98 protein-coding genes and 1 pseudogene (1 of these 99 only partly in view) are annotated in these 114,936 nt (G+C 64.0%); 51 read left to right on the top strand and 48 right to left on the bottom strand.

Annotation, left to right across the window (positions count from 1 at the left end):
• Window positions 1–61: 61 nt before the first annotated feature.
• Genes C2134_RS12005 through C2134_RS12020 form a run of 4 tightly spaced genes read right to left on the bottom strand, consistent with a single transcriptional unit; the run spans window position 62 to window position 8,933 of the window.
• Window positions 62–1,459 carry an efflux transporter outer membrane subunit gene (locus C2134_RS12005; protein WP_199179929.1) on the bottom strand — a complete coding sequence of 466 codons (1,398 nt, stop codon included), beginning with the start codon at window positions 1,457–1,459 and terminating at the stop codon, window positions 62–64.
• Between the two features lie 5 nt (window positions 1,460–1,464).
• The gene (locus tag C2134_RS12010; protein ID WP_103320341.1) at window positions 1,465–4,569 is read right to left on the bottom strand and encodes a multidrug efflux RND transporter permease subunit; all 3,105 of its coding nucleotides are present in this window, start codon (window positions 4,567–4,569) and stop codon (window positions 1,465–1,467) included.
• Window positions 4,566–7,667, bottom strand: a complete 3,102-nt coding sequence (locus tag C2134_RS12015; protein WP_103320343.1) for an MdtB/MuxB family multidrug efflux RND transporter permease subunit — start codon at window positions 7,665–7,667, stop codon at window positions 4,566–4,568. Before C2134_RS12015 ends, C2134_RS12010 begins: the two co-directional genes overlap by 4 nt.
• Window positions 7,668–7,682: 15 nt before the next feature.
• Window positions 7,683–8,933, bottom strand: coding sequence for an MdtA/MuxA family multidrug efflux RND transporter periplasmic adaptor subunit (locus C2134_RS12020; RefSeq protein WP_103320345.1), 1,251 nt, complete (start codon window positions 8,931–8,933; stop codon window positions 7,683–7,685).
• A gap of 420 nt (window positions 8,934–9,353) precedes the next feature.
• On the opposite strand from C2134_RS12020, the gene C2134_RS12025 reads away from it, so the two are divergent.
• The 12 genes from C2134_RS12025 (at window position 9,354) to C2134_RS12080 (ending at window position 26,652) form a co-directional block, all read left to right on the top strand.
• Window positions 9,354–11,273, top strand: a complete 1,920-nt coding sequence (locus tag C2134_RS12025; protein ID WP_103320347.1) for a potassium transporter Kup — start codon at window positions 9,354–9,356, stop codon at window positions 11,271–11,273.
• A gap of 249 nt (window positions 11,274–11,522) precedes the next feature.
• Entirely contained in the window at window positions 11,523–13,049 is a 1,527-nt protein-coding gene (locus C2134_RS12030; protein WP_103320348.1) for an amino acid permease, read from the top strand.
• A 105-nt stretch (window positions 13,050–13,154) separates the two neighbouring features.
• Window positions 13,155–13,856, top strand: a complete 702-nt coding sequence (locus C2134_RS12035; RefSeq protein ID WP_043626159.1) for a MarC family protein — start codon at window positions 13,155–13,157, stop codon at window positions 13,854–13,856.
• A gap of 118 nt (window positions 13,857–13,974) precedes the next feature.
• Window positions 13,975–15,108 carry an L-threonine dehydrogenase gene (gene yiaY / locus C2134_RS12040; RefSeq protein ID WP_103320350.1) on the top strand — a complete coding sequence of 378 codons (1,134 nt, stop codon included), beginning with the start codon at window positions 13,975–13,977 and terminating at the stop codon, window positions 15,106–15,108.
• Between the two features lie 119 nt (window positions 15,109–15,227).
• Window positions 15,228–15,599 carry a DUF488 domain-containing protein gene (locus C2134_RS12045; protein WP_103320352.1) on the top strand — a complete coding sequence of 124 codons (372 nt, stop codon included), beginning with the start codon at window positions 15,228–15,230 and terminating at the stop codon, window positions 15,597–15,599.
• Window positions 15,600–15,724: 125 nt separating this feature from the next.
• On the top strand, window positions 15,725–16,906 hold the full coding sequence (locus tag C2134_RS12050; RefSeq protein WP_103320354.1) for an O-succinylhomoserine sulfhydrylase: 1,182 nt from the start codon (window positions 15,725–15,727) through the stop codon (window positions 16,904–16,906).
• A 198-nt stretch (window positions 16,907–17,104) separates the two neighbouring features.
• Window positions 17,105–17,746 (top strand): TetR/AcrR family transcriptional regulator, encoded by a 642-nt coding sequence (locus C2134_RS12055; protein WP_043626145.1) that lies wholly within the window; start codon window positions 17,105–17,107, stop codon window positions 17,744–17,746.
• Window positions 17,747–17,821: 75 nt separating this feature from the next.
• A complete protein-coding gene (locus C2134_RS12060; protein WP_103320355.1) occupies window positions 17,822–20,275 on the top strand; it encodes an acyl-CoA dehydrogenase in 2,454 nt (817 codons plus the stop codon).
• A 120-nt stretch (window positions 20,276–20,395) separates the two neighbouring features.
• Entirely contained in the window at window positions 20,396–20,773 is a 378-nt protein-coding gene (locus tag C2134_RS12065; RefSeq protein WP_071110464.1) for an acyl-CoA thioesterase, read from the top strand.
• A 146-nt stretch (window positions 20,774–20,919) separates the two neighbouring features.
• On the top strand, window positions 20,920–22,434 hold the full coding sequence (locus C2134_RS12070; RefSeq protein ID WP_233196432.1) for an OmpP1/FadL family transporter: 1,515 nt from the start codon (window positions 20,920–20,922) through the stop codon (window positions 22,432–22,434).
• A gap of 446 nt (window positions 22,435–22,880) precedes the next feature.
• On the top strand, window positions 22,881–25,256 hold the full coding sequence (locus tag C2134_RS12075) for a 3-hydroxyacyl-CoA dehydrogenase/enoyl-CoA hydratase family protein (protein ID WP_103320631.1): 2,376 nt from the start codon (window positions 22,881–22,883) through the stop codon (window positions 25,254–25,256).
• Between the two features lie 193 nt (window positions 25,257–25,449).
• Window positions 25,450–26,652 carry an acetyl-CoA C-acyltransferase gene (locus tag C2134_RS12080; RefSeq protein WP_103320359.1) on the top strand — a complete coding sequence of 401 codons (1,203 nt, stop codon included), beginning with the start codon at window positions 25,450–25,452 and terminating at the stop codon, window positions 26,650–26,652.
• 55 nt (window positions 26,653–26,707) lie between these two features.
• Here C2134_RS12080 and C2134_RS12085 read toward each other — a convergent pair whose 3' ends face one another.
• Entirely contained in the window at window positions 26,708–27,994 is a 1,287-nt protein-coding gene (locus C2134_RS12085) for a DEAD/DEAH box helicase (protein WP_199179930.1), read from the bottom strand.
• A 161-nt stretch (window positions 27,995–28,155) separates the two neighbouring features.
• On the opposite strand from C2134_RS12085, the gene hflX reads away from it, so the two are divergent.
• Complete coding sequence (hflX, locus tag C2134_RS12090) at window positions 28,156–29,544, top strand: GTPase HflX (RefSeq protein WP_103320360.1); 1,389 nt, start codon at window positions 28,156–28,158, stop codon at window positions 29,542–29,544.
• A gap of 176 nt (window positions 29,545–29,720) precedes the next feature.
• Complete coding sequence (locus tag C2134_RS12095; RefSeq protein ID WP_199179931.1) at window positions 29,721–30,272, top strand: GNAT family N-acetyltransferase; 552 nt, start codon at window positions 29,721–29,723, stop codon at window positions 30,270–30,272.
• A 3-nt stretch (window positions 30,273–30,275) separates the two neighbouring features.
• On the opposite strand, the gene C2134_RS12100 is transcribed toward C2134_RS12095, so the two are convergent.
• From C2134_RS12100 to C2134_RS12115, 4 genes are all read right to left on the bottom strand, one after another.
• Window positions 30,276–30,956 (bottom strand): DUF3313 domain-containing protein, encoded by a 681-nt coding sequence (locus C2134_RS12100; protein ID WP_158248757.1) that lies wholly within the window; start codon window positions 30,954–30,956, stop codon window positions 30,276–30,278.
• A 124-nt stretch (window positions 30,957–31,080) separates the two neighbouring features.
• Complete coding sequence (locus tag C2134_RS12105; protein WP_103320364.1) at window positions 31,081–31,278, bottom strand: hypothetical protein; 198 nt, start codon at window positions 31,276–31,278, stop codon at window positions 31,081–31,083.
• A 145-nt stretch (window positions 31,279–31,423) separates the two neighbouring features.
• Window positions 31,424–31,996: a GNAT family N-acetyltransferase gene (locus C2134_RS12110; RefSeq protein WP_158248758.1), complete on the bottom strand. Its 573-nt coding sequence runs from the start codon at window positions 31,994–31,996 to the stop codon at window positions 31,424–31,426.
• Between the two features lie 75 nt (window positions 31,997–32,071).
• A complete protein-coding gene (locus C2134_RS12115; protein ID WP_103320367.1) occupies window positions 32,072–33,388 on the bottom strand; it encodes a DUF2254 domain-containing protein in 1,317 nt (438 codons plus the stop codon).
• 133 nt (window positions 33,389–33,521) lie between these two features.
• Here C2134_RS12115 and C2134_RS12120 point away from each other — a divergent pair, with 133 nt between their 5' ends.
• Both C2134_RS12120 and C2134_RS21235 read left to right on the top strand, forming a co-directional pair.
• On the top strand, window positions 33,522–34,328 hold the full coding sequence (locus tag C2134_RS12120; protein WP_158248759.1) for an MCP four helix bundle domain-containing protein: 807 nt from the start codon (window positions 33,522–33,524) through the stop codon (window positions 34,326–34,328).
• Between the two features lie 26 nt (window positions 34,329–34,354).
• Window positions 34,355–35,143: a methyl-accepting chemotaxis protein gene (locus tag C2134_RS21235; RefSeq protein WP_158248760.1), complete on the top strand. Its 789-nt coding sequence runs from the start codon at window positions 34,355–34,357 to the stop codon at window positions 35,141–35,143.
• A 134-nt stretch (window positions 35,144–35,277) separates the two neighbouring features.
• Here C2134_RS21235 and C2134_RS12130 read toward each other — a convergent pair whose 3' ends face one another.
• On the bottom strand, window positions 35,278–35,628 hold the full coding sequence (locus C2134_RS12130; protein ID WP_071110474.1) for a DUF2325 domain-containing protein: 351 nt from the start codon (window positions 35,626–35,628) through the stop codon (window positions 35,278–35,280).
• A gap of 163 nt (window positions 35,629–35,791) precedes the next feature.
• On the opposite strand from C2134_RS12130, the gene C2134_RS12135 reads away from it, so the two are divergent.
• Window positions 35,792–36,583 (top strand): transporter substrate-binding domain-containing protein, encoded by a 792-nt coding sequence (locus tag C2134_RS12135; RefSeq protein WP_103320373.1) that lies wholly within the window; start codon window positions 35,792–35,794, stop codon window positions 36,581–36,583.
• Here the strand turns inward: C2134_RS12135 and C2134_RS12140 are convergent.
• From C2134_RS12140 to C2134_RS12150, 3 genes and pseudogenes are all read right to left on the bottom strand, one after another.
• Complete coding sequence (locus C2134_RS12140; protein ID WP_103320374.1) at window positions 36,574–36,795, bottom strand: hypothetical protein; 222 nt, start codon at window positions 36,793–36,795, stop codon at window positions 36,574–36,576. The genes C2134_RS12135 and C2134_RS12140 overlap by 10 nt on opposite strands.
• A 73-nt stretch (window positions 36,796–36,868) precedes the next feature.
• Window positions 36,869–37,573 (bottom strand): annotated as a pseudogene (locus tag C2134_RS22240) (SPM autocatalytic domain-containing protein); the annotation flags it as partial.
• Between the two features lie 108 nt (window positions 37,574–37,681).
• Window positions 37,682–39,301 carry an ABC1 kinase family protein gene (locus C2134_RS12150; protein WP_369406780.1) on the bottom strand — a complete coding sequence of 540 codons (1,620 nt, stop codon included), beginning with the start codon at window positions 39,299–39,301 and terminating at the stop codon, window positions 37,682–37,684.
• A 123-nt stretch (window positions 39,302–39,424) separates the two neighbouring features.
• Here C2134_RS12150 and C2134_RS12155 point away from each other — a divergent pair, with 123 nt between their 5' ends.
• From C2134_RS12155 to nudB, 7 genes are read left to right on the top strand one after another with little or no spacing between them, the layout of a single operon-like run.
• Window positions 39,425–40,153 carry a C40 family peptidase gene (locus tag C2134_RS12155; RefSeq protein WP_103320380.1) on the top strand — a complete coding sequence of 243 codons (729 nt, stop codon included), beginning with the start codon at window positions 39,425–39,427 and terminating at the stop codon, window positions 40,151–40,153.
• Window positions 40,154–40,211: 58 nt separating this feature from the next.
• Complete coding sequence (locus C2134_RS12160) at window positions 40,212–40,442, top strand: hypothetical protein (protein ID WP_043626106.1); 231 nt, start codon at window positions 40,212–40,214, stop codon at window positions 40,440–40,442.
• A gap of 2 nt (window positions 40,443–40,444) precedes the next feature.
• The gene (locus tag C2134_RS12165) at window positions 40,445–41,683 is read left to right on the top strand and encodes a lipoprotein-releasing ABC transporter permease subunit (RefSeq protein ID WP_199179932.1); all 1,239 of its coding nucleotides are present in this window, start codon (window positions 40,445–40,447) and stop codon (window positions 41,681–41,683) included.
• Window positions 41,676–42,368: a lipoprotein-releasing ABC transporter ATP-binding protein LolD gene (gene lolD, locus C2134_RS12170; protein ID WP_103320381.1), complete on the top strand. Its 693-nt coding sequence runs from the start codon at window positions 41,676–41,678 to the stop codon at window positions 42,366–42,368. Before C2134_RS12165 ends, lolD begins: the two co-directional genes overlap by 8 nt.
• A gap of 54 nt (window positions 42,369–42,422) precedes the next feature.
• A complete protein-coding gene (locus C2134_RS12175; protein WP_233196433.1) occupies window positions 42,423–43,712 on the top strand; it encodes a mechanosensitive ion channel family protein in 1,290 nt (429 codons plus the stop codon).
• A 12-nt stretch (window positions 43,713–43,724) separates the two neighbouring features.
• Window positions 43,725–44,345, top strand: a complete 621-nt coding sequence (locus tag C2134_RS12180; protein WP_103320383.1) for a response regulator transcription factor — start codon at window positions 43,725–43,727, stop codon at window positions 44,343–44,345.
• Window positions 44,346–44,795: a dihydroneopterin triphosphate diphosphatase gene (gene nudB, locus C2134_RS12185; RefSeq protein ID WP_103320385.1), complete on the top strand. Its 450-nt coding sequence runs from the start codon at window positions 44,346–44,348 to the stop codon at window positions 44,793–44,795.
• Between the two features lie 80 nt (window positions 44,796–44,875).
• Here nudB and C2134_RS12190 read toward each other — a convergent pair whose 3' ends face one another.
• The 4 genes from C2134_RS12190 to gntR all read right to left on the bottom strand — a co-directional run bounded on the left by C2134_RS12190 (window position 44,876) and on the right by gntR (window position 48,714).
• Window positions 44,876–45,493 carry a beta/gamma crystallin domain-containing protein gene (locus C2134_RS12190; protein WP_158248761.1) on the bottom strand — a complete coding sequence of 206 codons (618 nt, stop codon included), beginning with the start codon at window positions 45,491–45,493 and terminating at the stop codon, window positions 44,876–44,878.
• A gap of 181 nt (window positions 45,494–45,674) precedes the next feature.
• Window positions 45,675–46,982 (bottom strand): MFS transporter, encoded by a 1,308-nt coding sequence (locus C2134_RS12195; protein ID WP_103320389.1) that lies wholly within the window; start codon window positions 46,980–46,982, stop codon window positions 45,675–45,677.
• 26 nt (window positions 46,983–47,008) lie between these two features.
• Window positions 47,009–47,509 (bottom strand): gluconokinase, encoded by a 501-nt coding sequence (locus C2134_RS12200; RefSeq protein ID WP_103320390.1) that lies wholly within the window; start codon window positions 47,507–47,509, stop codon window positions 47,009–47,011.
• A 185-nt stretch (window positions 47,510–47,694) separates the two neighbouring features.
• Complete coding sequence (gntR, locus tag C2134_RS12205; RefSeq protein WP_103320392.1) at window positions 47,695–48,714, bottom strand: HTH-type transcriptional regulator GntR; 1,020 nt, start codon at window positions 48,712–48,714, stop codon at window positions 47,695–47,697.
• A gap of 112 nt (window positions 48,715–48,826) precedes the next feature.
• Between gntR and C2134_RS12210 the strand changes: the two genes are divergently transcribed.
• Window positions 48,827–49,447, top strand: a complete 621-nt coding sequence (locus C2134_RS12210; protein ID WP_103320394.1) for an FMN-binding negative transcriptional regulator — start codon at window positions 48,827–48,829, stop codon at window positions 49,445–49,447.
• Here C2134_RS12210 and C2134_RS12215 read toward each other — a convergent pair.
• Complete coding sequence (locus C2134_RS12215) at window positions 49,444–50,268, bottom strand: hypothetical protein (protein ID WP_103320396.1); 825 nt, start codon at window positions 50,266–50,268, stop codon at window positions 49,444–49,446. The two genes, C2134_RS12210 and C2134_RS12215, sit on opposite strands and share 4 nt — an antisense overlap.
• Before the next feature lie 322 nt (window positions 50,269–50,590).
• Between C2134_RS12215 and C2134_RS12220 the strand changes: the two genes are divergently transcribed.
• The 3 genes from C2134_RS12220 (at window position 50,591) to C2134_RS12230 (ending at window position 55,295) form a co-directional block, all read left to right on the top strand.
• Window positions 50,591–53,509 (top strand): PAS domain-containing protein, encoded by a 2,919-nt coding sequence (locus C2134_RS12220; protein ID WP_158248762.1) that lies wholly within the window; start codon window positions 50,591–50,593, stop codon window positions 53,507–53,509.
• Window positions 53,425–54,663, top strand: a complete 1,239-nt coding sequence (locus tag C2134_RS12225; protein ID WP_103320400.1) for a putative bifunctional diguanylate cyclase/phosphodiesterase — start codon at window positions 53,425–53,427, stop codon at window positions 54,661–54,663. Before C2134_RS12220 ends, C2134_RS12225 begins: the two co-directional genes overlap by 85 nt.
• A gap of 86 nt (window positions 54,664–54,749) precedes the next feature.
• Window positions 54,750–55,295: a GNAT family N-acetyltransferase gene (locus C2134_RS12230; RefSeq protein ID WP_199152672.1), complete on the top strand. Its 546-nt coding sequence runs from the start codon at window positions 54,750–54,752 to the stop codon at window positions 55,293–55,295.
• Window positions 55,296–55,394: 99 nt separating this feature from the next.
• Here C2134_RS12230 and C2134_RS12235 read toward each other — a convergent pair whose 3' ends face one another.
• Entirely contained in the window at window positions 55,395–56,063 is a 669-nt protein-coding gene (locus C2134_RS12235; RefSeq protein ID WP_103320402.1) for a 7-cyano-7-deazaguanine/7-aminomethyl-7-deazaguanine transporter, read from the bottom strand.
• Between the two features lie 215 nt (window positions 56,064–56,278).
• Between C2134_RS12235 and C2134_RS12240 the strand changes: the two genes are divergently transcribed.
• The gene (locus C2134_RS12240) at window positions 56,279–57,895 is read left to right on the top strand and encodes a methyl-accepting chemotaxis protein (protein WP_103320405.1); all 1,617 of its coding nucleotides are present in this window, start codon (window positions 56,279–56,281) and stop codon (window positions 57,893–57,895) included.
• Between the two features lie 56 nt (window positions 57,896–57,951).
• Here C2134_RS12240 and dbpA read toward each other — a convergent pair whose 3' ends face one another.
• Together dbpA and C2134_RS12250 are read right to left on the bottom strand one after the other, a co-directional pair.
• Window positions 57,952–59,334, bottom strand: a complete 1,383-nt coding sequence (gene dbpA / locus C2134_RS12245; RefSeq protein ID WP_103320407.1) for an ATP-dependent RNA helicase DbpA — start codon at window positions 59,332–59,334, stop codon at window positions 57,952–57,954.
• Window positions 59,335–59,496: 162 nt separating this feature from the next.
• Entirely contained in the window at window positions 59,497–61,125 is a 1,629-nt protein-coding gene (locus tag C2134_RS12250; protein ID WP_103320409.1) for a methyl-accepting chemotaxis protein, read from the bottom strand.
• Window positions 61,126–61,436: 311 nt separating this feature from the next.
• Here C2134_RS12250 and C2134_RS12255 point away from each other — a divergent pair, with 311 nt between their 5' ends.
• Window positions 61,437–62,684: a TIGR03862 family flavoprotein gene (locus tag C2134_RS12255; RefSeq protein WP_233196434.1), complete on the top strand. Its 1,248-nt coding sequence runs from the start codon at window positions 61,437–61,439 to the stop codon at window positions 62,682–62,684.
• Between the two features lie 97 nt (window positions 62,685–62,781).
• Window positions 62,782–63,144: a YkgJ family cysteine cluster protein gene (locus tag C2134_RS12260; RefSeq protein WP_103320413.1), complete on the top strand. Its 363-nt coding sequence runs from the start codon at window positions 62,782–62,784 to the stop codon at window positions 63,142–63,144.
• Window positions 63,145–63,171: 27 nt separating this feature from the next.
• Here the strand turns inward: C2134_RS12260 and C2134_RS12265 are convergent, their stop codons facing one another.
• The 4 genes from C2134_RS12265 to C2134_RS12280 form a co-directional block, all read right to left on the bottom strand.
• Entirely contained in the window at window positions 63,172–64,788 is a 1,617-nt protein-coding gene (locus tag C2134_RS12265) for a methyl-accepting chemotaxis protein (RefSeq protein ID WP_103320415.1), read from the bottom strand.
• Between the two features lie 389 nt (window positions 64,789–65,177).
• Window positions 65,178–65,645, bottom strand: a complete 468-nt coding sequence (locus C2134_RS12270; protein ID WP_103320417.1) for a serine protease external chaperone — start codon at window positions 65,643–65,645, stop codon at window positions 65,178–65,180.
• Entirely contained in the window at window positions 65,642–67,435 is a 1,794-nt protein-coding gene (locus C2134_RS12275) for a S8 family serine peptidase (protein WP_103320419.1), read from the bottom strand. The genes C2134_RS12270 and C2134_RS12275 overlap by 4 nt, the downstream gene beginning before the upstream one ends.
• A 210-nt stretch (window positions 67,436–67,645) precedes the next feature.
• Entirely contained in the window at window positions 67,646–69,163 is a 1,518-nt protein-coding gene (locus C2134_RS12280; protein WP_103320422.1) for a PilZ domain-containing protein, read from the bottom strand.
• A 205-nt stretch (window positions 69,164–69,368) separates the two neighbouring features.
• Here C2134_RS12280 and C2134_RS12285 point away from each other — a divergent pair, with 205 nt between their 5' ends.
• The 3 genes from C2134_RS12285 (at window position 69,369) to C2134_RS12295 (ending at window position 73,540) form a co-directional block, all read left to right on the top strand.
• Complete coding sequence (locus C2134_RS12285) at window positions 69,369–71,495, top strand: patatin-like phospholipase family protein (protein ID WP_158248763.1); 2,127 nt, start codon at window positions 69,369–69,371, stop codon at window positions 71,493–71,495.
• 187 nt (window positions 71,496–71,682) lie between these two features.
• A complete protein-coding gene (locus C2134_RS12290; RefSeq protein ID WP_103320427.1) occupies window positions 71,683–72,615 on the top strand; it encodes an esterase/lipase family protein in 933 nt (310 codons plus the stop codon).
• A 1-nt stretch (window position 72,616) separates the two neighbouring features.
• Window positions 72,617–73,540, top strand: coding sequence for a lipase secretion chaperone (locus tag C2134_RS12295; protein ID WP_103320428.1), 924 nt, complete (start codon window positions 72,617–72,619; stop codon window positions 73,538–73,540).
• Between the two features lie 60 nt (window positions 73,541–73,600).
• Here the strand turns inward: C2134_RS12295 and trpC are convergent, their stop codons facing one another.
• Together trpC and C2134_RS12305 are read right to left on the bottom strand one after the other, a co-directional pair.
• Complete coding sequence (trpC, locus tag C2134_RS12300; protein ID WP_103320637.1) at window positions 73,601–74,398, bottom strand: indole-3-glycerol phosphate synthase TrpC; 798 nt, start codon at window positions 74,396–74,398, stop codon at window positions 73,601–73,603.
• A gap of 129 nt (window positions 74,399–74,527) precedes the next feature.
• A complete protein-coding gene (locus C2134_RS12305; protein WP_103320431.1) occupies window positions 74,528–75,286 on the bottom strand; it encodes an SDR family oxidoreductase in 759 nt (252 codons plus the stop codon).
• A gap of 133 nt (window positions 75,287–75,419) precedes the next feature.
• Between C2134_RS12305 and C2134_RS12310 the strand changes: the two genes are divergently transcribed.
• Window positions 75,420–76,328: a LysR family transcriptional regulator gene (locus C2134_RS12310; protein ID WP_103320433.1), complete on the top strand. Its 909-nt coding sequence runs from the start codon at window positions 75,420–75,422 to the stop codon at window positions 76,326–76,328.
• A gap of 8 nt (window positions 76,329–76,336) precedes the next feature.
• Here the strand turns inward: C2134_RS12310 and C2134_RS12315 are convergent, their stop codons facing one another.
• The 12 genes from C2134_RS12315 to C2134_RS12370 all read right to left on the bottom strand — a co-directional run bounded on the left by C2134_RS12315 (window position 76,337) and on the right by C2134_RS12370 (window position 89,169).
• Window positions 76,337–77,968 carry a sigma 54-interacting transcriptional regulator gene (locus C2134_RS12315; protein WP_103320435.1) on the bottom strand — a complete coding sequence of 544 codons (1,632 nt, stop codon included), beginning with the start codon at window positions 77,966–77,968 and terminating at the stop codon, window positions 76,337–76,339.
• 93 nt (window positions 77,969–78,061) lie between these two features.
• Window positions 78,062–78,541: a hydrogenase maturation peptidase HycI gene (gene hycI, locus C2134_RS12320; RefSeq protein ID WP_103320437.1), complete on the bottom strand. Its 480-nt coding sequence runs from the start codon at window positions 78,539–78,541 to the stop codon at window positions 78,062–78,064.
• A complete protein-coding gene (locus C2134_RS12325; RefSeq protein WP_103320439.1) occupies window positions 78,531–78,941 on the bottom strand; it encodes a formate hydrogenlyase maturation HycH family protein in 411 nt (136 codons plus the stop codon). Before C2134_RS12325 ends, hycI begins: the two co-directional genes overlap by 11 nt.
• 2 nt (window positions 78,942–78,943) lie before the next feature.
• Entirely contained in the window at window positions 78,944–79,684 is a 741-nt protein-coding gene (locus C2134_RS12330) for an NADH-quinone oxidoreductase subunit B family protein (RefSeq protein WP_233196442.1), read from the bottom strand.
• 50 nt (window positions 79,685–79,734) lie between these two features.
• Window positions 79,735–80,271: a formate hydrogenlyase complex iron-sulfur subunit gene (locus C2134_RS12335; RefSeq protein WP_103320443.1), complete on the bottom strand. Its 537-nt coding sequence runs from the start codon at window positions 80,269–80,271 to the stop codon at window positions 79,735–79,737.
• 9 nt (window positions 80,272–80,280) lie between these two features.
• Window positions 80,281–81,987 (bottom strand): hydrogenase large subunit, encoded by a 1,707-nt coding sequence (locus C2134_RS12340; RefSeq protein WP_103320444.1) that lies wholly within the window; start codon window positions 81,985–81,987, stop codon window positions 80,281–80,283.
• Window positions 81,988–82,003: 16 nt separating this feature from the next.
• Window positions 82,004–83,521: a hydrogenase 4 subunit F gene (locus C2134_RS12345; protein ID WP_103320446.1), complete on the bottom strand. Its 1,518-nt coding sequence runs from the start codon at window positions 83,519–83,521 to the stop codon at window positions 82,004–82,006.
• A 4-nt stretch (window positions 83,522–83,525) separates the two neighbouring features.
• The gene (gene hyfE, locus C2134_RS12350; RefSeq protein ID WP_103320448.1) at window positions 83,526–84,176 is read right to left on the bottom strand and encodes a hydrogenase 4 membrane subunit; all 651 of its coding nucleotides are present in this window, start codon (window positions 84,174–84,176) and stop codon (window positions 83,526–83,528) included.
• Window positions 84,177–84,186: 10 nt separating this feature from the next.
• Window positions 84,187–85,626, bottom strand: a complete 1,440-nt coding sequence (locus C2134_RS12355; protein WP_103320450.1) for a hydrogenase 4 subunit D — start codon at window positions 85,624–85,626, stop codon at window positions 84,187–84,189.
• A 9-nt stretch (window positions 85,627–85,635) separates the two neighbouring features.
• Window positions 85,636–86,574 carry a respiratory chain complex I subunit 1 family protein gene (locus C2134_RS12360; RefSeq protein WP_103320452.1) on the bottom strand — a complete coding sequence of 313 codons (939 nt, stop codon included), beginning with the start codon at window positions 86,572–86,574 and terminating at the stop codon, window positions 85,636–85,638.
• A gap of 10 nt (window positions 86,575–86,584) precedes the next feature.
• Window positions 86,585–88,606 (bottom strand): hydrogenase 4 subunit B, encoded by a 2,022-nt coding sequence (hyfB, locus tag C2134_RS12365; protein ID WP_103320454.1) that lies wholly within the window; start codon window positions 88,604–88,606, stop codon window positions 86,585–86,587.
• Window positions 88,603–89,169: a 4Fe-4S dicluster domain-containing protein gene (locus C2134_RS12370; RefSeq protein WP_233163811.1), complete on the bottom strand. Its 567-nt coding sequence runs from the start codon at window positions 89,167–89,169 to the stop codon at window positions 88,603–88,605. Before C2134_RS12370 ends, hyfB begins: the two co-directional genes overlap by 4 nt.
• Before the next feature lie 537 nt (window positions 89,170–89,706).
• On the opposite strand from C2134_RS12370, the gene C2134_RS12375 reads away from it, so the two are divergent.
• On the top strand, window positions 89,707–90,177 hold the full coding sequence (locus C2134_RS12375; RefSeq protein WP_103320458.1) for a hypothetical protein: 471 nt from the start codon (window positions 89,707–89,709) through the stop codon (window positions 90,175–90,177).
• 87 nt (window positions 90,178–90,264) lie between these two features.
• Here C2134_RS12375 and hypE read toward each other — a convergent pair whose 3' ends face one another.
• From hypE to C2134_RS12405, 6 genes are read right to left on the bottom strand one after another with little or no spacing between them, the layout of a single operon-like run.
• Entirely contained in the window at window positions 90,265–91,296 is a 1,032-nt protein-coding gene (gene hypE, locus C2134_RS12380) for a hydrogenase expression/formation protein HypE (RefSeq protein ID WP_103320460.1), read from the bottom strand.
• The gene (hypD, locus tag C2134_RS12385; RefSeq protein ID WP_103320462.1) at window positions 91,293–92,432 is read right to left on the bottom strand and encodes a hydrogenase formation protein HypD; all 1,140 of its coding nucleotides are present in this window, start codon (window positions 92,430–92,432) and stop codon (window positions 91,293–91,295) included. The genes hypE and hypD overlap by 4 nt, the downstream gene beginning before the upstream one ends.
• Window positions 92,433–92,440: 8 nt before the next feature.
• Entirely contained in the window at window positions 92,441–92,683 is a 243-nt protein-coding gene (locus tag C2134_RS12390) for a HypC/HybG/HupF family hydrogenase formation chaperone (protein WP_103320464.1), read from the bottom strand.
• A 9-nt stretch (window positions 92,684–92,692) separates the two neighbouring features.
• Window positions 92,693–94,987 carry a carbamoyltransferase HypF gene (gene hypF / locus C2134_RS12395; RefSeq protein WP_103320466.1) on the bottom strand — a complete coding sequence of 765 codons (2,295 nt, stop codon included), beginning with the start codon at window positions 94,985–94,987 and terminating at the stop codon, window positions 92,693–92,695.
• A gap of 2 nt (window positions 94,988–94,989) precedes the next feature.
• Complete coding sequence (hypB, locus tag C2134_RS12400; protein WP_103320468.1) at window positions 94,990–95,805, bottom strand: hydrogenase nickel incorporation protein HypB; 816 nt, start codon at window positions 95,803–95,805, stop codon at window positions 94,990–94,992.
• A 12-nt stretch (window positions 95,806–95,817) separates the two neighbouring features.
• Complete coding sequence (locus C2134_RS12405; protein ID WP_158248764.1) at window positions 95,818–96,159, bottom strand: hydrogenase maturation nickel metallochaperone HypA; 342 nt, start codon at window positions 96,157–96,159, stop codon at window positions 95,818–95,820.
• Between the two features lie 287 nt (window positions 96,160–96,446).
• Here C2134_RS12405 and C2134_RS12410 point away from each other — a divergent pair, with 287 nt between their 5' ends.
• From C2134_RS12410 to C2134_RS12460, 11 genes are all read left to right on the top strand, one after another.
• On the top strand, window positions 96,447–96,983 hold the full coding sequence (locus C2134_RS12410; RefSeq protein WP_103320473.1) for a 4Fe-4S dicluster domain-containing protein: 537 nt from the start codon (window positions 96,447–96,449) through the stop codon (window positions 96,981–96,983).
• A 31-nt stretch (window positions 96,984–97,014) separates the two neighbouring features.
• A complete protein-coding gene (gene fdhF / locus C2134_RS12415) occupies window positions 97,015–99,162 on the top strand; it encodes a formate dehydrogenase subunit alpha (protein WP_103320475.1) in 2,148 nt (715 codons plus the stop codon).
• Between the two features lie 2 nt (window positions 99,163–99,164).
• Entirely contained in the window at window positions 99,165–100,151 is a 987-nt protein-coding gene (gene moaA / locus C2134_RS12420; protein ID WP_103320477.1) for a GTP 3',8-cyclase MoaA, read from the top strand.
• A gap of 36 nt (window positions 100,152–100,187) precedes the next feature.
• The gene (locus tag C2134_RS12425; protein WP_103320479.1) at window positions 100,188–100,775 is read left to right on the top strand and encodes a HupE/UreJ family protein; all 588 of its coding nucleotides are present in this window, start codon (window positions 100,188–100,190) and stop codon (window positions 100,773–100,775) included.
• Window positions 100,776–100,969: 194 nt separating this feature from the next.
• Window positions 100,970–102,604 (top strand): methyl-accepting chemotaxis protein, encoded by a 1,635-nt coding sequence (locus C2134_RS12430; RefSeq protein WP_103320481.1) that lies wholly within the window; start codon window positions 100,970–100,972, stop codon window positions 102,602–102,604.
• 314 nt (window positions 102,605–102,918) lie between these two features.
• On the top strand, window positions 102,919–103,419 hold the full coding sequence (locus tag C2134_RS12435; RefSeq protein WP_052246679.1) for a metal-dependent hydrolase: 501 nt from the start codon (window positions 102,919–102,921) through the stop codon (window positions 103,417–103,419).
• Between the two features lie 91 nt (window positions 103,420–103,510).
• Window positions 103,511–104,155, top strand: a complete 645-nt coding sequence (locus C2134_RS12440; RefSeq protein WP_103320483.1) for a TetR/AcrR family transcriptional regulator — start codon at window positions 103,511–103,513, stop codon at window positions 104,153–104,155.
• Between the two features lie 2 nt (window positions 104,156–104,157).
• Window positions 104,158–105,141: a secretion protein HlyD gene (gene hlyD, locus C2134_RS12445; protein ID WP_103320485.1), complete on the top strand. Its 984-nt coding sequence runs from the start codon at window positions 104,158–104,160 to the stop codon at window positions 105,139–105,141.
• Entirely contained in the window at window positions 105,138–106,856 is a 1,719-nt protein-coding gene (locus C2134_RS12450; protein WP_103320487.1) for an ATP-binding cassette domain-containing protein, read from the top strand. The genes hlyD and C2134_RS12450 overlap by 4 nt, the downstream gene beginning before the upstream one ends.
• Window positions 106,853–107,965, top strand: a complete 1,113-nt coding sequence (locus C2134_RS12455; RefSeq protein WP_103320489.1) for an ABC transporter permease — start codon at window positions 106,853–106,855, stop codon at window positions 107,963–107,965. Before C2134_RS12450 ends, C2134_RS12455 begins: the two co-directional genes overlap by 4 nt.
• Before the next feature lie 4 nt (window positions 107,966–107,969).
• On the top strand, window positions 107,970–109,061 hold the full coding sequence (locus C2134_RS12460; RefSeq protein ID WP_103320491.1) for an ABC transporter permease: 1,092 nt from the start codon (window positions 107,970–107,972) through the stop codon (window positions 109,059–109,061).
• Here the strand turns inward: C2134_RS12460 and C2134_RS12465 are convergent.
• A complete protein-coding gene (locus C2134_RS12465; RefSeq protein WP_103320493.1) occupies window positions 109,015–109,671 on the bottom strand; it encodes a TetR family transcriptional regulator in 657 nt (218 codons plus the stop codon). The genes C2134_RS12460 and C2134_RS12465 overlap by 47 nt on opposite strands.
• 106 nt (window positions 109,672–109,777) lie before the next feature.
• Between C2134_RS12465 and C2134_RS12470 the strand changes: the two genes are divergently transcribed.
• Window positions 109,778–111,151 carry an MATE family efflux transporter gene (locus C2134_RS12470; RefSeq protein WP_103320495.1) on the top strand — a complete coding sequence of 458 codons (1,374 nt, stop codon included), beginning with the start codon at window positions 109,778–109,780 and terminating at the stop codon, window positions 111,149–111,151.
• Window positions 111,152–111,267: 116 nt separating this feature from the next.
• Here C2134_RS12470 and C2134_RS12475 read toward each other — a convergent pair whose 3' ends face one another.
• Window positions 111,268–111,603, bottom strand: a complete 336-nt coding sequence (locus tag C2134_RS12475; protein ID WP_146042150.1) for a hypothetical protein — start codon at window positions 111,601–111,603, stop codon at window positions 111,268–111,270.
• Between the two features lie 174 nt (window positions 111,604–111,777).
• On the opposite strand from C2134_RS12475, the gene C2134_RS12480 reads away from it, so the two are divergent.
• The 3 genes from C2134_RS12480 to hslO all read left to right on the top strand — a co-directional run bounded on the left by C2134_RS12480 (window position 111,778) and on the right by hslO (window position 114,161).
• Complete coding sequence (locus C2134_RS12480) at window positions 111,778–112,551, top strand: substrate-binding periplasmic protein (protein WP_103320500.1); 774 nt, start codon at window positions 111,778–111,780, stop codon at window positions 112,549–112,551.
• 138 nt (window positions 112,552–112,689) lie between these two features.
• The gene (locus tag C2134_RS12485) at window positions 112,690–113,280 is read left to right on the top strand and encodes an Ntn hydrolase family protein (RefSeq protein ID WP_103320638.1); all 591 of its coding nucleotides are present in this window, start codon (window positions 112,690–112,692) and stop codon (window positions 113,278–113,280) included.
• A complete protein-coding gene (gene hslO / locus C2134_RS12490; RefSeq protein ID WP_199152712.1) occupies window positions 113,277–114,161 on the top strand; it encodes an Hsp33 family molecular chaperone HslO in 885 nt (294 codons plus the stop codon). The genes C2134_RS12485 and hslO overlap by 4 nt, the downstream gene beginning before the upstream one ends.
• A 60-nt stretch (window positions 114,162–114,221) precedes the next feature.
• On the opposite strand, the gene C2134_RS12495 is transcribed toward hslO, so the two are convergent.
• Window positions 114,222–114,936 carry the 3' portion of an acyltransferase gene (locus C2134_RS12495; RefSeq protein ID WP_103320505.1) on the bottom strand. The gene runs 317 nt beyond the window's last position, so 715 of the gene's 1,032 nt are visible here — the last part of the coding sequence; its start codon lies beyond the right edge, outside the window — the gene reads right to left on this strand; its stop codon occupies window positions 114,222–114,224.

Genomic DNA, 114,936 nt, shown 5'->3' on the forward strand with positions numbered 1-114,936 from the left:
CTTTCCCGCGGCGGGCAGCAAAAACCGGGCCTGGGCTCGGTTTTTGCCGGAAGGCGCGCGATTACCAGTGGCCGCCCAGCGCGGCGATCAGCGCGACGCTGCCGGTGTACTGGCGGTTGATCACGGTCCACAGATTGTTCTCGGCGGCGATGCGGGCATTTTGCGCCGACAGCACATTCAGATACGCCACCGTGCCGGCCTGGTACTGGTTCTGAGCGATGGTTTCCGCCCGCTTGGCCGCGGCGACCGCCGCGCGCTGCATGTCGGCTTCTTCCTTAAGCAGGCTCTGCGCCGATAGATTGTCTTCCACGCCTTGCAGCGCCGCCAGCACGGTTTGGCGGTAGTTGGCCACGCTGGCATCGTAGCCGGCGATGGCTTGATCGGTCTGCGCGCTGCGCAGGCCGGCGTCGAACAGCGTCAGCGCCAGCGACGGGCCGACTGACCAGATGCGGTTGGGCAGCGTCACCCAATCGGCAAAAGTGGAGCCGCGGTAGCCGCCGCTGGCGCCCAGCGTCAGCGTCGGGAAGAAGGCGGCTTTGGCGATGCCGATCTGCGCGTTGGCGGCCGCCATATTGCGTTCGGCGGCGGCGACGTCGGGGCGGCGCTCCAGCAGCGTCGAGGGCAGGCCGGCTGGAATCTGCGGCAAATGCGGCTGCTGGCTGGCCGGCGGCAGCGCGAAGCTGGCCGGCGCCTGGCCCAACTGCGCCGCAATGGCGTGCTCCAGTTGGGCGCGCGTCAGCCGCTTGTCCACCACTGCGGCCTGAGCGGTTTTCCACTGGCTTTCGGCCGAGGCCACGACGTCGTCGCCGACGATGCCGGCAGCGTACTGGTTCCGCGTCAGCTGCAGGGTATCAGCCAGCAGTTTTTCGCTCTGGCGCAGATTGGCGAGCTGCATGTCCGTTACCACCAGCTGCAAATAAGCGGTGGCCAACTGGGTTTGGCTGCTCAGGCGGATGGCCGCCAATTGCGCTTCCGATGCCTGCTGCTTGGCCTTGCCGGCCTCCACTTCGCGGCGCACGGCGCCCCACAGGTCTATTTCCCAGCTGGCGGACAGCCCCAGATTGTACCCGCTTGTCGCGCCGGCGCCGGCGCCGGGCGTGGCCACGCCGTGGCTTTTTGAGGCGTTGGCCGACAGCGAGGGGAACAGCCCGGCTTGGGCCTGCCGCAGCGCGGCCTGCGCCTCGCGGTATTGCGCCTCGGCCTGGGCGATGGTCGGGCTTTGCCGGTTCAGCGTGTCCATCAGCTGGCTCAGCGTGGCGTCCTGGAATACGGCCCACCAGTCGCCGCGCGGCATGGCGTCCTGCGGCTCCGCGGTTTTCCAGCGGCCGTCTTCCTTGAAGCTGGCTGGGATGTCCAGTTTCGGTTTGACATAGTCCGGGCCGACGGCGCAACCGGCCAGCGCCAGGGCGGCCGCGGCGGCGATCAGGCCGGATTTCAATGGTGTTGTTGTTTTATGCATCGCAATCATTCCTCTTTGCCATCGGCCAGCGCGTGGCCATGGCTGCCGCGCCACTTCAGGCACCATAGGCGGAAGCGGTCCAGATACAGGTAGACAATCGGCGTGGTGTACAGCGTTAGCAGCTGGCTCAGCAGCAAGCCCCCGACAATGGAGATGCCCAGCGGCGTGCGCAGCTCCGCGCCGTCGCCGCGGCCCAGCGCCAGCGGCAAGGCGCCGAACAGCGCGGCCATGGTGGTCATCATGATGGGGCGGAAGCGCAGCAGGCAGGCCTGCAGGATGGCGTCTTCCGGCGTCAGCTTCTGTTCGCGCTCGGCGGTCAGCGCGAAGTCGATCATCATGATCGCGTTCTTCTTCACAATCCCTATCAACAGCAGGATGCCGATCAGCGCGATGATGTTGAACTCGCCGCCGGTGGCCATCAGCGCCAAGAGCGCGCCGACGCCGGCCGAGGGCAGGGTGGAGAGAATGGTGATCGGATGCACCACGCTCTCGTACAGCATGCCCAGCACGATATACACCGCCACCAGCGCCGCCAGGATCAAATAGGGCTGGCTGTCCAGCGAGGCCTGGAAGGACTTGGCCGTGCCTTGGAAGCTGGCCCGAATGCTGCTGGGCAAGCCAATGTCGGCGATGGCGGCGTCGATCGCCTGCGTGGCGTCGGACAGCGATTTGCCCGGCGGCAGGTTGAACGAGATGGTGGTGGCGGCAAACTGGCTCTGGTGGTTGACCGACAGCGAGGTATTGGTCGGTTTCCAGCTGGCGATGGCTGACAGCGGCGTCGGCTGACCGCCGGGCGTTTGCAGATAGATGTCGCGCAGGCCTTCCGGACTCTGCCAGTATTGCGGCGCCACCTCCAGCACCACATGGTATTGGTTCAAGGCGTTGTAGATGGTGGAGACCTGGCGTTGGCCGAAGGCGTCGTTCAAGACCGAATCCACTTGCGCCTGGGTCAGGCCCAGCCGCGCCATCGCCGCGCGATTGAAGGTCAACGAGGTTTGCAGGCCCTTCACTTCCTGATCGTTGTTCAGATCGGCCAGGAAGGGAATCTTGCTCATCGCCTGTTGCACCTTGGGCGTCCATTCACGCAGCTCGGCGAGGTCGTCGCCCTGCAATGTGTACTGATACTGTGCATTGCTGGAGCGGCCGCCGATGCGGATATCCTGCACCGACTGCAAAAACAGCTGGGCGCCGGGCTCGTTGGATAGCTTCTTGCGCAGCCTGGCGATGACCTGATCGGCGCTTTCCTTGCGTTCCGTAAGCGGCTTGAGGCTGACGAACATATTGGCGCCGTTGCGCTGCCCGCCGCCGGTGAAGCCCACCACTTTGTCCACCGCCGGATCGGCGCCCACCACGTCGATGAAGCGCTGCAGTTTGTGCTGCATGGCCTGGAACGAGATGCTCTGGTCGGCGCGTATCATGCCGGTGAGGCGGCCGGTATCCTGCTGCGGGAAAAAGCCCTTGGCGATGACGGTGTACAGGAACACGTTCAAGGCGATGGTGGCGCCCAGCATCACCATCATCAGGCGGCTGTGGCGCAAGGCCCAACTGAGCGAGCGGCGGTAGCCGTCCAGCATCGCGTCGAACGCGCGCTCGCTCCATCGGAACAATTTGCCCGGCGCTTTATGCGCGTCATGCGCCTTCAGCCAGCGCGCGCACAGCATGGGCGTGGTGGTCAGCGACACCACCAGCGAAACCAGGATGGCGACGGACAGGGTGACGGCGAACTCGCGGAACAGGCGGCCGATGATGCCGCCCATCAGCAGGATGGGGATGAACACCGCGATCAGCGAGATGCTCATCGACAGCACGGTGAAGCCCACCTCGCGCGCGCCCTGCAGCGCGGCCTGGAACGGTTTCATGCCGTTTTCGATGTGGCGCGAGATGTTCTCCAGCACCACGATGGTGTCGTCGACCACGAAGCCGGTGGCGATGGTCAGCGCCATCAGGCTGAGATTGTTCAAGGAGAAGCCGGCCAGATACATCACGGCGAAAGTGCCTACCAGCGACACCGGCACGGTGATGGCCGGAATGGCGGTGGCGCGGCCGCTGCGCAGGAACAGGAACACCACCATGATGACCAGGCCGATGGAAATCACCAGCGAGCGCTCCACTTCGGACAGGGAGGCGCGGATGGTCGGCGTGCGGTCCATCACCTGATTGATCTTGATCGCCGGCGAAATCGACGCCTGCAGCTGCGGCAGCAGCGCCTTCACCCGATCGACGGTTTCGATGATGTTGGCGCCAGGCTGGCGGAACAGGATCAGCATCACCGCCGGTTGCTTGCCCAGCATGCCGGCGTTGCGCAGGTCGACCACGGAGTCGCGCACTTCGGCCACGTCCGAGATGCGCACCGCGCTGCCGTTTTTGTAGCTGACGATCAGCGGCAGGTAGTCGCTGGCCTTGCTGGCCTGGTCGTTGGCCTGAACCTGCCAGTGGCGGTCTTCGTTTTCCAGAAAGCCCTTGGGCCGGTTGGCGTTGGTGCTGGTGATGGCGGCGCGCACCGTTTCCATGCCGATGCCGTAGTGGTTCAGCTGGGCCGGGTTCATTTCCACCCGCACCGCCGGCTGCGCGCCGCCGCCGATGATGACGTTGCCGATGCCGTCCACCTGGGCTAGCTTCTGCCCCAGGATGGAGTCGGCGGCGTCGTACATCTGGCCGCGGGTCATGCTGTCCGAGGTCAGCGCCATGATCATGATGGGCGCGTCGGCCGGGTTCACCTTGCGATAGGTGGGATTGGACGGCATGCCGGTGGGCAATAGCGAGCGGGCGGCGTTGATGGCCGCCTGCACGTCGCGCGCGGCGCCGTTGATGTCGCGGTCCAGATCGAACTGCAGCGTGATGTTGGTGGAGCCGAGCGAGCTGGTGGACGTCATCTCGGTGATGCCGGCGATGCGGCCCAGGGCGCGTTCCAGCGGCGTGGCCACCGTGGCGGCCATGGTTTCCGGGCTGGCGCCGGGCAGCTTGGCCGATACCGAGATGGTGGGGAAGTCCACCTGCGGCAACGGCGACACCGGCAGCAGCTTGAAGGCGATCAGGCCGGCCAGCAGGATGGCCAGCGTCAGCAGCGTGGTGGCTGCCGGGCGGCGGATGAAGGGCGCCGACGGGATCATGCTTCAGCCTCTTCGCTCAGTTCCGGCTTGGCTTGGCGGCCAAAGCGGCGCGCCAGGCGGTCGAAGGCCAGATAGATCACCGGGGTGGTGAACAGCGTCAGCACCTGGCTGACCATTAGGCCGCCCACCATGGTGATGCCCAGCGGCTCGCGCAGTTCGGAACCCATGCCGCCGCCGACCATCAACGGCAGCGCGCCCAGCAGCGCCGACATGGTGGTCATCAGAATCGGACGGAAACGCAGCAGGCAGGCCTGGTAGATGGCCTCGCGCGGGCTCATGCCTTGTTCGCGCTCGGCCTCCAGCGCGAAGTCGATCATCATGATCGCGTTTTTCTTGACGATGCCGATCAGCAGGATGATGCCGATGATGGCGATCACCGACAGGTCGGTGCCGGTGACCATCAGCGCCAGCAGCGCGCCGATGCCGGCGGACGGCAGGGTGGAGAGAATCGTGATCGGATGGATATAGCTTTCGTACAGCACGCCCAGCACGATGTACATGGTGACGATGGCGGCCAGGATCAGCCACAGCGTGTTGGACAGCGAGGCCTGGAACGCCATGGCCGCGCCCTGGAACTTGGTGTCCATGCTGGCCGGCAGGCCCAGCTCGGACTCGGCCTTGCGGATGCCGTCCACCGCCTCGCCCAGCGACGCGCCTGGCTTCAAGTTGAAGGAGATGGTGGCTGTCGGAAACTGGCCCAGATGGTTGATCGCCAGCGAAGTGGGGCGCTCTTCTATCGTGGCCACGGTGTCCAGCGGCACCGGTCCGCCGCTGGTGGTGGGCACATAGATCCCCTTCAGCGACAGCAGGTCGCGTTGATGCGCGGGGTCCACCTCCAGCACCACGCGGTATTGGTTGGTCTGGGTGAAGATGGTGGAGATCAGCCGTTGGCCAAAGGCGTCATACAGCGCGTTGTCGATCGCGGCGGTGGTGACGCCGAGCCGGGAGGCGACATCGCGGTTGATGTTGACGTAGGCCTGCAGGCCCTTGTCCTGCAGGTCGCTGGCCACATCGGCCAATGCCGGTTCCTGCTGCAGCCGGCGCACCAGCTTGGGCACCCAGGTGGACAAGTCGTCCTGGCTGGTGGCCTGCAGCGTGAACTGGTACTGGGTGCGGCTGACGCGGGCGTCTATGGTCAGGTCCTGCACCGGCTGCAGATACAGCGACATGCCGGGCACGTCGGCGGCGCGCTGTTGCAGGCGCGCCAGCACGGTGCGGATATTGTCGCGCTGGTCTTTGGGTTTCAGGTTGATCAGCAGGCGGCCACTGTTCAGCGTGGTATTGGTGCCGTCCACGCCGATGAACGACGACAGGCTGTCCACCGCCGGGTCTTTCAGCAGCGCGTCGGCAAGCGCCTCCTGACGATCGGCCATGGCGCCGAAGGAGATGGATTGCGAGGCCTCGCTGATGCCCTGGATGGCGCTGGTGTCCTGCAGCGGGAAGAAGCCCTTGGGCACGGCCACGTAAAGCGCGGCGGTCAGGGCCAGGGTGCCGACCGCCACCAGCAGCGTGGTTTTCTGTCGGTCCAGCACCCAGTTCAGCGCCACGCCGTAACGGGCGATGATGCGGTCGAAGAACTGCCCGCTGGCATGGTAGAAGCGGCCTTGCTTCTCTTCCGGCACGTGCTTGAGCAGCCGCGCGCACATCATCGGGGTCAGCGTCAGCGAGATGAAAGCGGAAATCAGGATGGACACTGCCAGGGTGATGGCGAATTCGCGGAACAGCCTGCCCACCACGTCGCCCATGAACAGCAAGGGAATCAGCACCGCGATCAGCGAAATGGTCAGCGAGATGATGGTGAAGCCGATCTGCTTGGAGCCTTTCAGCGCCGCCGCCATCGGCTTCTCGCCTTCCTCGATGTAGCGGGCGATGTTTTCGATCATCACGATGGCGTCGTCGACCACGAAGCCGGTGGCAATGGTCAGCGCCATCAGCGTCAGGTTATTGATGGAGAAGCCAGTCAAATACATCACGCCGAAGGTGCCCACCAGCGACAGCGGCACCGCCACGGCAGGGATCAGGGTGGCCGGCACGTTGCGCAGGAAGACGAAGATCACCATCACCACCAGCGCGATGGCCAGCATCAGCTCGAACTCCACGTCCTCCACCGAAGCGCGGATGGTCACCGTGCGGTCGCTCAGCACGTGGACGTCCACGGCGCCGGGCAGCGTGCTTTGCAGCTGGGGCAGCAGGGCTTTGATGCGGTCCGTCACCTGGATCACGTTGGCGCCGGGTTGGCGCTGCACGTTGAGGATGATGGCCGGCGTGGTGCCGGACCAGGCGGCCAGGCGCACGTTTTCCGCCGAATCCACCACCTTGGCCACATCCTTGATGAACACCGGCGCGCCATTCTGGTAGGCGACAATGACGTTTCTGTATTCCTCGGCTGACTGCAGCTGGTCGTTGCCGTCCACGGTGGATGCCTGCAGCGGGCCGTCAAAGCTGCCTTTGGCCTGGTTGACGTTGGCGCTGCCGATGGAGGTGCGGATGTCCTCCAGGGTCAGGCCGCGCGCCGCCAGCGCCTTGGGATTGCTCTGGATGCGCACGGCCGGCCGCTGGCCGCCGCTGATGCTGACCAGGCCGACGCCGGGCACCTGCGACAGTTTTTGCGCCAACCGCGTATCCACCAGGTCTTCCAGCTTGGTCAGCGGCAGGGTGGGCGAGCTGACGGCGATGGTCAGGATGGGGGTATCGGCTGGGTTGACCTTGTTATAGATGGGCGGACTGGGCAAGTCCGACGGCAGCAGGTTGCTGGCGGCGTTGATGGCCGCCTGGACCTCCTGTTCGGCGACATCCAGCGTCAGGTCCAGGCTGAACTGCAGCGTGATGACCGAGGCGCCGCCGGAGCTGGACGAGGACATTTGGGACAGGCCCGGCATCTGGCCGAACTGGCGCTCCAGCGGCGCGGTGACCGACGAGGTCATCACGTCGGGGCTGGCGCCGGGGTACAGCGTCACCACCTGGATGGTGGGATAGTCGACCTCGGGCAGCGCCGAAACCGGCAGCATGCGCCAGGACACCAAGCCGGTCAGCAGGATGGCCACCATCAACAAGGTGGTGGCCACCGGCCGCAGAATAAACGGACGGGACGGATTCATGTCAGCTCCTGCCGCTTAGTTGGCCGCAGAGGCGTGATGCTTGCCCCAAGCACCCGCGCCGTGTTTTTTATGCCCCTTGCCCGCGTTGGCGGCGGCAGAGGCGGCTTCGCGCGCTTGCGCGGCGCGATCCACGACTTTGACCTGGGCGCCGTCGCGCAGTTTGTCTACGCCGTCTATGACCACGCGCTGACCCGGCTTCAAACCGTCCTCGATGATGGTGTTGTCGCCGGAGGCCGGGCCGGTCTTGACCTTGGCCAGGTTGATGGTGGAATCGTCGCCCACGGTGTAAACGTAATTGCCTACTTTGCCCAATTGCACCGCCACCGTCGGCACCACGATGGCGTTTTTGCGCACGCCCAGTTCCAGATTGACGTTGACGAATTGGTTAGGGAACAGCTCTTGCTGTTCATTGGCGAACTTGGCCTTGATATTGATGGTGCCGGTGCCGGTGTTCAGCTGGTTGTCCAGCGCCAGCAGCGTGCCGTCGGCCAGCTTGTGCTTGTTGTCGCGGTCCCAGGCTTCCACCTTCAGCGTCCTGTTGTCCCTGGCGGCTTGCAGCACCGAGGTCAGGCTGACTTCCGGAATGGCGAACACCACGTTGATGGGCTGGGTCTGGGTGATGGTGACCAGGCCGTTGGCGTCGCTGGCGTGGACGATATTGCCCGGGTCCACCTGGCGCAGGCCGACGCGGCCGCTGACCGGCGCGATAATGCGGGCGTAGTCGACATTCAGCTTGGCCGCGGCTACGGCGCCTTGGTCCACCTTGACCGTGCCCTCGTATTGATGCACCAAGGCCTGTTGGGTATCGACCTGCTGTTTGGAAATGGAATTCTGTCCCGACAGCTGCTGGTAGCGCGCGAGGTCTATCCTGGCGTTGGCCAGCAGGGCCTGGTCGCGTTGCAGCTGGCCTTCCGCCTGGGTCAGCGTGGCCTGGTAGGGACGGGAATCGAGTTTGGCCAGCAACTGCCCTTGCTTGACCATCTGGCCTTCGCTGAAGTGCACCTTGTCAAGCTGGCCGTCGACGCGGCTGCGCACGGTCACGGTATAGGTGGAGTTGACTGTGCCCAGCGCGTTCAGGCGCAGCGGAGCATCCATGGTTCTGACTTCGGCCACGCCCACGGCCACCGGCGCCGCCCCCTTGTTCCTGGCTGCCGCTTCCTTGGCGTTCTGGCTATGTTGGTGCCACCACCAGCCGCCGCCAAGGACGGCGATGACGGCGATGATGAGCGGCAGGCGGCGGGATTTGACGGGCGTGGGGCTTGACATGCAGGTGCTCCGGAATGGCGTATCATTTGTTATTGATCGTGCATAGCATGACAGTTTTTCATGCGTTTTGCTGCATAACTGGCGCATAAAGCGGCAGACTATGCCAATAAAAACCGTGCTAGATCGTGCCTGCATAATATGAGCGTGGTTTGAGCGCGGGCGCGCTTTGTGTTTGAATTTGTTAAATTAAAGCGATTGTTTGCTTTCTTATTGCGGCGGCATGTCTCAATTAGGGCCGGGAAACGCTTTTAAGTCATGGGTTTGCGCGCGGGGCCGTCCTGTGACGGCTGGATTGTGATTTTTACCGATTGTTTGCGTATGGAATGAAATGTTTACGCGAAATTTATCCGCCACGGTCTAGCATGCGCTTTCCACCGTGCCCGCGGTACGGCAGGGAGGCGTAGCGACAAGGAGATGACGATGCAGGCAGGTGTGCGCAACGGGGCCATCGCGGCTTCCGATCGAAAACGGCAGCCGCCGGTGGCGATGCTGGCGCTGGCGGCGCTGGGCGTGGTGTATGGCGACTTGGGCACCAGCCCGCTTTACGCCTTGCAGGAGGCGTTCAACGGCGATCACGGCGTGCGGCCGACGCCGGACAATGTGGTGGGCGTGGTGTCGCTGTTCTTGTGGTCGCTGATTCTGATGGTCAGCATCAAGTACGTGCTGGTGCTGATGCGGGCCGACAACAAGGGAGAAGGCGGCATTCTGGCGCTGTTGGCGCAGATCGCCGGCGACAAGGCCGAGACGGCCGGCCGCTCCACTTGCTTCTGGGTCTTGCTCGGCTTGGCCGGCGCAGCCATGTTGTATGGCGACGGCGTGATCACGCCGGCAGTTTCCGTGCTGAGCGCGATGGAAGGCTTGCAGGTGGCCACGCCCGCGCTGGCGGCCTATGTGGTGCCGGCTACGGTAGTGATTCTGGTGCTGCTGTTCATGGTGCAGCCATTTGGCTCCGGCCGGGTGGGCGTGGTGTTCGGCCCCATTCTGGCCGCCTGGTTCGTGGCGATCGCGGCGCTCGGCATCGCCCAGTTGTGGCAGAACCCCACCATTCTGCAAGCGATCAACCCCTTGCACGGCATCAGCTATTTTCAGCGCAACGGCTTTGCCGGCTTTGTTTCGCTCGGCGCGGTGGTGTTGTGCCTGACAGGCGCCGAGGCGCTGTACGCCGACATGGGACATTTCGGCGCGCGGCCTATCCGCCTGGCCTGGTATGGCCTGGCGCTGCCTTCGCTGCTGCTGAGCTATCTGGGGCAGGGCGCGTTGCTGTTGGCCCATCCGCATCTGTCAGTCCGGCCGTTCTATTCGATGGTGCCGGAGTGGGGCCTGTATCCGATGGTGGCGCTGGCGACCTTGGCCACCATCGTCGCGTCGCAGGCGCTGATCACGGCGGTATTCTCCCTCACCCATCAATCCGTGCAGCTCGGTTTCTTCCCGCGGGTGCTGGTGCTGCATACCTCGCGCAGCCACAAGGGCCAGATTTATCTGCCGCTGCTGAACTGGCTGCTGATGCTGGCCACCGTGGCGGTGGTGCTGGGTTTCCGCCAGTCGGACAAGCTCGCCGCCGCCTTCGGTCTGGCCGTATCCACCACCATGGCCATCACCACCATCTTGTTTGCCGTGTTGGCGCGCGGTCGTTGGCATTGGCCGTGGTGGGCGGTGATCGTGGTGGCGGGCAGCCTGTTCGCGGTCGATCTGGCCTTCGTGCTGGCCAACGCGCTGAAGTTCATGGATGGCGGCTGGCTGCCGCTGACATTGGGCCTGTTCATGTTCATGCTGATGGGCTGCTGGTTTGGCGGCCGTCGCCTGCAGGTGAAGGAAGGGCAGGACAGGCAGCTGCCTATCGAGGCCTTGCTGTCCAGTTTGCAAATGAATCCGGTGGCGCGCATTCCGGGCGTCGGGGTGTTTCTGTCCGAGAGCGCGGACGGCACGCCGCTGGTGATGCTGCATCATCTGAAGCACAACCAGGTATTGCACGAGACCGTACTGCTGCTGACCCTGCAGATGCAGGATGTGCCGCGGGTGAAAGGCGAGCGCGTGGCGGTGCAGCGGCTGGGCGAGGGCGTGGCGCGCGTGGTGGCGCGCTATGGCTATATGGAAGAACCCGATGTGCCCGAGGTGATGGCGCGTGCGGCCGAGTTGTTGAATCTGCCCGAGCTGGAGCCGCTCTGCACCACTTATTACCTTGGGAGGCAGACGCTGGTTCCCGCCATGGGCAGCAGCGGATTCAAGCGCTGGCTGATCGGCGTGTTTGGTTTTCTCCGGCAGAACGAGCGCAGCGCCACGCTGTATTTCGGTTTGCCGCCAAACCGGGTGGTGGAGTTGGGCGCCCGGATTGAGCTGTAATGCAACACTTTGCGCGATAAGGCAATGCAGCCGGGCTGAGCCCGGCTTTTTCTTGTCTGTCGGGCGGTGTGGGCGAGTCGATATTTCTCTTTCGAACATGACATTTTCGTTTTTTGCTGGAAATGGCGGATTCAGGCTAGTCAATGCCCGCGATCGATGTCATTCTTTGCCGCTTTATTAGTCGACCCTTAAGATCAGGGGCCGTCCGGCGCGAGCCGCGCGGCGAGAAATACGCAGAGAGAGTTGGATATGGACAAGAAACAAGACGCCCAGGAGCTGCGCCGTTCGCTGCAGGCGCGTCATCTGTCGATGATCGCCATCGGCGGCTCCATCGGCACCGGCCTGTTCCTGGCCTCCGGCGCCACCATTTCGGGCGCAGGCGCCGGCGGCGCGCTGCTGGCCTATGCGCTGGTGGGCCTGATGGTGTACTTCCTGATGACCAGTCTGGGCGAAATGGCCGCCTTCATGCCGGTGTCCGGCTCGTTCCAGGTTTACGGCTCGCGCTTCGTCGATCCGGCCTTCGGCTTCGCTCAGGGGTGGAACTACTGGTACAACTGGGCCATCACCATCGCGGTGGAGCTGGCCGCGGCCGCCATCATCATGAATTACTGGTTTCCTGGCGTGCCGGGCGTGCTGTGGAGCGGCGGCTTCCTGGTCATCATCTTCGTGCTGAACTACTTCTCGGTGAAGGGTTTCGGCGAGGCCGAGTTCTGGTGCTCCATGCTGAAAGTGGCCACCATCATCGCCTTCATCGTCATCGGCTTTTTGATGATTCTGGGCATCATGACCGAACCCGATCCGCACCGCATCGCGCCGGGTCTGGCCGTGATGACGCAGGGCGACGGCGCCTTTATCGGCGGTTTGGCCGCCTTTGTCGGCGTGGCCATGGTGGTGGGCTTCTCGTTTCAGGGCACCGAGCTGATCGGCGTGGCCGCCGGCGAGTCGGCCAATCCGGGTCGCACCATTCCGCGCGCCGTGCGCCAGATTTTCTGGCGCATCCTGATGTTCTACATGCTGTCCATCCTGATCATCGGCCTGATCCTGCCGCACAACGACCCGTCGCTGCTGAAGAACGACATGAAGGACGTCGGCGCCAGCCCGTTCACCCTGGTCTTCAATCGCGCCGGCCTGGCCTTCGCCGCCAGCCTGATGAACGCGGTTATCCTGTCCGCCATCCTGTCGGCCGGCAACTCCGGCATGTACGCCTCCACCCGCATGCTGTACGCGATGGCCAAGAACGGCATGGCGCCCAAGCTGTTCGGCAAGCTGTCCGACAACGGCGTGCCGCGCAACGCGCTGTATGCCACCACCCTGGTGGCCTGCCTGTGCTTCCTGACCTCCTTGTTCGAGAGCAATGCGGTGTATATGTGGCTGCTGAACTCGTCCGGCATGACGGGCTTCATCGCCTGGCTGGGCGTCGCGATCAGCCACTACCGCTTCCGCCGCGCCTATGTGAAGCAGGGCTACAGCCTGGACGACCTGCCGTATAAAGCCAAGTGGTTTCCGCTGGGCCCGATGTTCGCCTTCGCCTTGTGCCTGCTGATCATGCTGGGCCAGAACTACACCGCCTTCACCGCGGCCAAGGTGGATTGGAACGGCGTGATCGCCACCTATCTGGGCATTCCCTTGTTCCTGGCTTTGTGGTGGGGCTACCGTTCCAAGCATCGGACCCGCCTGGTGCCGCTGGAGGAGATCGAGCTGGCCGAGGCGCACCGCAAGGCGCTGGAGCAGCGCGACGAAGGCAAGGGCGGCAAACTGGCCTCCGCGCAAGCCTGAGGAAGGCTGGCGAAGATTTGACGAAGCCCGCTGGCAAGCGGGCTTTTTTTATGGTTTCATCCGCAATCTCGATATCATTTGAAATATTTTGCGGAGCCGGCCCCGATGCAGTTGCTGTCCATCTTCATGACCAAGTTTCTTTTCGTGATGGCCGCGCTGCTGCCCATCATGAATCCGCCGGGCCTGGTGCCCATTTTCATCTCGATGACGGCGCGCAATACGCCGCAACAGCGCCGCTACCTGGCGCGCCGGATCGCCCTGTATTGCGCTTTGCTGCTGGTGGGCAGCATGTATGTCGGCGGTTATGTGCTGTCGTTCTTCGGGGTCTCGCTGCCGGTGGTGCAGATGTCCGGCGGCCTGCTGATCACTTTCGCCGCCTGGCGCATGCTGAACGACACGCCGGCGGAATCCAGCCAGACATCCAGCGAACCTGCGCGTTCTGACAACACGGCGGAGCTGAAGCAACGCGCCTTCTACCCCTTGACCTTCCCCCTGACGGTGGGGCCGGGCTCGATCTCCGTCGCCATCACCATCGGCGCCACGCTCACCGGCAGCGGCAAGGGCATCGTCCGCTACGCCATCGCCCCGCTGGCGGGGTCGGCCGCCGTGCTGGCCAGCAGCGTGCTGGTCTACCTGTGCTACGCCCACGCCGACAAGCTGCTGCGCTACCTGGGGCAGACCGGCTCCATCGTCTTCCTGCGGCTGTCTGCCTTCATTCTGCTGTGTCTGGGCGTGCAGATCATGTGGGACGGCTTTGGCGAACTGGCCAGTCAATGGCTGCAAGATCATGCCGGCCTGTTACATTGACCAGTTGATGCCGCATGGCTGCGCCATGGCCGGCGTTTATTGATTTGAGGCAAGGCGGGGGCGTATAGGGCGGCGCACACTGTGCTCAACATTTCGAGTCCATTCATGGAGACGGACAATGAGCACAAGCGCTTTCTTCATCCCCTCACTCAATCTGATGGGCGCTGGCTGTCTGCAACAGGCGGTTGAAACCATGCGCGGCCATGGTTTCCGGCGCGCGCTGATCGTGACCGACCAGGGCTTGGTCAAGGCCGGCCTGGCCGGCAAGGTTGCCCAGATGCTGGGCGAGGCCGATATCGAGCCGGTGATATTTGACGGCGTGCATCCCAATCCAAGCTGCGCCAACGTCAATGCCGGCCTGTCCCTGCTGAAAGAGAAGAAGTGCGACGTGGTGGTGTCGCTGGGCGGCGGCTCGCCGCACGACTGCGCCAAGGCTATCGCGCTGGTGGCGGTGAACGGCGGCAAGATCCAGGACTACGAGGGCGTGGACAAGTCCGCCAAGCCGCAGCTGCCGCTGGTGGCGATCAACACCACCGCCGGCACGGCGTCGGAGATGACCCGCTTCTGCATCATCACCGACGAATCCCGCCACATCAAGATGGCCATCGTCGACAAGCACACCACGCCGATTCTGTCGGTCAACGACCCGGAAACCATGGCCGGCATGCCAGCCTCGCTGACGGCGGCCACCGGCATGGATGCGCTGACCCACGCGGTGGAGGCCTATGTGTCCACCATCGCCACCCCCATCACCGACGCCTGCGCCTTGAAGGCGGTGGAGCTGATCGCCGGCTTCCTGCGCCGCGCGGTGAAGGATGGCAAGGACATGGAAGCGCGCGAGCAGATGGCTTACGCGCAGTTCCTGGCCGGCATGGCCTTCAACAACGCTTCCTTGGGCTATGTGCACGCGATGGCGCACCAGCTGGGCGGCTTCTACGATCTGCCGCACGGCGTGTGCAACGCGGTGCTGCTGCCGCATGTGCAAGTCTTTAACGCCGCCGTCGCCGGCGAGCGGCTGGGCGATGTGGCCCTGGCGTTGGGCGAGAAGACCCGCAGCGCCGAAGCCGCCATCGCCGCGATCAAGCGTCTTGCCGCCGATGTCGGCATCCCGGCCGGCTTGAAAGAGCTGGGCGTGAAAGAAGCCGATATTCCGACCCTGGCCGACAACGCCTTGAAGGATGCCTGTGGCCTGACCAATCCGCGCAAGGCCAGCCACGAAGAAATCTGCGCGATCTTCCGCGCGGCCATCTAGCCGCGCTGCCCGGCCCCTGCGGCTGGGCTTCTCCGCGGCCTGAACGTTCCAGGCCGCGGAATCACCGCCCACGGGAAGCTGGCCAGTGTGGCCGGCGCCTCGCGGACAAGGAGGGTTATATGAACGCCTCTATACGTCTGGTTTCCATCGGGCAATGCAAAATTCCCCCCGCCAAGGGCTTTCTACTGTCAAGCAAGTGGCCGCGGCAGTGGCCGCGCACGGCCCTTTTGCCGGACCACTGGCTGCGTCGCGTGCTGCCTACGGAGGAGCTGGTGGCCTGGATGCATGGCGATAGCGTGCGTTGGCCGACGTTCTGCGACATTTACTGGGCTGATCTGGGCGCCAATCCTGCGCGCTGGCAGGCCTTGCTCGGCGCGATGCGCGAGGGCGAGCTGGTGTTGCTGCATGATTGCGGCGACGGCCAGTACACCTCGGTGCGCGCGCTGGAGCAGTTTTTGCGGCGGTTGGACGAAAACGGCATGGCGGCTTGAGCGGCCAAATTTCCTAAGCGGAACAGCCTTAGCGCCCGATGGCATTTAGCAAGCGGGCGGTTTTCGGGCAAGATAGGCGGGTAAGCATTGCCGGCGCCAAGCCGGGACGAGAAAGAGAGACGCGCATGTCGGGCCCGCAACAAGAGAATCTGCATCCGGAAACGCTGGCTATTCGCGCCGGCCGCACCATCAGCGAATACGGCGAGCACAGCCAGGGGCTGTTCCTCACCTCCAGTTTCACCTATGAGTCGGCGGCGCAGGCCGCGGCCATGTTCCTCGGCGAGATCGAGGGCTATACCTATTCCCGCTTCACTAACCCCACTGTTTCAGCCTTCCAGCAAAGGCTGGCGCAGATGGAGTGCGGCGAGCGCGCCATCGCCACCGCCACTGGCATGGCGGCCATCCAGGCCATCATGATGACTTTGCTGCAGGCCGGCGATCACATTGTTTCCTCGCAAAGCCTGTTCGGCTCCACCATCAATCTGCTTGCCAACCAGCTGACCAAGTTCGGCGTGACCACGACTTTTGTCGATGCGCGCGATCTGCAAGCCTGGCGCGCCGCGATCCAGCCGAACACCAAGCTGCTGTTTCTGGAGACGCCTTCCAATCCACTGACGGAAGTGGCCGACGTGGCCGCCGTCGCCGATATCGCCCACGCCCATGATGCCCTGCTGGTGGTGGACAACAGTTTTTGTTCGCCGGCGCTGCAGCAGCCATTGAAGCTGGGAGCGGATCTGGTCATGCATTCCGCCACCAAGTTCATCGACGGCCATGGACGGGTGATGGGCGGGGCGGTGGTGGGCAACGACAAATTGATCGAGCAGATCTATCTGCATGTGCGCACCGCCGGACCGTCGCTGTCGCCGTTCAATGCCTGGACGCTGCTGTCCGGGTTGGAGACGCTGCATCTGCGCATGGAAAAACACAGCGCCAACGCGCTGGAACTGGCGCGCTGGCTGGAGGCGCAACCGAATGTCGAGCGCGTGTATTACCCCGGCCTGGAAAGCCATCCGCAGTATGAGCTGGCGCGCCGCCAGCAGAAGAGCGGCGGGGCGGTGGTGTCGTTTGTGGTGAAGGGCGGCCGCGAGGCGGCATGGAAGGTGGTGGACGGCGTGCGCGTGATTTCGCGCACGGCGAATCTGGGCGATGTGAAAAGCACCATCACCCACCCCGCCAGCACGACGCATGCCCGCGTGACGCCCGAAGCGCGCGAGAAGGCCGGCATTGTCGAGGGGCTGTTGCGCGTTAGCGTCGGCCTGGAAAATGTGTTGGACTTGCAGCGGGATTTGGCGCTGGGCCTTGACTAAGCCCTTTTAACGCGTGTTTCATTCAAACGGCAGTCTAAAATCAAGACTGCCGTTTTTTTGTTTGCCCTGAGCGGTGAATGCGCAAGGTGCCCTGCATGCCTTGACATTGATCAAGTTAAAACGTAAGTTTGAAACGCTTGTTCGAAAGCTGAGATGAGCAAGACTAAACCACACAATACAACAAAGGCACTGGAGACCATGGAGGCAAACCGCCCCGATACCGCCACCCGCATCCTGGACGTTGCCGAACGTCTGTTTGTGGAGCATGGATTCGAGGCGACTTCGCTGCGCATGATCACCCAGCAGGCCGAGGTGAATCTGGCCGCGGTGAACTATCACTTCGGCTCCAAGGATGCGTTGTTCGAGTCCGTGTTCATGCGCAGGCTGGCGCCGTTGCTGGAAGACTGCCTGGCGGAACTGGACCTGCTGGAAGCGAAGCCGGGCGAATTGCCGCTGGAGCAACTGGTGCTGTCGTTCATTCGGCCGTGCCTGGTGTTGTCCAAGGACCCGTCCCGCGGCGGCGCCATGTTTGTGCGCCTGCTGTCGCGCACGCTGGTGGAAAACCACCGTCTGTTGCGCGAGACCATCTCGCAGCAGTACAGCGTGTTCGTGCAGCGCTACACGGAAGCGTTCCAGCGCGCGCTGCCCCATCTGGAGCCGGAGCAGCTCGCCTGGCGCATGCATCTCGCCTTTAGCGTCATGTTCAACGCCTTTGCCGGCAACGATGTGCTGAAAATCTTCACGCGCAGCCAGATCGTTACCGCCCGGGATCCGGACATGATCGTCAAATACCTGGTGCCGTTTGTGATAGCCGGTTTGGTCGCGCCCATCGAGGGCTGATTCCGCGTCGTTCGCCAAGGATTACAACAGCAAGGCGGCGCGCGGGACCGAGGGGTCAACACGAGGGTAAACACAATGATTGCTGCCGTAATTCTGGTCGCGCTGATCGTCGCGCTGGCCTACTGCGCCGCGCCGGTGCTGGTTTGGACCGTGGGCCTTGCCGCCTGGCTCGCCGCGTTCCAGTTCGTTTTCCATTGCGAGGTTCACGCCGCCGTCTGGGCGGTGTTCGCCGTTGTCGCCGCCGTGCTGAACATCGTGCCGCTGCGCCGCGCGGTGTTCACCGGTCCGGTGTTCGGCGTGTTCAAGAAAATCACGCCGGCGATGTCGCAGACCGAGCAGGAGGCCATCAACGCCGGCACGGTTTGGTGGGATCGCGACCTGTTCTCCGGCAAGCCAGACTACAACCGTCTGCTGTCTTTTCCGGACCCGAAGCTGACGCCTGAAGAGCAGGCGTTCATCGACGGCCCGACAGAACAGCTGTGCGCGATGATAGACGACTGGAAGATCACCCATGAGCTGAAGGATCTGCCGCCGGAAGTGTGGCAGTTCATCAAGGATCACGGCTTCCTGGGCATGATCGTCAAGAAGAAGTACGGCGGCCTGGAATTCTCCAATTACGCCCATGCCAAGGTGGTGACCAAGATCGCCACCCGTGGCGGCACCGCAGCGGTATCGGTGATGGTGCCGAACTCGCTCGGCCCGGGCGAACTGCTGCAGCATTACGGCACGGAGGCGCAGAAGGATTACTATCTGCCGCGTCTGGCCAAGGGCGTGGAAGTGCCGTGCTTCGCGCTGACCAGCCCGTATGCCGGTTCCGACGCCGGCGCCATCCCGGACTTTGGCGTGGTGTGCCGCGGTTCCTACACTCATCCGCGCACCGGCGAGCGTTTCGAAGACGTGCTGGGCGTGCGCGTCAGCTGGGAAAAGCGCTGGATCACCCTGGCCCCGGTCGCCACCATCCTGGGCCTGGCCTTCAAGATGTATGACCCGGATCACCTGCTGGGCGATAAGGAAGAAATCGGCATCACCTGCGCGCTGGTGCCGACCGAGCATGTCGGCGTGGAAATCGGCCGTCGCCATTTCCCGGGCGGCTCGGCCTTCATGAACGGCCCGACCTGGGGCAAGGACGTGTTCATTCCGCTGGAGTGGATCATCGGCGGCCGCGAATACGCAGGCCAAGGCTGGCGCATGCTAGTGGAATGCCTGTCGGTGGGCCGCTGCATCTCGCTGCCGGCCATGTCCGTCGCCTGCGGCAAGCTGACCAGCTACACCACCGGCGCCTATGCCCGCATCCGCGACCAATTCGGCCTGCCCATCGGCAAGTTCGAAGGCGTGGACGAGGCGATGGCCCGCATCGGCGGCTACACCTATCAGATGGAAGCGGCGCAGGATCTGGCCTTGACCGCCCTCGACAACGGCGAGAAGCCGTCCGTGCTGTCTGCCATCCTGAAGTACCACAACACCGAGCGCATGCGCAAAACGCTGAACGACGCGATGGACGTGCACGGCGGCAAGACCGTGGTGCTGGGGCCGCGCAACTATCTGGCGCGCGGTTATCAGGCCATCCCGATCGGCATCACCGTGGAGGGCGCCAACATCCTGACCCGTTCGATGATCATCTACGGCCAGGGCGCGATCCGCTGCCATCCGTTTGTGCTGCGTGAAATGAAGGCGGCGATGGCCAACGACGGCGCGGAGTTCGACAAGGCGATTACCGGGCATATCAACTTCGTCATCAGCAACTTCGTCCGCTCGCTGTGGCTGGGTCTGACCTGCAGCCGTTTCGCGAAGAGCCCGAAGGGCGGCGTCACCGCGGCGTACTACAAGCGCGTCACCCGTTTCTCCAGCGCCTTCGCGCTGCTGTCCGACATGGCCATGTTCAGCCTGGGCGGCTCGCTGAAGTTCCGCGAGAAGCTGTCGGCCCGCCTGGGCGACATGCTGTCCGGCCTGTACATCGCCACCGCCTCGCTGAAGCGTTTCGAGCGCGACGGCGCGCCGAAGGAAGACATCGCCGTGATGAGCTGGGCGGTGGAGAACGCCTTGTACGATGTGCAAGTGGCGATGGACGGCTTCCTGGCCAACCTGCCTAGCCGAGGCCTGGCCTGGGTGCTGCGCCGCATTATTTTCCCGTGGGGCCTGACGCTGAAGCCGGCATCCGACCGCACCGGCACCAAGGTGGCGCGCGCCCTGATGGAGCCGGGCGGCACCCGCGACCGCCTGACTCACGGCATGTACGTGCCTAAGGAAGAGACTGATCCGGTCGGCGTGCTGGGCCATGCGCTGAATGCGATTCTGGCCACCGATCCGGTGGAGCAGAAGCTGCGCAAGCTGGCGCGTGACGGCAAGTTCAAGACCATCACCGCGCGCGAGCGCCTGGCCGAGGCCTTGCAAACGGGCCTGATCAATCAGGAGGAGTTCGATGCGGTAACCCGCGCCCGCAAGCTCAAGCGGGATGTGATCATGGTGGACGACTTCGACAAGAAGCTGGAACAGCATGATGACAAATTGCTGCAGCGCCTGATTTTCTAAGCCAGGCAACGTGGTACCATGCGCCGGATACCGCATGTATCCGGCGTTCCGCAAAGCGGCCGCGTCTCATGCGGCCGCTTTGTCGAACGCGACAAAGTGATAAAGGCGGGAGAGTGTGTGATGGAACAGCAAGAAGCCAGGGTGCCGGTGTTGCGGGTAAGGGCCTTGCCCACCAGCACCAATGCCTATGGGCGAGTGCAGGCAGGCTGGCTGATGAGCCAGATCGACTTGGCGGGCAGCCTGGATGCCGAGCGTTTGTCGCGCGGCCCGGTCACCACGGTGGCCGTCAACGCTTTCCAGTTTTCCGCGGCCATCTTGTTGGGCGATGTGGTGGATCTATATGTGGAGCGGCTGCGCATCGGCCAGAAGTCCATCACGCTGAAAATCTCAGTGGAGGCGCAGCGCATGGATGGCTCGCACGTGCGGATCACCGAGGTGATCGCCACCTATGTCGCCATCGATCGCGACGGCAAATCGCGTCTGCTGGAAGCGGGCTGAGGCAATATTGTTTCGGTCTTCATCAATTGTTGTGGAAATGTTGCAGTAAAACGAACGTTTGGAATAATAGCTCCACGGTTTGGTTGGATTGCTCTAATTCTCTGGTAGCATCGACCATGACTCACGACATGAATGGGTCATGATCAATGAAAAATATCTACTCAAGCAAGACTAGAGAGGGAAGCATGAAGCTCAAGCATCTTAGCCTGTCCGTGATGATCATGGGCACCGCGTTCGGCCTGGCGTCTACACAGGCTGCTGCCTCGGGTTATCAGTTTGGTTCGCAGAGCGTTTCCGGCCAGGGCACCGCCCACGCCAACGGCGCCGAAGCCAACGATCCTTCCACCATCTTCACCAACCCGGCTGGCTTGAGCCGCCTGGATGGCACGCAAATGGTACTGGGCGCCACGCTGGTGGTGCCGGACTCCAAGTACACCGACAACGGCTCCACCAATATCCTGGGTCAGTCTACTGGCGGCGGCAATGGCGGTACTTTCGCGCCCAAGGCCGTGGCTGCGCCCACTTTCTATCTGTCGCACAAGATCAACGACAAGATCACCGCCGGCATCGGCATGTTCGTGCCGTATGGCGCGAAGCTGGACTACGGCTTTGACTGGGCCGGCCGTTACGCCTTGAAGAGCGTCAACCTGCAGTCGCTGAATATCAATCCGTCCATTTCCTTCAAGTTTGACGACCGTAACTCCTTTGGCTTTGGCGTCTCGGCTCAGTATATGAAGGCGACGCTGGAGCAGATGGCGGATGCGACCAGTGGTTTGGCGCTGACCGCGGCTAAACTGGGTGGCATCAATGTTCCGGGTCTGGGGGTAGTAACTGATCCCAAAATGATTTCGCAAATTATGCGATCTCAAGGTATTGGTGGCGATGGCCTGGGCCACATCGAGGGTGATGACTGGGGCTTTGGCTGGAACATGGGCTATATGTTTCAGTTGAACGAAAATACTCGCTTCGGTCTTGCTTATCGCTCCTCTGTGAAGCAGTCCTTGCGTGGTACTTCTACCTGGACATTCGACAATGTGACTGGCAGTGTCACATTGCCAGGCGTCGGAACTCTGCCAGCTTCGGTTGCGGCAAAATCCAAACACCCCAATGCCTCGGCATCAGTCGATCTGTCTACCCCGGAAACCGTGTCCGCCAACTTCTTCCATCAGTTGAATCCCAAGGTGGCGCTGATGGGCGATGTGACCTGGGTGCGCAACTCGCGTATGCAGCAGATTGATATCAAGCAGTACGGCGCTACACCGGCTCAGGGCGATCTGGTGATCCACCAAAACTGGAAGGATACCTGGCGCGTGTCGTTCGGCTCCAACTACCAGTTGAACGATGCCTGGATGCTGCGCGGCGGCGTGGCTTGGGAGCAGTCTCCGCTGCAATCCGACAATGATCGCCACCCGGCGCTGCCGGATAGCGATCGCCTGTGGCTGTCGTTCGGCGCCAACTACAAGATCAATAAGCAAAGCTCCATCGATCTGGCCTATAGCTTCATTGATTTCAAGAATGCCAATGTTAACTACTCCGATTCTTGCAATCCGACAGGGCAAAATCCCGATGGCTCTCTGTGTACCGGCAACGGCGGCACCGTCAAGGGTAGCTACAAGACCTATCTGCAGTTGATCGGCGTGCAGTACAACTATCGTTTCTAAGCGGTTAACACCGTTCGGAAATCGGCAACAGGGCAGGCGTCAGCGCTTGCCCTGTTGCCGTTTCGGCACAGCTGAAGCCGTTGTTGCGCTTGCTGATATGTTGCGTGCAGATTTTTTACAAAACCTGCTTTGATTTTGCCCAAAATGGGTTAGACTAATCCCACATAAAAGCGAGTGTTTGATATTTTATCTGCGCTCGCAGATCACCCCCCGGTAGGAGTGCTTTATCCGTGCCGGCGAGGGTGGAAGCGCCAGGAAACATTCTCCGGGTGCGGCCGGAACAATAGCGATTCAGTCCGGCCTTACTATCAAGTAGTACCCGGCGCCGCGCCTGTCACAGTCGGCGCGGATTCTGGGCAAGGACGATTCAACGCCCGTCCTTGGAAGCAAGCAGGACAGGTTGAGAGGGGCCTGTCTCATGTGTGTTTCAACAAATCGAGGAAACCATGTCTCAAACCAAATTCAATGTACGCAAGGTTGCCGTGCTCGGCGCTGGCGTGATGGGGGCGCAGATTGCCGCCCACCTGGTGAACGCCAAAGTCCCGACCATTCTGTTTGACTTGCCGGCCAAGGAAGGCGACAAGAACGGCATCGCGCTGAAGGCCATCGACGGTCTGAAGAAGCTGAAACCCTCTCCGCTGGCGGGCAGCGACGTTGTCGCCCACATCCAGCCGGCTAACTATGATGACCACCTGCATCTGCTGAAGGACTGCGATCTGGTGATCGAAGCCATCGCCGAGCGCATGGACTGGAAGGTGGACCTGTACCACAAGGTGGCCCCGCATCTGGGCGAGCACACCATCTTCGCCACCAACACTTCCGGCCTGTCCATCAACAAGCTGGCCGAAGGCTGCCCGGACTCGGTCCGCCCGCGCTTCTGCGGCGTGCACTTCTTCAATCCGCCGCGCTACATGCACCTGGTGGAAATCATTCCCTGCGTGACTTCCGACGCCCACATCCTGGACAACCTGGAGCGCTTCCTGGTGTCCACGCTGGGCAAGGGCGTAGTCCGCGCCAAGGACACCCCGAACTTCGTGGCCAACCGCATCGGCGTGTTCTCCATGCTGGCCACCATCGCCAACGCCGCCAAGTACGGCATCCGCTTCGACGTGGTGGACGACCTGACCGGCCCGCGCCTGGGCCGCCCGAAGTCCGCCACTTTCCGCACCGCCGACGTGGTGGGCCTGGACACCTTCGCCCACGTGGTGAAGACCATGCAGGACACCCTGCCGCAAGACCCGTGGCACAGCCTGTTCGTGACGCCGGACTGGATGCAGGGCCTGATCTCCGCCGGCGCGCTGGGTTCCAAGACCAAGGCCGGCATCTACAAGAAAGACGGCAAGCGCATGCTGGTGCTGGACCCGGCCAAGGGCGAGTACGTGGGCTCCGGCGAGAAGGGCGACGACGCGGTCAAGGATATTCTGAAGATCGCCAATCCGGCCGAGAAATTCCAGAAGCTGCGCGAGAGCGAGCATCCGCAGGCGCAGTTCCTGTGGGCATGTTTCCGCGACGTGTTCCACTACATCTCCTTCCATCTGGCCGATATCGCCAACTGCGCCCGCGACGTGGACTTCGCCATCCGTTGGGGTTTCGGCTGGTTCGCCGGTCCGTTTGAAACCTGGCAAGCCGCCGGTTGGCAGCAAGTAGCCAAGTGGCTGCAGGAAGACATCGCCGCCGGCAAGTCCCTGGCCAAGGCTGAACTGCCGGCCTGGGTGCTGGAGGGAGACCGCGCCGGCGTGCATTTCGCCGACGGTTCCTACAATGCCGCCGACAAGAAACTGGTAGGCCGCTCCGCGCTGGACGTTTACGCGCGTCAGCTGGCGCCGGCCAAGGTGCTGGGCGAGAAGTCCGAGCAGCTGGGCGAAACCGTCTACGAGAACGAAGGCGTGCGCGCCTTCACCACCGGCGACGACGTGCTGGTGGTGTCGTTCAAGTCCAAGGCTCACGCCATCGGCCCGGCCGTGCTGGATGGCTTGAACACCGCGATTGACATCGCCGAAGACCGCTTCAAGGGCTTGGTGATCTGGCAAACCGAAGAGCCGTTCTCTGTCGGCGCTGACCTGCAATCGATGATGCCGGCCTTTATGATGGGCGACTGGGATGCCATCGACGCCATGATCGGCCGCTTCCAGTCCACCGCGTTGCGCCTGCGCTACAGCCAGATCCCGACCGTGGCCGCCACTCAGGGCTACGTGTTCGGCGGCGGCTGCGAGTTCGCCATGCATTGCGACAAGACCGTGGCCGCGCTGGAATCGTACGTGGGCCTGGTGGAAGTGGGCGTGGGCCTGCTGCCGGGCGGCGGCGGCTGCAAGGAATTCGCGCTGCGCGCCTCGCAGGAGTCCAAGGGCGATCTGCTGGCCGCGCTGAAGGATTACTTCATGAACATCGCCACCGCCAAGGTCGCCACCAGCGGCATCGAGGCGCAGGAACTTGGCTTCTTCCGCAAGGGCGACGCCGTGGTGTTCAATGCCTATGAGCTCTTGTACGTCGCCAAGCAGCAGGCGCTGGCGTTGGCCGAATCTGGCTACCGTCCGCCGCTGAAGGTGAAGGGCTTCCCGGTGGCGGGCCGATCCGGCGCCGCGTCGATCAAGGGCCAATTGGTGAACATGCTGGAAGGCAACTTCATCAGCCAGCACGACTTCTTCATCGCCTCGCAGATCGCCGACGTGATGACCGGCGGCGATGTGGAGGCCGGCACCCTGGTCAACGAGCAATGGATTCTGGACCTGGAGCGCAAGGCCTTCATGACCCTGCTGAAGAACTCCAAGACCCAGGATCGCATCGCGAACATGCTGACGACCGGCAAGCCGCTGCGCAACTAAGTGCTTGGGGATGATTCTGCTGCGCGTGCCGATCTCAAGGCTGTGATGCTCGCCGTACCACTTGTACGGCTGCGCGTCTCGCCTTGACCTCGGCCCGCTCACTGCGAATCCTCCCGCAAGCACGGCCAATAGCCAGATGATAGGTCGGTTGATTTCTACCGCTTGGATCAGCCGGCCGACAGGAGAATCGAAAATGAGCAAACAAGTACAAGAAGCTTACATCGTCGCCGCCACCCGCACCCCGGTGGGCAAGGCGCCGCGCGGCATGATGCGCAATGTGCGTCCGGACGACATGCTGGCGCATGTGATCACCGGCGCGCTGGCCCAGGTGCCGAACCTGGACCCGAAACTGATTTCCGACTGCGTGGTCGGTTGCGCCTTCCCGGAAGCGGAGCAGGGCCTGAACATGGCGCGCATCGGCGTGCTGCTGGCCGGCCTGCCCAACACCGTGGGCGGCATCACCATCAACCGCTACTGCTCGTCCGGCATCAACGCCGTGCAGATGGCGGCCGACCGCATCCGCCTGGGCGAAGCCGACGTGGTGATCGCGGCCGGTTCGGAATCGATGTCTCTGGTGCCGATGATGGGCAACAAGGTGTCGCTGAACCCGGAAATCTTCGCCAAGGACGAGAACTACGGCATCGCCTACGGCATGGGCCTGACCGCTGAAAAAGTGGCGCAGCAGTGGGGCGTGTCGCGCGAGGATCAGGACGCGTTCGCGGTGGAATCGCACCGTCGCGCGCTGGCTGCCATCGATGGCGGCAAGTTCAAGAACGAAATCACCCCGCTGGAAGTGACCTACCGCACGCCGAATCTGGAAACCGGCGAAGTGATCGTCAAGAAGCGCGTGCTGGACACCGATGAAGGCCCGCGCCGCGAAACCACGCTGGAAGGCCTGGCCAAGCTGAAGACCGTGTTCGACGCCAAGGGCTCCGTCACGGCCGGCAACTCCTCGCAGATGTCCGACGGCGCCGGCGCGGTGATCCTGGTGTCCGAACGCGTGCTGAAGGAATTCAACCTGGTGCCGCTGGCCCGCTACGTGACCTTCTCGGTCAAGGGCGTGCCGCCGGAAATCATGGGTATCGGTCCGAAGGAAGCCATCCCGGCCGCGCTGGCTCAGGCAGGACTGAAGCAGGACGACCTGAAATGGATCGAGCTGAACGAAGCCTTCGCCGCGCAGGCGTTGGCGGTGATTCGCGATCTGAACCTGGATACGTCCAAGGTGAACCCGCATGGCGGCGCCATCGCTCTGGGCCACCCGCTGGGCGCGACCGGCGCGATCCGCACCGCAACCCTGATCCACGGCATGCGCGACGCCGGCATGAAGGGCCACGGCATGGTGACGATGTGCATCGGCACCGGCATGGGCGCCGCCGGCATCATCGAAGTGCTGTAAACCTGTCCGGCTTGACCTGACAAAAACCCCGCCGGGTTTCTCGGCGGGGTTTGTTTTATGGTTTCGCGGTGGTGATGTCCCCAGCGGTTGTTGACGTTTGCTGGGCTGCGGCCTCCCGCAATTTGTCCTTCTTGCTCTTGCGTTTGCCCTTGATGCCGCCGTTGCCGTCCGGGTCCACCAGAGAGACGGCCGGCAGCATGGTCTCGCTTGGCTCGAAGCCGGCGATCCGCTCGCGCGTCAAGCATAGTTGCTGGCGCTTTTCTATCAAGCGGAAATGGGCGGCGCAGTCGGCGCTGATAAAGCTGATGGCCTCGCCGCTAGCGCCGGCGCGGCCGGTGCGGCCGATGCGGTGGGTGTAGTCTACCGGCGAGCGCGGCAGGTCGTAGTTGACCACCAGCGGCAGCCTGGCGATGTCGATGCCGCGCGCCGCCACGTCGGTGGCGACCAGCACCCGCAGCTGGCCGGTCTTGAGATCGGCCAGCACCTGGCCGCGCTGGCTCTGGCTACAGTCGCCGTGCAGGGCGGCGGCCCTCACGCCGGCGCGTTGCAGCTTGTCCGCCACTCTGTCCGCCGCCTGGCGGCTGGCGACGAATACCAAGACCCGATTCCAGTCATTTGTCGCCAGCAGATGGCGCAGCAGCATGGTGCGCCGCGCGGTGTCCACCTCGATGGCGCGCTGGCGGATGTCCGGCGCGGTGGCGGCCGTCTGCTCGATGTCAATGCGCAGCGGTTGGCTCAACAGCTGTTCCGCCAAGGCGCGCACGGCGGGCGGGAAGGTGGCGGAGAACATCAGGCTCTGCCGCGTCTGCGGCAGCCGGGCCAGCAGGCTGCCCAGCTCGTCAGCGAAGCCCAGATCGAGCAGACGGTCCGCTTCGTCCAGCACCAAGGTGTTGACGGAGGATAGCCGCAGCGCGTTGTGCGCGAGCAGGTCCAGCAGGCGGCCGGGGGTGGCCACTACGATGTCGGCACCGCCGCGCAGGGCCATCATCTGCGGCTTGATAGACACGCCGCCGTAAACCACGGCGACTTTCAGGCTGCGCGGCAGGGCCTGAGCCAGATCGCGCAGAATGCCGCCGACCTGCGCCGCCAGTTCGCGGGTGGGCAGCAGAATCAACGCCCGAGGTTGGCGCAGCATGGCGCGCGGGCTGGCCAGCCATTGCTGCAGCAGCGGCAGGCAGAAGGCCGCGGTTTTGCCGGAGCCGGTCTGCGCGGTGGCCAGCACGTCGCGGCCTTGCAAAATGGCGGGGAGGGCGGCGCTTTGGATGGCGGTGGGCTGGGCATAGCCTTGCTTGAGCGCGGACTGGGCCAGATCGGGCTGCAGGCCCAGGGCGGTGAATGGCATGAATGAAGACAACTATAGATAAAGTGGGGGCTTGTGGCCTGAAGCGGCAGGAGTATCGGCCGCGCCGGCCGCGAGGTCAAGCAATGAGGCTCAACTTGTCAGCGTGAAGCGTCATTTGCGAGTAATATCCGGGTTCGTTACCTAAATAAAGCCATCTGCCCATGCAAACAGAAGTCAAAGAGAAGCCCCGTTACGCCATCGTCGCCTCGGTGCAGCTGCCGGAAGTCAGCGATGTCGAGTTCGAAGCCTCGCTCACCGAATTGAGCGAGCTGGCCAAGACGCTGGGTTTCCAGGTGGTGCAGACCTTTGTGCAGAAGCGCAGCAGTTTCGATCGCACCGCCTATATGGGCGTGGGCAAGCTGGAAGAGATCAGCCAGTTCGTCAAGCGCGGCATCCGCGCGGACGAGCTGGAAGACGATGCGCAAGAATGGGACGCCAGCGCGGTCGAGATCGACGCGTTGCTGGTGGACCACGAAATCTCGCCGTCGCAGGCGCGCAATCTGGAATTGGCGGTCGGCTGCGAAGTGATGGACCGCACCATGGTCATCCTGGAGATTTTCCATCGCAACGCCCGCTCGCGCGCGGCACGCGCCCAAGTGGAAATCGCCCGTCTCGGTTATATGGCGCCGCGGCTGCGCGAAGCGGCCAAGCTGGCCGGCCCGCAAGGCCGGCAGCGCAGCGGCATGGGCGGACGCGGCGCCGGCGAATCCCATACCGAGCTGGACCGCCGCAAGGTGCGCGACCGCATCGCCGAGCTGCAGCGCGAAATCATCGCCATGGAACTGGAGCGCAAGACCCAGCGCGCGCGCCGGCTGGAGCGGCAGGGCATCGGCCTGGGCGGGGTATCGCTGGTCGGTTACACCAATGCCGGCAAATCCACCTTGATGCGGGCGATGACCGGCAGCGAGGTGTTGGTGGCCAACAAGCTGTTCGCCACGCTGGACACCACGGTGCGCGCGCTGTACCCGGAAAGCGTGCCGCGCGTGCTGGTCAGCGATACCGTCGGCTTCATCAAGAACCTGCCGCACGGCCTGGTGGCCTCGTTCAAGTCCACGCTGGAAGAGGCGCTGGACGCGTCGCTGCTCTTGCACGTGATCGACGCCAGCGACCCCGGCTTCCAGCGCCAGCTGGAAGTGACCGACGCGGTGCTTCAGGAAATCGGCGCCGATGAGGTGCCGCGCATCCGCGTGTTCAACAAGATAGACCATGTCGGCGATGAGGCCGAGCAGGCCGCCTGGACGGCGGAGCTGCAGACGCGCTACCCAGGCTGCGTGGTAATGAGCGCCCGCAGGCCGGAAGAAGTGGCCAGCCTGCGCGCCGCCATCGTCTCCTTCTTCCAGCAGGATCTGGTGGAGGAGGAGCTGTTGCTGCCGTGGTCGGCGCAGCAATTGCGCGGCGAAATCTACAGCCACTGCCAGGTGCTGGAAGAACGCACCGAGGACGAGGGCAGCTGGTTCCGCGTGCGCGGCGAACCGGAAAAACTGCGCGTCCTGCGCGAACAGCTCAATCCCGGCTCGCAGGGCAGGGAAAAGGAATACTGGGAGGTCTAGGAAGACCAGCCCATCGAGGCGTGGCTACAAGTAGAATGCCGTCGCCACAAAGATAAAGAGCCCTGCTTGCCAGGGTTCTTTTCTTTATCAGGGTAATCTTCCCTCTTGCCAGCGCATGGCGATTGAATGCAAATTCCTTGCTTGAGTGGGAAGGGAACCCATAAGGAAATGACAAGATGGCGAGCAATGTTGAAATCAAGGCGCGCGTGGCGGATATCGATGCGCTGGAGCGAACAGTTCAGGCGTTGGCTGGGCAAGCGCCATCCTCCCGCCAGAGCCTGAGTATCGCGCTGGAGCGGCCGGATCAGCCCGAGGTGATGGCATTGATAGACGAACTCGATGCCTATCAGAAGCCCTTATACCCCGCGGAAAGCCATCACGGCGTCGATGTGGAGGCCTTGCTGCGGCCGGAAGTGGCGTTTGCGGTGGCGCGCGATGAAACCGGCGCGGCGGTGGGGTGCGGCGCAGTTTGGTGCGCGGCGGAATATGGCGAATTGAAGCGGATGTTCGTGCGGCCGCAATGCCGGCGGCGCGGCGCCGCGCGCAGCGTGCTGGCGTTTCTGGAGCGGCAGGCGCAGGCGCGAGGCTGCGCCGCCATGATGCTGGAGACCGGCATCCACCAGCACGAGGCCATCGCCTTGTACCAGCGCGCCGGTTATGGCTTTTGCGCGCCGTTCGGGTCCTACCGCGAGGACCCGTACAGCGTATTCATGCGCAAAGCGTTTTGACTATCAGGAAGTCTTGCCCAGGTGAGCGGCCAGCTGGCGGGCGCTGTCTTTGCACCATTGGTCGATCAGCGGCTTGATCAGATCCAGCGTCATCTGTTCTTCCTTGGTCTTGCTCTTTTTGTTCTGCCGCAGGTTGACCGTGCCCGCCAGCAGGGTGCCATCCTGAGCATCTTCCAGCTGCGCCATGCTGCCTATCTTCAGCAGATAAGGCTCTTTGCCGGTGGCGAGCCGCGCCAGGTTGAACACTGCCTTGATCGGCAGCAAGTCCACGGCATCCACTCCTGGCCGGTCTTGGGAGACGGCGGTGACCGCCACGCGCAAGCGGGCGACGCCGGGCGCGGCTTGCTGCGTCATCGCGACGCCGGCCGATGTCAGCTCGGCCTGCATCCGTTGATGGAAATAAGCGGCAATCGCGTTCTCATCGCCTGATTGCAGCAGCTCCCAGTTGCCATCCTTGGCTTGGCGCATGAACAGCAATGGCTCCAGCAAAACGGCGTTGTAGGCTTTCAGATCGACGCCCGGCTTCAGATAGACACGCTGATCCGGGTTGCTTTTGCTTTGCTGGAAGGCGCTGAGCGGAACGGTGAACAGGTTTTCCGAGTTCGCTGCTTCGCCGGCGGACCAGGCGGGCAGGCTCAAGCCCAGTCCGAGAGCGCAACACAGGGTCAGTGCGGACAGTTTCATCGTCGGTTCCTTTGTTAGTCGATTGAAGTATGCAGACATGCTGTCGACAGCATAATTCGGACAGAGGAAATTGTCGCGTGCCGTGTGCGGGAAACGACAAGGCCCGCGGAAGCGGGCCGGAGATTCAGCGATGCAGGTAGGTGAACAAGGCCAATAGTATGATGCAGCAGATGACCATCAGATTCAGCAGGATTTCTTCCTGAATCGGCTCGGAATGGAGCTTGTCGTCCATGCGGAGCCGGGAATGATTCAGTTTATGCAGCCAATATTGCAAGAGAGAGTTCGAACTGGGACCGTCGGGGTCGGCGTTGCCGGTTTTCATGATGGAAGTCCTGCGTAAACGAAAATTTATAGGCAGGCATTTTACTCTTTTTGCATATTGCCGCAACTTCTCGCTCCGCAGTGTTGTCCTTTCCGCCACATGGAACAACGACGCCCTGATTGCCCTCCAGCATCCCGCGTCCCGCTCAGATGAATTCACCCTCAGGCAAGCCCAGATTAATCGTGGTTGAGCGAAACGCCGCTGCGGCGGATTGCGCCCGTGCTGACAGCAGCTCCAGCATCACTGTCTTGCCAAGTCGATCGCTGCGCAAGGCATGGTTTCCCGAGTGGGCAAGCAGCACCACATCGTCAACCGTTCTCCAACCCGCCGCCAGCGCGTAAAACGGCGCCAGCTCGGCATCGCAGGTGAAGGCTGCGATGTCATAGTTTCCGCATTCTCTCAGCCAGGCGGAGGCCGCTGCGACAACGCGCTCGCCCAGGCCTTGCCGCCGATGGCCAGGGTGAGTCGCGACGCAACTGAGGGCGGCCAGGGCAAAAGCCTGCCCGCCATGGCTGACGGTCAAGCCCACTACTGCGGCGTAAGCGACGGGATGGCCATGCTGCAGCAGACAGAATGCTTGCGCGTGATATTCCGGCTTGTGCAGCGCGTCGTCAGGGTCCGGCTCCCCCGGGCACTGGTAGGCCTGGTGCAGCATGACGGCGCATTCGCGACGCAGTGCCTGCGGCAAGGCCTGATAGGGTTGGGACAGGATTTCCATGGTGTATTCCGGTTTGGGTGTGAACGGCATGGCTGGGACCGCGGCGCGAGTGTGGGGCTGGGATGCCGCCCCTGGTCACGTCGTCAGCGTCTGCAGCGTATCCAGCCGCCCGCGCATCCGGCTCATGGCCTGCTCGTCGAGATGGCCGCGGCAGCTGTCGACGGCGCGCTGGCCCAGCGTCCGCAGCGATTGGCGGAAGGCCGCGCTGTGGGCGACGGTGGCGATATCGGTCAGCGCCGCCAAGAGGCGCAGGCTGACTGCCATGTCGCCGCGCGCGTAATGGCGGATCTGTTCGAAGGCCGATTCCAGCAGCGCGTCGAAATCCATGGCCGGGATGGTGACGCGCACCACTCCTGGCGGGTCGTAATAGTGCTGTTGCGGAGCATTGCGCTGCGCGTACAGGCACAGGATGCGGCTGAGCTGATCGACGCAGGCAATCGCGGTGGTGGGGTCGTTGACCGCCGGCGAGATGGCTTTCAGCGCGATATCGACGATCTGCAGCACGCCGAATTCCACATCCTGTTGCAGGGTGCGGCTGGGTCCGATGTCGATCGCGGACAGCATGGCCTGGCGCAGCCTGGGGGTAAGCCTTTCCTCGCGCGAGGCCAGCAGCAGCGGGATGCCGGCCGGCGCAAATTGGCCGACGCGGCGTGTGACGCGCAGTTTCAGTTGATGCGTCTTGGCCAGTTGCACCAGCTTGCGGGTATCAATGAAGCGGACATAGCCCGCCGTCCGGTTGAGGATGGGCGCATCCGGCTGGACGGCGTTGGGAGCCGCGCCGGCCGGCCACAACCGGTCCTCATGCGGCGCCGGCATCTGCTCCTGGATTGCCTGTTCGGTCTCCGCGGCGATGCGGTCGACGATGTAGTTGACGCTGATGGCGCGCGAGATGTGATGGATGAAGAACAGCAGGCCGATCACGCAAGCCACCGCCAGCAACATGGCGCCGAATACCGTCAGCACCGGGCTGAAAGCGTAGGGCTTGATTCGGGCAGCCGGCAAGGCGGCGATGCAGTAGGCGAACGTGCCGAGGAAGATGCCCAGCGTCCGCTGCGTGACCTTGTCGCGGGAGAAGCTGACGATGATTCTGGGCGAGAACTGCATGGACGCCAGCGTCAGCGACATCAGCAGAATGGCGAATACGATGGACACCACGGTCATGATGGAGGTGGCGATGGCGGACAGAATCACCTGGGCCACCTGAGGGTCGCTGCGCGACGGGAACAGAATCTGCGGCAGCCAGGCGCCAAGCGCCGGATGCGTTTCTTCCAGCCAGGACAAGCAGCCGCCGACAAAGCCCAGCGCCAGCGAAATGATCAGCGGGCGCACCAGGAAGCCGCCGCGAAGATTGAACAGGATGTGCTGGATGGCGCGTGGCAGGTGTCTGGTCATGGTGCTTGGGTGGAGTCGATGCGCGACGGACAGGATGCACATGATATCTGGTTTGCCCGGCGTACGGTTGAGGTCTGGGCGGCTTCGACCTGATCTACACTGTATTGATATTCATGATCGCTGGGAGCCGGCTATGGCACTGCGTTTGACGGTGGGGCGGCGGATTGCCGTGTTGATCGTTCTTTCCATTGTCGCTTTTGTGCTGCTGGGCGCGATCAGCCTGTCGCGCCTGCAGGCTGTGCAGCTGCAATTGCGCAAATTGGACGAGGTGTCGCTGGCCGAGGTGGACATCTCGCGCAGCCTCAGCGCAGAGCTGACAGGCATGAGGCTGGAGACGGTGCGCCATATCGCCAGCCGCGATCCGGCGGTCAAGCAGGCGGCGGAGCAGCAGGTGCGAAAGCATAGGGAGAACCTGGACAGCTTGCTGGCCGCCTATCATCAGTTGCCGTTGCAGGCCGAATTGCAGCAGAAGGGCGAGCAGTTCCAGTCCCGGCTGGCCGAATACATTGACGCCGTCTCCCCCTTGCTGGCCGCCTCCAAGGCCGATCCGGATCATCCCCCTCCGGTGTACAACCCCAAGATCAATGGCGCGGCCGGTTCGATGGGCACGTTGGTGGAAGATATGGTCAAAGCCAGCCGCGAAGACGCGCGGGCAGAGCGGCTGGCGGCGGAGCAAGATTACAAGGCCGCGTGGGGACAGATGATCGCTGTGATCGTCGTCGGCGTGCTGGTGTTGTTGGGCGCCGGCTATGTTCTGCAGCGCTCAATCACCGTGCCTTTGAACGGGGCTCGGGATGCGCTTGCGCAAGTGGCGCGCGAACTCGATTTCACCCGCCGCACCGAGCCGGCGGGGCATGACGAGATCGCGGATGCGCTGCAAGCGCTGGATTCCTTGCTGCAGACGCTGCAGCGCAGTTTCAGCGAGGTGGCGGTGCAGTGAGCGGGGTGGCGGACTCGGCGCGCGGCATGCGAGAAACCGCCGACGAGCTGGCGGTCAGCGCCGCGACATCGTCACAGGCCTGCTCCAGCATGGCGGCCTCGGTGGAGCAACTGACGGTCAGCATCGCCCATGTGCGCGACCGCGCACAGGAGGCCAGCCGGCTCAGCAGCGACTCTGGGCATTTGGCGGCGTCCGGCGAGCAAGTGATCCTCAAAACCGTGGCGCAGATCCAGTCCTCGGTTGAAACCGTCAGCGACGCGGCCGGCACCGTGGAAAAGCTGCGCGACCAGGTTGCGGCGATAGGCAGCGTGACTGAGGTCATCAAAGGTGTAGCGGAACAAACCAATCTTTTGGCGCTGAATGCGTCGATAGAGGCCGCGCGGGCCGGCGAAATGGGACGTGGCTTCGCGGTGGTGGCGGACGAGGTGCGCATGCTGGCAGAGCGGACGGCAGCGGCGACGCTGGAGATCAATGGCATGATCCAGGCGATGCAGCAGGAGGCGTTGAACGCGGTGCGGCATATGAATGAGGTGGTCGGCGAGGTGCGGGGCTGCGAACAATCGGCTAATCAGGCCGGAGAAACCATCACCCAGATCAGCCAGCGCGCCGCCGAGGCTGTCGCCTTGGTCGGCGAGATCGCCTCTGGGATCGGCGAGCAGGCGGACGCCAGCACTGAAATTGCGCAGCAGCTGGAACGAATCGCGCAGGTTTCCGAAGAGGGCAGTAACGTGGCGGACACGACCTCGACTGCGGCGCAGCGTCTCAACGCGCTGGCGGCCGAGCTGCGCGCCACCGTATCGCGCTTCAAGGTATAGCGGCTGCTGATGCGCATCATGCTTGGCGCGGCATTGGCGCGGATGGCGTAGGCCGCCATGGGCGGGCCGCGGTATGCCCGCCGTTTGTCGCGCCGTGCCACTCAGGGCCTGAGGGTGGCCCTGCTGCCGGCTGGCTAGCGTTTGCGCTTGCCGGCCTTTTCACTGGCGCGCTGCGGGCAGGCGGCGCAGGGGTTTTCGCACATGCCGGCGCCGCTCAGCGATTGTTTCAGCGCGCAGACCGAACGGCGACAGGCGATGAAGCGGATTTGTTGCTCAGCGGCCAGTTCGCGGAAGTGGCGCATCACATTGTGGCCCAGGAAGTCGGTGAACAGGATCAGCAGCTCGGTGCCGGCGGGCAGCCGGTCCACCTTGCGCTGGTGCGAGCTGTTGCGGCCGCTCAGGTGGCGGTTGATGGTAATGCCGTAGCTCTGCAGCACGTCGGGGATGTTGCCCAGCGTGTCGGCTCCAACCAGCATGGCGTTCATGGCACGATCTCCTTTAGTGATTTTTGAGAATGATAATAATTATCATTTCCAGCGTCAACCTGTACTTTCAGCATGTTTCGTCCCGTGATGGCGGCCGCCACGCATTGCGCCTATGTTGTAAAGATTGAACGCATGGATGGGTGGATCGGCGGGAAGGAGCATCATGAAGTCTAGGCTGCTGGGTATCTTGGCTATGGTTCTGCCGCTATTGCTGTCGACCGCAAGGGCGGATCAGTTGGCGCAGGTTCAACGCAAAGGCGTGCTGGAGATAGGCCTGGAGGGAACGTTTCCGCCTTATAGTTTTCGCGCCGCGGCCGGGGCCGAGTTGCAGGGTTTCGAAGTGGATTTCGGCCGCGAGCTGGCGAAGCAACTCGGTGTCCAGGCGCATTTCCATACCATTGCCTGGACCCATATGCTGAGCAGCCTGTCGGCCCGCCGGGTGGATGTGGTGCTAAACCAGGTGGTGGCGACCACCGAGCGTCAGCGCCGTTTTGATTTTTCCATCCCCTATACCTATAGCGGTTTGCAGATGGTGGTGCGCAAGGCCGACGCGGCGCGTTTCCACAGCGCGGCGGATCTGGCCGGCGCGCACGTCGGCGTCGGGGCCGAGACCAACTATGAACAGTGGCTGCGCTCCAATGCGCCGCAGGCCCATGTCCATCTGTACCACGACGATTTAACCAAATACGACGGCTTGCGCCGAGGCGAGGTGGATGCCATCGTGATCAATCGGCTGGCGGCGCTGAATCTGATGCTGAAGACGCGGGGCGACTTGGTGGCCGCGGGGAGGATGCTGGCGCGGGAGGATGCCTGCGTGGTGATGCGCAAGGACAATCCGCAGCTGCTGATGCGGGTCAATCGCGCTATCGGACATCTGCAGCGCGACGGCGCCTTGTTGGCGCTGTCGCGCAAGTGGTTCATGGCTGATATCGTCAGCCGGCCGGATCAGCCGTAGACGTCCACCTGGCTGATCATGCCGGCCTGGCCGTCGTCCTTCAGATAAACGCCGGCGCTTTCCATCTGTGCGGTTGGGGCGATGCTGGCGCTGTCCTGGCGCATGGTCAACGGCGCCTGGACGCTGGGCAGCAAAATGGCGCCGATATGCGCCTGTTGCAGGGTTTCCAGCTGGTCTTTGCCGTCGCTGCCGCGTCCGGTCCAGATTCTCAATTGCGCATAGTCCGGTCCAGATTCTCAATTGCGCATACACGGGGTCGGACTCATCGATCACGCCATCGTGATTGACATCATATTTGGCCAGGTCGGCGAAGCCATTGCCGGATTGCGGGCCGAACAGCTCGCTGCCGTTGCCTACCTTGCCGCTGCCATTTTTGTCCAGTACCAGCCAGCCGCCATCGGTGGGGAAGGGGAGCTGGGTCATCTGGCCGTTGTTCTGCAGGTCGAAGCTCGCCGTGGCGCCGCTGAAGCGGCCGGCGTCGGCGCCCAGCGAGATCATCAGCGGGTCGTGCGGCTGGCCGCCGTTCAGGCTGCCGGCGCTGCTGTGGTACTGGTAAAGGCTCTGCATCGACAGGTTCAGCGAGAACTGGAATTGCTTGCCGTCCTGCGTGGTGACCTGGCCGTTGGCGGAGAATTGCAGCTGCTGTTTGTCCTGGTAGTCAACGCTTTGCTCAGCGTCGACTTGCGGCGGCGGCGAGGCAGGCGCGCTCGGCGCTTGGCCGGTAGCGGGCTGCGACTTGTTGTCCCAGAGCCAAATGTGGATGCCGAACGCTTTTTCGACAATCGCCTTGATCAGGCTGAGCAAGCCGCTGATGTCGTTTTGCAGCGCCAAAGCCATGAGGCTCTGCACGCCCTGGCTGCTCAGCTGGACGTTATCCTGCGGGGCAGGCTGCGCAGTTTGCTGCGTCACGGTCACGCTTTGCCGGATGTCCAGCGATTGGGTTTGCGTGAAGCTGCTGCCGAGCTTGGCATCTACGGAGGCAATACGCATGGCGCGAGTCCGATCAAGGCGGGAATGCCCCTGTATCGACGCCGCCCGGCGCAACTTGATGCTGTGGCGATTGCGTATTGCCTGCCGTCTCAGGCGGTGCTGGCGAGCTTATAAATCCTTGCCGGAGCGCCAGATCGACCAGACCAGCCACACGCTGTTGAGCAGCGCCAGCATGAAGCCGAAGAAGCCGAAGAACGGCAGGCCGAACAGCTTGGGCCCGGCGTTCACCGTCATCACGATGGACGAGCCTATGATCAGGCAGCCGGTGACGATGCCCATGGTCAGCCGGTTGCTGCTGCGGTCCAGCTGCTTGCCGAAGCTGTCCAGCCTCTGCAGGTCCAGGTTGACGCGGAACTTGCCGTGACGCATGTCTCGGCCCACCCGCACCAGGTCGCGCGGCAGGCCGGTGATCATTTCCAGCCCCTCGGACAAGGACTGCCGGCCGCGCTTCAGCAGCGCCGCCGGGTGGTAGCGCGCGACGATCAGCTCTTTGACGAAGGGGGTGATGTGGGCCACCAGCTGGAAATCCGGGTTCAGTTGCCGGCCCAGCCCTTCCAGCGTGATCAGCGCCTTGAACAACATGGCCATGTCCGGCGGCAGCACGATGCCGTGGTTGCGGATCAGCGTCATGATGTCGCCGATCAGCTGGCTGATGTTCAGGCCTTTCAGCGGCACATGTTCGTACTGGAACATGAATTCGCTGACTTCGTCGGCGAATTTCTGCATGTCCACCGGCGTGTTGCCGGTCCACTCGATCAGCACGTCGATGATGCCGTGCTCGTTGTGTTCGGCCACGGCCGACAATAGATCGACGATTTCGTCGCGCCGCACATGGCTGATGCGGCCCACCATGCCGAAATCGATGAAGGCGATGCGGTGATCGGCCAGGAAGAACACATTGCCGGGGTGGGGGTCGGCATGGAAGAAGCCGTTGACCAGAATCATCTTCAACACCGCGTCGGCGCCGCGTTGCGCCAGCAGCACCGCGTCCAGGCCGCTGCTTTCCAGGCGAGTCAGGTCGCTGGCGGGGATGCCGTCGACGTAGCTTTGCACGTTGACCGCGGCATTGGTGTATTGCCAGTGCACGCGCGGCACTTCCACCCATGGGTCGTCGGCGAAGTCCTTGCCGAAGCGCTCCATATTGCGCGCTTCAATGGCGAGGTCCAGCTCGCGCCGCAGAGAGCGCGAGAACTGGGCGACGATGCCGGACGGCTGGTAGCGGCGCAGTTCCGGAAATTCCAGTTCCAGCAGGTGGGCCAGGTGAGCCAGGATGCGCAGGTCGGCCTCCACTTTTTCCGCGATGCCGGGGCGGCGCAGCTTGACCGCCACCTCGCTGCCGTCATGCAGCCTGGCGCGGTGCACTTGGGCGATGGAGGCGGAGCCGATCGGCCGCATGTCGAATTCGGCGAACAGCGCCTCGGGCGAGTCTCCCAGCGCGTCACGCACCAGGCGCTCTACGGCGGCCGGCGGCAAGGGCGGCACGCGGTTTTGCAGTTTCTCGAATTCGTCTATCCAGTCCGGCGGGAACACGTCGACGCGGGTGGACAGGATCTGGCCCAGCTTGATGAAGGTGGGGCCCAGCTCTTCAAAGGCCAGCCGCACCCGCACCGCCGTCGGCTGGCCGGATTCGCCGTCCGGCAGGCCCAGATTCAGCCACTCGCCGGCTTTTTCCATGGCGCGGGGCAGTTTCAGCCGCTGCGCGAACTCTCCCAGGCCATGACGGATCAAAATTCCGCTGATTTCTCTTAGTCGCGGTAAGTCCCGCATTGCAATCAAGGTTTCCCGAATCATGTGCTTTTCGCCGTTCCGCTTGGCTTTACACTACCGGTCCCGTCCGATAGAGTGCGGCCTATGAAATTGCAACTCCGCTTATCAGCGCTGGCGCTGGCGGGCTTTATGGTTTTCGCCCAGGCTGCGCCAGACAAGGCCGCGCCGGACAAGCCCCCGGTCGATGGCAAAACGGCAGCCGACAGCTCGGCGGCCGACAAACCGGACGATCCCATCTCCAAGTACGCCGCTCCGCAAGAGGATGCGGTGGGTGATCTGCTTTTGCAAGCGATGAGTCTCCTGGGCGTGGCCTACCGCTTCGGCGGCAACACGCCGGATGACGGCCTGGACTGCAGCGGCTTTATCCGTTACGTGTTCCAGAAGTCGCTGCGCGTCAACCTGCCGCGCACCGCCGCCGAAATGGCCAAGGTGGGCAAGTCCGTCGGCCGCGGCGAACTGGTGCCAGGGGATCTGGTGTTCTTCAACACCCGAGGCTTCAATTATTCCCATGTCGGCATTTACATGGGCAATAACAAATTCATCCATGCGCCGCGCACCGGCAAGAACATTGAAGTGGCCAATCTGTCACAGAGTTACTGGAGCGCGCGTTACAATGGAGCGCGCAGGGTCAATCGTAGCACCGCCTACCAGGCGGCCGATACGTCTGATGACGTCAGCGTGAAGGGCGGCGCCAAGAAAGCCGAGTCGCAAGTCAAATGCCGCAAGGGCAAGAAGTGCAAGGCGGCCGAGCCGGCGCGCGGCAAAAAGGCGGCCAAGGCCTCGCATGCCGCCAAGAAGAAGCACAAGCGCTGAACCCAAGGGTCTAGCCTGATGCCCGCAGCTTGCGGGCATCTTGTTTTCAGGAACGAAAATGACTTTGAAGATTGAAATACCGGTCTGGAAGGACCCGGAAGGCAATGTGGTGGCCTGCGTCGAGAAGCTGAAAGTGATGCGCGAGAATCTGGAAGAGATCGCCCAGCTGGCGCAGGACGCTTTCGAGGATGCCGTGCTGATGGGGTGCGACGAGCGGCAGGTGCGCGACTTCCTGGTGGCGATGATGCAGAGCCTGGACAATCCCTACCGTTCCGAGCGAGACGCCTGACAATGCCATTTGAAGCCTTTATCGGGCTGCGCTATTTGCGCGCCAAGCGCCGCAACGGGTTTATTTCCTTCATTTCGCTGATTTCCATCGTCGGCATCGCCCTCGGGGTGGCAGCGCTGATCATTGTGCTGTCGGTGATGAACGGGTTCCAGAAGGAAATCCGCGGCCGCATCCTCAGCGTGGCCTCGCATTTGGAAGTGAGCGGCTATGATGGCCGGCTGCCCAACTGGCAGGGCGCGCGCGACATGCTGGTCAAGCAGCCGCATGTCGTGGCGGCGGCGCCTTTTGTCAGCAGCCAGGGCCTGTTCGTCGCCTACGGCAATGTGCGCGGCGGCCTGGTGCGCGGCGTCGAGCCCAAGCTGGAAAATCAGGTGGTGGACGTGGGCCGCCACATGGTGGCCGGCAAGCTGGACAATCTGCAGCCGGGCAGCTTCGGCATGGCCTTGGGCGTGGAGCTGGCGCGCCAGCTGGGCGTGGGCGTCGGCGACAAGGTCACGCTGATGACGCCGCAGGGCAATATTACGCCGGCCGGCATGATTCCGCGCTCCAAGCAGTTCACCGTGGTGGGCCTTTTCAAGGTGGACATGTTCGAGTTCGATTCCTCGCTGGCCATGGTCAATCTGCGCGACGCCCAAGTGCTGGAACGCATGGGCGATACGGTCAGCGGCGTGCGGCTGAAGCTGGACGATCCGCTCTTGGCGCCGCAATTGAAGGAAAGCCTGCGCCCGCAGTTGCCGCAGCTGATGGTGACGGACTGGACCGATACCAATGCCAATTACTTCCGCGCGGTGCAGATCGAGAAGCGGATGATGACCATCATCCTGACGCTTATCGTCGCGGTGGCGGCCTTCAACCTGGTCTCCACGCTGGTGATGGTGGTGACCGACAAGCAGGCCGACATCGCCATCCTGCGCACGCTGGGGGCATCGCCGGGCAGCATCATGAAGATTTTCATGATCCAGGGCGCGGTGGCCGGCGTGCTGGGCACGCTGGCGGGCGCGGTCAGCGGCGTGGTCGTCGCGCTGAATCTGGATGTGATCGTGCCGGTGATCGAACGCATCATCGGGGCCAAGATACTGTCCAGCGACGTCTACATGATCGACTACCTGCCGTCCGACGTGCAGTGGGGCGATGTGTCCACCATCACCATCATTTCCTTGCTGCTGGCGCTGTTCGCCACGCTGTACCCCAGCTGGCGCGCGGCGCGCACCCAACCGGCGGAGGCGCTGCGCTATGAGTAAAGTATTGAGCTGCCGCCAGCTGGGGAAACGCTACCAGGAAGGCAAGCTGGCGCTGGATGTGCTGTCCGGCATCGATCTGGACGTGGCCAAGGGTGAACACTTGGCCATCGTCGGCGCGTCCGGCTCCGGCAAGAGCACGCTGCTGCATCTGCTGGGCGGATTGGATACGCCCAGCCACGGCACGGTGGAGGTGCTAGGCAAGAACCTGTCCCAGCTGACCGAGGACGAGCGCGGCCGGCTGCGCAATGAGTCGCTGGGCTTCGTCTATCAATTCCATCACCTGCTGCCGGAATTTTCCGCGCTGGAAAACGTGATGATGCCGCTGTTGATCCGCCGGATGGACAAGACGGAAGCTGCGCGCCGCGCCGCCCAGATGCTGGAGCGGGTGGGGCTGGGCAAGCGGCTGGAGCACAAGCCGGGCGAGTTGTCCGGCGGTGAGCGGCAACGTGCCGCCATCGCCCGCGCGCTGGTCACGCAACCGGCCTGCCTGCTGGCCGACGAGCCGACCGGCAATCTGGACGCTAATACGGCGCGCCAGGTGTTCGAGTTGATGCTGGAGCTGAACCGCACGCTGGGCACCAGCCTGATCATCGTCACCCATGATCTGGACCTGGCCGGACGCACCCAGCGGGTGCTGCGATTGAACGAAGGCCGCCTGGCGCGGTCTGATTCGGTTTCCGCCTGATCGAGAACGGGCCGAGCGATCGGCCCGTTCGCCGTTTTGACAAGGAGTCGGACTTTGCTGTTGTTCATCCGCAAGGAAATGGATTTTTTCGCGCTGCTTGACGCGCTGCAAACCCCCAATGGCTTGATCGAGCTGGGCATAGGCGCGATCTGCGTCCTGCTGGCTGTCTTCATCGCCCGCCATCTATACCGCCGCTGGTTCACGCACACGCCCGAGCGCTACGAGCAGTTCCTGCCGTATCTGGGCTTCCGGCTGGTGCTGCCGGTGTCCGCGCAGCTGCTGGTGATCGCCGCCAGCCTGGCCTGGAGCCGGCTGGAGCACGCGCCCATGCTGGTGCTGCATATTTTCAGCGCCATGCTGTTCTGGCTGGCGGTGATCCGGCTGTGCACGGCCGTGGTGCGGCAGGCGTTTCCGTCCGGTCGCTTCGAGCGGCATTCCGAGCACGTGCTGGCCACCGTGCTGTGGCTGGGCTTCGTCAGCTGGACCATAGGCTTCGACGTGGCGGTGACGGATTGGCTGGAGTCGATGACCTTCAGCATCGGCAAGACCAAGCTGGACATGCTCACCATCATCAACGGCCTGCTGTGGGTGACGGTGATCGTGGTGGTGGCGCTGTGGGCCAGCCGTCTGATCGAGGCGCGCATCATGAAGCTCAAGCACCTCGATTCCAATCTGCGCATCGTGTTCGCCAAGCTGACGCGCATCATCCTGGTGGTGATCGCGGTGATGGTCGCCCTGCCGGTAGTGGGCATCGATCTGACCGTGCTGGCTGCGCTGGGCGGCGGTTTCACCATCGGTCTGGGTCTTAGCCTGCAGAACATCGCCCGGAATTTCCTGTCGGGCTTCGTCATTCTGCTGGACCGCTCCATCCGCATCGGCGACCGCCTGATGGTTGGCGACCGGGTGGGCAACGTCACCCGCATGACTTCGCGCTACGTGGTGCTGCGCGGCGGCGATGGCAGCGAGGCGCTGATTCCGAACGACCTGCTGGTGTCCAATACGGTGGTCAATCAGTCGTACTCGGAAAAGAGCTTGTGGACCAGCGTGCCGGTGCAGGTGGCCTACGGCACCGATCTGGATCTGGCCATGTCCCTGCTCAAGCAGGCGGCGGTGCACCCGCGCGTGCAGACGCAGCCGGGGCCGAACGCCTTTGTGACCTTGTTCGCCGATAGCGGCATCAATATGGAGCTGGGCTTCTGGGTACTGGATCCGGAAAACGGCTTCATGGGCCTGAAGTCGGACATCAATCTCGCCATTTGGCGCCTGTTCAAGCAGCACAACATCGAAATCCCCTTCCCGCAGCGGGAAGTGCGCATCGTCGGCGACAAGCCGGCGCAGGGCTGACACGGAGACATCATGAGCGCAAAGCGTCTGGCTATCATCGATGATGACGAAGCGGTGCGGCAATCCTTGCTGTGGCTGCTGGACGGGCAGGGCTACCAGGTGGATGGCTTCGACAGCGGCGAAGCCTTTCTGGCGGCGGAAAACGGCTTAGAGTACAATGGCATTGTTCTGGACCTGCGCTTGTCCGGCATCAGCGGCATTGTGGTGCTGGAAAAGCTGGCCGCCTGGCCCTACTGTCCGCCGGTGATCATGCTGACGGCCCACGGCGACGTGCCGCATGCCGTGGCAGCCTTGAAGCTGGGCGCGCTGGATTTCATCGAGAAACCTTTCGACGACGTGCATTTACTAGAACGCGCGGCGGCGGCGGTGGCGCTGGACGAGCAGAACCGCCAGCTGCACGGCTACCAGCTCAAGGTGGCCGCGGCGCTGGCGCTGCTGACCGAACGCGAGCGCGAAGTGATGCAGCTGATCCTGGCCGGCAAACTGAACAAGCAGATCGCCGAGGAGCTGTGCATCAGCATGAAGACGGTGGAGGTCCATCGCTCGCGGGTATTCGAAAAAATGGGCGTCAAATCCGCGGTGGAGCTTGCCGGCATGCTGGCGGCGCCCGGCGCGCAAGGAGGCAAGATCTAGATGGGCAGCAAGCAGCCGGTTTCGGTGCTGGTGGTGATTCATAGCCGCGATGGCCAGGTCTTGTTGCTGGAGCGTGCGGACAAGCCCGGCTACTGGCAATCGGTCACCGGCAGCCGCGAGGGCGACGAGGATCTGATCGACACCGCGCGCCGCGAGGTGGCGGAGGAAACCGGGCTAGACGCCTCGCGCTTCGAACTCAGCGATTGGCGGATCGTCAATCGTTATGAAATCTATGCCCATTGGCGGCACCGCTATCCGGAAGGCGTCACCCATAACGACGAGCACGTGTTTGGCCTGATGTTGGACGAGCCTTGCCAGGTGACGCTGGCCCCGCGCGAGCATTTGGGCTATCGCTGGCTGCCGTGGGAGCCGGCCGCAGAGCAAGTGTTCTCCCCATCGAATGCCGAAGCCTTGCGCTTGCTGCCGCAGAGGCTTGGTTTGACGGCCTGAACGCGCGCGATGCTCAGCGAAAAAAGCCCGCTTTGGCGGGCTTTGTCGCGTTTGCGTGTGCCCGCGTTCTGCGTCAACGCTTATTTGACGGCGTCCAGATAGAAGGTGATCCGCGTCTGGTCGTCCTTGTGGTAGGACATATTGGCCGGGAAGGTTTCCTCGTATTCTGTGATGTGTATCTCCAGCGTGTGCGGGTCCCAGCGGAAATAGACTGCGCCGCTGGCCACGGATATGCCGTCGCGATTAAAGACAAAGATGGCGCAGGTCGTTTCGTTGCTGCTGGAGGAGGCGGGAAGAAATACGTAGTTGCCCAGGCCGGATGGCACTTCCACTCGGCCGATTTCTGCAGCCTCGAAGACCATGGTGTACTCGCCCGGCGCGCTGCCGGTCTTGTCGTGCAGCCGCAGGCCTACCGCGAAGGCGGTGTCTAGCGCCAGCACCTGGAATTTGGATAGGCCGCTGATTTGCGCGTCGATGTTCTGATGCCGGCCCGGCAGATATTCATGCGTTAACCCGCTGGCGTTGGTGTGCTGATAGCAGCGCACTTTGGCGGTTTCGCCGACTTCCACCGACTTGTACTTGTCGTTGAAGTTGTCGCCGAATTGGAAGGTGATATCGTCTCCCACCTTGTAAAAATCGGGCTCTCCTTGCAGGTCCTTGGTGCGGAAGAAGGCGATCTGATCCGGTAACAGTGCCATGCCATGCTCCTTGTCGATGAGTACGGGTATAGGGTGTCGACTGCAGGGCGCAGCTTGCCGCCAGGCCATAAGAACGGCAACAGGCCGATTGGTCAGCGCTGGGAGGCTTGAAAATCCCATACTTTGTGCATGGTCTTGGGTCGCAAAAAGCCCCGGCTTGCGCCGGGGCCGAGGGGCTGCCTTAGTCCGGGGAGACGCCGGGCTCGGGCAGCTGCTCGATCGGGCCGAGCAGGAACACAAAGGCCAGGATACCGATCACCAGCATGCAGCCGGCCACTAGGAAGGCATTGGTGAAAGAGTGGGTGGCGCCGACGATGAAGCCGGTGACGATGGGGGCGATGGCGCCCATCATATTGTTGGCGAAATTCATGATGCCGCCGACGGTGCCGGTGCCGCCGCGCGGCGCGATCAGCGACGGCAGCGACCAACCCACCGGCGCAGCGGCGGCCAGGCCGCTCAGCGCGATGGTGATCCAGATGATGGCGATGTATGGGTCGGTAGTGGTCGTGGCGCCGAACACCGCCATGCCCATGGTCATGCCGCATAGCAGCACCGCCTTGCGCACGCGGGTTTCATCGTGGCCGCGGGCAATCAGCTTGTCTATCAGCCAGCCGCCGACGAACAGGTCGGACAAGGTGGCGAACATCCAGGGAATGGCGGAGAACCAGGCCGACTTCAGGATATCCATGTGCATGGCCTGCACCAGATAGCCGGGCAGCCAGGTCAGGAACAGGTAGAACACATAGCCGTAGGCGGCAAAGCCGATGGACAGCCCCCACACCTTGCGCTGGCGCAGCAGGTAACCCAGCATCGCCATCGAGCTTTGCTGGCTGACGCCTTCTTCGGCGGCTCCGCCCTGGACGATGTACTGGCGCTCTGCCGCGCTGAGTTTCTTGTCGGCGCTGGGGTCGCGGTAGATCAGATAAAAAGCGATGAAGTACAGCACGCTGAGGATGGCCGACACGCCGAAGCCCCAGCGCCAGCCCAGATGCACCACGGCCAGCGCCACCAGCGGCACGCCTATCACGTTGGAGAACTTGGCCGCGGCGTCGAAGATGGCGGTGGCCATAGCCCGTTCGCGGCGCGGGAACCAGTAGCCGGTGGCCTTGGAGCTGACCGGAAAACCCGGCGCTTCGGCGATACCCAGCAGCACGCGGGCGGCGAAGATGCCGGCGAAGCCGCCGGCGCAGGCGGTCAGCGTGGCGGCCACGCCCCACAGCAGCGCGCCCAGGCGGCCGATGCGGGTGGTGCCGAAGCGGTCCAGGATCACGCCGGTGGGAATTTGCAGCAGCGCGTAGCTCCAGAAGAAGGCGCTGAACAACAGGCCCAGTTCGCCGTTGCTCAGGCCGAATTCCTGCTGCAGCTGCGGCGCGGCCACCGACAGGCTGATGCGGTCGAAATAATTGACCAGGATGCCGATGCCCAGCAGCCAGCCTATGCGCCAGCGGCGGGCGGGAACCTGATGTTGCTGTCGTGACGGGGCGTGCATATTGTTCTCCTCATTTCTGCGTTGTGTTATTTCAGCGTGGCCAGGATTTGCCGCAGCAGGGCTTCCGGCGGCGCGCCGATGTCCACCGCGATGGCGCGCTCGTCCGCGCCGGGCGCTTCCAGATCGGCGAACTGGCTGGTCAGCAGGCTCTCCGGCATGAAATGCCCGCTGCGTTCGCGCATGCGCGCGGCGATCAGCTCGGCTTCGCCGCCCAGGTGGACGAAGCGCAGTTCCGGGTCGCCTTGGCGCAGCACGTCGCGGTAGCGCCGCTTCAGGGCGGAGCAGGCCAATACGATGGCGCGGCCATCGGCGCGCGCCTGGCGCAGTTGTTCGGCCAGATTGGCCAGCCAGCCGGCGCGGCTGGCATCGTCCAGCGGAATGCCGGCGCGCATGCGTTCGATATTTTCCGGCGGGTGGAAGCTGTCGCCCTCGATGAAGCGGGCGCCCAGCGCCTCCGCCAGCAGTTTGCCTATGCTGCTCTTGCCGCAGCCGGCCACGCCCATCACCACGATATTGCGGGTATTCATGTTAGCGCTAACAAATTAGAGTGAAGAAATGGCCGATGCCAGATCGGCCGAATGGCAATTATGTTAGCGCTAACAAAAGCGCGGCAACAAGCAGCTGGATCAAGTTTTCACTTGCGATAGGGAGAAATGTAGTCGGTGCACAACAGGCGGCGGCAGATCAGGCGCGCCGCGGCGGGAGGCGGATTTCAGCTGCTGCGGCGCAGCATCAACGCAAAGCCCAGGTCGAGGCGGAGCGCTTGCGGCGCATCGCCTTCTATCATCGCCAGCAGCGCGCGGGCGGCCTGGATGCCGATCTCGCGGCGCGGCGTGGCCACCGTGGTGAGGGAGGGCGTGCACCAGGCCGCCGGCTGCAGATCGTTGAAGCCGGCCACGGCTAGCCGCGCCGGCACGGCGATGCCCAGCTGTTGGCAGCGCGCCAGCGCGCCTATCGCCAAGTCGTCGTTGCAGCAGAACAGGGCGTCGCAGTCCGGCCGCGCCGCCAGGGCGGCGTCCAGCATGTCGGCGCCCATTTGCATGCTGGAGGGCGCCGGGTCCAGCCATTCCAGGCCGGCGTCGTGGCAACCGGCCTCGGCCAAGGCGGCGCGATAGCCGGCCAGGCGTTTCATCACCCGCTCATCCAGCTGGGCGCCCAGAAACCCGATGCGGCGCTTGCCCCGCTCCAGCAGGTGGCGGGTGATGGCCGCGCCGGCTTCTTCTTGCGAGAAGCCCACGCAGCAGCGGCCGTCGTCGGCCAGGTCCATCATGTATACCGCCGGCAGCCCATGCCGGCGCAGCAGGTCATCGAACGGCGCGGCGTGGCTCAGGCCGGTCAGCAGCACGCCGTCCGGCCGGTGCTGCAGATAGGCGCGCAGCAGTTGCAGCTCTTGATCCGCGTCGTAATGGCTGTTGCCGATCAGCATCTGGTAGCCGGCCTCGGCCAACACGGTTTCGATGCCGGCAAGCGTGTCCAGAAACACCGTATTGCCCAGCGACGGGATCAGCACCAGCACCGTGCGCGAGCGCGCCGAGGCCAGGGTGCTGGCCGAGCGGCTGGGGACGTAACCCAGCGCGTCCACGGCTTGCATCACTTTGTCGCGCAAGGCCGGCGAAACCTGCTGCGGCTGGTTCAGCGCGCGCGATACGGTAATGGCGCTGACGCCCGCCGCGCGGGCGACATCATGCATGGTGACGCCGCTGCCGGAGCGGACGCGCGGTTTTCTCGACATGTTTCTCATGTTTGGGGATGGGCCGCCGCTATTGTAGCGCAGCGTGAAGCGCGCGGGCTTGCCGCGGCATGATACGAAATGAATAATGGCGCTTATTTGACAGGATCATCCCATGTATCTGCCCAAGCATTTTCAGGCGAGCGACGCGGACGCTTTATGCCATTTGATGCGCGCCCGTCCATTGGCTGCGCTGGCGATCAACGGCGAGGACGGTCCGCTGGTCAATCATATTCCCTTGCTGGCGGTGCGGCGGGAGGAGACGCTGGTTCTGCGCGGCCATGTGGCGCGTGCCAATCCCTTGTGGAAACAGCTGGGCGGAGAGCCGCAGGCCGTGGCCATTTTCCAGGGCGACGACGCTTACGTGACGCCGAGCTGGTATCCGGCCAAGGCCGAGCACGGCAAGGTGGTGCCGACCTGGAACTATATGGTGGCGCATGCGCGCGGGCGTTTGCGCGCGGTGGACGACAGGGCATGGCTGCGGCAGTTGCTACGCGATCTGACGACCGAGCACGAAGCCGCTTTCGCCCAGCCCTGGCGGATGGACGACGCGCCGGCCGATTATATCGACAAGATGATGGCGGCAATCGTCGGCATAGAGTTGACGGTGGACAGCCTGGAAGGAAAGTTCAAGCTGAGCCAGAACCAGAGCGACGCCGCGCGCGACTGCGTGCGAGCCGGCTTGCGCGAGCGGGGCGAGCCGCGGGCGGACGGCGTGGCTGCGGCGATGCCTTAGCGTCGAAAACGCGCCAGCAGCGAGGCCACATTATCCTTGGCCTGCTTGGCGCCTTGCTGCAGCTGCTGCAGGTAGTTGTCGAGAAAGCCGTTGAGCAGCATGGTGGAGGTGGTGACTGCGCCAATGCCGGCCGAGTCCCACTCCGTGACGATGCCTTGCAGGTAGGCGGTCAGGCGGTTGCTGTCGTCCCGGAACGAATGGTACAGGCTGATGGCGGGCGTGCCGGCAAGCTGATAATGGTGCTGCAAGGCAGCCTTGTCCAAGGGATGGCGGCTCAGGATGTCACGGCTGTCGAATTCGACGAACAGCGGGTGAAGCGTCTCGCAGTCGCGGTTGCCGTTGGGGTAGGCGCGGGACACGATGCCGATGGCCGAATCCGGATCGGCGGAAGGCGAGCGGCTGGGGACCGGATAGCCCAGCAGCAGGGTGAAAGCGCTGGCCATCGGGTCCGCCCAGCCGACGCCGCTCAGTTCGAAGCATGAGGGCTGAGGCTGCTTGTCCAGCCAGTCCATAGGCATGTGGATCGCGCCGATTTCCATGTGCGGCGAACAGGCGCAGCACAGTTCTCGCAGCGGCCACTTCAGACGCTCCGAGCAGGCCCATGCCTGCTGATTGTAGGCGACGCAAATTTCCGCCAGCACGGCTTCCGAAGTGATGATGAAGGTTTCGTCGCGATAGGACAGCAGCAGGCCGCTGCCGAAGACAGGGCCGAACAGGCCGCCGTTCATCAGCGGACGGAAGGCCACCACCATGGGATTCAACTGCAGATAGATCCGCTCCAGGCACTGCAGCGGATCATCCAGATCGAACTGAAACTCCATCCCCGATCCTTCAAGCAACATATTGTTTTACCGCTAAAGAATAGTTCAAATTCAAACGGAAGTCGGTTCAGATGGGCGTTGCCTGGCCGATCAATGCTATATCTTTATTTGAGGCGTTCTAAGCGTTGACAGGGTATCTCGCTACGGTTTGGCGTTTGCAGTGGCGGGCGGTCCCGATGTAATCACACCATGGGCCATTTGGCCGGCAGGGGGGGGCGCGATGCGGGTGCAGCCGCGGACAAGATTCATCTTGCTGGCGACAGTGGCCTATGCCGCGTTTGCCTGGGTTTGGCTCGTTTTGCCCGACGCGTGGATGCGTGCGATGGGCGGCGCGCATGCATTTGCCATCAAAGATGGCCTGTTTGTCGCGGTAAGCTTGTTGCTGTTGTTATTGGCGCTGCGAATCGCTCAGGGATATCAAACGGATCTGCCGGCCTGGCATGTGGCCTTGTCCGCCGACTTGCTTCCCAGCCGCGGGTCCGTCCGTTTGGCCTATCTGCTTGCCGTCTTGTTGACCGTTTGCATCATGGCGCTGCGCGCCATGCTGTCCGGCTTAGACGGCGAGCAGTCCATGCTGATTTTGTTCATGCTCCCCATCATGCTGTGCGCCAGCTTGGGCGGTCTGGGGCCCGGCCTGCTGGCTACCGCGCTGGCTGCGCTGGCTTCCAATGCCTTGCCCGTTTTTGGGGCGCATGCCACGCCGTCCTTGGGGCAGCATCTGCAATTGGCGTTCCTCGTTTTGACGGGCATGGCGACCTGCTGGGTGGGCGCCGCATTGCGCCAAACGCTTTTCCGCGTGGAGCTGAACCGCCGGCTGCTGGGCGCGGTGGTGTCCAGCACTTCGGATGCCGTGTTCGTCAAGGATGTGCATGGATGCTATCTGGTGGTCAACCAGGCCGGCCTGGCTTTTGTGGGCAAGGATGAGCGCGAGGTGCTGGGGCGGGATGACCATGCGCTGTTCGCCGAGGATACCGCTCGCAAGCTGATGGCGATTGACCGCGCGATCATGCAGTCCGGCAGGGTGCTGACCCAGGAAGAGTCTCTGACGCTGCAAAGCGGCGACGACATGGTATTCCTGGTGACCAAGGGGCCGGTCTATGCGCCTGACGGCCGTTTGATCGGCCTGTTCGGCATCTCCCGCGACATCACCGATCAGAAGCGCGCCGAGGAGGCCTTGCGCGTCAGCGAGGCGGAGCTGCAACTGGCGCAGCAATTGGCTGGCTTGGGCAGCTGGAGCTGGGATTTGCGCACCGACCGCCATCAGTGGTCGGCGGAGATCTACCGGCTGTTCGGCATGGATGGCAATGGGCCGCCTTTGGACTATTCGGCGCTGCAGCGCTTCTTCACGCTGGATAGCTGGGCGCAGCTGTCCGAAGCGACCGAGCGCTGCCGGCTCATCGGAATGGGCTATGAGTGCGATCTGGAAGTGCTGCGGGCGGACGGCACCTCCTGCTGGGTGACCGCGCGCGGCGAGGCCCGGCGGGATGAGGGCGGCAAAGTGGTGGCCTTGTACGGCACGATGCAGGACATCACGGCTCGCAAGAACATGGCCTTGCAGGTCAAGGCGAGCGAGGCGCGGCTGCAACTGGTGGTGGAAGCCACCAGCGACGGTTTCTGGGACTGGGATCTGCGCAGCGACCGGGTATACCGTTCGCCTCGCTATTACGAAGTGACCGGCACGCGGGTGGAGGATGATAGCGGCGATTTCCGTTTTTTCCGGCAATTGATTCACCCGGCGGACCTGCCTTTCGTGCTGCAGGCGATAGAGGCGCACCGCCGCGGCAAATCGCCGCGCATCGAGGTCGAATTCCGTTTGGCCAATCAGGAGCATGGCGTGCGTTGGCTGCAGACTCGGGGCCGGGCGGTGGAGTGGGACGAGCGCGGCGCGGCGCTGAGGCTGGTGGGCAACCTGTCCGACATCACCGAACGCAAGCGGGTGGACGACGATCTGCGGCTGGTATTGAACGAGGCCGGCGAGGCGATTTGGGTGACCGATCCCGATGGCTTTTACATCTTCGCCAATCCGGCGGCTTGCCGGCTTACCGGGCACAGTTTGGAAGAATTGAAAGGCATGCAGATCCGCGATCTGGTGGCCCCGGAGTCTCTGCCCATGCTGCAGGCGCATCTGGATCAGATCGCTTCCGGCGCCTTTCTGCGAGCAGAGTGGCTGCTGCGGCAGAAGAAAGGCGGCAGTATCTGCGTCGATCTGGCCACCGGCCGGCTGAAAGATGGCCGCTACATGGCGTTTGGCCGCGATCTGACCGAGCAGCGTCGCGCCGAGCAGGCCTTGCGCAGCCGCGAGCAGCAATTGGCGCGGGTCATCGAGGGGTCGGATCAGGGCTTCTGGGACTGGAATCTGAAGACCGGCAGTTTTCAGGTCAGCCCGCGCTGGGAGAGCATGCTGGGCTATGGCCCGGGAGAGATGCGCATCACCGCGGACAACTGGTACGACCATGTGCATCCAGACGATGTGGCGCGGGCGAAGGAGTCGATTCAACGCAATCTGCGCGCGGAGTCGGCCAGTCATGAAGTGGAAATTCGCTGCCGCACCCGCGGCGGAGACTGGCGCTGGATACTGTCGCGCGGCCGGGTGGTGGAGCGCGACGCGGCGGGCCAGCCGCTGATGATGTCCGGCACGCATACGGACATCACCGAACGCAAAGTGTTCGAACAGACGCAGAAAGAAGCCGCGGCGGTGTTCGACAGCAGTTACGAGGGCATTTTGATGGTCAGCCCGGATGGGGTGATCACCAAGGTCAATCAGGCTTTTAGCCGCATCACCGGCTACAGCGCGGAGGAAGTGATAGGCCGCAAACCCAGCATGCTGTCCTCCGGCAAGCAGTCCAACAGCTTTTACGAAGAGTTGTGGAGCTCGGTGAAGGGGCATAACTTCTGGCGCGGCGAGTTGTGGAACCGCCGCAAGAACGGCGAGCTGTACGCCGAGCTGTTGTCGATTTCGGTGGTGCGGGATGAAAACGGCCAAGTTCAGCACTATATCGGCATTTTCTCCGATATCACCCAGCTGAAGGTGCATGAGGCGGAGCTGGATAGGGTGGCGCACTTCGATCCGCTGACCGGCGTGCCGAACCGCCGGCTGCTATCCGACCGGCTGCGCCAGGCCATCATGCGCGCACGCGCAGCGGCAAGTCCTGCGCGGTGTGCTTCCTCGATCTGGATGGCTTCAAATCGGTCAACGATCAATATGGCCATGAGGTGGGCGACCAACTGCTGGTGGCGGTGAGCGGCCATCTGAAATCGGTGCTGCGCGGCGACGACACCTTGGCGCGGCTGGGGGGCGACGAGTTTGTGGTGCTGTTGTCCGAGGTCGGCTCCACCGAAGAGTGCATGCTGGTGCTGGACCGGATACTGCAGGCGGTGGCCGCGCCGGTGCTGGTGGGCAATATCACGGTCAATGTCACGTGCAGCGTAGGCGTCAGCCTGTATCCGCAGGACAATGTCGATCCGGACACGCTGCTGCGCCACGCCGACCAGGCGATGTATGTGGCCAAGGAGGCGGGCAAGAACCGCTATCAGCTGTTCGATCCGGAAAGCGACCGCGTGGCGCAGGAGCATCGCCAGTTCCTGGAGTTGCTGAGCCAGGCGCTGGGCCGCGACGAGTTCGCTTTGTTCTACCAGCCCAAGGTCGATTTGTTCGATGGCGAGATCATGGGCGTGGAAGCCTTGATCCGCTGGCACCACCCCCAGCGCGGCTTGCTTGCGCCGGCGGAGTTCCTGCCGCATCTGCGCGGCCACGAACTGGAAGGCGCATTCGGGCAATGGGTGCTGGATGCCGCGCTGAAGCAGGTGTCGCAATGGGCCGATGCCGGCTTCTCCATTCGGATCAGCACCAATGTCAGCGCGCACTATCTGCTCAGCGCGGATTTTTGCGATCATCTGGCGCAAAGTCTGGCCCTGTATCCAAATGTGCCGCCGGACTTCCTGGAACTGGAAATCCAGGAAAGCGCGGAGGCGGATGTGGAGAGAACCATCGAGACGCTGCAGCGCTGCCGCCAGCTTGGCGTCCATTTCGCCCTGGATGATTTCGGCACCGGTTATGCCTCGCTGAATTATCTGCGCCGCCTGCCGGTGGAAACGCTGAAGATAGACAACAGCTTCATACACGACATGCTGACCAGCGCCGATGATCGCCACATCGTTGAAGGCGTGATTCAGCTGGCGGCGATCTTCAATCGCAAGGTGATCGCCGAAGGCGTGGAAACGCTGGAGCATGGCGCCGCGCTGCGCGCGCTGGGGTGCCGCTATGCCCAGGGTTTCGGCATCGCCCGGCCGATGGAGGCCGCCGCCGTGCCGGACTGGTGCCGGCATTGGCGCGATGACGCGGTCTGGCGCCAGTTGGATCCTGGGGCGGCGGGGCTGGACATTCAAATGAAATGACATAGGGATTATTCGTCGCTAAGCTCAAGGCCTGCGGCACCGAACCTTTTGCTGGTGTGGGCCTGTTTTTATCGGAGTGAAGCGATATGGAAATGACTCGCCAAGATGACGGTGGCGAATGGATGGCAGTGCCGGGATCAGAGTTTGCGGTTGATAAGCCGCTGTTAAGGTGTTCCCAGTGGAAAATCCGTTTGGCTCTTGCAGCCGATGCGGCTGCGTTGACGGCACTCTATTCCCAGCTGACTGGCGATCCGGCGGTGCGGGTATTGCCGGAGCGTCTAGCATTGCTGGCCGATGGTCTGCGAACTCAGATCCTGGTGTGCGAATACGATGGCGAGCTGATAGCCACTGTTTGGCTCGGATTTTGCGAAGACGCGATGTATGGCGAACAACCCTTCGCTGTGCTGGAAAACCTGATAGTGGATGCGCGTTGGCGTGGCCGGGGGGCGGGAGAGGCGCTGCTGCGCGAGGCGGAGCGTAGTTGTATGGCTCGCGATTGCAGCAAGATCATGTTGCTCAGTTCGGCCAGCCGTGTGGACGCGCACCGATTTTTCATGCGGCAGGGCTTTCACGGCGACGCCAAGCGCGGTTTCGTCAAATACCGGCGCGATCTGGCGGCGCAGTCGATCTGAGCGCCCGAGCATTGCGTTGCATTCGATGTGGCGCAATGCCCGGATTACCCATCATTCTGTTAAGCCGATGCCTCTGAGCCAGTTCTTGCCCCGTCAGGATCAAACCGGCTGCAGCGCTTGCTCTGTTGTGCCGCTCCGCAGCAGCCGCTGCAAGATCATCTTCAACACTACGCCGTACATGGGCAGGAAGAACAGCATGCAGATCAGCACCTTGAAGCTGTAATCCACCAGCGCGATCTCAACCCAGTTGGCGGCCATGAAGGCGTCGCTGCTCTTGTAGAAGGCGATGAAGAAAAACGACAGCGTGTCGCTGACATTGCCCAGGAACATCGCCGCCGCCGGGGCCGCCCACCAGGCCTTGAGCTGACGCAGCCGGTTGAATACCTGTACATCCAGTATCTGGCCCAAGGCATAGGCGGCAAAGCTGGCCACGGCGATGCGGGCGACAAACAGGTTGAACTGCTGCAGCGCCTGCGCGCCTTGCCAGGCGCCCTGATAGAACAGCGTGGACACCAGATAGGAGATGGCCAGCGCCGGCACCATGGCCGCCAGAATGATGCGCCTGGCCAGCGGCGCGCCGAAGATGCGCACGGTCAGGTCGGTAGCCAGGAAGATAAACGGGAACGTGAAAGCGCCCCAGGTGGTGTGAAAGCCGAATACGGTGATCGGCAGCTGCACCAGGTAATTGCTGGACGCAATGATGGCGATGTGAAACCAGGAGAGCCACAGCAGCGCTGACAAGCGCTGACGGCTGGTAAAGGCAAACATTGGAATATCCTTTTTGCTGACTGGGGTGAGGGAACCCAGTGAATAAACACCGCGGCAGCGGCAAGGGGCAGGATATTACCGGTTTGCCAGGGAGATGGGAAGCGCGCGCTGCGCCGTGCATCGGATATGCGGAACGATTTGTTGTTTGTTTGTCAGTCCTGTCTATAACTATTCTAAGTAATTTCCCTGGCACGGATGGTTGGAAGGAGTGGGCGATGACGATAACCAAGCGGCTGATGTTGACGATAGCTCTCGCCCTGATCGCGATGATCGTGGTGGGCGTTCAGGGTTTGTGGCAGCAGAAGAAGGCCAATGAACGCTTTGATTATCTGAAGATCAATACCTTCCCCAGCATCCATGATCTGGACGAGGGCAAGGAGGCGCTGGCGGACATCCGGCTGACGTTGGCGCGCAGCGTGGCCTTGACCGACCCCGCGGCCAAATCGGCGCAACAGGCGCAGATGTCTGAGCTGGACAAGCGTTTTGACGCGACGATGGACAAGTACGAGAAGGACCTGATCTCGGACGATACCGACCGCAAGATGCTGCAGGCTGACCGCGACGCCATGAAAACCTATAGACAGCAGCGCGAGAAATACTTGCAGCTGGTGCAGGCCAACGATGCCGCCGGCGCCGACAAACTGATGCTGGGCGATATGTCGAACGAGGCCAAGACGCTGAATCAACTGCTGCTGGACCACATCGAATACAACTACAAGCTGGCCGATCAGTTGTCGCAGGACAATGTATCGGCATATCAGGCTGGTGTTGTCATGTCGCTGGCCGTGATCGCGTTGGCGGTGCTGGTCTGCGGCGCTCTCAGCGCCCAGCTGTACGTCAATATCCGCAACAGCCTGGCCAGCTTGCTTGGCACCATGCAGGCGGTGCGCACGCAGCTGGATTTCCGCCAACGCGCCCCGGTGGCGCGGATGGACGAAATTGGCCAGGCAGCGACGGCGTTCAACGAGCTGATGGGGCGGCTGCAGCAGAGCTTTCTGGAAATCCGCGGCAGCGTGAGCCAGATGCAAGGCGCCATCGTGATGATGGCTGATTCGTCCTCGCACATCGCCGGCAGTTCGGTGACGCAGAGCGAGTCGGCCTCGGAAATGGCGGCCGCCGTGGAGCAGGTGACGGTCAGCATCAACCATGTGGCGGACCGGGCGCGCGAGGCGAATGCGCAGGCGCGGGAGGCCGGCGAGATCGCCGAGCGCGGCAGCGGCGTGGTGCTGGGCACGGTGGACGGCATCAGCGCCGTGGCGCAGGCGGTGGGCGAGGCGGCGGACCGCATCGGCAAGCTGCGCGATGACAGCGCCACCATCGCCACGGTTTTGGGGGTGATCAAGGACATTGCGGATCAGACCAATCTGCTTGCGCTGAACGCGGCGATCGAGGCGGCGCGCGCCGGCGAAATGGGCCGCGGCTTCGCCGTGGTGGCGGACGAGGTGCGCAAGCTGGCCGAGCGCACCGCCAGCTCCACCACGGAAATTTCCGGCGTGATCGACAAGATGCAGCACGGCACGCAGGCGGCGGTGGCCGGCATGCAGCAAGTGGTGGAGCGGGTGAATCTGGAGGCGGAAAAGGCGCGCGGCGCCAGCGAGGCGATTCAGGAAATCAAAACCAATTCCGAACGCAGCGTGGAGCTGATCAGCGAAATTTCCAGCAGCATTGTGGAGCAGGGCAGCGCCAGCAATATCATCGCGCAGAAGGTGGAGCAGATCGCCCAGATGGCCGAGGGCAACTCCAAGGATGCCAATGATTCGGCCAGTTCCGCCAACCGGCTGAAGGATCAGGCGGAAAGCATACAGCGGACGGTGGCGCAGTATCAGGTATAAGACGAGGGTGCGGGTCGGGGAAAACAGGGCCGCCAGGCCCTGTTTCATTTTCGGCGTCAGCCGATCAGCCGCATCTTGAACTGCTTGCCCTTGATCTTGCCTTGCGACAGCTTGGCCAGGGCGGCTTCGGCGATGCTGCGCTCCAGCGCCACGAAGCTGTTGAATTCAAAGATGTTGATCTTGCCGATCTGGCTGCCGGCAAAGCCTGCCTCGCCGGTCAGCGCGCCCAAAAGGTCGCCCGGGCGCAGTTTTTCGCGCTTGCCGCCGGCGATTTCCAGCGTCACCATCGGCGGCAGCAGCGGGCCGCCCGGGGCAGGCGTCAGCTCTTCCACGTCGGCCCAAGTCAGGTCGGCCTGCTGGTAGTTTTCGATCTGCACCAGGCGTTTGGCCTCGCTGTCGGTGGCCAGGGTCAGCGCCAGGCCGTGCTGATCGCCGCGGCCGGTGCGGCCGATGCGGTGGATGTGGACTTCCGGATCATGGGTGACGTCGACATTGATCACCACATCCAGCTCCTTGATGTCCAGTCCGCGCGCCGCCACGTCGGTGGCCACCAGCACCGTGGCGCTCTTGTTGGCGAAGCGCAGCAGAATCTGGTCGCGCTCGCGCTGCTCCAGGTCGCCGTGCAGCGTCAGTGCGTTGAAGCCCTGTTCCTGCAGCTCGCGCACCAGCTCTTTGCAGCGTTCGCGAGTATTGCAGAAGGCCAGCGCCGAAGTGGGACGCAGGTGGCGCAGAATGCGGCTGACCGTCTCCAGGCGGGTTTCCGGCTGCACTTTGTAGAACCACTGCTCGATGTGATCGGCCTTGTGCAGCGACTCCACCTTCACTTCCACCGGTTTTTTCAGGAACTGCGCGCTGGCCTTGCGGATGTCTTCCGGATAGGTGGCGGAGAACAGCAGGGTCTGGCGGTTCTTCGGGCAGGCGCGGACGATGCCGACGATTTCCTCGATGAAGCCCATGTCTATCATGCGGTCCGCCTCGTCCAGCACCAGCGTTTTCACGCCGGAGAGATTCAGCGTTTCGCGGAACAGGTGGTCTTGCAGCCGGCCCGGCGTGCCCACCACGATGTGCGCGCCATGCTCCAGCGAGCCGATCTGCGGCCCCATCGGGGTGCCGCCGGTCAGCGTCACCACCTTGATATTGTCGATGGCGCGCGCCAGGCGGCGGATTTCCTGCGCCACCTGGTCAGCCAGTTCGCGCGTCGGGCACATCACCAGCGCCTGCACGCCAAACCAGCGCGGATTGATGCTGGCCAGCAGGCCCAAGCCGAACGCAGCCGTCTTGCCGCTGCCGGTCTTGGCCTGGGCGATCAGGTCGCGGCCTTCCAGAATGGCGGGCAGGCTGGCGGCCTGGATGGCGGTCATCTGGTGGTAGCCCAGGCTGTCCAGGTTGGACAGCAAGGGGGCGGGCAGGGGCAGGGAGGAAAAAGCGGCTGGTTTCACAATGACTTGGCGCGGTTGGCTAAAGGCTGGGCAGTGTAACAGCAGTGAGGCTCGCGGCCAAATGCCCGGCGCATTTTCAGTTGAAAAAAACGCCCGGTGAACCGGGCGCTGGGGTCTTCCTATCTAGTTTTATCAGATGTTGCGGTTTTTGCCCGGGTATCCTCACACCCGGAAGCGCGACACCGAATCCGTCAGGCGCTGGGCCAGCGTTTCCAGCTCCGCCGCCGCGCCCACGGTCTGCTGAATATCGGCGTCGTTGGTGCGCGCCATGTTGGCGATGGCGTCGATGTTTTCATTGACCGCCTGGCTGGTGAGGCGTTGCTGCTCGGTGACCTCGACGATCTGCTGCAGGCCGTTGCGGACCTCGGCCACCGACTGGTTGGCGGCGCTCAGCACGCTGGCCACGCTGTTTGTGGAGTGGCGGCTGGCTTCGAGCGATTGCAGGCTGGCGCTGACGGCCTGCCGCACCGCATCGGTCTTGCTGTTCAGCGCGCCGGTGACGGAGTCGATCTCGCTGGCGGATTTGGCCGATTTCTCGGCCAGTTTGCGCACCTCGTCCGCCACCACGGCGAAGCCGCGGCCCATCTCGCCGGCGCGGGCGGCTTCTATCGCCGCGTTCAGCGCCAGCAGGTTGGTCTGCTCGGCGATCTCGCGGACCTCCTTGGTCATGCTGGTGATCACGGCGGTGGAGTTGACCAGGTCGCTCTCCGCCTGCGCCATCAGCTGCACCGCGCTTTCCACCTGGCCGACCTCCTGTTGCAGCTGCTGCAAGCTGCGCTGGCCCTGCTCGGAACGCTGCAGGCTTTCCTCGGCGCCGTTGCTGACATGCTCCGCCTTGCCGGCGATCTCTCCGATGTGGCAGGCCAACTGTTCCACGGCCTCCGCGGCGGCCAGCGACTGGCTGTTCTGGCGGTGCGAGCTGGCGGCCAGCTGGTTGGCGCCGCCGGACAGCCGGCGCGAGGCCAGCGCCACCGCGTCCGCGCTTTCGCTGACTTGGCGCACCAGGCTGGCCACCGTGCCCAGCATCTGGTTGAACAGGCGGGCGGTGACGCCGATCTCGTCGTTGCTTCTGGTCGGCAGCCGGCGCGTCAGGTCGCCTTCGCCCTTGGCCAGCTCGGCCAAGCCCTTGGCCATTTCCTGCAAGGGGTCGGTCACGAAACGGCGGATGAACAGATACACCACGCCCAAGAGCGGCAGCGAGGCCAGCAGGGCGAACAGGATGCTCTGCGTGCGGAAGCTGTCCACCGCGGCATAGGGTTTTTCCAGCGAGATGCGCATGCTGACCGCGCCCAGCGGCGTTTTGTCCGCCACTTGATGGCAGGCCATGCAGTTCTTGCCCAGATAATTGGATGAGGCCAGCGCCGGGTACACCACCCTCAAATGCTCGCCCAGCTCGGGTGTGGATTCGATCTGCACATGCGGCTTGCCGTCCTGCAGCGCGGCGCGTTCCAGCGCATCGGTGGCGCGCCCCTTGTCGCCGGCGTTGCCGGGGCCGAACTGCTTGTTGACGGGTTCGCCGCGTATCACCCGCAGGTCGCGCACCGCGGACAGCTCGCGGATCTGGTCCAGAAACACATCGCGCTGGCCCACGGTGCCGGTGATCATCATGCCGGTCAGCCCGGCCAGCGTCATTTCATTCATGCTGTGCGCCAGGTCCTTGGCCTGTTCTACCGCGATGTCGCGGCTGGCGCGCGTTTCCCACGCGATCAATCCCCCCCATGCCAGTACCAGGCAGCTCCAGATGGCGCCGGTCAGTCGCAGCCAGATTGGCCAGTCGGAAAATTTTCTCATTGCATGCCGGGGCGGCGTGGCCCCGTCTCCTGTGTGTGGTTTGTGTTTTGATCGTCGCTGAGCGGGCAGCTGAAAATAACTTTAGCATGGCTATGCCGTAGGAATTCTAGTTCGGAGAGTGTGGGCCGCGTCTGGCCAAGATCAAGGAATGCGCGGATACCGCTTGCCGCGGTGGCGGATTTGCTATCAAAGCGCGTTCAAGGCCTTATGGCTTGGGTTGGCCGGCTTTTTCTGCAACAATCGCGCCCTTGCCGACGCGGCTGACTGCGCCGGCTATGGTGAAATCGAGATTGGATAGCGTGGAGATGGGCATGAGTGACGGAGCGAGGCGCGGTGTCGCCATCATAGGCGGCGGGCCGGCGGGTTTGATGGCGGCGGAGATGCTGGCGCAACGCGGCATCCAGGTGGATGTCTATGACGCCATGCCCTCGGTGGGCCGTAAATTTCTGCTGGCCGGCATAGGCGGGCTGAACCTCACCCATTCCGAACCGTATCCGGCCTTCGTCGGCCGCTATGGCGCGCGCGCGGAACAGATCGAGCCGCTGCTGCGCGCGTTTGACGCCGATGCGCTGCGCGCCTGGGCGCATGGTCTGGGCGTGGAAACCTTTGTCGGCAGCTCCGGCCGGGTGTTCCCGCGCGAGATGAAGGCCGCGCCGCTGCTGCGCGCCTGGCTCAGCCGGCTGCGCGATGCCGGCGTGCGCATCCATGCGCGCCATCGCTGGCAGGGCTGGAACGCGGACGGCAGCCTCCGTTTCGATACGCCGGACGGCGAACTGGCGGTGCGCGCGGACGCGGTATTGCTGGCGCTGGGCGGCGGCAGCTGGAAAAAGCTGGGGTCGGATGGCCGCTGGATGCCTTGGCTGGCCGAGCGCGGCGTGGCCACGGCGCCGCTGATGCCGTCCAATTGCGGATTTGATGTCAGCTGGAGCACGTTTTTCTCCGACAAGTTCGCCGGCGAGCCGCTGAAGGCGGTGGGGCTTTCCTTCGAGGGCGGAGGTGGACGTAGCTTCAAGCGCGTGGGTGAGTGCGTCATCACGCAGGGCGGCATCGAAGGTAGCCTGATTTACGCCTGTTCGGCGCTGCTGCGCGACGAGATCGCCCGCTCCGGCTCCGCCACCTGCTATCTGGACTTGATCCCGTCCTGGGACGAGGCCAAGGTGCTGGCCGAGGTGACGCACCCGCGCGGCTCGCGCTCGCTATCCAGCCATCTGCAAAGCAGGTTGAACCTCAAGGGGGCGCGCGCCGGAATCTTGCGCGAGTGCCTGGACAAGGAGAGTTTCCAGCACCTGCCGACGCTGGCCGCCGCGATCAAACGCCTGCCGTTGAGGCTGGCGGCGCCCCGGCCCATGGACGAGGCGATCAGCACGGCCGGCGGGGTGTGTTTCTCCGCGCTGAACCAGCGGCAAATGCTGAAGTCGCTGCCCGGCGTGTTCTGCGCCGGCGAGATGCTGGATTGGGAGGCGCCCACCGGCGGCTATCTGCTGACCGCCTGCTTCGCCAGCGGCCGCGCCGCCGGCATCGGGATGGCGGAGTGGCTGCAGGACGGCGCATCAAAATAGTTTTACTTGAGGGCGGCAAGCGAGCCTGACAGAATACCCGGATCACATTATTTCGCCTGATCGAGGCGTGATTCGTAAACTGTTTTTCTTGCTTGCCATGAGTGAAAAAAGCAATCCCTGCCAATCCTGCGGCGCCTGCTGCGCCAACTTCCGCGTTTCCTTCTACTGGGCTGAAGCCGATGACGGTGGCGGCGCCATCCCCAGCCAATTCACCGAGAAAGTCAACGACTGGACCCGCTGCATGCGCGGCACCTGGTCGAATAGCCCGCGTTGCGTCGCCTTGCAGGGCGAGGTGGGCCATAGCGTGGCCTGCGGCATCTATGCCGCGCGCCCGAGCGCCTGTCGCGAGGTGGAGGCCGGATCGGCGCAATGCCATAAGGCGCGAGCGGCGCACGGGCTGGCGGTGTTGCGGGACGTCGCGATGGCCGTCAATGATCCTCACCCTTTGCTGACGGGTTAAGCATCGTCCGCAACGCGCCACGCGGTTTTACAGGCGATAGCGGTTGACCGCCTGGTTCATGGCCACGACGGCCTCGTCCAGTTGCTCCGCCGTCTTGGCGGTTTGATGGGCGGCGGCGCTGGACTGGGTCGCCATTTCCGCGATTTTTTCCACCTGCACGGCGATGCTGTTGCAGGCATGGGCCTGCTCGCGTATCGAGTCCGCTATTTCTCCCACCATCTGGCTGGCGGTGTTGGACGACTTGCCGATTTCCCCGATCGTGATCAAGGCCTCGTCTGCCCGGACGACGCCGGATACCACCAGTTGCTGCGTTTCGCTCATGCGCGTGGTGGTCTGGCGCGAGGTATCGGTCACGCCGCGGATGATGTGGTCGATTTCGCCGGTCAGGATGGTGGTGCGCTCGGCCAGTTTGCGCACCTCGTCCGCCACCACGGCGAAGCCGCGGCCCATTTCGCCTGCGCGGGCGGCCTCGATCGCCGCGTTCAGCGCCAGCAGATTGGTCTGATCGGCGATGTCCTTGATGCTGCTGACCGAATTGGCGATCCGGTTGTTCTGCTCTTCCAGTTCATGCAGGCTGCTGCTGGCGTGGTCGACGGTGTGGGAGATCGACCGGATTTCCTCCACCGTGCGCGCGATGACCTGCTGGCCGGTGTCGGCGTGGCGGCTGGCTTCTTCGGTTTGCTGATTGCTGTATTCGGCCCGGTCCCCCACTTGATGGATGCTGACCGACAGCTGCTGCATGGTGGCGGCGATGGCGGAGGATGCCTCGTTTTGTCTTTCCGCCGCCTGCAGCACATTGCCGGCGGCGCTGGCCAGGTCGGTGGCGTAGGCTGCCACCTTGGCGCAATTGCCGGAAATATCGCTCATGCTGTGGCGGATGCGGTCCATCAGCAGGTTGAAGGTGGCGGCGGTGTTGCCGATTTCGTCGCTTGGGTTATGCACCTTGACCTGCAGCGTGAAATCCAGGCGCTCGCCTATCCGGTTCATGGTCTGGTTCAGGTCCTGCAACGGCCGGCTGATGGAGCGGTGGCAGCGCAGGCCGATGGCGATGAGCAGCAGCGCCAGCAGCGCCGTGACGGCCAGGGTGATGTCGCGGGTGGTTTCGATCAGCCGATGGGCATTCGCCACCTCCTGCTCCACATGGCGCTTGTTGTAGTCGATATGCGCCGCGATGCCCTTGGTCAGCGCATTGCCGGCGGGCAGGGCAGAGGTGGCGCGCAGCCGCAGCGCTTCGGCCAGATTGCCGTGCAGAGCCGCGTCCATCAGCGGCACCATGGTGCCCCAATAGCGGTCCAGCAGTCGGACGTTTTCCTGGTATAGCGCGCGGTCCTCTTCATTGTCGACCTGCGCGCCGTACTGATCCAGCGTCGATTTGGCGGCTGCATAGGCAGCATCGACCTTGGCCTTGGCCGCCAGGCGGTCCGCTTCGCTATCCGCCACCAGCACTTGCATCCCCACCAGTCGGATGGAGGCGATGGCATTGCCGAATTGGTTCAGCGTGATCAGTTTGGGGTAGTCCGCTTGGGAGAAATTGCTGGCGGTATCCGCCAGCCGGGACTGGGTGTACAGGCTGTAGGCGCTGATGCCGATCAGAGTAAGAATGGACAGCGAAATCAGCAGCAGGATTTTCTTGGAAACCGACATGGCAATGGACTCCGTCAAGGTGCGAGTGCTTGATAGGTATTGCGGGCTACTTTAATTTTTCTGTTTGGATATTTATAAATAAATAATATTTAAGTTGCTGTTAATTGAAAGATACATGCAATCGGCAAGTCGCGTCGCTATCTGGCGATTAACCCATGTCTCTGAATTTCAAGCAAGCGCCGTGGCGGTGATTGTGCAGTTTGGTGTGTAATCCATGAGGTGGATGTGGGATTTTCTTCCCTTCGCCAGACTGGAGGGCGTGAAGGGGCGCCATGCCCGAGTGGAGTGGCAGATGGCCCGGGGTTTGCCTTTGGGTCGCGCAGGCTGTGTTTTGCAAAAGAAAAGGCTTGCCGTGGCAAGCCTTTGTCATGAATGGGCGCGGCGATGTCTTATTCTGGCTGCTTGTCGTTGCTGGCCAGCTCGAGCTGCGCTTTCTTCACCCGCTTGTCCGCCGCCAATTTTTGCTGCAGCGCCAGCAGGTCGGCCTGCGGAGGGCTGTCAAACACCACCACGCTGGCCGTGCGGTAGCGCGGCGTCAGGCCGTGATCGCGCGCGAGCGCCGCCTCGTCCTGCGCGGAGGCCAATTGCACCAGCACGGCTCCGCTGACGGATGCCGGCACCGTCTGCTTGGCGCTTTGCACCACGTCGCCGCGCTTCAGCGCGGGCGTCGCGGCAGCGGGCGAGGCCGCCAGCTTGGCGGAAACGCCCATCTTGGGCTGCGGCGTCTGTTTGTAGTACACCTTGCCGTTGATGGAAACGGCCTGCCCGGCCGGCTTGGGCAGGAAGGGCAGGTCGGCCGCGTGGGCCGCGGCGGAAAGCGCTAGTAGGGCGGGGATCAGGGAGAGAATGGCTTTCATGTTGCGCTCCGGTGGCCGAAGAAGCGGATCGACCACGATTTCAGTTTGCCCGCCGCGTTTGGCAGCGAGTAGGTGGTGTTTTTGCCGTTGACCCGATGGACGAACTGGTACTCGCCGCCATTGCTGTCTATCACCCGCAGCCGCCATTGGCCTTTGGCCGTTTCGCCATAGAAGTGGTTGGACAGCAGCCGCTGCTGGTTCAAGCCATATTCCTCCGCCACCAGCGCGGTGCGCGGCGACAACAGCACCGAGCGGGTGCCGGACGGCGAGATCAGTTCCACCGCCAGATCGCTGGCGCGGCCGTGCTGCGCATCCACCAGGATTTGCACGGCTTCCACCGTCAGGTTGTCCGGCTGGTTGAACACGCTTTCCACGCCTTTTTCATTGCCGTCCGGGATGGCAGCCTGCGCGTTCACGGTTTGCCAGCGGGTTTTTTCCAGCGGCGGCAGCGGGCGCTGATAGAACAGTGCTTTTTCCACCGCCTTGTCCACGTCTATCAGGCCAAAGCCATAAAACGGATGGAAAGACAGGCCTGCGGCGTTTTTCTGCCATCCCGGCAAGGCCTGGTAGCTATGGGCATTGCCCGCCGCATCCTTGAACGCCAGCGTCACCCCAGGCTGCGCGGCGTCCACCTTGCGGGCGGTGGTGATCAGCAAATGGCGCACGTCGCGGGCGGAGAGCGCGGGATTGGCAGACATCACCAGCGCGAACGAGCCGGACGTGGCCGGCGCCGCGGACGAGGTGCCGTTCATCACGCTGTTGTAATCGCAGTTGGGATCGAGCGCGGTGCCGCCATGCAGGCTGTTGGTGGCCTCGCCGCTTACGTTGTAGCCGCGATTGCAGCCGGAAAGGTCGGTGGTAACCATGGCCGGCGAGTCGGTGCCGTATTCGCCGCCTGGCGCGGTCAGCAGCACGTTGGCGCCGACCGAAGAATAGGACGAATGCACGCCGTCCGCGTTCAGGGCCGATACCACGACATTCCAGTAATTGCTGTTGTCGGTGGTCAGGTTGGAGTCCTGTACCGGCAGGCCGTTATTGCCTTGGTAGCCCAGCAGGTAGCCGCCATTGAGGCGGAAATAGTTGTAGGCGTTGCCGGCGGATTTGACGAAAACCGCGCCGCGGCCCCAATGGCTGTTGCGGCTGACTTCCTCGTAGGTTTCCTCTTCGGTTTTCAGCTCGATGTCGGCGTCCGGATTGCCCGGCTGCGAGGTGATGGCGGACGAGCCATAGCTTTGGTTGAAAACCCTGGCGTCGGTAAAGGATTCCAGCGGTTTGCCGCCCGGCTGCTTGCCGTGGGATAGCAGCCAGCCTTCCATGGTTTGCGCCAACAGCCAGTTGAAGCCCTTCAGTCCGGCCGACGGCGCGATGCCGCGGCCGCCTATGCCGTTGTAGCCGACGGCGGCGGCGATGCCGGCCACCGAGGTGCCGTGCGCATTGTCCGGCGATGCCGGGGTCGGATCGTCGCTGCCCGTCACCAGGTTCTTTGATCCCGGCACGATATTGGCCGCCAGATCCGGATGGCGAATTTCCAGGCCATCATCGATCACGGCGATGGTGGTGCCCACGCCGCGTATCCCGCGCAAATGGGTGAAGGCGAGATCAAGATCAATGCCCTTGACCCCGCCGCGCTTGGAGAACGCATTCTGGCCGGTGTTCTGCAGATGCCATTGCTGATTGGCCAGCGGATCGCCAGCTTGCAGCGGATAAGCCGGCTGGCCCGGCGCTGCGGCATGGCCGGCCTGAGAGGCCAATGCCAGCGCGATGGCGCTGCTGATGAAACGAAGTTGCATGGTGGTTTCCTCTATTTTTTCCTTTGAGCGGCATATTGCCGCTTCAAAGATATTATTTGTTAATTTTTATTGCGTAAATACGTTTTTGTCATTTATTGATTGAAGCCGAAGATAAGCGCGGCTTTGCGCGCGGCATGAGCGGCAGCGAGGGCTGGAGGAGAGGAAAGGGGGAAAGGAGGGGACGCGGCGAGGGCCGCGTCGCAGGGTGACTCAGTCTATCTTGGCCAGGGTGTCGAAGTTGCTATGGTTGCAGTCTTCGAATTCCCGCCGGGGCTCTTTCAGCTTGATCTGGTAGGACTTGCCCTGGGCGGTCAGGATCAATTCCTTGTCGGCGCTGGCCAGCGGTTTGGGCATCAGGAACCAGCGCTGCCCCTGGCGGGAGTTGGGCTGGGTGATGTAGATGCCGCTGGACGGAGGCGTTTCCGGCTGCTGCGGGTCCAGCAGCGACACCCCAACCGGCGTTTGTCCCAGTATTTCAATGCCGACCTTGGTGCCGTTGTTCTGGCGCAGGATGCGCCGGATGATGCCCAGCAGCGGCGGGTGGCTGTCGGTGCGCACCAGAATCAACCGTCCGATGGCCAGCTGCTCGATGGCCTTGCCGATGAAGGTCAGGCCCATGCCGGTGCTGCTGATGTCGTTGATGCGCCATTCGTCGAGACGGTCGACGTCCAGCGCGCTGACGTCCTGCACCTTGATCTGGAAAGCCACCCGTTCGAAGCCGATGGAGACGTGCGCGCTGGAAGCGTGCAGCGAGCGTTCCGATTTGCGCAGCGATTTGCCGCCGTCGTTTGACCAGCGGATGGCCAGCTTTTCGCATAAATCGGCCCACTCCTCGCGCTCCAGTTCGCAATCCAGCGCGGCAATCTGCGACGGGATGCGGGAGTCTAGGTCGAACATCAGGTCGGCCAGGCGGGTGCTGATTTCATATGACGACCAATAACGGTGCCATTTGCCGGCCATGCCGCGCAGCATCGGCTGAGGCGGCTCCGCCATCGACAAATTGAAGACGAAAACCGGCGTCTCCAGCGGCGGCTGCTTCTCCAGCGGAATTTGTTGGCAGATCAGCAACAGCAGTTGGTCGACTGCGATGATCTCCTTGTGCAGCATGTTTTCCGTCTGCGCCAGATACAGCATGCCCGCCTGCAGCAGGAGATGCTCGCAGGTGATTTCCTGGCGCGAGTGGGGATACAGCAGCAGCGGGGTGCGGGCGAAGCCGGCTTCCTCGGCGTAGATGTAAAAGCGGAAACCCTGCTGCCAGGCGCTGCCTTCCGGCTTTAGGTAGCGCAGCGCGTTCCAGGCCAGCAGGCGCATCTGGTGATGCAGCCCGCGTATGGTGACCAGCTGCAGCTCGGCCTCGGCGGCTTGGCTCGGCGCGTTTTTGTGCAGCCTCAGGCAAATCTGGTAGGCGGTGGACAGCTCATGCCAGTACGCCAGAATGGTGGGCAGATAGCCTTTGCTGCCTGCTCTGGCATGCAGGTAGTCGCTGCACAGCTGCTGATGGATGTCGGCCGCCTTGTCGTCCACATAGAGCAGCGTTTTGACGCGCTCTTTCAACGATATCTCGGTATCGGCGTTAATTTTGGAAATAGCCTTGATGATTTCCACCAAGGCAGTAAAGTATTCAGCCTGCGGCAAGTCTCGTACCAGCAGGGTTGCCGATTGCGCCACGCCGGATGCCGGCGTGTTTTTGCTCAGAAGCGAAGTGACTAGCGATTTGAAATCAAACATTGAGCCCAGCTTTATTAATGAAAGTGATGTACTCGCTTATTTGTCACTCTATCTTACGTCACGCGTTGATGATGGTGAAACTACAATCTCAAAATTAACAAACATGGCCTGGACAAGGAAATTCTCATTTTGGGTATCGGTCGCGGCGTTCGTTTTGGCGGCCTTGGCCGCGGTTCCGTCTGCCCGCGCCGCGGAAGAGCCGCAAGTGCCTGAAGGGGTTGGGGTTGTGCTCGGCGGCGGCGGCGCGCGCGGTTTCGCCCACCTTGGGGTATTGAAGGAGCTGGAACGGCTGCGCATTCCGATTTCCTGCATTGCCGGCACCAGCGCCGGGGCCTTGATCGGTGGCATTTACGCCAATGGCTTGCCGCTGGACGAGATGGAGAAGGAGTTCAATGGCGCCGACTGGGATCAGATGCTGTCCGGCCGGCCGGCGCGGGCGAATATCCCGTATGACCGCAAGCGCAATGACTACAAGAATTATCTCGATGCCAGCTTTGGCCTGAAAGACGGCGAACTGCGTTTGCCGCGCGGCGCCATCAATTCCCAGGGCATCGAGATGTACATCCACAACATCACGCGCGATCGCAATATCGACAGCTTCGACAAGCTGCCCATCCCGTTCCGCGCCGTTGCCGCCGATTTGCTGACCGGCGACGCGGTCGTGTTCGACAAGGGCTCGCTGTCGCGCGCCTTGCGCGCCAGCATGGCGGTGCCGGGCGTGTTCGATCTGGTGGAAGACAATGGCCGCCTGCTGGTGGACGGAGCGATTGCCCGCAATGTGCCGGTGCAGGATGTGAAGGGGCGCTGCGCCAAACATGTGATTGTGGTGGATGTGGGCTCGCCGCTGATGAAGGCCGATGAAATCCAGTCCTGGTTCGACGTGGTGGCGCAAAGTTCCAATCTGGCGGTGATGCGCAACGTCAGGCAGCAGATGAAGTTGCTGGACAAGAACGACATCGTGATCCGGCCTGACCTCACCGGCTATACCGCCGCGTCATTTGGCGACCATCGCGCCATCGTCAAGCGCGGCGAGGAAGCGGCGCGCAAGATGGATGCCCAGCTGTCGGCGCTTTCGGTCTCGGAAGAACAGTACGCGGCGTGGAAAAGCCGCTTGCAGCGGCCGCGCTATCCGGTGTTGGACGAGGTCAAGGTGGAAGGCAAGGACGGCACTTTCACCAAGGTGGCCACCCTGCAGGAGTCCTTGAGCTTCAACGGACCGGCGGTGCCCGTTGGCATGGCGCGGCAACGCCTGGATGAGATATTCGCTGGCGGCGAATACGACAAGCTGTCCTATCGAGTCGATAACGTTACCGGCCGCAACGTGATGACGGTGATGCCGGTAGAACGCAGCATAGGCCAGAACTCGCTGCACTTTGGACTCAATCTGAACAGCGACACGCCAGGCGACAGCGCATTTACTTTCCGCGCCGCCCATGAGTGGGCGGCGCTGAACGATGCGGGCGCGTCCTGGCGCAATGATGTGGCGATCGGCTACCAGCGGATGTTCAATAGCGAGCTGTATCAACCTCTATGGCGCGGCAGCCCGGTTTTTGCGGCGGCTTCGCTGGGCGCCTACCAGAAGCAGTTCCGTTTGTTTGATGCCAACCATACCGCCCTCTCGACCATTAATGACGATGTGGTGGGCGGCCAGCTCAGTCTTGGCCTGGCGCTGGGCAAATATGGCGAGTGGCGTGTCGGGCTGTACCACGAAAACAATCGCATATCCGTTGCGCAGGGATATCCGTTTGATATCGACGACGGCGGCCGTTTCCGCGATGTCGGCCTGAGCACCCGCTTGGTGGTGGATCAATTTGACAATCCGCGCTGGCCGCGCGCGGGTTACTATTTCAGCGGCAAATTGCGCAAGGGCATGCCGGGCCTGGGCAGCGATACCGACCAGCAAGCTTATGATCTGGTGGGCGAGGTGGCCAAGACCTATGGCGATTTTACGGCGCGCTTCACGCTGAAAGCGAGCGGGGATCGCAAGAAGAATGTTCCTCAGGAGTTGGGCGGCTTTTTGAATCTTACCGGTTACCAGACTGGCGAGCTGGTTGCGGACCAAACCGCATTGGCGAGGCTGATGGTTTACTGGCGGGCAGCGTCCTTGCCGCCGGTGCTGGGCTCTGGCGTCTATGCCGGCGTGTCGCTGGAAGGCGGGCGGCTGTGGGGGCAGAACAATCTCGATTTTCAACCCAACAGAGAGAGAAGCTGGATTCCAGCCGGTTCGCTGTTCTTGGGCGCCGATACCATCCTGGGGCCGTTTTTTGTGGGTATCGGCAGCGCCCGAGGCGGGCAGTTGACCGGCTATATCTACCTCGGCGTCGATTATTGAGCGCGCGGCGCGCTGTGATGGCCCCGCGATCGATTGGCGATGGATCGCGGGGCTGTCCTTTAGGTCTGCTGCATTGCGATATTGGTACGAACGTTTGATTTAGTCCTGGCGTTTGCGCTTGTCATGTTCTATCCCGGTTAAGGGCCGCCATCCGGCGGCCCTGGTCAAGAACAAATCGGGAGAGATAATGAAACGTCTGTTGTCGCGCAGCGCTTTCGCGCTCGTCTTGCTGCTGCTGCCGTTCGCATCGGCCCTGGCCTCCACCGGCTATACCCAAACTCGCTATCCCATCGTGCTGGTGCACGGCCTGTTCGGTTTCGGTCAGTTGCTGGGCGTGGACTACTTCTATCAGGTGCCGGCGGCGTTGAAGGCCGATGGCGCCCAGGTGTTCGTGGCCGAGGTATCGGCCACCGACAGCAATGAGGCCCGCGGCGAACAGCTGCTGCAGCAAGTGCAGCAGATATTGGCCATCACCGGCGCGCAAAAGGTCAATCTGATCGGCCATAGCCAGGGCGCGCCCACGGCGCGCTACGTGGCCGGCGTGCGGCCGGATCTGGTGGCCTCGGTCACCACGGTGGGCGGCGTTAACAAGGGTTCCACCGTGGCCGACATCGTGCGCGGCGTGGCCCCTCCGGGAACGGTCAGCGAAGCGGTCGCTTCGGCCATCGCCGGCGCCTTGGCCAAGGTGATCGCCTTCTTCTCCGGCACCAGCGACTTGCCGCAGCAACCCATCGCCGCGCTGAACTCGCTGACCACCGCCGGCTCCCTGGCCTTCAACGCCAAGTTCCCGGGCGGCGTGCCGACCTCGGCCTGCGGCGAGGGCGACTACCAGGCGAATGGCGTGCGCTACTATTCATGGACCGGCGCGGCCACCACTACCAATATCCTCGATCCGCTGACCATCCCGATGGGTGTGTTGGGCCTGGCTTTCGGCTCCACGCCGTCCGATGGTCTGGTGGGCGTGTGCTCGGCCCACCTGGGCCAGGTGATTCGCGACAATTACCAGATGAACCACGTCAACGAGATCAATCAGAGCTTCGGCTTGGTCAGCCTGTTCGAGGTGAGTCCGGTCACGCTGTATCGTCAGCAGGCCAACCGGTTGAAGAACGCGGGGCTGTAAGATGAGACGCCGCAGTGGGTGGGGATTGGCCTTGCTGGCCGGCTGCGCGGCGCTGGCCTGGTGGTATTGGCCGACCCCCGCCTCGGGACCGTCCAGTTTGCCGGGCGCCGTGGCATGGGGCGGTCCGGCGGCCTCGCTGCGCGGCACCTCGCCGGACGGCGCGGTCAAGGCCGATGGCGCGGGCGCGCTGCGGGTCGATCAGGAGCTGCGCCGTTTGTTCGACTATTACCTGGCCACGCAGGGCGAGCGCACCCTGCCGCAAATCCGCGCCGAGCTGCAGCGTTATCTGCAAGGCCGCTTGCAGGCCAAGCCGTTGGCGCAGGCGATGAACCTGTTCGACCGCTATGTTGCCTATCGCCAGTCGCTGGCGGGCATGACGGTGGCGGCCAGCGCCGATCTGTCGCAAAGGCTGGCCAGAGCGCGGGCGGTGCGGCTGCAGTATTTCAGCGCGGCCGAGGTGGCGGGGCTGTTCGGCGACGAGGACCGCTATGACGCGTTCACCGCGCAACGCTTGGACATTCTGGCCGATCCCTCACTGAGCGCGGCGGAAAAGCAGCGGCGGATCGCCCTGCTGGAGCAGCAGCTTCCGCCTGAGCTGCGCGCGGCGCGCGAGGAGCCGGTCAAGCATCTGGCCTTGGCGGAGGCGGAAGCGGCGCTGCGCCAGCGCGGCGGGGGCGAGCAGGAGCTGTACCAGCTGCGCGCTTCCATGGTGGGGCAGGCAGCGGCCGATCGCTTGTCTGAACTGGACAGGGAGCAGGCGGCATGGCGGCAGCGGGTCAATGATTTCACCCGCGAACGCGCCGCCATCCTGGCCAATGGCCGACTCAGCGCCGAGCAGCAACAGCAGGCGGTGGCGCAATTGCAGGCGCAGCGCTTCTCGGCGCAGGAGGCCTTGCGTCTGCCTGGCTTTGTCGCCAGTCATTGAGTGTCGGCTGCAACGAAAACAGGCGCCGCATGGCGCCTGTTTCTATTGAAGCAATGAGGATCAGGGCTGGTTGAAAAACAGCCGCTGCAGCGCCTCGCCCGGCTCCGCTTCCCGCATGAAGGCTTCGCCCACCAGGAAGCTGTGCACGCCGCTGGCCTGCATCAGCCGCACGTCTTCCACGCTGGCGATCCCGCTCTCGGTGACGGCGACGCGGCCGTCGGTGATGCGCGGCAGCAGTTTCAGCGTGGTGGCCAGGCTGACTTCGAAGCTGCGCAGGTTGCGGTTGTTGACGCCCACCAGCTCGGTCTTCAACTGCAGCGCGGCGTCGAGTTCCGCCTCATTGTGCACTTCCACCAGCACCGCCATGCCCAGCTCATGGGCCAGCGCTTCCAGTGCCATCATCTTAGGCAGCTCCAGCGCGGCGGCGATCAACAGGATGCAGTCCGCGCCCATGGCGCGGGCTTCGTACACCTGGTATTCGTCGACGATGAAATCCTTGCGCAGCACCGGCAGATGGCAGGCGGCGCGGGCGGCTTCCAGGTAGGCGGCGTCGCCCTGGAAGTATTGGCGATCGGTCAGCACCGACAGGCAGGCTGCGCCGTGCGCGGCGTAGCTGGCGGCGATGGCGGCGGGCTGGAAGTCCGCGCGGATCACGCCCTTGCTCGGGCTGGCTTTCTTGATTTCGGCGATGACCGCGGCCTTGCCCAGCGCGTGCTTGGCGCGGATGGCGGCGACGAAGTCGCGGCGGTCGCCGCGCGCCTCTGCCTCGGCGCGCACCGCGGCCAGCGGACGCGCGGGCAGCGCCGCGGCGATTTCCTGGCGTTTGGTGGCGATGATGGTGTCGAGAATATCGGACATGCTGATTCGGGGGTTGAAAGTCGAATAGGCCATCATGCAGAACATCCCGCCCGATGGCAAGCCGGATCGGGACGGGATGGGGGAGATCCAACGGCGGCTCAGGCCGCCGTTGGGTTTGTCGCAGCAGGCTCAGCGCGACACGAAGCCGCCGTTGATGAACAGGGTCTGCGCGGTGGTCCAGCGGTTTTCCGGCGATACCAGATGCTTGACCAGCGGCACCAGATCGGCCACCTGGCCCAGCTCGCCGTTGATGCTGGCGGACTTCAGATAGGCCACGGTTTCCGGCGTTTCCACAGAGTAGAAGAAGGCCGTGTCCATCGGGCCGGGGGCCACCACGTTGACCGTGACGCCGCGGTGGCCGATTTCCTTGGCCAGGGCGCGGGTAAAGTCCTCCAGCGGCGCCTTGCTGCCGGCGTAAGCGCCGTAGTAGCCGGTGGTGGCTGCCAGCAAGGAGGTGCCGATGCTGACGATGCGGCCGTTGTCGCGAATGCGGCGGCCGGCTTCTTGCAGGCAGAAGAACGCCGCTTTGGTGTTCAGCGCGAAGATGGCGTCGAATTCCTCCTCGCTGACTTCCGTCACCGGCTTCTTCACCATCATGCCGGCGGTGTTGATCAGGATGTCCAGATGGCCGAAGCGTTGCTCCACCGCGTCGAAAAGGCGGCGCACTTCCGCCGTCTTGGTGATGTCGGCTTGCACTGCGAAGGCCTGGCCGCCGGCGGCGTGGATCTCGGCCGCGGCTGCTTCGGCGTCGGCGCGCGAGCCGGCGCTGTTGTAGTGGATGGCAACGGCGGCGCCTTCGGCTGCCAGCGCCTCGGCAAAGGCCCGGCCCATATTGCGCGATGCGCCGACGACCAGAGCAACTTGACCTGCGAATTGGGATTGGCTCATTTCACTTCTCCGTAAGATTGACCGCAAAGCGCGGCGGGCTGTGGATGCTTCGCAGTGTATTGCTGGCATAGGGCAAGATAAATCGGCCTAATTTGATTACACTGTCCAAAAAATCGTGCTAATCGGAGGGCGGATGGATCGGATACAAGCCATGCAGGTATTCGTCACCGTGGTGGATGCGGGCGGCTTCACCAAGGCGGCGCAGCAATTGCAGCTGCCGCGCGCGTCGGTTTCCAGCGCGGTGCAGCAACTGGAGGCGCAGCTGGGCGCGCGGCTTTTGCACCGGACCACGCGGCGGGTGCAGCTGACGCTGGACGGCAGCGGTTTCTATGAGCGTTGCCGCCAGCTGCTGGCGGATTTCGACGAGATCGAGGCGTTGTTCAGCCAGCAGGGCGCCGGGCCGCGCGGCAAACTGCGCATCGACGTGCCCGGCCCGATAGGCCGCCAGGTATTGGCACCGGCCTTGCCGGATTTCTTCCGCCAATACCCGGACGTCCAGCTGGAACTGGGCGTGACCGACCGGCCGGTGGACTTGATCCAGGAGGGCGTGGATTGCGTGATCCGCGTGGGGTTTCTCAGCGAATCGCGCCTGGTGGCGCGGCGCATCGGCTTGATGCCGCAAGGCAATTACGCCAGTCCGGATTATCTGGCGCGGCATGGCCTGCCCTTGTCGCCGGACGATCTGGATCAGCACCTGGCGGTCACTTATGCCTCGCCGGCCAGCGGCAAGGCGCTGGGTTGGGAGTATCAGCAGCAGGGCGAGTGGCGAGAGCGGTCCATGCGGTCCTGCGTCAGCGTCAATCATGTGGAAACCTACACCGCCTGCGCGCTGGCCGGGCTGGGCCTGATCCAGCTGCCGCGCTACGACGCCGCGCAGTATGTGGCGGCGGGACAGCTGGTGGAAGTGCTGGCCGACTGGCCGCCGCAGGCCTTGCCGGTATCGGTGCTCTATCCGCATCGCCGCCATTTGTCGCGGCGGGTGCAGGTGTTTGTCGAGTGGGCGGGCGCCTTGATGCAGGAGCAGCTGCAATTGCTGGCGTGAGCCGGCGTTTAGCTCTCTGCCGGCTCGCGGCTGGAAATGCCCAGCCGCTGCATGCGCGATAGCAAGGTGGTGCGCTTCAGTCCCAGCTTGGCGGCCGCGCCGCGCGGGCCGGCGACGATGCCGTTGCATTCCTTCAGCACCCGGAGGATGCGCTCCTTTTCCGGCTCGCAGGCGTCGAACAGCGGCGTTTCCCGCCGCGCGGGCGCGGCGGGCGGCGTACAGGAAGGCGCGGCCTGATGATAGGCGAGATCGGTTTGCGGCAGATTCAGCACCGGGCCGCGCGTCAGAATCACTGCCCGCTCGATGACGTTTTGCAGCTCGCGCACATTGCCTGGCCAGTTGTGCCGCTGCAGCCGCTGCAGCGTTTCCGCTGGGATGCTTTCTATGCAGCGGTTCATGCGCCGCGCGAACTTCTGCGTGAAAAACTGCGCCAATAATGGAATGTCGTCGGGCCGGTCTCGCAGCGGCGGCAGCAGGATGGGAAACACGTTGAGCCGGTAATACAGATCGCTGCGGTAGCGCTTGTCGGCAATCATGCCCATCAGGTCGCAGCTGGTGGCGGAGATCACGCGCACGTCCACCGGAATGATTTTCTGGCCGCCCAGCCGTTCCACCTCACGTTCCTGCAGCACGCGCAAGAGCTTGGGTTGCAGCTCCAGCGGGATGTCGCCGACTTCGTCGAGAAACAGCGTGCTCTGGTCCGCCATTTCAAAGCGGCCGAGGCGCTGCGCGGTAGCGCCGGTGAAGGCGCCTTTTTCGTGGCCGAACAGCTCGCTCTCCAGCAGTCCGGCGGGAATGGCGGCGCAGTTCATATTGACCATGCGCTTGCCCGCGCGCGGGCTGTGGGCGTGGATGGCGCGCGCGATCAGCTCCTTGCCGGTGCCGGTTTCGCCCAGCAGCAAGACCGAGCAGTCGCTGGCTGCGACGATCTCCACCTGTTCCAGCACGGCGGACATGGCCGCGCTATGGCCGATGATTTCGTCAAAGTTTTGATAATGCTGGATTTCGCTGGTCAGCTGCAGGTTCTCGCTGGCCAGTTGGTCCTTCAGGCGCGAGATTTCCTGATAGGCCAGCGCATTGTCCAGGCCTAGGGTCAGCCGCGCCGCCACCTGTTGCAGCAGCGGCAGCACCGCGCGGAAATAGCCGCTGTCGCCGGGATAGGCCAGCAGCAGCGCGCCCACGGTGCCGGACGCCCCGCACAGCGGCAGCACGCACAGCGAGCGGCAGCCGGCGCGCATCACGTCGGCAAAGCGCGGGTGGACGGCGGCCATTTGCTCCAGCGTCGGTTCGCTGGCGAGCAGCAGCTGGCGACCCAGCATCGCCTCGCGCGCCGGCAGGCGTTCGCGCGGGTAGCGGGTGTGGCGGCAGCGTTCGCGGCCCTCGCGCTCCAGATAAATATCGTGAGTTTGCAGCTCGCCATCGTCGCCGGCGTGCAGATTGAGGCCGACGAAACTGACGCCGAAGGCCAGTTGCAGCGCCTGCGCCACTTTTTCCGCCAGTTCTTCCAGCTGCAGCGTGGACAGCACCGCGTTGGTGACGTCCACCAGGATTTGCAGTTGGTCGCGGTCGGCGCGCAAGGCTGCTAGCGGATCGGCGGGCGGCGCAGGCTGGCCGCAGGGTTGTGGCGCGAGTATCGGCATGGGTGGGCTCGGAAATGGCGGAAACTTGCAGAGCAAATTTTACCGGCCGGCCGCACCTGCTCAAAGCATAAGCGCTGCCTAATCGCCATGGGTTTAATCTGCGTCAGATAGCCAGGGCAGGCTGTCCAGCGACGCATCGTCGCGCAGGACGTCGTAAAGCCGGCTCACCGCCTGGCGCACCTGCTCCGTCATCGGGCAGTAGAAGGCCACCAGATCGGGCTGGATGCCGATGAATTCCACTACCGGCACGGTTTCCGCCAGTCGCTCCATCACAAAGCTCAGCGGCAGATCGTGGGTGCTCATGATGAACATGTCGGCCAGCGCATCCGGCGGCACGCGGCGGATTTCGCCGGGGGCGAGACCCATGTCTGCGGCATCCACCAGCACCACGCGGCGCGGCGCGCGGGCGGCGATGCGGTGGGTGGCGTTTTCCGGCGCGCTGCCGCCATCCTCCACGTCCCAGCCTGGCAGGGGAGCTTGGCGCATCAGATCGGCCAGCAGCGGGCCGGCGCCGTCGTCGCCCATCATGCTGTTGCCCACAGCCAGGATCAGGTCCGGCGTATCAGTCTTCATGTCGTTTCACCATCAGGTAAAGCGCCGGCTCGGCGTCCATTGCCGCCAGCGCGCGCATCAGCGCGTCGCTCCAGCCGCGTTGCGTGTCGTTCATGGCGTCTCGTCCGCGCGTCAGCGCCAGGGCGAGCGGGGCGGCGTGGCTGGCGTCTATCATGATTTCGCCGAAGCGCAGCGCGCCGGCCAGCTTGCGCCTTGCCTCGCCCTCGGGCAGCGTGGCCAGCCATGCCGCGTAGCCGTCCTCCGGGCAGCTGAGCATGGTTTGCAGGCAGTCGATGACGCCGATGTGGTGGCCCAGCGCCAGCGTCTGGTAGATCACCTGGCGCGCGCCGTCGTCGTCCGGCATGTCTTCTTCGCGCTGCAGGAATTTGCGTCCCAGCGAGTGAAACACGATGCGGCCCATGGCTAGCCTCCTTCCGTGCTGATATCCCACAGCCGGGTGAAGATTTCGTTCTCGCGCGGGTCGTCTATCGCCGATAGATGGCGCTTGATGCGCTCGTCCAGCGTCATGCTGTCGGTTTGCGAAGCCAGGTCCATGAATTGGTCGGCCAGAAGGCGGCCGCTGCGGTAGCCGGCCAGCCGTCGCGCCTCGCGCTCGATGCGCACCCGGGTATCCAGCGGAATGCGCGGGTGCGGCAGCAGGGCGCGGTCGCATTCGCCTTCTACCTGATGGCTGGCGTGCAGCTTTTGCTCCAGCAGCCCCAGCGCCATGGCGAAGCCGTAAATCGTGGCGGCTGGCGTCGGCGGGCAGCCGGGGATGTAGACATCCACCGGCACGATCTTGTCGCTGCCGCCCCATACGCAGTAGAGGTCGTGAAAGATGCCGCCGCTGCAGCCGCAGGCGCCGTAGGAGACGGAAATCTTGGGGTCCGGCGCGGCCTGCCAAGCGCGCAGCGCCGGCATGCGCATGGCGCGGGTGACGGCGCCGGTGAACAGCAGGATGTCGGCGTGGCGCGGCGAGGCCACCACCTTGATGCCGAAGCGTTCGGCGTCGAATACCGGGGTGATGGCGGCGAAAATCTCGATCTCGCAGCCGTTGCAGCCGCCGCAGTCCACACGGTAGACATAGGCGGAGCGCTGGATGTCCTTCAGCAGCTTTTGCTTCAGTTGGGCGATGCCCTCGCTCTCGGTCAGCGGCTTGGGCATGCCTTGGGCGTCGCGCGGGATGATCAGGCCTGCGTCGGCTTGGATGGGAATCATGCTCGCTCCTCCTGGCGGCTGCGCGTCAGCGCGTCGCGTTCTATGGTCTGCTTGCGTTTGCATTCGGGGCAGGCGGCGTACAGTCCGCGCAGATGCTCGTCCAGATTGAGGCCGCTCTGGCGCAGCAGGTCCATCACATGATGGATTTCCTTGGCCGGCGCGAAGGGCTTGTCGCAGCAAGCGCAGTTTTCCAGCCGGAAGCTGGCGCGCTGGATCAGGTCGTCCTTGCAGGCCACGGCCAGTTCGAACTCCTGGGTCAGCTGGATGGCGCGGGTGGGGCAGACTTCCTCGCAGCGGCCGCAGAAGATGCAGCGGCCCAGGTTCAGCGCCCATTCGCGCCGGCCGGCGCGGCTGTCGGTTTGCATCGTCAGCGCGCCGGCCGGACAGGCCTGGGTGCAGGCGGCGCAGGCGATGCATTGGCGGGCGTTCAGCTCCGGCTTGCCGCGAAAACCGGGGCTGACCGGAAACGGGGCGAACGGGTATTTCGTCGTCGGTTCGCCCGCCTTGGCTATGATCTTGAATAGCTTGAACATGGCGTTTTCCTATTTGAGCGGCGAATCTTTGCGCTCACGGCCGTAGCGTTCGATTTCCTTGTACGGCACGGTGGTGGACTTTTTCTTCTTCACGTCGACCAGCGTCACGCGGTCGGTGCAGGAGTAGCAAGGATCGATGCTGGCCACGATCAGCGGCGCGTCGGACACGGTGTTGCCGCGCAGCATGTAGCGCAGCGGCGGCCAGTTGGCGTAGGTGGGCGCGCGGCAGCGCCAGCGGTACAGCTTCTGGTTGTCGCCGGTCATCGCCCAGTGGATGTCCTCGCCGCGCGGCGCTTCGGCAAAGCCCAGCGCGAACCGGTGCGGCTGGTAGGCGAAGCCTTCCAGCAATACCGGACCGGCGGGCAGGTTTTCCAGCGCGTGCTGGATCATGGCCAGCGAGTCGAAGAATTCGCGGGCGCGGATCAGCACGCGGCCCAGCACGTCGCAGCTGTCTTCGGTGTGGACGTCGAAGGGCAGGCTGGCGTAGGCGCCGTAGGCGTGGTCGGCGCGGATGTCGCGGGCGAAGCCGCTGGCGCGCAGCAGGGGGCCTACCGGGCTGAAGTCGCGAGCGACTTTGCGGTCCAGAATGCCCACGCCGCTGGTGCGCTGGCGCAGGTTGGGCGTGGACAGCAGCATGTCCACCAGCCGCGTGGTTTCCTCGCGCAGCTCGGCCACCAGCTTGAGCGTGCGCTGGCGTTCTTCCTTGAGAATATCGCGGCGCACGCCGCCTATCAGGTTCATGCCGTAGGTCTTGCGCGCGCCGGTCAAGAGCTCCGCCATGGTCATGGCTTTTTCGCGGACGCGGAAGAACTGCATGAAGCCGGTATCGAAGCCGACGAAGTGGCTGGCCAGGCCCAGGTTCAGCAAGTGGCTGTGTAGCCGCTCCACCTCCAGGAACACGCTGCGTATCATCTGCGCGCGCGGCGGCACGGCCAGGCCCAGCGCGCTTTCCACCGCGCTGGCGTAGGCTACGCTGTGGGTGAAGCCGCAGATGCCGCAGACGCGGTCGGACAGGAAGGTGACTTCGTCGTAGCCCATGCGTGTTTCGGCCAGCTTTTCCATGCCGCGGTGGACGTAGAACATGCGGTAGTCGGCGTCTACGATGGTTTCGCCGTCCACAAACAGCCTGAAGTGGCCCGGCTCGTCCGAGGTGATGTGCAGCGGGCCCAGCGGCACGTCGCGGGTGACGCCGGCCGCATCGTTGACGAAGGTGTAGGTTTCGGTATCGGTGGTGGGGGCGGGGCGCTGGTTGTAGGCCATCGCGTCCTTGCGCAGCGGATAGAGCTCGTCCGGCCAGTCGTCCGGCAGCACCAGCCGCCGCTCGTCCGGGATGCCCACCGGCGTGAGGCCGTACATGTCGCGCACCTCGCGCTCGCCCCACACGGCGGCCGGCACGCGCGGCGTGACGGAAGGGAATTCCGGCCGTTCCGGGGCTATCAGCGCGCGCACCACCACCCAGCACTTGACCGGTCCTTCCATCGACAGCACGTAGTAGACGGCGAAGTGGCCGTTGAGCGGCCGCTCGTCGTTGCCGAACAGCACCGACAGCCAGCCTTCGTTCTGGTAATACAGCCACTCCACCACTTCGGGCAGGCTATCCAGCTTGATGGTGACAGTCAGCTGGTCGGCGGTTTGCCATTCCGCTTCCAGCACCGTGTGCGGGAAGCGTTGCTTCAGGCCGTCCAGATAGTTGCGGCCCAGTTTGTCGTCATTCATGTTTTTCTCCCAGGCCTCAGCGGATGACTACGGGGTGGTTGGCTGCGGCCAGCACGATTCGGCTCGCTTCGCGCAGCAGCGTCTGCAAGCTATCCGGCATGAACAAGCCTATCGCCAGCATGGCCAGCATCAGCAGGATTAGCGGCAGCAGCGTCAGCCAGCCGGCTTCGCCCGGCTGCACCTCTTCCGGGGCGGGGCCGAACAGCGTGGCCGCCAGCATGCGGGCAAGCCCTGCCAGTACGATGGTCAACAGCAGCAGCACGACGACGGTCAGCGCGGCATGGCCTTGCTTGAAGCCGGCGGCCACGATCAGGAACTCGCTGTAGAACACGTTGAACGGCGGGATGCCGCCCAGCGCCAGCGCGCCGGCGCCGAACAGCATGGCCGTCAGCGGCGCGGCGCGCAGCAGGCCCTTGACCGACCCCATGTCCGGCGTGCCGTACTTGAGCAGCACATTGCCGGAACCGCAGAACAGCAGCGCCTTGGCCAGGCTGTGGTTGACGGTATGGAACAGCGCCGCCATCACGCCCAGCGGGCCGCCGAGGCCCAGGGCTATGGCGATCAGCCCCATGTTTTCCACGCTGGAGTAAGCCAAGAGACGCTTGATATGGCACTGCGACAGGATGAACAGCGCCGCCACGGCCACCGACATCAGGCCGAAGGCCAGCAGCAGCGTTTCCGAGAAGCCCGGCCCCAGCGCGCGCGAAGCCAGCATGTGGAAGCGGATCACAATCAGCAGCGCGCAGTTGAGCAGCACGGCGGACAACAGCGCGCTGACGGGGCTGGGCGCCTCGCTGTGGGCGTCCGGCAGCCAGGCGTGCATGGGGAAGAAGCCGGCCTTGGTGCCGAAGCCGATCAGCACGAAGACGAAGGCGATGCGCGTCAGCGCCGGGTCCAGCTGATGGGCCATAGCCAGCAGCGTGGTCCATTGCGCCGCGCCGCCGTGGTCGCCCAGCAGGCTGGCGGCGTTGGAATAGACCAGCACCACGCCGTAGAGGCCGAAAGCCACGCCCACGGTACAGATCACCATATACTTCCAGGCCGCCTCCAGCGAGGAGCGTTGGCCGTAGAAGCCCACCAGGAAGGCCGAACCCAGCGTGGTGGCTTCCACCGCCACCCACATCATGATGACGTTGTTGGCGGTGACGGCCAGCAGCATGGTGAACAGGAACAGCTGGAAGAGGGCGTAGTAGCCGCACAGCCGTTCCGGCCCTACCTCACCGTGTTGCAGCTCGTGGCGCATATAGCCTATCGAGTACAGGCCGGTGGCAAAGCCCAGCGCGCCGATCAGCGCCAGGAACAGCGCGCCCAGCGCATCGACGCGCAGCCAGCCGTCCAGGGCCTCCAGCGGGCCGCCGGACAGCGCCTCGGCGCAGGCGGCCAGCGATAGAACCAGCAGCAGCGTGACGCTGGCTAGGTGAGCCAGGCTGGCCAGCCGCGCGCCGGCCGCGCCGGCCAGGCGGCTGCCCGCGCACAGCGCGGAGGCCAGCAGCGGAATCAACAACAGAAAAGCAAGCCAATGCGTAGCAGTCATGGCCTCAACCCTTCAAAGCGGTCAGTTGCCGCACGTCCAGCGTTTGCAGCGTGCGATGAATGCGGCGCGCCAGCAGCGCCATGATCAGCACCGCGCACACCGCGTCCGTGGCGATGCCTATTTCCACCACCTCCGGCGCCTTGCCGGCCATCAAGGCCAGCGTCAGGTGGGCGCCGTTCTCCATCAGGCAGTAGCCGAAGATCTGCTTGAGGATGTTGCGCGAGGTGACGATGCAGGCCAGGCCGAGCAGGAAATGGCCCAACGATACCGCCAGCGCCGGCTTCAGGTGGGCCACCACCGCCAGCTGCACGGCATCCACCGCATACCAGCTGACCAGTACGATCAGCGCCGCCAGCACGGCCATCCAGGCCGGGCCGAGCAGGCCGGTCAGCTCAGGATCATCCGGCAGCGGCCCCAGCAGCTTGATCAGGATCAGCGGCGCCAGCACCACCTTGGTGACGAAGGCCGAAGCCGCCCACAGCGTCAGCTCGTGCGAACCCTGCGTAATGGCCAGCGCCAGAAACACCGCCACCAGCACCAGCGATTGCAGCATGTAGAAACGGGCGGCCGTAGCCACGCGGCCGGCGCAGATCACCAGCAGCGAGGTGACGATCAAGAGCCCGGCCAGATTATTGACGATCAGCATTCCGTCCATGCATTCCTCCTCAAGCCAGCCAGGCGGCGGCGATGAAGCTGGAAGCCAGGCTCATCGCCAGCAGCACGGCCAGCACGGTTTTCATTTGCCAGGGCAGCGGCTGCGCCGCGGCCACCACGGGGGACGGTTCGCCCGGCACCGTCTTGCCGAACCAGCGCAGGAACCAGGCGAAACTGGCCACCGATTCCGCCATCGCCAGCAGCATCAGCGGCAGCAGCCAGGGCTCGGTTTGCGATAGTTGGAAACCGGCGGCGAAGATGGCGAACTTGCTGAAGAAGCCGTTGAACGGCGGCACGCCGGTGATCGCCAGCGCCGCCACGCAAAAGCTCACCCCCAATAGCGGCGAGCCGCGCAACAGGCCGCGCAAGGACGGCAGCAAGCGTGTCCCGCAGCTGTAGCTGAGCGCGCCGGCGACCAGGAAGAACAGGCTCTTGGCGAAGGCGTGGTTGAAGATGTGGGCGATGGCGCCGTTGAAAGCCAGGCGCGAGCCGAAGGCCGATAGCGACAGCGCCAGGAAGATGTAGGACAGCTGGGTGATGGTGGAATAGGCCAGCAGCCGCTTCATGTCCTTTTGCGGCAGATACATCCAGAAGCCGTACAGCAGCGTGACGGTGGCCATCACCGCGCCAACCCAGCCCACCAGATGCGGCACGCTGCCGGCGGCGTCCAGCGCGCGGGCGAAGATGTAGACGCCTACCTTCACCATGGACGCCGCGTGCAGATAGGCGGACACCGGGGTCGGCGCCTCCATCGCGTCCGGCAGCCACATGTGCAGCGGCAGCTGGGCCGATTTGCCCCAGGCCGCCCACAGCACGCCCAGCAGCACCACGATCTTGGCGGAATCCGGCAGCGCCGAAATCGCGGTTAGGCTGAAACTGCCGCTTTGGGCGAACAGCCAGCCTGCGGCCAGGTACAGGCCCAGCGAGCCGATGTGGGTGATCAGCAAAGCTTTCAAGGCAGACTGCAGCGCCTTGGGCTTCTGGTAATAGCCGATCAGCCCCCAGGAGCAGGCGCCGGTGATCTCGAAGCACACCAACTGGCCCAAGAGGGTGGACGACAGCACCAGGCCGGCCATCGCGCCGATGAACACCAACAGGTAGGCGTAATAGCGCGGCGCGGCGGCGTGCGGGTGCTCGCGGTTGGCCGGCGTCATGTAGGCGGTGGAGTAGAGCGCCACCAAGAAGCCCAGCCCCACCACGGCCATGCCGATCAGCGTGCTGAGCCGGTCCACGGTGAGGCCCAGGAGCTCGATGCCGGCTAAGCTCAGCAGCGGGTAATGGGCGGCGACGGCGCCGCCTGCCTGGAAGTCGGCCGCCAGCCAGATGGCGCCTGCCGTGGCCGCAAGCGCGAACAGCGGCGCCAGCGCGCGGCCGGCTTCGCGCGGACTGGCCAATACCAGCGCCGCGCCGAGGAAAGGCAGCAGGATGGTCGCCAGAGCGAGGTGTTCCATGAATGCTCCTTAAAGACCGGTGAGATAGAAAACAAAGGACAGCGCGGCCAGGCCGAAGCCCACCCAGGTGACGCGCGCAGTCAACAGGAAACGTCCGCGCGCCATGCTGTTCTCGATGAGGGATGCGACGACAAACACCGCCAGCAGCTTGAGCGGCAGCCAGACCGCGGCGGCCAGCAGCGCTGCCGGCGCCAGGCTGTCCGCCGCGCCCAGCGGCAGGAACACGCCCAGCATGAACTGCGCGAGCACCACTTTCTTCAGCGCCAGGCCGAGTTTCAACAGCGCCAGCGAGGGGCCGGAGTATTCGGTCAGCGGGCCTTCCTGCAGCTCCTGCTCGGCCTCGGCCAGGTCGAAGGGCAGCTTGCCCATCTCCATGAACACGGCGAAGGCGAAGGCGGCCAGCGCCAGGCCGATGGCGGCCGGCGACTGCAGATAGCTGCCGGACATGCCGGTGGCGATGGCGCCGAGATTGGTGCTGCCCTCGATCAAGGCCACCACCAGGAGCGCCAGCATCATCGTCGGCTCCACCAGAATGCCCAGCGTCAGCTCGCGGCCCGCGCCGATGCCGGCGAACGCGCTGCCGGAATCGATGCCGGACAGCGAGAAGAAAAAGCGAGCCAGGCCAAACAGGTAGCCGAAGGTGATCAGGTCCGCCAACGGGCCGGCCGGCGAGTGGCGGGTGAGCGCGGGCAGGGCCATCGCCAGCATCAGCATGGCGGACAGCTGCACCGCCGGCGCCAGGCGGAAGGCGAGGCCGGCGTGGCCCGGCGCCACGTCCTGGCGGCGGAACAGCTTGAAAATGTCGCGGTAGTCCTGCAGCACGCCGGGGCCGCGCCGCGAGTGCATGCGGGCGCGGATCATGCGCGACACGCCGGTGAACAAGGGCGCCAGCGCCAGCAGCAGCAGGGCTTGCGCTACCGCCAGCGGAATCCATTGCAATTGAGACATGGTTCTCCTCCTAGCGGGCAACGATCAGCAATAGCGCGACCAGCGCCACCACCACGTACAGGCAGTACAGGCGGAAGTCGCCGTGCTGCAGCACGCGGATGCAGGCGGCCAGGCGGTCTACCCAACGGGCCGCAGGCAACACCAGGCGCTGGTCCCATACCGGTTCGGCGCGCGTAGCGCCGGCTATCGTCCGCTCCAGCGCGGCCTCAAGCTTGCTGGACGGCGACAACTGGCTGCGCAGGCGGTAGAGCGGCGCGAACATGTGCGCCACCGGCTGAGTCAGGCCCTGCGGGCCGACCGACATCGACGCTTCCTGCGCGTAGCCGCAGGCCCAGGCATCGCCCTGCTGGCGGCGTGCCAGCCGCGCGCCGCGCAGGATGGACAGGGCCAGCAGCACGCACAAGGGCAGCGAGATCAGCAGCAGCGCCAGGATCGGCATGGACACCATGGTCTTGGCGTGCAGGCCGGGATGAATGGCCAGGCCTTCCGTCACCGAGGCCGGCGCGGCGTGGGTCAAGGACGCCGCCACATTGGCCATCAGCGGCGACACCGCGCTCGCCCCCACGCCCAGCAGCAACAGCGCCAGCGCGGCCAGCAGCATGGCCGCGCGCATGGGCAACGGCGCCTCGGTCGCCTCCGCCGCATGGCGGCTGCGCGGCGCGCTGGAGAAACACATGCCGTAAGCCTTGACGAAGGCCATGGCCGCGAGCGCGCCGGTCAAGGCCAGCATTACCATGGCCAGCGGGCCGGCCAGGCGCAGCGCGAAGCCGGCATCCTGGCTGACGGCGAACAGCGCCTGGTAGGTGAACCATTCGGACACAAAGCCGTTGAACGGCGGCAAGGCGCAGATGGCCAGGCTGCCGGCCAGGAAGCTCAGCGCCGTCCACGGCATGCGCGCGGCCAGGCCGCCCAGTTGTTCCATGTCCTTGCTGTGGGCGCGGTAGAGGATGGAGCCCGCGCCCATGAACAGCAGGCCCTTGAACAGCGCATGATTCAGCAGGTGATAGCCGGCGGCCAGGAAGCCCAGCGCCGCCAGCAAGGGTTGCGGCGCGGCCAGGCCAAGCATGCCGGCGCCCACCCCCAACAGGATGATGCCCACGTTTTCCACGGTGGAGTAGGCGAGCAGGCGCTTCAAGTCTTGCTCGGCAAGCGCGTACAGCACGCCCAGCACGGCGGACACGCCGCCGATGGCCAGCACCAGCAAACCCCACCAGGCGGTGTGCGCGCCCAGGATGTCGACGCCCACCTTGATGATGCCGAACACGCCTATCTTCACCATCACCCCGGACATCAGGGCCGAGGCGTGCGAGGGCGCGGCCGGGTGGGCGCGGGGCAGCCAGCCGTGCAGCGGCACCATGCCTGCCTTGGCGCCGAAGCCGAACAGGGCCAGCAGGAACACGACGGAGGCGAGAGGGCCGTCCAGCCCCAAGGCGCGGAAGCTGTCAAAGTCCAGGCTGCCGCTTTGCGCGTACAGGAGGAAAAAGGCGATCAGAATCAGCACCGATCCGGTGTGGGCGATCAGGAAGTACAGGAAGCCCGCGTCGACGGCATCCTCGTCCTGCTCGAAAATCACCAGGAAATACGACGCCAGAGACATCGCCTCGAACAGGATCAAAAAGTAAAACGCGTTGTCCATCGCCACCAGCGCCGTCATGGAGGCGATGAAGGCATTGGCGAAGAAGCCCATCGCGCCTACGCCGCGTCCGCGGTATTCCCGCACATACGACCAGCCATATAGCGAGGCGAGCAGCGTCAGCGCCGAAATGGCCAGCAGCAGCAGCGCGGCCAGCGGGTCCAGCCGCACGGCGAAATGGGCGAATTCAAACGGTCCGTCCATCAGAAAGCGTTCTACCGTCCCGGTTTGCAATACCGGCAGCGAGGCGGCCAGGCCGCAGGCCGCGCCGGCCATGCCGAAGACGGACGACGTGCCGATGGCGAGGTTTTCCAAACGGGCCAGCAGCAGGCTCAGCAGCGCGCCCGCGCCATATAGGCAAACGGACAACAGCAGCCATTGCAGGGGAGCGAGGCTCATGATCTTTCCTCCGGCAGGCTCGGGTCCGCGCCCAGCGCGAACAGCGCCGCCTGGCGGCGGGCGTCGGCGGCGCGCGCGAGCGCATCGTTGTCTTCCAGCCGCAGCGCCTGCGTCGGGCACACCCGCATGCATTCCGGGCCATCGGCCAGGCCTTGGCACAGGTCGCACTTGACGGCGATGGCCTTCACGCCCGGTTCCCAGGCCAAGAGCGGCGACAGCATGGCGTTGCTGTCATGCGGCGCGGCGGCAGGCCGGGTTTCCGCCAGCGGCGGCTGCCAGGCCGGGCTGATGGCGGCCACCCCGCTGCAGGCCGTGCCGGCCAGCTGGATGGCGCCGAACGGGCAGGCGATGGCGCATAGCTTGCAACCTATGCACAGCGTTTCATTGAGATCGATGGAGCGGCCGGACAGCGAGATCGCCGCCACCGGACAGACGCGCGCGCAAGGCGCGTCGTCGCAATGGCGGCACAGCACCGGCGCGGTGACGGCGGCCGTGCGCGTGACGGCCAGCCGTGGATGCGCCTGCAGGCCGGCCGCGCGGTGCAGCGCGGAACAGGCGGCCATGCAGGTGTTGCACCCATTGCAAAGCTCGGGCTCTGCAATGACGAAGCGGTTCATGATTCCCCCAAGTAAAGCCAGGCGGGGCCCGGAATGGCTTTACTTATGCACGAGGCGTGCCAGATTGGTTTTTGTCTGATTTTCTTTGTTTTTCAGAGGTTTATATTGTCGCTGCTAGCGCAGCGGCGGTGTCGATTTAGTGTCGGTGCCACAGGGTGTCGTCAGAAGTGACGAGGTTGATTGCTTGGTAAAAAGCGTTATCAGATTCAGATGAGTATGTGGGTTCAGTGCAATAGGATGTATGTATCCATCACAGACAGTCTTTTTGCTTATTTCTGTATTTCAATAATTCAATTAAAAACACATACTGTCATATGTATCAGTTTTTCATTTAAAATGAATCCAGTAAATTGAGCTTGCCGCACCAGCCCATCCCTGCAACCTTGATTTGAGCTTTTCTGCGGCTGCTTTTCAGTATGTCTGCATTAAGTAGATTCCACCTATCACTCGCATTTTATGCAAACCAATTTGAGGGTAACTGAAATGAGCAAAAAAATTCTGAAGCTGAAGTTTGATGGTCAAGATTTTGGTTATGTGCGCATGCAGAAGGGGACTGATTCGTTCTATGGTGGCGGCGCCGAAAAAGAGGCTATTGAGTTTGAGCTGGAAAGCTATAAGGGCAGTAATACTCGTTTCTATTTCAAGGTTGCCGGTACCAAAGACAGTTATATGGATTTCTCCCTCTCCTCCTCCGTGCTGAAGGTTACAAAGCCTTTCTTCAGCGTTGAACAATCGAGCATTTGTGCGTGGGAACTGATTGGCGGCGAGCTGCATGCCATTCTGGGCGGAAAAGACACGACCAAAGCGGTGAGCCGCAGCAAGAGCGATCCGATTTCCACCATTTTGTACGCAAACTCCCCGTACGATGGCAACCATTGCCAGGTTAGCATTGAAGATGCGACTCACAAGACTTCGAATCACGAGAAAGCTGAGTTGCAGCACGCTTTGATTTAAGTAGATAAAGAATTTAGCTTTGCAAAGCGGGCAGGCAATATGCGCTGCCCGCTTTTCTTAATCTCGCGGCTGCCTATGCGGTGGGATTTAACAAATCCTCGGCAGCTGTTCGCCGTTGATCCAGTCCACCATCCGCTTGCCGCCAAAGGCGGTTTCCATCTGCACAAACTGGTTGGCGTCGGCGATGGCTTCACCGATGATGGCCGCGTCGCGTCCTTGCGGGTGGGCGCGCATGGCGGCCAGCAGCGTGTCTGCGTCTTCCGGGGCGCACACGGCCACCAGCTTGCCTTCGTTGGCCACGTACAGCGGGTCCAGGCCCAGCAGCTCGCAGGCGGCGGTGACTTCCTGGCGTATCGGCAAGGCGGATTCGCGGATCCGCATGCCGCAGCCGGCCTGCAGGGCGAATTCATTGAGCACGGCCGCCAGGCCGCCGCGCGTCGGGTCGCGCAGGCAGCGCAGGTCCGGCACGGCGCGCAACATGTCCGCCACCAGCGTGTGCAGGGCGGCGCTGTCGGATTGCAGCGCGGTTTCGAAACCCAGGTTCTCGCGCAAGGACATGATGGCCACGCCGTGGTCGCCCAGGTGGCCGGACAGCAGGATCTTGTCGCCGGGGCGGATGCGGCGCGGCGTAATGTTGATGCTAGCGGGCGCGTAGCCGACGCCGGTGGTGGAGATGAACACGCCATCGCCCTTGCCTTGCTGCACGACTTTGGTGTCGCCGGTGACGATGGCCACGCCGGCTTCGCGCGCGGCGGCGGCCATGGATTGCACGATGCGGCGTAGATCGGCCAACGGGAAGCCTTCTTCCAGGATGAAGCCGGCAGTCAGGTATAAGGGCGTGCCGCCGCACATCGCCACGTCGTTGACGGTGCCGTGCACCGCCAGGCTGCCGATGTCGCCGCCGGGGAAGAACAGCGGTGAGACGACATGGCTGTCGGTAGCCAGGATCAGCCGGCAGCCGGCTGGCGGCATGGGCAGGGCGGCGCCGTCGTGCTGCGCGCCCAGGTAGCCGTTGTCGAATTCGGCGACGAACAACTGCTCGATCAGCCTGGCCATGGCGCGGCCACCGCTGCCGTGGCTGAGGTCCACCCGGCCGTGGGCAAAGTCTATGCGGTTCATGCCGCGTCTCCGTTCTTGTCGGCCGCGCGGAAGCGGCCATAGGTGAAATGGGCCGCGCACGCGCCTTCGGACGACACCATGCAGGCGCCCAGCGGGCGCTCCGGCGTGCAGGCGGCGCCAAAGGCGCGGCAGTCGGCCGGCTGTTTGTGGCCGCGCAGGATGGCGGCGCACTCGCAGGCCTTGTGGTCCGGCACCTGGCGGTAGGGCAGGGCAAAGCGGCGCTCGGCGTCGAAATCGGCGTAGTCGGGCCGGATGCAGAGGGCGCTCAAGGGCACGGTGCCCAGGCCGCGCCAGTCGTACTCGTCGCGCAGCTCGAACACCTGCTCGCACATCGCTTGCGCCTTGCGGTTGCCCTCGCGGCTGACCACGCGGCTGAACTGGTTTTTCACTTCGGCGCGGCCTGCGTTCAGCTGGCGCACCAGCATGAGGATGGACTGCATGACGTCCAGCGGTTCGAAGCCGGAAATCACCACCGGCCGGCAATACTGGGCGGCGAAGCCTTCATATGCGCCATAGCCTATCACCGTGCTGACGTGGGCCGGGCCGATGAAGCCGTCCAGCGCCACCGCGTCCGGATCGCCTTGCGACTCCATGATGTGCACCATGGCGGCAGGCGTGAGCACGTGGTTGCAAAACACGCTGAAATTGGCCAGCCCCAGCTTCTGCGCGCGCAGGATGACGGCGGCGGTGGGCGGCGTGGTGGTTTCGAAGCCGATGGCGAAGAATACGACCTGGCGGTCAGGATGGGCCTGGGCGATGGCCAGCGCGTCGTCGCAGCTGTAGACCATGCGCACGTCGGCGCCGGCGGCGCGGGCCTTGAGCAGGGACAGGCCGCCGCTAGCCGGCACGCGCAGGGTGTCGGCGTAGGTGCAGAGGATCAGCCTTGGTTCGCGCGCCAGCGCGATGGCGCTGTCGATGCGGCCAGTGGGCAGCACGCATACCGGGCAGCCAGGGCCGTGGATCAGGCGGATGTTGGCGGGCAAAAGGTCCGGCAGACCGTAGCGGGCGATGGCGTGGGTGTGGCCGCCGCAGAATTCCATCAGCCGGTATTGCCGCGCGGGATCCGCTTCTGCCTGAATGGTCGCGGCCAGTTTGCGCGCCAAGGCGCCGTCGCGGAACGCTTCTATGTATTTCATGGGGTTTCCTAACGGTAGGCCGCGGGGTTGTCCGGCGTCGCGCCCATTTCGGCCAGCAGCGCCAGCGTGCGCTCGGCCTCGGCCGGGTCGAGCTTGCCGATGGCGAAGCCGACGTGGACGATCAGGTAATCGCCGGTTTTCACGTTGTCCACCAGCGAGGTGGAAATGATCTTATGCAGGCCGCCCAGCGCGACTCTGACTTGGTCGTCTGCCAGGATTTCGGTGACTTGGGCGGGAATGGCCAGACACATGGTGTTTCCTTATTGGTTGAAATGGCGCTGCGCCACCCAGGCCTGGCCCAGGGCCAGGCCGCCGTCGCCGGCCGGCACCAGGCGCGCTTGCAGCATGGACAGGCCGCGCCGCCCCAGCGCCGCATGCAGGCCGCGCGCCAGGATGGCGTTTTGCAGGCAGCCGCCGCCGCAGGCTACGCGGCGCAGCCCCAGGCGGCGGGCCGTCTGGGCGGCCCAGTCGGCCAGCGCTTCGATCAGGCAGGCGTGGAAAAGCGCCGCGCCAGCGGCAGGCGGCATGCCGGACGCCAGTTGGCGCAGCAGCGGCGTGAGGTCGAGATGGTTGTCCTGGTCTATTTGGTGCAGGCGGGGCGGCTTGGGCGGCAGGCCATGGCGTTCGGCCAGCCCCTCCAGCCGCATCGCGGCCTGCGCTTCGAAGCTGGTGCGGGCGGCGATGCCTAGTAGCGCCGCGGCGGCGTCGAAGTGGCGGCCCAGGCTGCTGGTGCGGGTAAGCGCCTTGCCTTGGTTCAGCCAGAGCGCCAATTGCGGCGCGGCGGCTTCATGGGGGAAGCGGGCAGGGATTTCCTCGTCTGCGCCCCAGCCATGCAGCGCGGCGGCGGCCATGCGCCACGGCTCGCGCGCCGCGCGGTCGCCGCCCGGCAGCGCCAACGTGGATAGATGGCCCAGCCGCTGGCTGTGCGCGCCGTCCACCATCAGCAGCTCGCCGCCCCAGGCGCCGCCATCGTCTCCCAGGCCCACCCCGTCCAGCGCCAGACCCAGCACGGTTTCGTCGCATTGCTGTTCGGCCAGGATGGCGGCGATGTGGGCGTGGTGATGCTGCACGGCCAGCGCAGGAATGTTCAGGCGTTCGGACAGCTCCCGCGCCAGGCGGCTGCTGAAGTAATCCGGGTGCAGGTCATGGGCGATGAAGGCTGGGCGAGTAGCCAGCAGGGTTTGCAGATGCCCGGCCGCCGCTTCCAGCGCCCGGCAGTTGGCCACGCGGTCCAGGTCGCCGATGTGTTGGGACAGGAAGGCCTCGCTGCCGCGGGTCAGGCATAGCGTGTTTTTCAGATGCGCGCCCAGCGCCAGCACGGGCGGGCCGCCGCGAGACAGGCCGATGGCGCAGGGCGTGTAGCCGCGGCCGCGGCGCAGGAACTGCGCATGGCCGTGGCAGCCCACGCGCAGCACGCTGTCGTCGCAGCGCGTGACGATGTCGCGGTTATGCTCGAGCACGGCGTCGGCCAGCTGCGGCAGCAGGGCGCGCGCGTCCTCGTTGCGGGTGATCAGCGGTTCGCCGCGCGGATTGGCGCTGGTCATCACCAGCAGCAGCGACTGCGGCTCGGCCAGCCATGATGTTCCATCGGGTCTGCCCGCTGCCTCGTGGAGCAGCAGATAGTGCAGCGGCGTATACGGCAGCATCGCGCCCAGCCAGGCCACGTCGGGCGCCACGCCGGGCAGCGCGTCATCGCAGCCGGCTGTTTTGGGCAGCAGCACGATGGGGCGTTGCGGCGAGCGCAACAGGCGGCCGGACAGTTCGTCGATCCGAGCCAGTTCGGCTAGCGAGGCGCTGTTGGCAGCCATGATGGCCAGCGGTTTTTCCTCACGCGCCTTGCGCTGGCGCAGCCTGGCCACGGCCGCGGCATTTCTGGCGTCGCAGGCCAGATGGAAACCGCCCAGCCCCTTGATGGCGACGATCTCGCCGCGCCGCAGCCGTGCCAGCGTCTCCGCCACCGCATCGCCGGCCACCGGGCCGTCGGCGTCGAGCAGCGCCAGTTCCGGGCCGCAATGCTCGCAGGCGTTGGGCTCGGCGTGAAAGCGCCGATGCAGCGGATTGCGGTATTCGGCCAGGCAGGCCGGGCATTGCGGGAAGACGGCCATGCTGGTTTGGGCGCGGTCGTAGGGCAAGTGCCGGACCAGAGTGTAGCGCGGGCCGCAGTCGGTGCAGTTGATGAAAGGGTAGCGGTAACGCCGATTGGCGGGGTCGAACAACTCGGCCAGGCAGGCGTCGCAGGTGCAGCTGTCGGCGCCTATGGCCGCATGGGCGCCGCCGGATTCGCTGGCCAGGATGGAGAAGCCATCGGGCTGCGCCTGTTCCGGCAGCGGCTGGCGCAGCAACTGGTCGATGCGCGCCAGCGGCGGGCGTTCCGACAGCAGCCTTTCTGCGAAGCCGCTCAGCGCCGCGTCGCCGCCCTGCAGCTCGATGGTCACGCCGTTGCCGTCATTGCGTATCCAGCCGGACAGCGCCAGCTCGCCGGCCAGCCGGTAGACGAAGGGGCGGAAGCCGACGCCCTGGACGATGCCTCTGACTGTCAGTTGTTCGCGCGGCATGCTCAGCCTCCCTTGCCGCAGCCGGCGGTCAGCCAGGCCAGCCACGCATCGCGGCCTTCGCCGGTTTTGATGGACAGCTGGATCACCGGCAGGCCGGGGCGCACCTGGCGCGCCATGCGGATGGCGGCGGCTATGTCGAAGTCGACATGCGGCAGCAGGTCGGTCTTGCTGATGATCAAGAGGTCCGCCGCGCGGAACATGTCCGGATATTTCAGCGGCTTGTCCTCGCCCTCGGTCACGGAAAGAATCGCCACCTTGTGCGCCTCTCCCAGGTCGAAGGCGGCCGGGCATACCAGATTGCCGACGTTTTCTATCAGCAGCAGGCCGCCATCCGGCATTGCCTGCGCCTGTTCCAGGCTGTCCAGCGCCTCCGCCACCATGCGGGCGTCCAGGTGGCAGCCCTTGCCGGTGTTGATCTGCACGGCCGGCGCGCCGGTGGCGCGGATGCGCTCGGCGTCGTTGGCCGTTTGCTGATCGCCTTCCACTACGGCCACCGGCGCGCGGCCTGCCCAGCGGCGCAGGGTGTCCACCAGCAGGCTGGTTTTGCCGGAGCCTGGGCTGGACACCAGATTCAGCGCGAAGATGCCGCGCTCCGCCAGCAGCCGGCGGTTGCGCGCGGCGCGCGCGTCGTTGTCGGACAGGATGTCCCGTTCGATGGCGATGATGCGTTCGGCCGGCGTGTCCGGCGCGTGGACGGCGTCCAGCGGGCCGTGGGCCTGGCCAGCCAGCCGGTAGCCGTTTCTGGGCGCGCCATGGCCATGGCTGCGTTTGCCATTGATGCGGACCTGTCCGTGGCCGCAGCCGCAAGTGGTGCACATGATGCTGTCCTCCTAGCTGATTCCGATATCGATCACCCGCATCTCCTCGCCGCCTTGCAGGCTGAGATTCTCGCCGCCGCATTGCGGGCAGCGCGCCGGCAGGGCGGCAAGCTCGGCGTCGGCGCCGCAATCTGCGCAATGGGCCTGGGCCGGACTGCGCTCGGCCTGGAAGTCGGCGTCGGCCGCCAGGCTGTCGCGCGCCGCCAGCTGGCAGCAGTAGAGCAGGGTGTCTGTCTCCACATGAGCTAGCAAACCCAATGCCAGCCGGACGCGGGTGACGCGGCGGGCGCCGGCGCGGCGCGCGGCGTCCTCCACGATGTGGACCACGTGTTCCGCAAGTGTCAGTTCGTGCAAGGTTTTTCTCCTGAATGGGGCGGTCCGGCGGCATCGCGGCGGGGCGTCGCCGCGGCGGCGCGGCAGTGTCGAGACGTCGTCACTTCTGACGATGCCGGCTTAGGGCCGGCGATCTTCGACACAGAAGGCAAGGCAGCGCGGACAGCAATTCTTTTCAGAAACAGGGCGTTGCATGGGATGGGCCGCCTTGGCGCGTGGCTGGCATGGCTTATGCAACGTCATGAGCGTGAATTCGCAACGCTTGCAATCGACGTTCGGGCGGCTGCCGCCGCTTGAGGAGGCTGAACATGAATCGGTTCATCATCGCTGAACCCCAAAACTGCATCGGCTGCCGCACCTGCGAGGTAGCGTGCGCGCTGGCCCATCCGCTGAGTCCCGGCGATCCATTGTCGCCGGACACCTTCCATCCCCGGCTGACGGTGATCAAGAGCGCGCGCATCAGCACGCCGGTGCTGTGCCGGCAATGCGACGACGCGCCCTGTCTGAATGCCTGCCCCAGCGGGGCCATCGTCTACGCCGGCAGCAGCGTGCAGGTGCTGCAGGAACGCTGCGTGGGCTGCAAGACCTGCATGGTGGCCTGTCCTTACGGCGCGATGCAGGTGGTGACCGTGCCGCAGCGGCCGTCGCCGGGCAGCTTTGCCACGCGGCAGATCAAGGCCAAGGCGCTGAAGTGCGACTTATGCGTGGGCAAAGCCGGCGGCCCGGCCTGCATCGCCACCTGTCCCACCAAGGCGCTGCGCATGGTGGAGCCGCAGGCGCTGGAGGCCGCTTTGCAAAAACGCCGCCAACAGGCCGCGCTGGACACGCCGGCGCTGCCGCTTTGACGCATCGCCATCCGGGAAAAGGACACGGAAAATGGAAAAGGTAATTTCGGTTTGCCCGTACTGCGGTTCGGGCTGCAAGCTCAATCTGCTGGTGGAAAACGGCAAGATCGTCGGCGCGGAAGGCGCAGACGGCGTGACCAATCAAGGCGAACTGTGCCTGAAGGGCTATTACGGCTGGGACTTCCTCAACGACACCAAGCTGCTGACCCCGCGCTTGCGCCATCCGATGATACGGCGCCAGCGCGGCGGCGAGTTCGAGCGCGTGAGCTGGGACGAGGCGGTGGCCTTCGTGGCAGGCAAGCTCGGCCAGATCAAGCGCGAGCACGGCCCAGACGCCATCATGTGCACCGGCTCCTCGCGCGGCACCGGCAATGAATCGAATTACATCGCGCAGAAATTCGCCCGCGCGGTGATCGGCACCAACAACATCGACTGCTGCGCCCGCGTCTGCCACGGGCCATCGGTGGCCGGCCTGATGGCCACGCTGGGCAACGGCGCGATGAGCAACTCGATCTGCGAGATCGAGGACACGGATTGCATCCTGGTGTTCGGCTACAACGCGGCCGACTCCCACCCCATCGTCGCCCGCCGCATCCTCAAGGCCAAACAGAAGGGCGCCAAGATCATCGTCTGCGACCCGCGCTACATCGAAACCGCGCGCGTGGCCGATCTGCATCTGCAATTGAAGAACGGCTCGAACATGGCGCTGGTCAACGCCTTCGCCAACGTGCTGATCAGCGAGGGCCTATACAAGCCGGATTTCGTCGCCGAACACGCCGAGGGCTTCGAAGAATACAAGGCCGCCGTGGCCAAGTACACGCCGGAGTACACGGCCGAGATCACCGGCCTGCCGGCCGAGCTGATCCGCCAGGCCATCCGCATGTACGCCGCCGCGCCCAGCGCCACCATTCTGTGGGGCATGGGCGTGACCCAGTGGGGCCAGGCGGTGGATGTGGTCAAGGGTTTGTCCAGCCTCGCCACCCTCACCGGCAACCTGGGGCGGCCGCATGTCGGCGTCGGCCCAGTGCGGGGCCAGAACAACGTCCAGGGCGCCTGCGACATGGGCGCGCTGCCGAACACTCTGCCGGGCTATTACGACGTCAGCGACGCCGAGGCCCGCGCCCGCTTTGCACGGGCTTGGGGCGTGGACAGCCTGCCGGCCGAGAAGGGCTGCAGCATCACCGAGGTGGCGCATCGCATCGAGGCGGGCACGCTCAAGGCTTATTACATCTTTGGCGAAGACCCGCTGCAGACCGAGCCGGACCTAGGCATGATGCGGCGCGCCTTCGAGAAGCTGGACCTGATCATCGTGCAGGACATCTTCATGACCAAAACGGCCATGGCTGCCGACGTGATTTTGCCCGCTACTTCCTGGGGCGAACATGAAAACGTGTTCTCCAGCGCCGACCGCGGCTTCCAGCGCTGCTACAAGGCCATAGATCCGCCGGCCGACGTCAAGGACGACTGGGAAATCTACAGCCTGATCGCCACGGCCATGGGCTACCCCATGCACTATGACAACGCCCAGCAAATCTGGGACGAGCTGCGCGGCCTCTGTCATCTCTACACGGGCGCCAGCTACGACAAGATGGCCGGCCTGGGCTATGTGCAGTGGCCGTGTCCGACGGAGAACCACCCCGGCACGCCATGGCTGTACGAGGGCTTCCAGTTCGACACGCCTAGCGGCAAGGCCAGGCTGTTCGCCACCGAGTGGCGCCCGCCGCTGGAAACGGTGGACGCCGACTACCCGCTGGGCTTGTGCACGGTGCGCGAGGTAGGCCATTACTCCTGCCGCTCCATGACCGGCAACTGCACGGCCTTGCAGACGCTGGCCGACGAGCCGGGCTTTGTGCAAATCCACCCGGATGACGCCAAGAAGTTCGGCATTGCCGACCAGTCGCTGGTGTGGGTGGCGTCGCGCCGCGGCAAGGTGATCACGCGCGCCAACCACAACCCGCGCGTCAACGCCGGCGCGGTGTACATGACTTACCAGTGGTGGATAGGCGCTTGCAACGAGCTGACGGTGGACCACCTTGACCCGATCTCCAAGACGCCGGAGCTGAAGTACTGCACGGTGCGCGTGGAGCCGATCGCCGACCAGGCCTGGGCCGAAAACCACGCGCGCGGCGTCTATGCGCGGCTCAAGGCGGACCTGCGCAAGGCCGCGCTGGCTGATTGAGCATGGACAGGCTGCCGCTGACCGACCGCCACGGCAGGCGCATCGACTATCTGCGCCTGTCGGTGACCGATCGCTGCGATTTGCGCTGCCGCTATTGCCGGCCGGCGGGCGACGCGTCCTACGCCGAGCGCGCCGACTGGCTAAGCTTTGCCGAAATCCGCCGCGTTGTGAGCCTGTTCGCCGCCATGGGCGTGGGCCGGGTGCGGCTGACCGGCGGCGAGCCGCTGCTGCGCGCCGGCATCGTCGATCTGGTGGCGGACTTGGCCGCCGCGCCCGGCGTGCGCGACTTGTCGCTATCCACCAATGCCACGCGCTTGGCCCGGCATGCCGCGGCGCTGAAGGCGGCCGGCCTGGCCCGCGTCAACGTCAGCCTGGATTCGCTGCGGCGCGAATGCGTCAGCGAGCTGTGCGGCCGCGACAGCCTGGACGCCACGCTGGCCGGCTTGATGGCGGCCAAGGCGGCCGGACTGGCCCCGATCAAGCTGAATATGGTGGCGCTGCGCGGCGTCAACGACGGCGAGATCGAATCCATGGCGGCGTTTTGTTTCGAGCATGGTTTCATTCTGCGCCTGATCGAAGCCATGCCCATGGGCGAGGCCGGCCGCGCCGCCGCCTATCTGCCGCTGGACGGAGTGAGAGAGCGCTTGGCGCGGCGATTCAAGCTGCAACCCTGCGCCGCCGAGCTGGGCGGCGGCCCCGCCCGCTACTGGCAAACCGCCGACGGGCGCGGGCAGGTGGGTTTCATCACGCCGCTGTCCCAGCACTTCTGCGCCACCTGCAACCGCGTACGGCTGACGGTGGACGGCACGCTTTATCTATGCCTGGGCCAGGAGCATAAGCTGGAATTGCGGCCGCTGTTGCGCGGCGGCGCCGGCGACGAGGCGCTGTCATCCGCCATCCGGCGGGCGGTGGCGCGCAAGCCCTGGGGGCATGATTTTGAAGCCGCGCCCAGCCGGGTGCTGCGCTTCATGTCGCACACCGGCGGCTGAGCGAACAATGAAATTGACTGACCTGAGGAAACGAAAATGAAAACACGCATCTGGATATCGCTCCCCCTGATGGCCTTTCTGCCGGGCCTGGCGCTGGCGCACATCGGCAACGATGCCGGCATCCACCACGGCACGGCCTTCTTCATGGGTTTTGTCCACCCGTTCACCGGGCTGGACCACTTCGCCGCCATGCTGGCGGTGGGCATCTGGAGCGTGCTGGCCACGCGCCAGGTATGGGCGATGCCGTTTGCCTTCGCCGGGTTGTTGCTGGTGGGCGGGCTGATCGGCTTTACCGGCGCGGCCGTGCCGGTGGTGGAGCCGATGATCGCAGCTTCCTTGCTGGTGCTGGGCCTCTTGGTATGCGCCCGCGTGCGGCTGGCTTTGCCCTGGGGGCTGGCCGTAGTGGGGCTGTTCGCGCTGTTTCATGGCATCGCCCACGGCAGCGAGCTGCCGTCGGCCCAGGCCGTGGCCGCGCTGAGCGGCATGGCGCTGGGCACCATGATCCTGCACATCGCCGGCATGGGTATCGGCGCGTTCTTCAAGGAGCGCAGCGCCTGGTACGCCCGCGTGCTGGGCGGCGGCATCGCCTTGCTGGGGGCGGGGTATCTGGCCGGGGTGCTGTAGTTCGAAGGCATTGAGGCATGCCATCACGCCGTCCGCCATGAAGGCGGGCGGCATTTCATTTGCCGCGTTGAGGCAAAGAGGCGGGCGTGGTCTGCAAAAGGTAAATGACAATAATCAAGAAATCGGCAGTAAATATTGAAATTGAATAATTGACTGGGTTATTGTTCTGTTTTTCTTACAAACCGGACGGAGCAATGGCGAGAACCATTTCCCTGAAAAGACGCTTGTTGCTGCAGACCATAGGCGCCATCGTGCTGGTGTGCATCCTGGGCGCTTTGCTGATGAACGCGTTGCGCCAGCAAATGTTGTCTGATCGGCGCGACTTGCTGCGCAGCCAGGTGGAGACCGTGAACAGTCTGGTGGCGCGGCATGAGGCGCAAGCGGCCGCAGGCCTGGTGCCCGAGGCGGAGGCGCAGCGCCTGGCGCTGCAGGAGCTGACGCGCCTGCGGTTTGACGGCAACGAGTATTTCTTCGCGCTGGACAAGGACCTGAAATGGCTGGCCCATGGCATGAATCCCAAGCTGGTGGGCCGCAATATGCACGGCGTCAAGGACGGGGCCGGGGCCGATATCGGCGCGCTGTTCGAGCAGGCTTTGCGGGACGGCGGCAGCAAGGGCTATGTCCAGTATGTGTGGGCCAAGCCCGGCGCGGCTCAGCCGCAGCCGAAAATGGCTTACTTCCAGGCCACGCCGCGCTGGGGCTGGATCATCGGCACCGGTTTGTATCTGGATGATGTCAACGCGGTGCTGTTGAGCCAGCTCTTGAGCGTGGGCGGGCAGGTCTTGCTGTTTATGGTAGTGAGCCTGTCGCTGGGCTGGTGGGTGTATCGCAGCGTGATGCGCGAACTCGGCGCGGAGCCGTCCGAAGCCGCCGCCATCGTGCGCGAAATCGCCGCCGGCAAGCTGGACCGCGAGATCACGCTGGCGGAGGGTGATCGCGACAGTTTGCTCTCGAATATCCGCGAGATGCAGGGGCAGCTGCGGCGGCTGGTCGGCGAGATCATGCGCGACGCCGATGAGCTGGGCCGCCTGAACGCCGACGTGGTGGGCGGTGCCCGCATGGTGGCGGACAATTCGCAGGGACAGAGCGAGGGCGCGGCGGCCATGGCGGCGTCGGTGGAGCAGCTGACCGTCAGCATCAACCACATCGCCCAGCATGCGGTGGACGCGCGCACCGTGTCGCAAGGTTCCGGCCAGCTGTCCGCCTCCGGCAGCGAGGTGATCGCCAAGGCCGTGGCGGAGATGCAGGGCATCAGCGAGACCGTGGACATGACGGAAGCCGCCATCGCCGAGCTGGCCAGCAAGACGTCCACCATTTCCAGCATCATGCAGGTGATCAAGGACATCGCCGATCAGACCAATCTGCTGGCGTTGAACGCCGCCATCGAGGCGGCGCGGGCCGGCGAGACCGGCCGCGGCTTCGCGGTGGTGGCGGACGAGGTGCGCAAGCTGTCCGAGCGCACGGCCAAGGCCACGGAACAAACCGCGGAGATGATCAGCGAAATTCAGGCCAGTTCCGACCTGTCGCGGCAGAATATGAGCGAGACGGTGGCGCGGGTCCGCACCGGGCTGGAACTGGCGGAGCAGGGCGGCGAGCTGATCCAGCGCATACACGGCAGCGCCAGCCAGGTGGTGCAGGTGGTCAACGACATCTCGCACGCGCTGCAGGAGCAGGGCACGGCCAGCCAGGACATCGCGCGGCATGTGGAGAAGATCGCCCAGGTGGCGTCCGGCAACGCCGTGGCGGCCACCCAGGCCTCGGAAAGCATTTTGCGCATCGAGGAGGTGACGGGCAGCCTGCGTTCGTCTGTTGCGCAATTCCAGGTGTAGCGCGTCCAAATTCTGCAGCGCAGTCCAATCAAGCCGGGTGGTGTCAGCCATCCGGTTTTTGTTTTTTCGAAGCTGGCGTGACGCTTGTCAGCTGCCGCCATCGAAGCCATTTGCATAGGATAAAGTTTTTAAAAGGGTATTCGGCAAGTTTTTTTGCATCTGCAGCCGGACGGCAGTAGCATGGCGCCCGCTCGTCGCGCAAGGCGATGGGCCAGGTGATGCGATGGCGGCATGTGCGGTCGGTAGCAAGTGATGTCAACATGCCGCAGGGGCAGTATGGAAATGGCAATGAAAGAAAGCGGCTGGGTAGCCGCATGATGGTGGCCACGCATGTCGCGTTTGGCGCGTTCTGCGCGGTGGCCGCCGCGCTGGTCTTGCATGCGCCGCCGCTGATGGCGGCATTGCTGCTGGCCGGCGGCCTGGCGGGTTCGCTGCTGCCGGATATCGATCATCCCAAGAGCTGGCTGGGCCGGCGCATTCCCTTCCTCTCCCGCCCGGTGGCCTATCTGTTTGGCCATCGCGGCATCACCCACAGCCTGCTGGCCGTGGTGGGCGTGTTCTACGCCAGCGCGGCCTGCCTGCATGAGTGGGGTGTCCGGCTGGGTCACGCCATGCCTCTGGTGCTGGGCCTGTGCGTCGGCTACGCCTCGCATCTGGTAGGCGACTGGCTGACTCCGGCGGGCATTCCGCTATTGTGGCCGGTGCGGGTGCGTTTCCGCGCGCCGCTGATGTTGCTGGGCCCCAAGATGGCCGAACCGCTGATGACGGTTGGCCTGTGGTTTGGCGCCGGCTTTCTGATGAGCAAAACCTTCTGAGTTGTTGCGTCTGCGCAGATGGCGCCGATTTTTCTAAGCATATTGAGTAGATTCGATTGCGGGCTGATTTATACAGTCGTATAAATCAGCCATGGATGCCTCGAAAAAATCCGGCGATACCCGGCAGCGCCTGCTGAGCCAGGGGTTGGACATGGTGCGGCGCACCGGCCTGCGCGGCTTGGTGGTGCGCGAGGTGGCAGCCGCCGCTGGAGTGAATCCAGGCAGCTTCGTTTACCACTTCGGCAACCGCGAACGCTTTGTCACCGAACTAGTTGAGCTGTGGTACGCGCCTATCTACCGGCAGCTGCGCCAGGCGGCCCGTCTGCGGCAGCCGGGCGATGCGCTGGGGCGCTTGCGGGAAGTCATCGAACAGCTGCTGCAGCTGGCGGCGGAACATGCTGGTTTCGCCAGCCATCTGGCGGCGGACGCTTTGGCCGGCGAGCCGGCGGCGCAGGCGTTTTTGCTGCGGCTGCCGTCGCGCCATATGCGTTTGCTGCTGGTATTGCTGGCCCGGGCCCAGCGCCAGGGGCGCCTGGTAGACGCGCCGCCGCCGCAACTGCTGTGCTATTTGGTCTCGGCCATCGGGCTGCCCTTGCTGTTGGCGCGGGGGCCGCTGGCCGCCAGCGATTGGCTGCCGCAGCAGGCGAGGCAGCTCCAGCGCTGGATGGCGGATATTCCGGCGGCGCGGCAACGCCTGGCCTGGGCGCTGGCCGGCATTACCAAAATGGGAGAGTAACCATGCGCAAGCGTTGGATTGCGGCCTTGGCCTTATCGCTGCTGGCGGCGGGCGGAACCGCCTACTATCTCTACCAACGCGCGGCGGAGGCGGCGCGCCAGTCCACTCTGTACGGCAATGTGGACATCCGCGACGTGACGTTGTCGTTCCGGGTGTCCGGCCGTCTGGCCAGCGTGCTGGTGGACGAGGGCGACCAGGTGCAGCCGGGGCAGATGCTGGCCCGCTTGGATGCAGAACCGCTGCGCAACAGCCTGAACGCGGCCATCGCCAACGAGGCGGCCCTGGCGGCGCGCAACGCGCTGATCCACAAGGGCAACCGCAGCGAGGACATCGAACAGGCGCGGGCCAAGCTGGAAGCGGCCAAGGCGGCGCTGGTCCAGGCGGAAAGCGAATATCGGCGGCAAAGCCGGCTGACGCCGGATGGCGCGAGCAGCCAGCAGCAACTGGAAACCGCCCGCTCGCAGCGCGATCAGGCGCTGGCCCAGCGCGATGCGGCTCAGCAGCAGTGGAAGCTGCTGGCAAACGGTTATCGGCCGGAGGAAATCGCCGAGTCCGACGCCCAGCTGAAACAGGCGCGCGCCGATCTGGCCGCCGCCCGGCTGGCCTTGCGGGACGCCAATCTGCAATCGCCCAGCGCCGGCATCATTCTGACGCGGGCGGTGGAGGTCGGCAGCATGGTGCAGGCCGGCGCGCCGGCGTTCAATCTGTCGCTGCGCCAGCCGGTGTGGGTGCGCGCCTATGTAGCGGAAAGCCAGCTGGGCCGTTTTTCTTCAGGCACCAAGGTGACGATTGCCAGCGACAGCCACCCGGACAAGCGCTATCACGGCGTGGTCGGCTTTGTCTCGCCGACCGCCGAATTCACCCCCAAGTCGGTTGAAACCGTCGATTTGCGCACCGCTTTGGTCTATCGCATCCGCGTGGTGGTGAGCGACGCCGACGCCGGCCTGAACCAGGGCATGCCCGTGACGGTGAGGCTGGCGTCATGAGCGCTGCCATCCGCGCCGAAAAGCTGGCCAAGCGCTTTCCCGGCGCCAGCATGGACGCGGTGGCGGAGGTGGATCTGGAGATTCCTGCGGGCTGCATCGCCGGGCTGGTGGGGCCGGACGGCGCGGGCAAGACCACGCTCTTGCGCATGCTGGCCGGTTTGCTGTCGCCCAGCGGCGGGTCGGCCCGGGTAGCCGGGCTTGACCCGCAAGCCGACGCCGATGCCTTGCGGCGCAACATCGGCTATATGCCGCAGAAATTCGGCTTGTACGAAGACCTGACGGTGCAGGAAAACCTGGACTTGTACGCCGAATTGCGCGAGGTGGGCGTCCAGGACAAGGGCGGGGAATTCCAGCGCCTGCTGGCGTTGACCGACCTGGCGCCGTTCACCGGCCGCTACGCCGGCAAGCTGTCCGGCGGCATGAAGCAGAAGCTGGGCCTGGCCTGCTCGCTGTTGGGCAAGCCCAGGGTGCTGCTGCTGGACGAGCCGGGCGTCGGCGTGGATCCGATCTCGCGCCGCGAGCTATGGAAGCTGATCCGCGCGCTGTCGGCCGAAGGCATCGCCATACTGTTGAGCACCGCGTATCTGGACGAGGCGGAGGCTTGCGACGTGGTCTATCTGATGGACCAAGGCCGCATCCGCGCCGGCGGCCCGCCGGTCGAGCTGACCCGGCCGCTGGCCGGCCGCTGCCTTCGCTTATCCGGCGTCGCCGGCAACCGCCGCCAGCTGCTGCAGCGCCTGTTGCGCCAGCCTGAGCTGATGGACGGCACGATACAGGGCAGAGGTTTGCGCCTGTTGCTGCGCGATGAAAAACGCTGGCCGGATTTGCGACTGGTCGATGCCGGTCCGGACGCCGCGCTGCAGCCCGCGCCGCCGCGGCTGGAAGATGCTTTCATCAGCCTGCTGGGCGGCGGACCGGGCGGCGATTCGGTGCTGGCCGAGGTGATGCCGCCAGTGCCCGTCCATCATGAGGAGTCCGTGATCGAGGCGCGCGGGCTGACCAAGCGTTTTGGCGATTTCTACGCCACGGATGATGTCAGCTTCGCCGTGCGGCGCGGCGAGGTATTCGGCCTGCTGGGGCCGAATGGCGCCGGCAAGTCCACCACCTTCAAGATGGAGTGCGGCCTGCTCAAACCCAGCGCCGGGCAGGCGCTGGTGATGGGGCTGGATTTGAAAACCAGCCCGACCGCCGCGCGGCAGCAGCTGGGCTATATGGCGCAGAAGTTTTCGCTGTATGCCCAGTTGACGGTGCGGCGCAATCTGATGTTCTTCTCCGGCGTCTATGGCTTGTCCGGCAAGGCGCAGAAGGAGAAAGTCGGGCAAATGGAGCAGGTGTTCGGCCTGGGGCCGTATATGGACGAGGTGGCCGCCACGCTGCCCTTGGGTTTCAAGCAGCGGCTGGCGCTGGCCTGCGCGGTGATGCATGAGCCGCCCTTGTTGTTTCTCGACGAGCCGACCTCAGGCGTGGACCCGGTGACGCGGCGCGAATTCTGGACGCATATCAACGGCCTGGCGGAGAAGGGCGTCACCGTGCTGGTGACCACCCACTTCATGGACGAGGCGGAGTATTGCGACCGCATCGCCCTGGTGTATCGCGGCAAGCTGCTGGCGCTGGATACGCCGGATGCGCTGAAGGCCAGCGTCGCCAGTTCGGCCAGGCCCAATCCGACGATGGAAGATGCGTTCATCCAGTTGGTGGAGGAGGCGGATCGATGAACTGGCGCAGACTATGGGCCTTGTGCCGCAAGGAGAGCTTCCAGATCGTGCGCGATCCGAGCAGCATCCTGATCGCCTTCATCCTGCCGGTGGCCTTGCTGTTCATCCTGGGTTACGCGGTGAATCTGGATTCGGCCCATATCCGCCTGGGCCTGCTGAACCAGGATGGCGGCGCCGTCGCGCAAAGTCTGGCGGCCACTTTCCATGCCACGCCGTCGTTCGAGGTGAAGCCGGTCAAGTCGCGCGCGGAGCTCGATGAAATGCTGGCCCACGGCAAAATACGCGGCGCGGTGATCATCGCCAACGATTTTTCGCGCAACTGGCAGCGGCGCAGCGGCACGATACAGCTGCTGACGGACGGCGCCGAGCCCAATACCGCCAATTTCGTCGCCGCCTATGCGCAGGGCACCTGGCTGCAGTGGCAGCAGGCGGAAGCGGACGAGCATGGGCAGGCGCCGCCGCCGGCCATCAAGGTTGAGCAGCGCGTCTGGTTCAACCCCAGCGCGGAGAGTCCCAACTTTCTGGTGCCCGGCACCATCGCCATCGTCATGACCATTGTCGGCGCGCTGTTGTCGTCGCTGGTGGTGGCGCGCGAATGGGAACGCGGCACCATGGAGGCGCTGCTGTCCACGCCGGTCAGCCGCGCCGAGCTGTTATTGTCCAAGATCTTGCCGTATTACGTGCTGGGCATCGCCGCCATGCTGTTGTGCCTGTTGGTGGCGGTGTTTGTCATGCAGGTGCCGTTCCGCGGGCCGCTGTGGCTGCTGTGGCTGATGTCCTCCTTGTTCCTGGCCAATGCGCTGGGGATGGGATTGTTCCTGTCCACGGTGATGCGCACCCAGTTTGACGCGGCGCAGGCGGCGCTGACTGCCGGCTATTTGCCGGCGCTGATGTTGTCCGGCTTTGTGTTCGAGATTTCCAGCATGCCGCTGCCCTTGCAGTGGCTGACCCGCATCCTGCCGGCGCGCTATTTCGCCAGCACGCTGCAGACGCTGTTCCAGGCCGGGGTGATCCCATCTCTGCTGTGGTTCAACGCGGCCAGCCTGATCGCGCTGGGCGCGTTCTGGCTGGGGCAGACCGTGCGCAAGACTAGACGAACTCTGGATTGATACCATGTGGCAACGCTTGCTGTGGCTGATCGTCAAGGAATTGCAGACCATCATGGGCAATCGCCAGGGGCGGCTGTTGCTGGTGGTGCCGGTGCTATTGCAGCTGGTGGTGTTTCCGTTTGCCGCCACGCTGGAGGTCAAGCATGCCAGCCTGGCGGTGTACAACCAGGATGCCGGCGCGGCATCGCAGGAGTTGGTGAAGCGGCTGGCCGTAAGCGCCACCTTCGATCATGTGGTGCCGGTGCATAGCCTGCCTGAGCTGCGCGATTGCATAGACCGGCAGTGCGCGCTGCTCGCGGTGGTGTTTCCGCAGGATTTCTCTCGCGCCCTGGCGTCTGGGCGGAGCGCGCCGCTGCAGGTGATCGTCGATGGGCGGCGTTCCAACAGCGGGCAGATCGCTAGCGCTTATATTGGCCAAGTCGTGGCGGGCTATCAGGCCGAGCGCGATGGTCCCATGCCGCAGCTGGCGGTGCGCAACCTCTACAATCCCAATCTGGAATATCAATGGCATGTGCTGCCCAGCCTGGTGGCCATCATCACCACCATAGGCTGCTTGATCGTGACCGCCCTGTCGGTGGCGCGCGAGCGAGAGGAGGGCACCTTCGACCAGCTATTGGTATCGCCGCTGACGCCGGCCTACATCATGGCCGGCAAGGCGGTGCCCGGCATTCTGGTGGCGCTGCTGCAAGGCGGTTTGATCGCGCTGGCGGCGGTATGGGTGTACCGCGTGCCGTTCGACGGCTCGCTGGCCTTGCTGCTGCTCAGCATGGCCAGCTATGGCCTGGCGCTGGCCGGCGTCGGCCTGTTCATCTCTTCCCTGTCGCGCACCCAGCAGCAGGCTTTTCTGGGCGTGTTCTCGTTCATGGTGCCGGCGGTCATCCTGTCCGGCTATGTCTCGCCGATCGAAAACATGCCCGAAGCGCTGCAATGGCTGGCGCGGATCAACCCCCTCAGCTACTTCATTCCCATTCTCAAGGGGACATTCTTGAAGGGATACGGCTTTGCCGACGCCTGGCCTTGGCTGCTGCCGCTGTGGCTGATCGCGCTGGTCACGCTGAGCCTGGCGTTGTGGTGCTTCCGGCGTCATGTGGAATAGGCGCCCTGAGGCTGGCGGCGTGCGGCAGTCCTTCCAGCGCGCCGCGCAGGATGCGTTCGCAGCGCGGCAGCGTGGCCGGGCCGTTTTCCAGCAACTCATATAAGCCGGTGAACAGATAAACCAGATACTCCGCGGTCAGTCCCACATCCAGCGCCGCGGGCAGTTCGCCTTGGGCGATGGCGCGGCGCAGTTGCCGCCGCGTGTAGTGCATGGTGAGCCGGTCCGCCATCTCGCGCCGCCGCAGCACGCTGCGGTTCTCTTCAATTTGCTCGCACTTCAGGTAGAGAATCTGGCTGACCCGCTGCGGCGAGCCCGGCTCCAGAAACTGCGCCAGGTAGTAGCAGCCGGCGGTCAGCAAGGTGTCGCAGGCGGAGCCGCGCTGGGCGGGAAAGCGCAGCGCATCCAGCGCGAAGGCGCGGTCTATCATGGCCTGGCATACCTGCAGCTTGTTGTCGTAATGGCCGTACACCGCGCCGCGCGATACACCGGCGGCGTCTGCGATTTCCGCCATGGTGGTATTGGCGATGCCTTTGGCCAGAAACACCCGCTCCGCGCCGTCCAGGATCGCGTCCCGGGTTTTTTGAGAGTCTTCCTTGGTTTTGCGCGCCATATCGTTTCCATTGTTTTCTTTGTGCGGGACATTGTGCCGGAAAATAATTAATCGCGCATGATTGATTAAATGATAAAATCGCGTTTTCTCAACCTTTTTGTCTGTTATGTCGAACGTGCATACCCGCGATCTAGATACGCTGCCCGTCTCCAAACTGTTCTGGCGCTATGCCATCCCCTCCGTTGCCGGCATGCTGGTGACCGGACTGTACGCCGTGATCGATGGCGTGTTTGTCGGACACTATGTCGGCAGCCATGGCCTGGCCGCGATCAACCTGGTCTATCCGATGGTGATGCTGCAGGTGGGTCTGGGCGCGATGATCAGCATGGGCGTGGCCACGCGCATCGCGATCCGACAAGGGGCGGGCGATATGGCGGGCGCGCGTGGCGCGCTGCTGGCCGCTTTGCTGCTGCTGGCGCTGTTTGGCGCGCTGATTCCGCTATTTGGCCTGCCCAATATCGATGTGCTGTTGGGATGGCTGCGCGCGGATGGGCAGGCAGATGTGAGAGAGCAGGCTTATCCGTATCTGTGGTGGATGCTCAGCGGCGCAGTGCTGACCATGGGGCAGATGCTCGTCACCTATCTGGTGCGCAATGATGGCCGGCCTGACCTGGCCACGGTATTGACCACGCTGGGCGCCTTGCTGAACATTTTGCTGGATTACGTGTTTGTCGGCCTGATGGCGATGGGGCTGGCAGGCGCGGCTATCGGCACCTTGATCGCCGAAGGCGTGGTGCTGGTCCTGGGCTTGGGCTATTTCTTCACCCGCCATGCGGGATTGCGCCTGCGGCTGAGCGCGTTGGTTCCGGACTGGCAGGCGTTATGGCCCGTGATTGCGCTGGGCGCGCCTAGCCTGTTGATGGAGCTGAATCTGGCCGTGCTGCTGTACGCGCATAATTATCAGCTGCTGCAATGGGGCAATGATCTTAGCGTGGCGGCCTATGCGGTGGCGGGTTATACCGAGTCCCTGTTTGTGCTGGTGATTCACGGCCTGGCGGTGGGCATGCAGCCTTTGCTTGGCCATGCCACAGGCGCCGGGCAGCCGAAGCGTGTTCGCGCCGCCCTGCTGCATGGTTTGAAAGTGTGCATGGCGATTGGCCTGGCTGCGCTGGCCGCGGTGCAGGCTTTTCCGGCCGCCATCGCCGGCTGGTATAGCGATGGCAGCGCCGAGCTGATCGAAGCGGGCAGCCGCGCGCTGCAATTGCATCTGCTGGCCATGCCGCTGGATGGTCTGGTGGTGGTGGGATGCACCGCCCTGCAGGCCATGGCCATGACGCGGCTGGCCTTGGGCATCACGATAAGCAAGACCATTCTGTTGCTGCCGTCGCTGGGCCTGCTGCCCTTGCTGATGGGTCTGGACGGCGTCTGGTTGGCGATGCCCTTGGTCAACCTGCTGTTGGGCGTGCTGGTCATGGCGATCATGTGGCGCGAGTTGCGCCGGTTGCTGCCCGCAGGCCAGCGGATGCCGGCCGGAGCGTAAGCCTGCTTGCTTATCGGCGGCAATCCTGTGCGGCTTGATGGACTTGCCGCATATGGCAGCAAACCAAAGGCCCCATCCATCTACTGGATGGGGCCTTTCCGATTAGCGCGGAGGATTCAGGCGGTTTTGGCGCCGATTGGAATCTCAATCAGCGTTTTGCGGCTCTCATGCGGCGGATAGTCAACATGCACCACCTGCATTATCGCCATGTCCTTCAGGCGTTTGCGCATGGGGTGGGTTTCCGCGGCATCCTCATCGCCCTCAAAAGCCTCATTGCTGGGCATTTGCTGCTTGGCTTTGAGTTGTTGTTTCTCAAAGCCGGTCAAGGGACGTTGCAGAATGCATTCCAGTGGTTCATCCAGTTCCAGTTTGCTGTCAAGCATGGCACTCACCTTTACGAAAAGGGGGTCTCCGCCTGGCCCTGTAGGCATTGGCGGGCTGAACTTTGCCATTGCATGATATCCGTCTGTAGGCCGCTTGTTTATAAGTAAGAACCGCTATTCCTGTACAAAAGTGCTGAGTTAACAGCGGCTTAGCCGGGAGTTTTGATTCGTGTTAGTTCGAAGGAGGCGGAACGGGTGTCTGGCGATTATGCTGAGAAAAACCCGTATAAGGATGAGCGTTTCATGCTGATTCGTCTCTTGTCAGGCCTGGCCCTGTTGTGGGCGATGGCGCCCGCCCTCGCCTTGGAGCCTTTGTCCATTTATACCGATGAGTGGCCGCCCATCAGTTTTGAAGATGGCGGCGAGGTGAAGGGGATGGCGGTGGATCTGGTCAACCAGATTCAGCATCGCCTGCATCAGGACCAGCCGGTGAAGTTGCTGCCGTGGGCGCGCGCCTACAATTTTCTGCTGAATCGTCCCAATGTGCTGCTGTTTGTGCTGGGCCGCACGGCCGAGCGGGAAAAGCTGATGACCATGGTCGGCCCGGTGGCGGCGTCGGAGATCAATCTCTATTGCCGCAAGGGCGAGGCGGAGGCGTTGCGACGCTTGGGCGACAAGCTGCAGGTGCAGCCGGTGACGGCATTTCGCAGCAGCATTTTCCTGGCGGTGGCCAAGCAGCATGGATTCAAGAATATCGTGGAGAGCACCGACCCGGTGCAGTCCGCGTTGCTGTTGCACGCCAGTCGCGTGTCGATGTGGTCGGAGGGTGACAGCGTGGTTGACAACGTAATGCGCAAGGCCGGGCTGCCGGTGCAGGAAATCGAGCTGCTGCAGCCTTTGGAGAAGATTGATCTCTACCTGGCTTTTTCCCGCGGCACCGACCGCGCCACCATTCTGGCTTGGGAGCAGACGCTGCGCGATCTCAAGCGCGACGGCAGCTTCCGCAAGCTTTATCAGCGCTGGCTGCCAGGCGCGGCCGCGCCAATGCAGGTGGAGCGCGTTGGCGTAGAGCCCTGAGCGCGGCATGGAGCGGGAGGCGGCGCTGTGGTATATTTGGCGGTTTTGGCGCTCGCCACGGGCTGGAAAAACCGCAAATCGCCCCTATCTGTCAGCGGATGGGGCCGAATGGCCCGCAACAAGAGCAAGGTAAGCCGCATGACAACCATCGTGGCCGTACGCAAGGGCAATCAGATCGCTATTGCCGCAGACAGCCAGACGACTTTCGGCGACGACCAGAAACTGCTGGCGCCGTACGATTGTTTCCATGACAAGATCTTCCAGCATGGCGACAGCTATCTGGCGGTGTCCGGTTCCGCCGCGCACGATCTGGTGCTGAAAGGCGCGCTGGCCGATCTGAAAAAGAAGGATCTGAGCAGCCGCCAAGGCATCTTCGAAACCTTCCGCAAGCTGCATCCCAAATTGAAGGACGCCTTCTATCTGCGGCCGGAAGAGGACGAGGAAGATCCGTACGAATCCAGCCAGATGATGGTGGTGATCGCCAATCGGCACGGCATTTTCGGCGTCTATCCGATGCGCGAGATCTATGAGTTCTCCCGCGTCTGGGCGATAGGCTCCGGCCGCAAGTTCGCCATGGGGGCGATGTACGCGGTGTACGACCAGGACCTGACGGCCAAGGAAATCGCCGAGATCGGCGTGCGCGCCGGCTGCGAATTCGACGTCAGCTCCTCGCTGCCGATGACCGTCTATACCGTTGAACTGGCCGCCGCCGCGGCCAAGGAAGCATGAGCATGAACCAACACGACAAACTGCAACGATTCCTGTTTGACGGCGCGCCGGTCCGCGGCGCGCTGGTGAGGCTGGACGGCGCCTGGCAGCAGGTGCTGAGCCGCCGCGCCTATCCGCCGGTTTTGAAAACCGTGCTGGGCGAGATGATGGCCGCCTCGGTGCTGATGGCCGCCAATCTGAAATTCGATGGCACGCTGATTCTGCAAATCCACGGCACCGGCGCGCTGAAGCTGGCGGTGGTGGAGTGCAACAACGATCGCACCGTGCGCGCCACGGCCAAATGGGACGGCGAGCTCGCGAATAAGCCGCTGAGCGAACTCCTGGGCGAGGGCGGCAAATTTGTGCTGACGCTGGAGCCGCGCCTGGACAAGAACCAGACCTGGCAAGGCATTGTGGCGCTGGAGGGCGACTCCGTCGGCCAGATGCTGGAAAACTACATGCTGCGTTCCGAGCAGCTGGACACCGCCCTGGTATTGGCCAGCAACGACAGCACCGCCGCCGGCATGCTGTTGCAGCGCCTGCCGGAAGGCCACGGCGAAGCCGAAGGCTGGAACCGCATCCAGACGCTGGGCCGCACGCTGAAGGCGGATGAACTGCTCGGCCTGGGCGCCGAGGACATCCTGCACCGCCTGTTCCATGAGGAAGAGGTGCGCGTGTTCGAGCAGGAAGGCGTCAGTTTCAGCTGCAATTGCTCGCGCGAGCGCGTCAGCAATATGCTGACCATGCTGGGCGGCCAGGAAGTCGGCGAAGTGATGGTGGAGCAGGGCAGCGTGGAAATCGTCTGCGATTACTGCAACCAGCATTACGTGTTCGACGAAGACGACATCAACCAGCTGTTTGATTACGACGTGGTGGCGGCAGTGCGCGAAGCGCGTCACTGATCTCAGCCGTCCACCGCAAAAAGCCGCGTAAAGCGGCTTTTTTTGCATTCTTTGTCCGCGTCAGGCTTTGCGGACCAGCACCTTGAGCGCTGGTGCGCGGGACAGCGTCCACATGCTGACCGCCACCAGGATCAATAGCAGCGGCAGCTTGGCGGCTTCCCAGGCGATGGAAACCACGCCCGGAGTGCCGATCAGCATCACCGCCACGAAATACATGTGCAGGCAGTAGATGCCCAGGACATTGGGCGCCTGTTTTTCCAGCCAGGAATCGCGCCCCCATTGCGGGTGGTTCAACAGCAACCAGAACAGGCCCAGCGCCCAAGGCAGAGAACCCAGCAAGAAATCGTGGCCGCGGAAGCCGCTCTGCGCATAGCGGTTCAGCCCCCACAGCTCGACAAGGTACAACAGCATGCCGCCCAGCATCAGGCCGATTGCCGCCTTGTCGCCCAGCCGGCGGCCGGTTTGCCGGAGCAGGACGCCAGCCAGCACAAGCGGCAGCGCGAAGAATGGACCGTTGCGGGTGTTGAAATCCCACTGGATGTCCAGGAGCTTGGCGTAGGAGCCGCCGGCCAGGCCGATCAGGTACAGCGCGATGGCCAGCGGCAGCAGTCCGTTTTCCCATCGCAGCCGATGCGCGCCGGCAATCATCAGCACCGCCAGCATCAAGGCTGGCAGAAACCACAGATGCAGCATGCCGCCCACCAGCAGCAGATCCAGAGGATGAGCCAGCAGCATGCCCCATTGGCCTTGCATGCCCTGGACGTAACCCTTGTCC

Source organism: Chromobacterium sinusclupearum, from assembly GCF_002902845.1.
Lineage (GTDB): Bacteria > Pseudomonadota > Gammaproteobacteria > Burkholderiales > Chromobacteriaceae > Chromobacterium > Chromobacterium sinusclupearum.

Coding starts and splice junctions, on each gene's coding strand:
- C2134_RS12005 (WP_199179929.1), bottom strand. CDS start 1,459: ATGCATAAAACAACAACACCATTGAAATCCGGCCTGATCGCCGCCGCG.
- C2134_RS12010 (WP_103320341.1), bottom strand. CDS start 4,569: ATGATCCCGTCGGCGCCCTTCATCCGCCGCCCGGCAGCCACCACGCTG.
- C2134_RS12015 (WP_103320343.1), bottom strand. CDS start 7,667: ATGAATCCGTCCCGTCCGTTTATTCTGCGGCCGGTGGCCACCACCTTG.
- C2134_RS12020 (WP_103320345.1), bottom strand. CDS start 8,933: ATGTCAAGCCCCACGCCCGTCAAATCCCGCCGCCTGCCGCTCATCATC.
- C2134_RS12025 (WP_103320347.1), top strand. CDS start 9,354: ATGCAGGCAGGTGTGCGCAACGGGGCCATCGCGGCTTCCGATCGAAAA.
- C2134_RS12030 (WP_103320348.1), top strand. CDS start 11,523: ATGGACAAGAAACAAGACGCCCAGGAGCTGCGCCGTTCGCTGCAGGCG.
- C2134_RS12035 (WP_043626159.1), top strand. CDS start 13,155: ATGCAGTTGCTGTCCATCTTCATGACCAAGTTTCTTTTCGTGATGGCC.
- yiaY (WP_103320350.1), top strand. CDS start 13,975: ATGAGCACAAGCGCTTTCTTCATCCCCTCACTCAATCTGATGGGCGCT.
- C2134_RS12045 (WP_103320352.1), top strand. CDS start 15,228: ATGAACGCCTCTATACGTCTGGTTTCCATCGGGCAATGCAAAATTCCC.
- C2134_RS12050 (WP_103320354.1), top strand. CDS start 15,725: ATGTCGGGCCCGCAACAAGAGAATCTGCATCCGGAAACGCTGGCTATT.
- C2134_RS12055 (WP_043626145.1), top strand. CDS start 17,105: ATGGAGGCAAACCGCCCCGATACCGCCACCCGCATCCTGGACGTTGCC.
- C2134_RS12060 (WP_103320355.1), top strand. CDS start 17,822: ATGATTGCTGCCGTAATTCTGGTCGCGCTGATCGTCGCGCTGGCCTAC.
- C2134_RS12065 (WP_071110464.1), top strand. CDS start 20,396: ATGGAACAGCAAGAAGCCAGGGTGCCGGTGTTGCGGGTAAGGGCCTTG.
- C2134_RS12070 (WP_233196432.1), top strand. CDS start 20,920: ATGAAAAATATCTACTCAAGCAAGACTAGAGAGGGAAGCATGAAGCTC.
- C2134_RS12075 (WP_103320631.1), top strand. CDS start 22,881: ATGTCTCAAACCAAATTCAATGTACGCAAGGTTGCCGTGCTCGGCGCT.
- C2134_RS12080 (WP_103320359.1), top strand. CDS start 25,450: ATGAGCAAACAAGTACAAGAAGCTTACATCGTCGCCGCCACCCGCACC.
- C2134_RS12085 (WP_199179930.1), bottom strand. CDS start 27,994: ATGCCATTCACCGCCCTGGGCCTGCAGCCCGATCTGGCCCAGTCCGCG.
- hflX (WP_103320360.1), top strand. CDS start 28,156: ATGCAAACAGAAGTCAAAGAGAAGCCCCGTTACGCCATCGTCGCCTCG.
- C2134_RS12095 (WP_199179931.1), top strand. CDS start 29,721: ATGGCGAGCAATGTTGAAATCAAGGCGCGCGTGGCGGATATCGATGCG.
- C2134_RS12100 (WP_158248757.1), bottom strand. CDS start 30,956: ATGAAACTGTCCGCACTGACCCTGTGTTGCGCTCTCGGACTGGGCTTG.
- C2134_RS12105 (WP_103320364.1), bottom strand. CDS start 31,278: ATGAAAACCGGCAACGCCGACCCCGACGGTCCCAGTTCGAACTCTCTC.
- C2134_RS12110 (WP_158248758.1), bottom strand. CDS start 31,996: ATGGAAATCCTGTCCCAACCCTATCAGGCCTTGCCGCAGGCACTGCGT.
- C2134_RS12115 (WP_103320367.1), bottom strand. CDS start 33,388: ATGACCAGACACCTGCCACGCGCCATCCAGCACATCCTGTTCAATCTT.
- C2134_RS12120 (WP_158248759.1), top strand. CDS start 33,522: ATGGCACTGCGTTTGACGGTGGGGCGGCGGATTGCCGTGTTGATCGTT.
- C2134_RS21235 (WP_158248760.1), top strand. CDS start 34,355: ATGCGAGAAACCGCCGACGAGCTGGCGGTCAGCGCCGCGACATCGTCA.
- C2134_RS12130 (WP_071110474.1), bottom strand. CDS start 35,628: ATGAACGCCATGCTGGTTGGAGCCGACACGCTGGGCAACATCCCCGAC.
- C2134_RS12135 (WP_103320373.1), top strand. CDS start 35,792: ATGAAGTCTAGGCTGCTGGGTATCTTGGCTATGGTTCTGCCGCTATTG.
- C2134_RS12155 (WP_103320380.1), top strand. CDS start 39,425: ATGAAATTGCAACTCCGCTTATCAGCGCTGGCGCTGGCGGGCTTTATG.
- C2134_RS12160 (WP_043626106.1), top strand. CDS start 40,212: ATGACTTTGAAGATTGAAATACCGGTCTGGAAGGACCCGGAAGGCAAT.
- C2134_RS12165 (WP_199179932.1), top strand. CDS start 40,445: ATGCCATTTGAAGCCTTTATCGGGCTGCGCTATTTGCGCGCCAAGCGC.
- lolD (WP_103320381.1), top strand. CDS start 41,676: ATGAGTAAAGTATTGAGCTGCCGCCAGCTGGGGAAACGCTACCAGGAA.
- C2134_RS12180 (WP_103320383.1), top strand. CDS start 43,725: ATGAGCGCAAAGCGTCTGGCTATCATCGATGATGACGAAGCGGTGCGG.
- nudB (WP_103320385.1), top strand. CDS start 44,346: ATGGGCAGCAAGCAGCCGGTTTCGGTGCTGGTGGTGATTCATAGCCGC.
- C2134_RS12190 (WP_158248761.1), bottom strand. CDS start 45,493: ATGGCACTGTTACCGGATCAGATCGCCTTCTTCCGCACCAAGGACCTG.
- C2134_RS12195 (WP_103320389.1), bottom strand. CDS start 46,982: ATGCACGCCCCGTCACGACAGCAACATCAGGTTCCCGCCCGCCGCTGG.
- C2134_RS12200 (WP_103320390.1), bottom strand. CDS start 47,509: ATGAATACCCGCAATATCGTGGTGATGGGCGTGGCCGGCTGCGGCAAG.
- gntR (WP_103320392.1), bottom strand. CDS start 48,714: ATGTCGAGAAAACCGCGCGTCCGCTCCGGCAGCGGCGTCACCATGCAT.
- C2134_RS12210 (WP_103320394.1), top strand. CDS start 48,827: ATGTATCTGCCCAAGCATTTTCAGGCGAGCGACGCGGACGCTTTATGC.
- C2134_RS12215 (WP_103320396.1), bottom strand. CDS start 50,268: ATGGAGTTTCAGTTCGATCTGGATGATCCGCTGCAGTGCCTGGAGCGG.
- C2134_RS12220 (WP_158248762.1), top strand. CDS start 50,591: ATGGGCGGCGCGCATGCATTTGCCATCAAAGATGGCCTGTTTGTCGCG.
- C2134_RS12230 (WP_199152672.1), top strand. CDS start 54,750: ATGGAAATGACTCGCCAAGATGACGGTGGCGAATGGATGGCAGTGCCG.
- C2134_RS12235 (WP_103320402.1), bottom strand. CDS start 56,063: ATGTTTGCCTTTACCAGCCGTCAGCGCTTGTCAGCGCTGCTGTGGCTC.
- C2134_RS12240 (WP_103320405.1), top strand. CDS start 56,279: ATGACGATAACCAAGCGGCTGATGTTGACGATAGCTCTCGCCCTGATC.
- C2134_RS12250 (WP_103320409.1), bottom strand. CDS start 61,125: ATGAGAAAATTTTCCGACTGGCCAATCTGGCTGCGACTGACCGGCGCC.
- C2134_RS12255 (WP_233196434.1), top strand. CDS start 61,437: ATGAGTGACGGAGCGAGGCGCGGTGTCGCCATCATAGGCGGCGGGCCG.
- C2134_RS12260 (WP_103320413.1), top strand. CDS start 62,782: ATGAGTGAAAAAAGCAATCCCTGCCAATCCTGCGGCGCCTGCTGCGCC.
- C2134_RS12265 (WP_103320415.1), bottom strand. CDS start 64,788: ATGTCGGTTTCCAAGAAAATCCTGCTGCTGATTTCGCTGTCCATTCTT.
- C2134_RS12270 (WP_103320417.1), bottom strand. CDS start 65,645: ATGAAAGCCATTCTCTCCCTGATCCCCGCCCTACTAGCGCTTTCCGCC.
- C2134_RS12275 (WP_103320419.1), bottom strand. CDS start 67,435: ATGCAACTTCGTTTCATCAGCAGCGCCATCGCGCTGGCATTGGCCTCT.
- C2134_RS12280 (WP_103320422.1), bottom strand. CDS start 69,163: ATGTTTGATTTCAAATCGCTAGTCACTTCGCTTCTGAGCAAAAACACG.
- C2134_RS12290 (WP_103320427.1), top strand. CDS start 71,683: ATGAAACGTCTGTTGTCGCGCAGCGCTTTCGCGCTCGTCTTGCTGCTG.
- C2134_RS12295 (WP_103320428.1), top strand. CDS start 72,617: ATGAGACGCCGCAGTGGGTGGGGATTGGCCTTGCTGGCCGGCTGCGCG.
- trpC (WP_103320637.1), bottom strand. CDS start 74,398: ATGTCCGATATTCTCGACACCATCATCGCCACCAAACGCCAGGAAATC.
- C2134_RS12305 (WP_103320431.1), bottom strand. CDS start 75,286: ATGAGCCAATCCCAATTCGCAGGTCAAGTTGCTCTGGTCGTCGGCGCA.
- C2134_RS12310 (WP_103320433.1), top strand. CDS start 75,420: ATGGATCGGATACAAGCCATGCAGGTATTCGTCACCGTGGTGGATGCG.
- C2134_RS12315 (WP_103320435.1), bottom strand. CDS start 77,968: ATGCCGATACTCGCGCCACAACCCTGCGGCCAGCCTGCGCCGCCCGCC.
- hycI (WP_103320437.1), bottom strand. CDS start 78,541: ATGAAGACTGATACGCCGGACCTGATCCTGGCTGTGGGCAACAGCATG.
- C2134_RS12325 (WP_103320439.1), bottom strand. CDS start 78,941: ATGGGCCGCATCGTGTTTCACTCGCTGGGACGCAAATTCCTGCAGCGC.
- C2134_RS12330 (WP_233196442.1), bottom strand. CDS start 79,684: ATGCCCAAGCCGCTGACCGAGAGCGAGGGCATCGCCCAACTGAAGCAA.
- C2134_RS12335 (WP_103320443.1), bottom strand. CDS start 80,271: ATGTTCAAGCTATTCAAGATCATAGCCAAGGCGGGCGAACCGACGACG.
- C2134_RS12340 (WP_103320444.1), bottom strand. CDS start 81,987: ATGAATGACGACAAACTGGGCCGCAACTATCTGGACGGCCTGAAGCAA.
- C2134_RS12345 (WP_103320446.1), bottom strand. CDS start 83,521: ATGACTGCTACGCATTGGCTTGCTTTTCTGTTGTTGATTCCGCTGCTG.
- hyfE (WP_103320448.1), bottom strand. CDS start 84,176: ATGGACGGAATGCTGATCGTCAATAATCTGGCCGGGCTCTTGATCGTC.
- C2134_RS12355 (WP_103320450.1), bottom strand. CDS start 85,626: ATGGAACACCTCGCTCTGGCGACCATCCTGCTGCCTTTCCTCGGCGCG.
- C2134_RS12360 (WP_103320452.1), bottom strand. CDS start 86,574: ATGTCTCAATTGCAATGGATTCCGCTGGCGGTAGCGCAAGCCCTGCTG.
- hyfB (WP_103320454.1), bottom strand. CDS start 88,606: ATGAGCCTCGCTCCCCTGCAATGGCTGCTGTTGTCCGTTTGCCTATAT.
- C2134_RS12370 (WP_233163811.1), bottom strand. CDS start 89,169: ATGGCCGCCTGTTCCGCGCTGCACCGCGCGGCCGGCCTGCAGGCGCAT.
- C2134_RS12375 (WP_103320458.1), top strand. CDS start 89,707: ATGAGCAAAAAAATTCTGAAGCTGAAGTTTGATGGTCAAGATTTTGGT.
- hypE (WP_103320460.1), bottom strand. CDS start 91,296: ATGAACCGCATAGACTTTGCCCACGGCCGGGTGGACCTCAGCCACGGC.
- hypD (WP_103320462.1), bottom strand. CDS start 92,432: ATGAAATACATAGAAGCGTTCCGCGACGGCGCCTTGGCGCGCAAACTG.
- C2134_RS12390 (WP_103320464.1), bottom strand. CDS start 92,683: ATGTGTCTGGCCATTCCCGCCCAAGTCACCGAAATCCTGGCAGACGAC.
- hypF (WP_103320466.1), bottom strand. CDS start 94,987: ATGCCGCGCGAACAACTGACAGTCAGAGGCATCGTCCAGGGCGTCGGC.
- hypB (WP_103320468.1), bottom strand. CDS start 95,805: ATGTGCACCACTTGCGGCTGCGGCCACGGACAGGTCCGCATCAATGGC.
- C2134_RS12410 (WP_103320473.1), top strand. CDS start 96,447: ATGAATCGGTTCATCATCGCTGAACCCCAAAACTGCATCGGCTGCCGC.
- fdhF (WP_103320475.1), top strand. CDS start 97,015: ATGGAAAAGGTAATTTCGGTTTGCCCGTACTGCGGTTCGGGCTGCAAG.
- moaA (WP_103320477.1), top strand. CDS start 99,165: ATGGACAGGCTGCCGCTGACCGACCGCCACGGCAGGCGCATCGACTAT.
- C2134_RS12425 (WP_103320479.1), top strand. CDS start 100,188: ATGAAAACACGCATCTGGATATCGCTCCCCCTGATGGCCTTTCTGCCG.
- C2134_RS12430 (WP_103320481.1), top strand. CDS start 100,970: ATGGCGAGAACCATTTCCCTGAAAAGACGCTTGTTGCTGCAGACCATA.
- C2134_RS12435 (WP_052246679.1), top strand. CDS start 102,919: ATGATGGTGGCCACGCATGTCGCGTTTGGCGCGTTCTGCGCGGTGGCC.
- C2134_RS12440 (WP_103320483.1), top strand. CDS start 103,511: ATGGATGCCTCGAAAAAATCCGGCGATACCCGGCAGCGCCTGCTGAGC.
- hlyD (WP_103320485.1), top strand. CDS start 104,158: ATGCGCAAGCGTTGGATTGCGGCCTTGGCCTTATCGCTGCTGGCGGCG.
- C2134_RS12450 (WP_103320487.1), top strand. CDS start 105,138: ATGAGCGCTGCCATCCGCGCCGAAAAGCTGGCCAAGCGCTTTCCCGGC.
- C2134_RS12455 (WP_103320489.1), top strand. CDS start 106,853: ATGAACTGGCGCAGACTATGGGCCTTGTGCCGCAAGGAGAGCTTCCAG.
- C2134_RS12460 (WP_103320491.1), top strand. CDS start 107,970: ATGTGGCAACGCTTGCTGTGGCTGATCGTCAAGGAATTGCAGACCATC.
- C2134_RS12465 (WP_103320493.1), bottom strand. CDS start 109,671: ATGGCGCGCAAAACCAAGGAAGACTCTCAAAAAACCCGGGACGCGATC.
- C2134_RS12470 (WP_103320495.1), top strand. CDS start 109,778: ATGTCGAACGTGCATACCCGCGATCTAGATACGCTGCCCGTCTCCAAA.
- C2134_RS12475 (WP_146042150.1), bottom strand. CDS start 111,603: ATGGCAAAGTTCAGCCCGCCAATGCCTACAGGGCCAGGCGGAGACCCC.
- C2134_RS12480 (WP_103320500.1), top strand. CDS start 111,778: ATGCTGATTCGTCTCTTGTCAGGCCTGGCCCTGTTGTGGGCGATGGCG.
- C2134_RS12485 (WP_103320638.1), top strand. CDS start 112,690: ATGACAACCATCGTGGCCGTACGCAAGGGCAATCAGATCGCTATTGCC.
- hslO (WP_199152712.1), top strand. CDS start 113,277: ATGAGCATGAACCAACACGACAAACTGCAACGATTCCTGTTTGACGGC.